Origin of the sequence: Streptomyces klenkii, from assembly GCF_003626645.1 — a bacterium.
Lineage (GTDB): Bacteria > Actinomycetota > Actinomycetes > Streptomycetales > Streptomycetaceae > Streptomyces > Streptomyces klenkii.
In genome coordinates, this window is record NZ_RBAM01000001.1 from 226,705 (window position 1) to 342,047 (window position 115,343).

Annotated in this window: 63 protein-coding genes and 2 pseudogenes (2 of these 65 only partly in view); 23 read left to right on the plus strand and 42 right to left on the minus strand. The window is 72.3% G+C overall.

The features are described 5' to 3' along the window. The 4 genes in view from D7231_RS00755 to D7231_RS00770 are tightly spaced (each overlapping or abutting the next) and all read right to left on the minus strand, a layout consistent with a single transcriptional unit that may run on beyond the window. Positions 1–863, minus strand: the 5' portion of a protein-coding gene (locus D7231_RS00755) for an XdhC family protein (RefSeq protein ID WP_120752922.1). The gene continues 280 nt to the left of window position 1, outside the view; 863 of the gene's 1,143 nt are visible here — the first part of the coding sequence; it begins with the start codon at positions 861–863; its stop codon lies beyond the left edge, outside the window. Further along, a complete protein-coding gene (locus D7231_RS00760; protein ID WP_120752923.1) occupies positions 856–3,063 on the minus strand; it encodes a xanthine dehydrogenase family protein molybdopterin-binding subunit in 2,208 nt (735 codons plus the stop codon). Before D7231_RS00760 ends, D7231_RS00755 begins: the two co-directional genes overlap by 8 nt. After that, a complete protein-coding gene (locus tag D7231_RS00765) occupies positions 3,060–4,052 on the minus strand; it encodes an FAD binding domain-containing protein (protein WP_120752924.1) in 993 nt (330 codons plus the stop codon). The genes D7231_RS00760 and D7231_RS00765 overlap by 4 nt, the downstream gene beginning before the upstream one ends. Continuing rightward, positions 4,049–4,642, minus strand: coding sequence for a (2Fe-2S)-binding protein (locus tag D7231_RS00770; protein WP_120752925.1), 594 nt, complete (start codon positions 4,640–4,642; stop codon positions 4,049–4,051). Before D7231_RS00770 ends, D7231_RS00765 begins: the two co-directional genes overlap by 4 nt. Positions 4,643–4,969: 327 nt before the next feature. On the opposite strand from D7231_RS00770, the gene D7231_RS00775 reads away from it, so the two are divergent. Further along, on the plus strand, positions 4,970–5,548 hold the full coding sequence (locus tag D7231_RS00775) for a TetR/AcrR family transcriptional regulator (protein ID WP_241999489.1): 579 nt from the start codon (positions 4,970–4,972) through the stop codon (positions 5,546–5,548). 27 nt (positions 5,549–5,575) lie between these two features. On the opposite strand, the gene D7231_RS00780 is transcribed toward D7231_RS00775, so the two are convergent. The 6 genes from D7231_RS00780 to D7231_RS00805 all read right to left on the minus strand — a co-directional run bounded on the left by D7231_RS00780 (position 5,576) and on the right by D7231_RS00805 (position 12,747). Further along, positions 5,576–7,993 carry an ATP-binding cassette domain-containing protein gene (locus tag D7231_RS00780; protein WP_120753372.1) on the minus strand — a complete coding sequence of 806 codons (2,418 nt, stop codon included), beginning with the start codon at positions 7,991–7,993 and terminating at the stop codon, positions 5,576–5,578. Between the two features lie 128 nt (positions 7,994–8,121). Next, entirely contained in the window at positions 8,122–8,613 is a 492-nt protein-coding gene (locus D7231_RS00785) for a hypothetical protein (RefSeq protein ID WP_120752927.1), read from the minus strand. 93 nt (positions 8,614–8,706) lie between these two features. Further along, positions 8,707–9,216, minus strand: a complete 510-nt coding sequence (locus D7231_RS00790; protein WP_120752928.1) for a RipA family octameric membrane protein — start codon at positions 9,214–9,216, stop codon at positions 8,707–8,709. Between the two features lie 158 nt (positions 9,217–9,374). Beyond that, positions 9,375–10,268: a DMT family transporter gene (locus tag D7231_RS00795; protein ID WP_120752929.1), complete on the minus strand. Its 894-nt coding sequence runs from the start codon at positions 10,266–10,268 to the stop codon at positions 9,375–9,377. Between the two features lie 74 nt (positions 10,269–10,342). Continuing rightward, a complete protein-coding gene (locus D7231_RS00800) occupies positions 10,343–11,593 on the minus strand; it encodes a preATP grasp domain-containing protein (protein ID WP_120752930.1) in 1,251 nt (416 codons plus the stop codon). Next, positions 11,590–12,747, minus strand: coding sequence for a lysine-2,3-aminomutase-like protein (locus D7231_RS00805; protein ID WP_120752931.1), 1,158 nt, complete (start codon positions 12,745–12,747; stop codon positions 11,590–11,592). Before D7231_RS00805 ends, D7231_RS00800 begins: the two co-directional genes overlap by 4 nt. A gap of 572 nt (positions 12,748–13,319) precedes the next feature. Here D7231_RS00805 and D7231_RS00810 point away from each other — a divergent pair. The 6 genes from D7231_RS00810 to D7231_RS00835 all read left to right on the plus strand — a co-directional run bounded on the left by D7231_RS00810 (position 13,320) and on the right by D7231_RS00835 (position 21,946). After that, the gene (locus D7231_RS00810) at positions 13,320–14,105 is read left to right on the plus strand and encodes a gamma-glutamyl-gamma-aminobutyrate hydrolase family protein (protein ID WP_120753373.1); all 786 of its coding nucleotides are present in this window, start codon (positions 13,320–13,322) and stop codon (positions 14,103–14,105) included. Further along, positions 14,102–14,866, plus strand: coding sequence for a GNAT family N-acetyltransferase (locus D7231_RS00815; protein ID WP_120752932.1), 765 nt, complete (start codon positions 14,102–14,104; stop codon positions 14,864–14,866). The genes D7231_RS00810 and D7231_RS00815 overlap by 4 nt, the downstream gene beginning before the upstream one ends. Before the next feature lie 131 nt (positions 14,867–14,997). Next, a complete protein-coding gene (locus D7231_RS00820) occupies positions 14,998–16,863 on the plus strand; it encodes an NAD(P)/FAD-dependent oxidoreductase (protein ID WP_241999492.1) in 1,866 nt (621 codons plus the stop codon). A 114-nt stretch (positions 16,864–16,977) separates the two neighbouring features. Then, positions 16,978–18,525, plus strand: a complete 1,548-nt coding sequence (locus tag D7231_RS00825; protein ID WP_120752934.1) for a pyridoxal phosphate-dependent decarboxylase family protein — start codon at positions 16,978–16,980, stop codon at positions 18,523–18,525. A gap of 1 nt (position 18,526) precedes the next feature. Beyond that, positions 18,527–20,890, plus strand: a complete 2,364-nt coding sequence (locus tag D7231_RS00830) for a penicillin acylase family protein (RefSeq protein WP_120752935.1) — start codon at positions 18,527–18,529, stop codon at positions 20,888–20,890. Positions 20,891–20,932: 42 nt separating this feature from the next. Then, on the plus strand, positions 20,933–21,946 hold the full coding sequence (locus tag D7231_RS00835) for a DMT family transporter (protein ID WP_120752936.1): 1,014 nt from the start codon (positions 20,933–20,935) through the stop codon (positions 21,944–21,946). A 19-nt stretch (positions 21,947–21,965) separates the two neighbouring features. Here D7231_RS00835 and D7231_RS00840 read toward each other — a convergent pair whose 3' ends face one another. Then, entirely contained in the window at positions 21,966–23,534 is a 1,569-nt protein-coding gene (locus D7231_RS00840) for a carboxylesterase/lipase family protein (RefSeq protein WP_120752937.1), read from the minus strand. Positions 23,535–23,764: 230 nt separating this feature from the next. Between D7231_RS00840 and D7231_RS00845 the strand changes: the two genes are divergently transcribed. Further along, positions 23,765–24,355: a 2'-5' RNA ligase family protein gene (locus D7231_RS00845; RefSeq protein ID WP_120752938.1), complete on the plus strand. Its 591-nt coding sequence runs from the start codon at positions 23,765–23,767 to the stop codon at positions 24,353–24,355. Positions 24,356–24,403: 48 nt separating this feature from the next. Here D7231_RS00845 and D7231_RS00850 read toward each other — a convergent pair whose 3' ends face one another. From D7231_RS00850 to D7231_RS00875, 6 genes and pseudogenes are all read right to left on the minus strand, one after another. Then, complete coding sequence (locus D7231_RS00850; RefSeq protein ID WP_120752939.1) at positions 24,404–24,637, minus strand: MbtH family protein; 234 nt, start codon at positions 24,635–24,637, stop codon at positions 24,404–24,406. 17 nt (positions 24,638–24,654) lie between these two features. Further along, on the minus strand, positions 24,655–33,657 hold the full coding sequence (locus tag D7231_RS00855; RefSeq protein WP_120752940.1) for a non-ribosomal peptide synthetase: 9,003 nt from the start codon (positions 33,655–33,657) through the stop codon (positions 24,655–24,657). Continuing rightward, a complete protein-coding gene (locus D7231_RS00860) occupies positions 33,654–49,541 on the minus strand; it encodes a non-ribosomal peptide synthetase (RefSeq protein ID WP_158673697.1) in 15,888 nt (5,295 codons plus the stop codon). The genes D7231_RS00855 and D7231_RS00860 overlap by 4 nt, the downstream gene beginning before the upstream one ends. A gap of 1,007 nt (positions 49,542–50,548) precedes the next feature. Beyond that, positions 50,549–51,196 carry a CatB-related O-acetyltransferase gene (locus D7231_RS00865; RefSeq protein WP_416385390.1) on the minus strand — a complete coding sequence of 216 codons (648 nt, stop codon included), beginning with the start codon at positions 51,194–51,196 and terminating at the stop codon, positions 50,549–50,551. Between the two features lie 150 nt (positions 51,197–51,346). After that, the gene (locus D7231_RS00870; protein WP_120752942.1) at positions 51,347–52,099 is read right to left on the minus strand and encodes a dienelactone hydrolase family protein; all 753 of its coding nucleotides are present in this window, start codon (positions 52,097–52,099) and stop codon (positions 51,347–51,349) included. 131 nt (positions 52,100–52,230) lie between these two features. Next, positions 52,231–52,488: pseudogene (locus D7231_RS00875) on the minus strand (MBL fold metallo-hydrolase); the annotation flags it as partial. Here D7231_RS00875 and D7231_RS00880 point away from each other — a divergent pair. From D7231_RS00880 to D7231_RS00910, 7 genes and pseudogenes are all read left to right on the plus strand, one after another. Beyond that, positions 52,469–52,777: pseudogene (locus D7231_RS00880) on the plus strand (helix-turn-helix transcriptional regulator); the annotation flags it as partial. The pseudogenes D7231_RS00875 and D7231_RS00880 sit on opposite strands and share 20 nt — an antisense overlap. 209 nt (positions 52,778–52,986) lie before the next feature. Continuing rightward, positions 52,987–54,414 (plus strand): rifampin monooxygenase, encoded by a 1,428-nt coding sequence (gene rox, locus D7231_RS00885; protein ID WP_120752943.1) that lies wholly within the window; start codon positions 52,987–52,989, stop codon positions 54,412–54,414. Positions 54,415–54,526: 112 nt separating this feature from the next. Next, entirely contained in the window at positions 54,527–55,822 is a 1,296-nt protein-coding gene (locus D7231_RS00890; protein WP_120752944.1) for a cytochrome P450, read from the plus strand. Positions 55,823–55,973: 151 nt separating this feature from the next. Then, complete coding sequence (locus D7231_RS00895; RefSeq protein ID WP_241999493.1) at positions 55,974–57,602, plus strand: PfaD family polyunsaturated fatty acid/polyketide biosynthesis protein; 1,629 nt, start codon at positions 55,974–55,976, stop codon at positions 57,600–57,602. Between the two features lie 109 nt (positions 57,603–57,711). Next, positions 57,712–63,849, plus strand: coding sequence for a type I polyketide synthase (locus tag D7231_RS00900; RefSeq protein ID WP_120752946.1), 6,138 nt, complete (start codon positions 57,712–57,714; stop codon positions 63,847–63,849). After that, complete coding sequence (locus D7231_RS00905; protein ID WP_120752947.1) at positions 63,850–70,233, plus strand: type I polyketide synthase; 6,384 nt, start codon at positions 63,850–63,852, stop codon at positions 70,231–70,233. A 609-nt stretch (positions 70,234–70,842) separates the two neighbouring features. Continuing rightward, positions 70,843–71,034 carry a hypothetical protein gene (locus tag D7231_RS00910; RefSeq protein WP_120752948.1) on the plus strand — a complete coding sequence of 64 codons (192 nt, stop codon included), beginning with the start codon at positions 70,843–70,845 and terminating at the stop codon, positions 71,032–71,034. 22 nt (positions 71,035–71,056) lie between these two features. Here the strand turns inward: D7231_RS00910 and D7231_RS00915 are convergent, their stop codons facing one another. Then, positions 71,057–72,601, minus strand: a complete 1,545-nt coding sequence (locus tag D7231_RS00915; protein ID WP_120752949.1) for an AMP-binding protein — start codon at positions 72,599–72,601, stop codon at positions 71,057–71,059. Positions 72,602–72,687: 86 nt separating this feature from the next. Beyond that, the gene (locus D7231_RS00920) at positions 72,688–73,575 is read right to left on the minus strand and encodes a LysR family transcriptional regulator (RefSeq protein WP_120752950.1); all 888 of its coding nucleotides are present in this window, start codon (positions 73,573–73,575) and stop codon (positions 72,688–72,690) included. A gap of 130 nt (positions 73,576–73,705) precedes the next feature. Here D7231_RS00920 and D7231_RS00925 point away from each other — a divergent pair, with 130 nt between their 5' ends. Next, the gene (locus tag D7231_RS00925; protein ID WP_120752951.1) at positions 73,706–74,266 is read left to right on the plus strand and encodes a hypothetical protein; all 561 of its coding nucleotides are present in this window, start codon (positions 73,706–73,708) and stop codon (positions 74,264–74,266) included. A 43-nt stretch (positions 74,267–74,309) separates the two neighbouring features. Here the strand turns inward: D7231_RS00925 and D7231_RS00930 are convergent, their stop codons facing one another. The 6 genes from D7231_RS00930 to D7231_RS00955 all read right to left on the minus strand — a co-directional run bounded on the left by D7231_RS00930 (position 74,310) and on the right by D7231_RS00955 (position 83,671). Beyond that, complete coding sequence (locus D7231_RS00930) at positions 74,310–78,083, minus strand: hypothetical protein (protein ID WP_120752952.1); 3,774 nt, start codon at positions 78,081–78,083, stop codon at positions 74,310–74,312. A gap of 18 nt (positions 78,084–78,101) precedes the next feature. Then, entirely contained in the window at positions 78,102–79,772 is a 1,671-nt protein-coding gene (locus D7231_RS00935) for a hypothetical protein (RefSeq protein ID WP_120752953.1), read from the minus strand. A gap of 109 nt (positions 79,773–79,881) precedes the next feature. Continuing rightward, positions 79,882–80,913, minus strand: a complete 1,032-nt coding sequence (locus D7231_RS00940) for a polyprenyl synthetase family protein (protein ID WP_120752954.1) — start codon at positions 80,911–80,913, stop codon at positions 79,882–79,884. Positions 80,914–80,916: 3 nt separating this feature from the next. Next, positions 80,917–82,236 (minus strand): hypothetical protein, encoded by a 1,320-nt coding sequence (locus D7231_RS00945; protein ID WP_120752955.1) that lies wholly within the window; start codon positions 82,234–82,236, stop codon positions 80,917–80,919. Between the two features lie 49 nt (positions 82,237–82,285). After that, positions 82,286–82,654, minus strand: coding sequence for a hypothetical protein (locus D7231_RS00950; protein WP_120752956.1), 369 nt, complete (start codon positions 82,652–82,654; stop codon positions 82,286–82,288). A gap of 81 nt (positions 82,655–82,735) precedes the next feature. Then, on the minus strand, positions 82,736–83,671 hold the full coding sequence (locus D7231_RS00955; protein WP_147449660.1) for a hypothetical protein: 936 nt from the start codon (positions 83,669–83,671) through the stop codon (positions 82,736–82,738). A 446-nt stretch (positions 83,672–84,117) separates the two neighbouring features. Between D7231_RS00955 and D7231_RS00960 the strand changes: the two genes are divergently transcribed. Beyond that, on the plus strand, positions 84,118–85,407 hold the full coding sequence (locus tag D7231_RS00960; RefSeq protein WP_120752958.1) for a hypothetical protein: 1,290 nt from the start codon (positions 84,118–84,120) through the stop codon (positions 85,405–85,407). A 121-nt stretch (positions 85,408–85,528) separates the two neighbouring features. Further along, positions 85,529–85,876, plus strand: a complete 348-nt coding sequence (locus D7231_RS00965; protein WP_120752959.1) for a GatB/YqeY domain-containing protein — start codon at positions 85,529–85,531, stop codon at positions 85,874–85,876. 52 nt (positions 85,877–85,928) lie between these two features. Here D7231_RS00965 and D7231_RS00970 read toward each other — a convergent pair whose 3' ends face one another. The 3 genes from D7231_RS00970 to D7231_RS00980 form a co-directional block, all read right to left on the minus strand. After that, entirely contained in the window at positions 85,929–86,393 is a 465-nt protein-coding gene (locus tag D7231_RS00970; protein ID WP_120752960.1) for a hypothetical protein, read from the minus strand. Between the two features lie 179 nt (positions 86,394–86,572). Further along, positions 86,573–87,196 (minus strand): isochorismatase family protein, encoded by a 624-nt coding sequence (locus tag D7231_RS00975; RefSeq protein WP_120752961.1) that lies wholly within the window; start codon positions 87,194–87,196, stop codon positions 86,573–86,575. Positions 87,197–87,296: 100 nt separating this feature from the next. Beyond that, complete coding sequence (locus D7231_RS00980) at positions 87,297–88,289, minus strand: GlxA family transcriptional regulator (RefSeq protein ID WP_120752962.1); 993 nt, start codon at positions 88,287–88,289, stop codon at positions 87,297–87,299. Positions 88,290–88,507: 218 nt separating this feature from the next. On the opposite strand from D7231_RS00980, the gene D7231_RS00985 reads away from it, so the two are divergent. Next, positions 88,508–90,205, plus strand: coding sequence for a purine-cytosine permease family protein (locus D7231_RS00985; protein WP_120752963.1), 1,698 nt, complete (start codon positions 88,508–88,510; stop codon positions 90,203–90,205). A 32-nt stretch (positions 90,206–90,237) separates the two neighbouring features. Here D7231_RS00985 and D7231_RS00990 read toward each other — a convergent pair whose 3' ends face one another. After that, the gene (locus D7231_RS00990; RefSeq protein WP_120752964.1) at positions 90,238–91,473 is read right to left on the minus strand and encodes an amidohydrolase; all 1,236 of its coding nucleotides are present in this window, start codon (positions 91,471–91,473) and stop codon (positions 90,238–90,240) included. 186 nt (positions 91,474–91,659) lie between these two features. Here D7231_RS00990 and D7231_RS00995 point away from each other — a divergent pair, with 186 nt between their 5' ends. Next, positions 91,660–91,836 (plus strand): thiazolylpeptide-type bacteriocin, encoded by a 177-nt coding sequence (locus D7231_RS00995; RefSeq protein WP_058043691.1) that lies wholly within the window; start codon positions 91,660–91,662, stop codon positions 91,834–91,836. 123 nt (positions 91,837–91,959) lie between these two features. Here the strand turns inward: D7231_RS00995 and D7231_RS01000 are convergent, their stop codons facing one another. The 10 genes from D7231_RS01000 to D7231_RS01045 all read right to left on the minus strand — a co-directional run bounded on the left by D7231_RS01000 (position 91,960) and on the right by D7231_RS01045 (position 109,003). After that, positions 91,960–93,978 carry a YcaO-like family protein gene (locus D7231_RS01000; protein WP_120752965.1) on the minus strand — a complete coding sequence of 673 codons (2,019 nt, stop codon included), beginning with the start codon at positions 93,976–93,978 and terminating at the stop codon, positions 91,960–91,962. After that, on the minus strand, positions 93,975–94,730 hold the full coding sequence (locus tag D7231_RS01005; protein WP_120752966.1) for an ABC transporter permease: 756 nt from the start codon (positions 94,728–94,730) through the stop codon (positions 93,975–93,977). Before D7231_RS01005 ends, D7231_RS01000 begins: the two co-directional genes overlap by 4 nt. Then, positions 94,727–95,671, minus strand: a complete 945-nt coding sequence (locus D7231_RS01010; protein WP_120752967.1) for an ABC transporter ATP-binding protein — start codon at positions 95,669–95,671, stop codon at positions 94,727–94,729. Before D7231_RS01010 ends, D7231_RS01005 begins: the two co-directional genes overlap by 4 nt. 52 nt (positions 95,672–95,723) lie before the next feature. After that, on the minus strand, positions 95,724–97,025 hold the full coding sequence (locus tag D7231_RS01015) for a M50 family metallopeptidase (RefSeq protein ID WP_241999494.1): 1,302 nt from the start codon (positions 97,023–97,025) through the stop codon (positions 95,724–95,726). After that, a complete protein-coding gene (locus tag D7231_RS01020) occupies positions 97,022–98,113 on the minus strand; it encodes a lantibiotic dehydratase C-terminal domain-containing protein (protein ID WP_120752968.1) in 1,092 nt (363 codons plus the stop codon). The genes D7231_RS01015 and D7231_RS01020 overlap by 4 nt, the downstream gene beginning before the upstream one ends. Continuing rightward, the gene (locus D7231_RS01025) at positions 98,110–100,950 is read right to left on the minus strand and encodes a lantibiotic dehydratase (protein WP_241999495.1); all 2,841 of its coding nucleotides are present in this window, start codon (positions 100,948–100,950) and stop codon (positions 98,110–98,112) included. Before D7231_RS01025 ends, D7231_RS01020 begins: the two co-directional genes overlap by 4 nt. Positions 100,951–100,965: 15 nt before the next feature. Further along, complete coding sequence (locus D7231_RS01030) at positions 100,966–102,618, minus strand: nitroreductase family protein (RefSeq protein ID WP_120752970.1); 1,653 nt, start codon at positions 102,616–102,618, stop codon at positions 100,966–100,968. Between the two features lie 57 nt (positions 102,619–102,675). Continuing rightward, positions 102,676–104,634 carry a TOMM precursor leader peptide-binding protein gene (locus tag D7231_RS01035; protein WP_120752971.1) on the minus strand — a complete coding sequence of 653 codons (1,959 nt, stop codon included), beginning with the start codon at positions 104,632–104,634 and terminating at the stop codon, positions 102,676–102,678. Beyond that, on the minus strand, positions 104,621–106,987 hold the full coding sequence (locus tag D7231_RS01040; RefSeq protein ID WP_120752972.1) for a TOMM precursor leader peptide-binding protein: 2,367 nt from the start codon (positions 106,985–106,987) through the stop codon (positions 104,621–104,623). Before D7231_RS01040 ends, D7231_RS01035 begins: the two co-directional genes overlap by 14 nt. A gap of 114 nt (positions 106,988–107,101) precedes the next feature. After that, complete coding sequence (locus tag D7231_RS01045) at positions 107,102–109,003, minus strand: AfsR/SARP family transcriptional regulator (protein WP_120752973.1); 1,902 nt, start codon at positions 109,001–109,003, stop codon at positions 107,102–107,104. Between the two features lie 363 nt (positions 109,004–109,366). Here D7231_RS01045 and D7231_RS01050 point away from each other — a divergent pair, with 363 nt between their 5' ends. The 3 genes from D7231_RS01050 (at position 109,367) to D7231_RS01060 (ending at position 111,898) form a co-directional block, all read left to right on the plus strand. Next, on the plus strand, positions 109,367–110,212 hold the full coding sequence (locus D7231_RS01050) for an MmyB family transcriptional regulator (protein ID WP_120752974.1): 846 nt from the start codon (positions 109,367–109,369) through the stop codon (positions 110,210–110,212). Between the two features lie 178 nt (positions 110,213–110,390). Beyond that, positions 110,391–110,798 carry a hypothetical protein gene (locus tag D7231_RS01055; protein ID WP_120752975.1) on the plus strand — a complete coding sequence of 136 codons (408 nt, stop codon included), beginning with the start codon at positions 110,391–110,393 and terminating at the stop codon, positions 110,796–110,798. Positions 110,799–110,938: 140 nt separating this feature from the next. Continuing rightward, positions 110,939–111,898: a carbohydrate kinase family protein gene (locus tag D7231_RS01060; protein WP_120752976.1), complete on the plus strand. Its 960-nt coding sequence runs from the start codon at positions 110,939–110,941 to the stop codon at positions 111,896–111,898. Positions 111,899–111,959: 61 nt separating this feature from the next. Here D7231_RS01060 and D7231_RS01065 read toward each other — a convergent pair whose 3' ends face one another. The 3 genes from D7231_RS01065 to D7231_RS01075 form a co-directional block, all read right to left on the minus strand. Then, positions 111,960–112,676 (minus strand): transglycosylase SLT domain-containing protein, encoded by a 717-nt coding sequence (locus D7231_RS01065; protein WP_120752977.1) that lies wholly within the window; start codon positions 112,674–112,676, stop codon positions 111,960–111,962. Between the two features lie 356 nt (positions 112,677–113,032). Continuing rightward, positions 113,033–113,518: a DUF5709 domain-containing protein gene (locus D7231_RS01070; RefSeq protein WP_120752978.1), complete on the minus strand. Its 486-nt coding sequence runs from the start codon at positions 113,516–113,518 to the stop codon at positions 113,033–113,035. A 315-nt stretch (positions 113,519–113,833) separates the two neighbouring features. Continuing rightward, a protein-coding gene (locus D7231_RS01075; RefSeq protein ID WP_120752979.1) for a DUF8189 domain-containing protein crosses the window boundary here: on the minus strand, positions 113,834–115,343 show its 3' portion. The gene runs 41 nt beyond the window's last position; 1,510 of the gene's 1,551 nt are visible here — the last part of the coding sequence; its start codon lies beyond the right edge, outside the window; its stop codon occupies positions 113,834–113,836.

Sequence of the window (115,343 nt, forward strand, 5' to 3'; positions counted from 1 at the left end):
AGCGCCTCCTTCAGCAGGGGCACGTCGAACTTGGCGTCGTGGGTGAGCACGCACAAGACCGTGCGCCCGTCGACCGGCGTGCGCCGCAGGTAGCGGTGCGGCCAGTCGACCACGACGTCGTCGGCCTCGGGAAAGCGGGCCCGCGTGGCGAAGACAGGGCGGGCGTCGCACACGGTCACGTCGTAACCGAGGAACTTGCCCGCCCGTACGAGCGCCGCGGCGAAGTCGATCGCACCGAAGACGATCATGCGGGGCGGCGGCACGCTCGCTTCGACGAGCAGGGTGAGGCCGCCGGGGCAGTGCGATCCGTCCTCCGAGAGCTCGACCGTGCCGGTGCGGCCGGTGTCCAGCACGGCCCGGGCCTCGGCCGCCGCCGTCCGGTCCAGTTCCGCGCGGCCCCCGAGGGTGCCTTCGTGCGCACCCTCGGGGCGTACGAGCAGCGCCCCGCCGAGGAGTTCCACCGGGCCCCGGACGACCCGGGCGACCGCCACCGGCTCGCCCCGGGCGGCGGTCGTCAACGCCGAACGGAAGACGGCCTGCCGAGGCGTGCCCGCGGCAACCGGCGTGATCAGGATGTCGATGACCCCGCCGCAGGTGAGCCCGACCGCGAAGGCGTCCTCGTCGCTGTAGCCGAACCGCTCGACGACCGTCCCGCCGTCCGCCAGTGCCTGCCGGCACAGCTCGTACACCGCCCCCTCCACGCAGCCGCCGGACACGGAACCGATGACCGTGCCCCGGCTGTCGACGGCGAGGGCGGCGCCCGGGCCGCGCGGGGCGCTGCCGCTGACGGCCACCACGGTGGCGACGGCGAAGTCCCGGCCCTGCTCGGCCCAGCGGTGGAGATCCTCGGCGATGTCAAGCACGTGCTTCCCCCGCAGCTCCTGTACCTCCCGCAGCTCCCGTACCCGTACCCCTCACCGTTCCCGTACCTCCCGCGTCGGCCGTACCTCCCGCACCGGCGAGGATCACGCGGTCCGGCCGGATGGGCAGGCTCCGGTGGCGTACGCCCGTCGCGTGCCGGACCGCGTTGGCGACGGCCGCCGCGGCGCCCACGATCCCGATCTCGCCGATGCCCTTGATCCCGACCGGGTCGTCCGGGTCCGGATCGTCGATCCAGTCCGCCTCGACGTGCGGGACGTCGGCGTGCGTGGCGACGTGGTATCCCGCGAGGTCGGCGCCGTAGTGGCCGCCGGAGGCGCGGTCCCGGACCGCCTCCTCGTGCAGGGCCATGGAGATGCCCCAGATCATGCCGCCGGTGAACTGGTTGCGGGCGGTGAGGGGGTTGACGATCCGGCCCGCCGCGAAGATGCCGAGCATGCGCCGCACGCGCACCTCGCCGGTGGCGACGTCCACGGCGACCTCGGCGAACTGCGCTCCGAAGGAGTGCCGTTCCTTCTCGGAGAGGGCGCCGACGGCCTCGGTGGTGTCCGACCGCACCGTGATGCCCTCCGGCGGGATGCCGGCCCCGGAGGCGAGCCGCTCGCGCAGCTCTGCGGCCGCGGCCGTGATCGCCCACGACCAGGAGCGGGTGCCCATCGACCCTCCGGCGATCGTCGCCGGCCCGAAGTTGCTGTCCCCGATCCGCACCCGGACCCGGTCCGGCGCGACCTCCAGCGCGTCGGCGGCCACCAGGGTGAGTGCGGTCCGCGCCCCGGTGCCGATGTCCGAGGCGGCGATCCGTACGGTGAAGGTGCCGTCCGCCTCCGCCGTCACGGCCGCCGTGGACGGCCAGGCGATCACCGGGAAACAGGCCGACGCCGTGCCGGTGCCGAGCAGCCAGCGCCCTTCGCGGCGCACGCCGGGGCGGGGGTCGCGGTCCGCCCAGCCGAACCGGCGGGCGCCCTCCCGGAAGCAGGCGATCAGGTTGCGGCTGCTGAAGGGCAGGCCGGAGACGGGTCCCCGCTCGGGCTCGTTGCGCACGCGCAGCTCGATCGGGTCGATGCCGCACTTCTCGGCGAGCTCGTCGAGGGCCGACTCCAGCGCGAACGAGCCCGGTGCCTCGCCGGGGGCGCGCATCCACGACGGGGTCGGCACGTCCAGGCGTACGACCCGGTTGACGGTGTGGTGGGCGTCGGCGTCGTACAGCGCCCGCGACGCCGCGGCGGCCGGCTCGAGGAATTCGTACACGGTGGAGGTGAGGCTCACGGAGCTGTGCTCCAGCGCGCGCAGCCGTCCGTCGGCGTCGGCGCCGAGCCGCAGCCGCTGGATCGTGGGGCTGCGGTAGCCGGTGAGCGAGAACATCTGGCGGCGTGTCAGGACGACGCGCACCGGCCTCCGGAGGGCGGCCGCGGCCATGACGGCGGCCACCTGGTGGGCCCGGACGCCCTTGCTTCCGAAACCGCCGCCGACGTGTTCGGACCGCACCCGCACCGAGGCCGGGTCGAGCGAGAAGAGGTTCGCGAGCTCGCTCACGACCCAGGTGGCGCCCTGGTTGGAGTCCACGACGTCGAGCAGGTCCCCGTCCCAGCGGGCCGTGGCCGCGTGGGGCTCCATCGGGTGGTGGAACTCCTCCGGGGTGGTGTACTCCGCGTCCACGACGACGGCGGAGGCCGCGAGCCCGGCCGCCACGTCCCCCTTGCCGGTCTCGGCCGGCGCGGGGCCTTGGTCGACGAGGTAGACGTCCGGGCGGTCGGCGGCGAAGGCGATGTCGTGCGGCTCCTCCTCGTAGCGCACGACGAGCGCTTCGGCGGCCTCCCTGGCCTGTTCGGAGGTCTCGGCGACGACCAGCGCCACCGGCCATCCCATGAACGGCACCCGGTCCTGCTGGAAGACGGCGCAGGTCGGGTCCGGCACCCCCATGAGGCCGATGTAGCCGGTGTTGAGCCGCTGGGCGTTCCCGTGGTGGAGCACGGTGAGCACCCCCGGCATCGCCAGGACCTCGGCGGTCTCCACCGAGCGGATGCGCCCGCGCGCGACGGTGGACAGCACCAGCCAGCCGTGGGCGAGTCCGGCGAAGGGGATCTCACCGGCGTAGCGGGCGGCGCCCGTGACCTTGTCGTAGCCCTCCACCCGGGTGTGCGCGGTGCCGACGGCGCTCTTGCGCGTCGTTGCGGCGGTGGTCATCGTGCGGCCTCCTCGGCGAGTCCGGTCAGTACCGCCACGACGAGGTTGCGCATCAACGTCACCTTGTACGCGTTGTGCGGCAGCGGCTCGGCGGCCGCCAGTTCGGCGTCCGCGGCGGCGGCGAACGTCCCGGCGTCGGCCGGTGCTCCGGTGAGCACCCGCTCGGCGGCCCGGGCCCGCCACGGCTTGGACGCCACCGCTCCGAAGGCCAGGCGCGCTTCTCGCGTCACCCCGTCCCGTACGTCCAGGGCTGCGGCGACCGAGCCGATCGCGAACGCGTACGAGGCGCGCTCGCGGACCTTCCGGTAGCGGGAGAGCGCGGCGACCGGAGCGGGCGGCAGGGTGACGCCGGTGATCAGCGCGCCCTGCGGCAGGGCGGTCTCCAGGTGCGGAGTGCCGCCCACGGGCAGGTAGAACTCGGTGAGCGGCAGTTCGCCCGGCCCGCCGGCCGTTTCGTACGAGACGACGGCGTCGAAGGCGGCCAGCGCCACGGCCATGTCCGAGGGGTGCACCGCCACGCAGTGGCTTGAGGCGCCCAGGATCGCGTGGTTGCGGTGCTCGCCCTCGACGGCCGGGCAACCGCTGCCGGGGACACGCTTGTTGCAGGCCTTGGTCACGTCGGTGAAGTAGCCGCAGCGGGTGCGCTGGAGCAGGTTCCCGCCGACCGTGGCCATGTTGCGCAGCTGCCCGGAGGCGCCGGCCAGCACCGCCTGCGCCAGCGCCGGGTAGCGGCGGCGGACGCCGGGGTGCGCGGCGAGGTCGCTGTTGGTGACGGTGGCGCCGATGCGCAGCCCTCCGTCCGCCGTCGGCTCGATGCGGTCCAGGGGCAGTTCGCGCACGTCGACGAGCCGGGAGGGGCGCTCGACGCCGGCCTTCATCAGGTCGACGAGGTTGGTGCCGCCGCCGAGGAAGCGGGCGTCGGCATCGGCGTCGAGGAGCGCGAGCGCGCCCGGGACGTCGAGCGCGCGCTGGTATCCGAACTCCTTCATGCCGCCGCCTCCTCGGCGCCGGCCGGCGCCGCTGTCGCGGGCTCCGCCTGAACCGTCGCCGCCGCACGGGCGACCGCCTGCACGATCGACACGTAGGCACTGCACCGGCACAGGTTGCCGCTCATCCGCTCCCGGATCTCCTCGGCGCTCAGCGGGGGCGGACCGGCCTCGGGGCGTACGTCTTCGGTGACGGCGCTCGGCCAGCCCGCCGCGTGCTCCTCGATGACCGCGACCGCCGAACAGATCTGCCCCGGCGTGCAGTAGCCGCACTGGTAGCCGTCCAGGTCGAGGAACGCCTGCTGGACCGGGTGCAGTTGCCCCTCGTCGGAGAGGCCCTCGACGGTCGTGATCGCACGCCCCTCGGCGGCCACCGCGAGTTGCAGGCAGGACACGGCCCGGCGCCCGTCGAGCAGGACGGTGCAGGCGCCGCACTGCCCCTGGTCGCAGCCCTTCTTGCTGCCGGTCAGGTCCAGGCGCTCGCGCAGGGCGTCGAGCAGGGTGGTGCGGTGATCCACGGTCAGCGTGTGCTTGTCGCCGTTGATGTTCAAGGTGATGGAGCTGTCGAACGCCGACGAGGGGGGTGGGGCCATGATCAGCCTTCTTTCGCGAGTCCGGAGCCGCGTGTCCGGAGTACGTCGCGGGGACGAACCGGCAGGCAGACACATCAGGAGGGGTCTCCGCGAACGTAACGAGGGAGACCGCGAGATGGCGCTGTGCGTGGCGGGGCTGGTGTCGGAAACACTGCTGGTGGCGGTATGGGCGGTGGAGATCACGACGCCGGTGCCGGCGGGGCGCCGGCCGGCCGTGCCTCCGCTATGGTGAGCGCAAGTGGACAGCTGTCCACTCCTAGGAAGCGTAGTGGACAGCTGTCCGGTTATCAAGGGCGGGATTCGGGCACGCACCGCCGGGAGGAACCAGTGCAGGAGAAGAAGGACGCGGCCCAGCGGTCGGACGCGAGGCGGAACCGCGAGCGCATCCTGGAGGCCGCGGTGGCCGAGCTGACGTGCTGCCCGAACGCCCCGCTGAGCGTGATCGCCCGGAAGGCGGGCGTCGGGCAGGGCACGTTCTACCGCAACTTCCCCAATCGCGAGGCGCTCGTCCTCGAGATCTACCGCTACGAAATGCAGCAGGTCGCCGAGGCGGCGGCCCAGTTGCTCGAAACGCGGGAACCGGACCGGGCCCTGCGCGAGTGGATGGACCGCCTCGCCCGGTTCGCCATGACCAAGGCCGGCCTGGCGGACGCGATCCGCATGGCCACCGCCGGGCCCGGTGGCCCGGCGAAACCGGGGCACACCCCGGTGACCGACGCGGCCGGCCTCCTGCTCCGCGCCAACGAAGAGGCCGGCACGATCCGCCCGGGGGTGACCCCGGACGACTTCCTCCTCGCCATCGCCGGCCTCTGGCAGATCGACCCCCGCTCGGACTGGCAGCCGCGTGTCACCCGGCTGATGGACCTCGTCATGGACGGCCTGCGCGCGGGAGCGCCCGGGGGGTGAGCACAGGCCGGCGCTGCGAGGACCCCATCACCTGCCGACGTACGCCGCGAGGTGTTCGCCGGTGAGCGTGGAGCGGTCGGCGACGAGGCCGGCGGGGGTGCCTTCGAAGACGATCCGGCCGCCGTCGTGGCCGGCGCCGGGGCCCAGGTCGATGATCCAGTCGGCGTGCGCCATGACCGCCGGGTGGTGCTCGACGACGATGACCGACTTGCCGGAGTCGACGAGCCGGTCGAGCAGGCCGAGCAACTGTTCGACGTCGGCGAGGTGCAGGCCGGTGGTCGGCTCGTCGAGGACGTAGACGCCGCCCTTCTCGGCCATGTGGGTGGCCAGCTTGAGCCGCTGCCGCTCGCCGCCGGACAGCGTGGTGAGCGGCTGTCCGAGAGCGAGGTAGCCGAGCCCGACGTCGGCGAGCCGGCCCAGGATGCGGTGCGCGGCCGGCGTGCGCGCCTCGCCGGCGCCGAAGAACTCCTCGGCCTCCGACACCGGCATCGTGAGCACCTCGCTGATGTCGCGGCCGCCCAAGTGGTGGTCCAGCACCGCCGCCTGGAACCGCCTGCCCTCGCACTCCTCGCAGGTGACGGCGACGCCGGCCATCATCGCCAGGTCGGTGTAGACGACGCCGGCGCCGTTGCAGGTGGGGCAGGCGCCCTCGGAGTTGGCGCTGAACAGGGCCGGCTTCACGCCGTTGGCCTTGGCGAACGCCTTGCGGACCGGATCGAGGAGCCCCGTGTACGTGGCCGGATTGCTCCGCCGCGAGCCCTTGATCGGGCTCTGGTCCACCGACACCACCCCCTCGCCGGAGGGGATCGAGCCGTGCACGAGCGAGCTCTTGCCGGACCCCGCCACGCCGGTGACCACGCACAGCACCCCCAGCGGGATGTCGACGTCCACGCCCTGAAGGTTGTGCGTCGTCGCGCCCCGGACCGCGAGCGTGCCGGCCGCCCTTCGTACCGCCTCCTTGAGGGCGGGACGGTCGTCGAGATGGCGGCCGGTGACCGTGCCGCCGGCCCGCAGGCCCTCCACGGTCCCCTCGAAGCAGACGCTGCCGCCCGCCGTGCCCGCACCGGGGCCGAGGTCGACGACGTGGTCGGCGATCGCGATCGTCTGCGGCTTGTGCTCCACGACGAGCACCGTGTTGCCCTTGTCCCGCAGCCGCAGCAGCAGGTCGTTCATCCGGCTGATGTCATGGGGGTGCAGGCCCGAGGTCGGCTCGTCGAAGACGTACGTGACGTCGGTCAGCGAAGAGCCCAGGTGGCGGACCATCTTGACGCGCTGCGCCTCGCCGCCCGACAGCGTGCCCGCCGGCCGGTCGAGCGAGAGGTAGCCCAGGCCGATCTCCGTGAACGAGTCGAGGCTGTGCTGCAACGCCGTGAGCAGCGGCGCCACCGACGGCTCCGTGAGCCCGCGGACCCACTCGGCCAGGTCCCTGATCTCCATCGCGCAGGCGTCGGCGATGCTGATCTTCTTGATCTTCGAGGACCGGGCGCCCTCGCTGAGCCGCGTGCCGTCGCACTCGGGACAGACGGCGAACGTCGTCGTCCGCTCCACGAACGCGCGGACGTGCGGCTGCAGCGCCTCCACGTCCTTGGACAGCATCGACTTCCGGATCTTCGGGATCAGCCCCTCGTACGTCAGGTTGACGCCGTCGACCTTGATCTTGGTCGGCTCCTTGTGGAGGAGGTCGTGCAGCTCCCTCTTGGTGTACTTGCGGATCGGCTTGTCCGGGTCGAAGAAGCCGCAGCCGGTGAAGATGCGGCCGTACCAGCCGTCCATGCTGTAGCCGGGAATCGTCAGCGCACCCTCGTTGAGGGACTTGGAGTCGTCGTAGAGCTGCGTGAGGTCGATGTCCGAGACCGTGCCCCGGCCCTCGCAGCGCGCGCACATGCCGCCGGTGCGGGAGTAGGTCGCCTTCACCGCCTTCCTGGCGCCGCGCTCGACCGTGATCGCCCCGCTCGCCCGGACCGAGGCGGTGTTGAAGGAGTACGCGCTGGGCGGGCCGATGTGCGGCTTCCCGAGCCGGCTGAAGAGGATGCGCAGCATCGCGTTGGCGTCGGTGGCGGTGCCGACCGTGGAGCGCGGGTCGGCGCCCATCCGCTGCTGGTCGACGATGATCGCGGTCGTCAGCCCGTCGAGCACGTCGACCTCGGGCCGCGCGAGGGTCGGCATGAAGCCCTGCACGAAGGCGCTGTAGGTCTCGTTGATCAGCCGCTGCGACTCCGCGGCGATCGTGTCGAACACCAGGGAGCTCTTGCCCGAGCCGGACACGCCGGTGAACACCGTCAGCCGGCGCTTCGGGATCTCGATGCTGACGTCCTTGAGGTTGTTCTCCCGCGCGCCGTGCACGCGGATCAGGTCGTGGCTGTCGGCGGCGTGCGGCGCGGGCGACCGTGTGGCCGTGGCCTTGCTCCTGCCTCTGCCCGTGTCCGTCCCCGTGGCCTTGCTCATCGTGCTCTCCGTCCGTTGCGCGGGGCCCGCCCTCGCGGTCGCCGCCGGCGTCAGCTTCGAGCGTACGTCCAGCCGCGTCGCGGGAGAGGTCGTGGAGCGTCCGGACGCGGTCGCGCGCCGCCCGCCGGTCAGCCGCGCCGCGCCGCTCCCGCAGGCCACAGGACGCGGACGGGGATCCCCGCGCCGTGCGCCTCGGCGACGGTGGCGGCCGTGCCGCCGCCCTTCTCGGACGCCGCCCCGTCCCACACGGCGACCAGCAGGTCCGCCCGCCCGAGCAGCTCGGTGTTCGCGGCCTGGAAGGCGCTCAGGCTCGCCGCCGGGTAGGGCATGACCGTGACGTCGGCGGCCGCCTCCAGCAGGCGGTCGAACCGTGCCCTGTCCGCCGCGTCCTCCAGGAACGCCCGGTAGTCGTGGAACGGCAGGACCACGGAGAGGGCCCCGCCGGAGGCCAGGACGGCCTCGGCGAACAGCGAGTCGGCCCCGGGAGCGATGCAGGACACGCCGGTCAGCCCGGGCGCGCCCGAGGTCAGCTCGCCCAGAAGGCACTGGAGGGCGTCCCGGAGGAGGGGTTCCGTGCCCTCGGCGAGGTCCATGTGGCCGGTAACGCCGATCGTGTGCATCGCACTTCACCCGTCTGCCGGTCGGCACTGTCGCCCTCCCAGTGTCCCACCCCGGCCCGTACGGGCGGGCCCGCCGTCACCGGGCGCGAGGGCTCAGAGGGTGGTCGCGAGGAAGCCCGCGACGTAGGCGACGCTGAAGACGACCGGTACGCCCTGTTCCACGTACGTCAGGGGCACGTAGCGGCGCCAGTCACGCCCTTCGCCCAGGGCGCCCCACTCCGCGTCCGAGTACGCGAGCGCCGGCAGCCTGCGCTCCAGCGCGCCGATCACGGCGTACTTGGCGGCGTTGAGCTGGCGGTAGGAACGCATCATTACGAACCAGCCCAGGCACTGGGTCAGCAGCACGGCCAGCCCCGCCAGCAGCAGCCACACCGAGGAACTGCGCCAGTCGGATCCGGAGACGGTGGCGAGGGCGGTGACGGCCACGGTGTTGAGCGTCAGGAAGAACGTGTTGGTCAGGCTGCGCCGGGCGCTGACCCGGTCGGCCATCTCGACGCACAACTTGTACTGCTCCAGGATCGCGCCTTGGTACTTGTCCTTGGCGCGGGCGTAGTCCGACGGGCTGACGCCTGCGTTCCAGAGAGTGTTGTCTATGCCGGTCATGGGAGCATGATGGCCGCCCGGCCGCAGCGGACGAATCAGTTCCGCACGGGCAATGCGTTCAACTGTTCCATAATGGGCTGGAGTTCGCGCGCGGCCGCTCGGGGCGGGCGCCGCGCGGCCCGGCCGCCGGGCTGACGGGCCGCCGGGCCGCACGGCGGTCATTCGTCCAGGTCGGCCTCGGAGAAGAGGAAGATGCCGCTGACGATCAGGGCGGCTCCGACGAACTGCCAGAGGTTGATGCTCTCGCCCAGGAAGATGATCGCGGCCGCCACCCCGAACACCGGGATGATGTTGAGGATGACGCCCGCCGCGCTCACGGACAGCCGGGTGATGGAGTGGTTGTACAGGAGGTACGCCACGCCGAGGCCGCCGCCGCAGACGATCGCCGCCACCGCCCAGTGGCCGGCGTTCACGCCCGCGGTCAGTGCGGTCGCGTCCGTGCCCCACTGCCAGATCAGCAGGGGCAGCATGAACAGCAGGCCGAAGCCGAACTGGTAGGCGGTCACGACGAGCGGGTCCATGTCCAGGACGACACGCCCCGCGATCATCGTGGCGATGGCCGCCGCCAGCGAGCCGGCGAGCACCAGGAACGAGCCCAGGGAGAGCCCCAGGTCGGCCCTCGGGCCGCCCAGCAGGGCGACCCCCGCGGCTGCCAGGACCACGCCGGCGACGGCCCGGCCGGTGGGGAGGCGCCGGTTGACGAACGCCGCCAGCGCGACGATGAAGACCGCCTCCGTGCCGTCGAGCAGGGCCGCCTCGGCGGCGTCGATGTAGGCCAGGCCCAGGCCGATCGCCCCGTACCCCAGCATGGGTTCGAACAGGCCGAGGAGGGCGAGCAGGCGCAACTGCTTCCCCGTCGGCCTCTGGTGACCCTTCCAGAGGAGGATGACCCACAGGAGCGCGGCGGACGCCGCGAGGGTGATGGTGAGCAGGGTGACGACGGAGAGTCCCGCCAGTGAGTACTTCTCGCCGGTGGTCCAGACGCCCCAGAGGATGGAGGCGACCAGCAGGGGCAGCAGCCCGCGTTGCCGGCGCGTGATGACGCCGCTCATCCGGCCGCCGGACCGTTCTGTAACACGTGGAGCATGTGATCCCTTCACTCTGTCTTGATGACTGGCTGCCGGGCTCAGATGCCCAGCGCCTCCTCCACCACCCGCTCCGCCTCCGCGACGGACCCGGCGTCCGGGCCGGCCACGAGGTAGCGCCACTTGCCGTCCACGTCGTGGGTGTCCGTCGTGAGCACGGCCCGTACGCCGGCGGACGCGTCCGCGAGCCCCGCGGCCTCGATGCGGCGCACGGCCTCGCCGAAGCCGAGGTGATCATCGCTGAACCGGCCGTCGGCGCGCCAGTGCACCGGGACGTCCCCCGGCCGCAGCCGCCGGGCCAGCTTCTCCAGGTAAGTGCCGCCCGTGGTCCGCACATTGGCCTCGGTGATCACGTAGCCGCCGTCGTACGTGCCGCAGTCGACGTCGAAGATGCCGCGGTAGCCCAGAGTGTGCAGCCGGCCGCCGAGGACCGCGGCGGCCTCGTGCAGCGCCGCGGAGTGCGGGCCCTCGGCGGCCGGGGTGACCATGCCCGTCCAGGCGTTGTTCACCGTCCGCTGGTCACAGCTGTAGTACGGGGTGACACCGGCGTCCTCGGCGATCATCTCCATGCTCGGGGAGGCGGTGAGCGGCAGGAACTCCTCGTACACCCACCCGCGGCCCCGCCCGGTAATGCCGGCGACGGCCTCGCGGACCCGGTGCTCCCGCGATTCCCGGGCCCCGGCCTCGACCACCGTGTTCCCGAAACCGGTGGAGGACCGGTCCGGCTTGACGATGGCGGCGGGATGGCCGGCGAGGAACGCGACGAGCCGCCGGACCAGCTCGTCGCGGGTCGCGGCGAAGCCTCCGTCAGCGACGGGCAGGCCCAGCGCGGCCGCCTCCTCCCGGATGCCGCTCTTGGTGTTGACGCGGCGGACCATGTCCAGGACCGCGTCGTCCGGGTGAGCGCTATAGGGGTGCAGCCGCATGCCGGTGCGGCGGGCGAAGTCGAGGACGGGGCGGTCCAGGGCGAACGGATCGAGGACGGGCCGCTCGGTGAGCAGCTTCGTCGCGCCCAGCCCGGCGGCGACGTCGAGCGGGTGGGCGGTGGCCGTGCCGGGCGGCGCCACGATGTCCACCGCGCCCACGTCGAGGCCGATCGTACGGGCCACGTAGTCGCGGAACCGCGCGGGGCACGGGGCCAGCATGACGACGCAGTCGCCTGGTTCCGCTTCCCACAGCATGCGCGCGGTGGGCACGGCCATGGCCCGCAGGTAGCGGTCCGTGGGGTCGTCGGCCATGGTGTCGCTGTTGAGGTTCGACAGGATGGTCCGGCTCGGCCGCCCGTACGTCATCTGCCCGCCCGCCCCTTCCCGCCCGGAGCCTCCGCAGCGCCCGGAACTTCCGCAGCGCCCGGGGCTTCCGAAGTGCTCGGTGTTTCCGCAGCGGCGCTCGGGGCTTCCGCGGCGCTCGGAGCCGCCGGAGGGGCCGGGGGATAGGCGTGTTCCTCGCCCCACGGATCCGTGACCCGCGCGGCGTCGTCCGTCAGGTACACCGGCCCGATCGGCACCTTGCCGTGCCCGCCGGGAATGTCCAGGACGTACGTGGGCTGGCACATTCCGGAGACCCGGCCGCGCAGGTCGCGCATGAGCTCCTGGCCCTCGCCGATCGTGGTCCGGAAGTGCCCGGTGCCCTTCGCGAGGTCGCCCTGGTGCAGGTAGTAGGGCTTGACGCGGTTCACGACGAGGGTGCGGAAGAGGTCCTCCAGCGCCTCGGGCGTGTCGTTCACGCCCTTGAGCAGCACCGTCTGACTGACGAGCGGAACGCCGGCGTCCACGAGGCGGCTCAGCGCCCCGCGGGCCTCGTCGCCTATCTCCTGGCTGTGGTTGGTGTGCACGACGACCCACACCGGAGTGCCGAGGCGGAGCGCCTCGACCAGGTCCTGCGTCACCCGGCCCGGGTCCACCACGGGGATCCGCGTGTGGAAGCGGATCACCTTCACGTGCTCGATCGCGTCCAGCGCCTCGAGCATGGGGCGCAGCTTGGACGGCGCGATGATGAGGGGGTCGCCCCCGGTGAAGATGACCTCCCAGATCTCGGGGTGCGCACGGATGTAGTCCAGCGCCGCCTCCAGTTGCTCGCCCCGGAGCATGTGGTCGCCGGGCCCGACGACCTCGCGGCGGAAGCAGAAGCGGCAGTAGACCGGGCACACGTGCACGGGTTTGAGGAGCACCCGGTCGGGGTAGCGGTGGGTGACGCCCTTCACGGGCGTGAAGGGGTCGTCACCGATCGGGTCGTCGCTCTCCTCGGGGGTGGTGAGCAGTTCCTGCCCGGTGGGCACGAACTGCCGCCCCACCGGATCGTCCACCGCGAAAATGCGGTCCTGCATCGCCGGCGTGATGCTCACGGCGTAGCGCTCGGCGACATCGACGATCGTCGGAAGGTCGGCTTCATCGGCCAGTTTGCTGGCCACGAGGTCTTTCGGTGTGCGAACGGAGCGACTGGCCACGTTTCAGTGCCTCTCCCGTGAGGACATTGCGGCGGTGCAATGCTTCGGCCTGTGTGGGCGGGGGAACGGGAATCGCTGCTCCGGACGGGAGCGTGCACGGCATGCAGTCCACTTGCGGTCTACATGTAGTCCACTTGCAGTACGGAGAGAAAACCGGTGGACCGGTGAGGGAGGAGCGGCGGACCATATCCGGTGTGCCCGGGCCGGGTTGCGCGATCTCTGCGAACCCCCTGATCGCTGAACGCGGACCATGATGCAGACCGATTTGACGGCTTGTCAATGATCTCGGATCCGTGCGGTCTTCCGTTACGGCGAACCGACTGGAAGAGGCATTTAGCGGTGGATACAGCGCATGTCCGAAATCCTGATCTTGCGTGTTCCGCCGGTGTTCGGTTACGGTGCCGACCGTTCGCACGTGTAGTCGCCGCACTGCAAGTCCTATACCGGGCAGGTTCATTCCGCGCCGTGCGCCGCGCGGACCTGCAAAGACCTGCCGCCACTGAAACATCGCTCGTCGTATGCCGCCTTATGCCGTCGTGTGCGTGTGCTTGATTTTCAGGGGGAGTTGGGTGATGAGGACGTCGTCCGCGAGGCCTCGTATCGGGGTCACCTCGCGCTTTCGTCAGAACATCCGCAGTCACAGCATTCATGAGGGATATGTCGAGCAGGTGACGCGGGCCGGCGGCCTGCCCCTCGTCATCCCCTGCGCCGACGCCGACGGGGATTTGTGCACGTCATACCTCTCCCTGCTCGACGGACTGCTGCTCACCGGCGGCGAGGACATGGATCCCGCGTATTGCAGCGGTACGGTACGGCAGCCCGGATACACCTATCACCCCCGGCGCGACGCGTTCGAGAAGCGACTCGCGGGATCGGCGCTCGATGCGGGAATTCCCACGCTCGGCATCTGCCGCGGCGCGCAAGTGCTCCACACCGTCACCGGAAATCCGCTGATCGGGCACGTCCCCGATGTCAACGGCGGGCGCGTTGCGCACCGGATTTCCCTCACGGAGACCTCCCGGCACTCCGTCACCCTCGCCGAGGGCAGCAAGGTCGCCCGGGCGTACGGGGAGCGGACGCTGAAGGTGACCTCGTACCACCACCAGGGGCTGGGCGAGCAGACCCCGGGCGGTATCCGGTGGCGGGTGACGGCCCGCGCCGACGACTCCCTCGCCGAGGCGATCGAGCGCGAGGCGGACGCGGAAGGAGACGCGGAAGGAGACGCCGGGCAGGCCCCCTGGGCGGTCGGCGTCCTGTGGCATCCCGAGCTTCCCGCGGACGACGGGCCCGCCGACGGTGCCGGGGAGCGCACCGACCCGCTGATCGCGGCGTTCGTCGCCGCGGCGGGAGCGTCATGACCTCCGGCAAGTCTTCCCAGCCGTCCGGTAAGTCGCCGGCGTCGTCCGACGAGTCGTCCCAGCCGCCCGCCGCGACGTTCGGCGTCCGCCGGCTCGGCCCCGGGGACCTCGGCCTGCTGCTCGGTCTCCAGGAGCGGGTGCACTCGGCCCTCGCGGACCCGTCCGTCTTCCAGACCAGCACGCCCGAGTTCATCGCGTACTGCCTCGCTGACGGCGGGCGCTGCTACGCCGTCGAGCACGACGGCGAGACCGTCGCCTACCGGATGGTCTACTTTCCCCGCGACCGGGCGTTCAACCTGGCCAAGGACACGGCCCTGCCCCCGTCCGAATACCACCGGGTGGGCCACTGGGACACCGTCGCCGTCCTGCCCCGCTGGCGCGGCCACGGGCTGGCCCGGCTGATGAACACCCGCGCCCTCGCCGACCTCGCCGGCACGGACATCCGCCACCTGTTCGCCACCAGCGCGCCCAGCAACCCGTACGCCGTACGCACCCTGCTGGAGGCCGGCTTCCAACCCATCGGCCTCGTTCGGAAGTTCGGGGGACGGCTGCGGTTCCTGCTCTACCGACCCGGCCCCGCCGGCCGGCCCGCCACGGCCGGAGAGCCGCCGGAACTGACCGTCGCGTGCTCGGCCACCGACGCGCTGGAGCGCGCCTTCCGCGACGGCTGGACCGGCACCGGCATCGACATCGACGGAGCGGGCCGTGCCCGGCTGCGGATGCGGCGCCGGCCGCTGCCGTTCAGCACCGGACAGGTCTGACGGGCCCGCTTCGGCTGTCCAACCCGGCCGCACGGCGGGCCGGGCGGTCGCGCCCTGCACGCTCATCACAATTCACCTTCCTCACACCACACTTCGGCGCGCCCCCACGCAGGTGTGCATACGCAGCATGCGTGGATCTACGTCACTCCCGTCCCCTCATCCCCGGCACCAGCGACGACAGGACCACCGCACCCGACAGCCAGAACAGGACTCCCAGCGAGATGAAGATTCTGCTCACTCTCCCGAACACCGGCCTGGGGACATCCGACTTCCTGCGCTCCGGCAACATCGTCCACGAGCCTTCACTGGACACCGCCCCCGCCGAGGACGTCCTGGCGGCTCTCGACCGGTACGGAGCCACCGCCCTCGTCGCGTCGCAGCCGCCCGACGAGGCGGCCCTGCGGCGCCGGACCGACGCCCGGGGGCCCGTCTTCCTCGCATGCGTTCCCGCCGCGGCCCCCCGGAGCGGCGGTGACCTGGAGGCCGTCGCCGCGGCCCTGGCCCGCTGCGAGCGGCACTTCGCGCTCTCGCGCCCGCTCACCGGCGCCGCTCCGCCGCCCGGCGAGGGCCCGCGCGAGGTCGTCCTGATCGGCGCCGGAGTCGTCAACCTGGTCACGGCGCTGTACCTGACCGAGGCCGGATACCGAGTGACCGTCCTCGACCGCTCGCCGGCACCGGGCGGCGCCGCGTGGGAGGCGTACGGCTGCACGCACGCCGGCGACGACGCGCGCATGTTCACGTTCACCGAGATGGACAGCTACAACAACCAGGACTTCCACGGCAGCCCGCCCGACTGGTTCCGGCGGACCGTCGAGGAGAACGGCTGGCTCGCCCGCGACGCCTGGACCCTGTCCCCGGAGGAGCTCGCCTGGATCGACGAGTTCGAGCGCGTCCCCTCCTGGCTGGCCCGCTCCTACAACGACGACATCTTCGCCCTGACCGCCGAGGCCGGCCGGGAGTGGGCCCGGCTGCGGGCAAGCCGCGCCGGGCTGTTCGAGGACGCCGTCGTGGCCGACGACATCCTGCGCGTGTACGAGGACCCCGCCCACCTGGAGTCCGCGCTGGCCCGGCACCGCGCCATCGGCGCCGTCCTGCACGAACTCCGGCCCACCGGAGCGGCACGGGACTGCGCCGCCCTGGCCGGGCCGTTGCGCGACGGCAGCCTCGCCGGGGGCTTCTTCGTCCCCGGCTTCACCCTCAACGTGCACAAGTTCACCGACCGGGCCGTCGCGTGGCTGACGGACCGGGGCGCCCGCTTCCACTGGAACACCGCCGTGTCGGGCGTACGGCGCGACGCCTCGGGGACGCCGACCGGCCTGGACTGCCCGGTGCCGCTGCCTCCCGACGCCCACGTCATCGCCTCGCCCGGCGTCTACGGAAGCGAGCTGCTGCGCGGCACACCCTGCGAAGGGAGGATCCACGGCGTCCTCGGCGGCTGGATCCGGATCAGCAACCGCGCCACCGGGCTGCGCAACTCCCTCAAGGTCGGGCGCCGCGGCCACGTCACCGAGGACGCGAACGTGACGGTGGGGCTGGACGCCGACGGCCGGGAGATCCTGATCGTCGGCTCCGGCTACGGCTACACGGGCGCCGGCACCAAACCCGACGAACGGCAGCTCGCCGCCATGCGGCACGGCATCTCCGACACGATCGAGCGCCTCTTCCCGGACCGCGCCGGCCTGCCGGCCTCGTCCCGCAGCAGCGACAACTACGCCTTCAAGTACTGCATACGCCCCTGGACCGCGACCTCGCTCGGCCTCTACCACACGGAACAGGGCCCGGGCCGGGGCCTGTACGTCGTCAACGGCGGCCACAACACCGGCGGTTTCGCCCAGGCCCCGGCCATCGCCCGGGCCGTACTGGCCACGCTGCGCGGCGAGGACCACCCGATGCACCGGCTCTACCACCCCGAGCGGTTCACGGCCTTCACGGCCCCGGCCGCCTCCACCCGCACGCCTGCCGCGCGGGCACCCCAGCCGCTCGCCTCGCGCACCTGACCCGCCGGGGGGCAGGCCCGTAGGCCTGACAGGTAGACCGGGCCGTGGACCCCGTCCCGTAAACCCGGCCCGTATCGCCGACACCCGGTCCGCAGACCTGGAGAAGAGGACCCCATGCACACCGACCCCCCTCTGGAGCCCGCCGACTGGGAGGAGTTCCGGGCCCTGGGCAAGCGGATCGTCGACGACATCGCCGATCACCTCGCCGGCCTCCGCGAGCGCCCCGTGTGGCAGCCCGTCCCCGAGGACGTCCGGGCCTCGTTCCGCGCCGGCCTCCCGGCGAAGGGGATGCCCATGGCCGACGTGTACGAGGAGTTCCGGACGACGGTCCTGCCGTTCCCGCGCGGCAACATCCACCCGCGCTTCTGGGGCTGGGCCAACGGCTCCGGCGTGCCGGTCGCGGCGTACGGCGACCTGCTGGCCTCGGTGATCAACTGCACGCTCGGCTCGGGCGGGAACGCCGCGATGATGGTCGAGCAGCAGGTCATCGAATGGCTCCAGCAGGCCCTCCGCTGGCCCGCCGCCGGCTCCGGGCTGCTGACCAGCGGCGCCTCCATGGGCCAGGTCACGGCCCTCGCCGCCGCCCGGGTGGCGAAGGCGCCCTCCGCAGCGCCCTCCACAATGCCTTCCACAGAGCCTTCCGCCGGATTCCGCGACGAGGGAGCCGTCGCCTCGGGCGTGCAGTTCACCGTCTACGGGTCCGAGGAGACCCACCACTCGGTCGACAAGGCCGTCGAGCTGCTCGGCATCGGCCGCCGCTTCTTCCGGAAGGTCCCGGTGGACCGCGACTTCCGGATCGATGTCGGCGCGCTGCGCGCCGCGATCCGCGCGGACCGGGACGCGGGCCTGCACCCGCTCTGCCTGATCGGCAACGCCGGTACGGTCAACACCGGCGCGATCGACCCCCTCCGGACCCTGCTGGAGATCGCCCGCGAAGAGGACCTCTGGTACCACGTGGACGGCGCGTTCGGGGCGTTCGCCCAGCTCCTGCCGTCCCACCGTCCCCTCCTCGACGGCCTGGCCGAGGCCGACTCGCTCGTCTGCGACCTGCACAAATGGCTCTACATGCCGTTCGACGTCAGCTGCCTGCTCATCCGGAGCGAGGGCGTGCTGGAGGCGGCCTTCAGCTCCAGCGCGGACTACATCAGCAGCACCGCCGCCGGACCGTCCGCCTACCCCGTCGCCTTCTCCGACCGGGGCGTCGAGCAGTCCCGGCGCTTCCGGGCGCTGAAGGTGTGGTTCGCCCTCAAGACCCACGGCATCGGGGCGTTCGCCGAGGCCATTGCCGCGAACGTCGCCCAGGTCGCCCACCTGGCCGCACGCGTCGACGCCGCCGGCGACCTCGAACTCGTCGCCCGCAGCGACCTGAACGTGGCCTGCTTCCGGTACGTCTGGCCCGGAGCCGCCCCGGACGCCGCCGACCGCGTCAACCGGGGCATCCTGAGCCGGTTGCAGACCGAGGGACTGGCGATGCCCTCGCACACGGTCCTCGACGGCAAGTTCGTCATCCGCGTCGCCGACAACAACCACCGCACCGACGTCACCGACTTCGACTTCCTGATCGCTCAGGTACGGGCCATCGGGGCGGAGCTGCGCGCGGCGGAGGAGAGCGCCGGCCCTGCCGGGCCCGCCGGGACCACGCCAACGGCGGGCGGCTGCTGACATGGAACCGGACGAGGAGTACCCGGTCGCCGGCCTCACCGCCCCGGTGGAGATCCTGGTCGACGGCCATGGTGTCCCCCACCTCTACGCCCGGACCCGGACCGACCTCTTCCGAGCACAGGGCTTCGACGCCGCCCGGGAACGCCTGTTCCAGCTCGACCTGTGGCGCCGGCGCGGGCTCGGCCGCCTCTCCGAGGTGTACGGCGAACGGTTCGTCGCCCGCGACCGCGCGGCACGCCTCTTCCTCTACCGGGGCGACATGCGCGCCGAATGGGCGGCCTACGGCGCGGACGCCGAGGACGTGGCCACCGCGTTCACCGAAGGGATCAACGCCTTCGTCCGGCTCTGCGAGCGGCGGCCGGACCTGCTGCCCGCCGAGTTCCGCGAGCTGGGCCACCGGCCGGCCCTGTGGGAGCCGCGCGACATCGCCGTCATCCGCAGCCACGGCCTGACCGGCAACGCCGAACAGAAGGTCGCCCGCGCCCTGACCTTGCGCGACTACGGGCCCGCCGTCGAAGACCTGCGCCGCGTCCGGGAACCGGCGCGCGAGGTGCGCGTCCCCGACGGCCTGGACCTCTCCCTCATCCCCGACGACGTGCTCGACGTCTACCGTCTCGCCACCACCCCCGTCGACCTCACCCTGAGCCTCACGGGCGACGCCCCGGACGCGCCCCGCCCCCGCACCCGCCCCGAAGGAAGCAACAACTGGGTCATCGGCCCCGGCAGGACGGCGACCGGCCGCCCCCTGCTCGCCAACGACCCCCACCGGGCGATCACCCTGCCCTCCCTGCGCCGCCTGGTGCACCTGTCGGCCCCGGGCCTGGACGCCGCCGGCGCGGGCGAGCCCGCCCTGCCCGGCCTGTCCATCGGGCACAACGGCCACCTCGCGTTCGGCCTGACCATCTTCTCCATCGACCAAGAAGACCTGTACGTCTACGAGACCGCCCCGGACGACCCCGGCAGCTACCGCTACGACGGCCGCTGGGAACCCATGCGGGTCGTCCGCGAACAGGTGCGCGTGGCCGGCGGCGACCCGGTCGAGATCGAACTGCGCTTCACCCGGCACGGCCCCGTCATCCGCGAGGACCCCGCCCGCCGCACCGCCTTCGCCGTGCGGGCCGCCTGGCTCGAACCCGGCACGGCCCCCTACCTCGGCAGCCTGCGCCTCTTGCAGGCCCGCACAGCAGACGCGTTCACCGAAGCCCTCGACCACTGGGGCGCCCCCGGCGAGAACATGGTGTACGCCGCACCGGACGGCACGATCGGCTGGCGCCCCGCCGGAGCCGTACCCGTACGGCCCGGCTGGGACGGCCTGCTGCCCGTTCCCGGCGACGGCCGCTACGAATGGGCCGGCCTCCGGCCCGCGCACCCGGCGGCTGCCCTGCGCAACCCTCCGCAGGGCTGGTTCGCCAGCGCCAACGAAATGAACCTCCCCGACGGCTTCCCCCACGAGCAGTGCACCATCGGCTACGACTGGGACCACCGCTTCCGCTACGACCGGATCGCCGAAGTCCTGGACGGCGACAGCGACAGCGATAGCTACAGCGACGGCTACAGCGCCCGCGCGATGACGGTCGAGGACTGCGTAAGGCTCCAGGGCGACACCGTCAACGTCGCGGCCCGGCGCGTCCTCGCGTCCCTGGAGGACTACGAGCCGCCACCCCCGCTCGCCGCGGCGGCCGCCCTGCTGCGCTCCTGGGACTGCGACGAAAGCACCGGCTCCGCAGCCGCCGCGCTCTACCAGGTGTGGTCCCGCCGCCACCTCCGCCCCGCCCTGCTGCGCCACGCCCTCTCCGGCCTCCTCCCGCCCGGCGCCGTGGACGGCGCGCTGGCGCGGTTGCTCGCCGACGAGGAACTGGGCGCCGACGTCCGCACCGACATCGGCCTGCTGGACCCCGCCCGCCACGACCGCGCCGCGCTGGACCGGCTGCTGACCACCTCACTGGACAGCGCCCTGCGCGAGACCCGGAAGCTGCTGGGGGAGGACATGAACCGCTGGAGATGGGGAGCCCTGCACCACGCCGCGCCCGCCCACCCGCTGGCCGGGCGCCTCCGCCGGCCCTGGACGCGCCTCGACCGCCGCGAACGTCCGGGCAGCGGGGACACGGTGCTGAGCACCGGATACGACGCCGGCTTCACCCAGGACGCGGGAGCGAGCTTCCGCATCGTCGTCGACGTCGGGGACTGGGACCGCTCCCGCGCCATGAACGCCCCCGGCCAGTCCGGCCGCCCGGACAGCCCGCACTGGGACGACCTGTACGAGGACTGGGCCCGCGACCGCGCCTTCCCGCTCCACTACAGCCGCGCCGCCGTCGAGGCCCACACCCGTACCCGCATCGTGCTCGTCCCCGCCCCCGCCGCTTAGGGTGGATCGATCGACCCGTCACGACCGCGGAGAGGTGCACACATGACCGGCAGGGCGCCCCGCACGTACGTCGTGGGCCTGCTCGCGGCCCTCATGGCAACAGCCCTGTGGGGCTTCACGTTCCTGGGGCCGGCCGCCGTCGCCCCCGTGAACGTCTACTACCTCGTCGTGGGCCGCTACGCGGTCTTCGGCGTCATGTCCCTGGCCGTGCTCGCACTCCACCGCGGCAGACTCCGCCGGCTCGGCGCCCGCAACCTGCTGCTCGCCCTGCATCTGGGCGTCATCGGATACATCGGCTTCTACCTGCTGCTGTCCCTGTCCTCCCAGGCCGGCGGGGGAGTGCTCGCCTCGACCCTCACCGGGCTGATCCCCCTGCTGGTGACCCTGGCCTCCAACGCGACCGAGCAGGTCCTGCCGTGGCGCCGGCTCGTCCTGCCGGTCGCGGCGATCTCCGGCGGGCTGCTCCTGGTCAACGGCGGTGCGTCCCACGGGCGGACGGCGGACGGCGACGTGACGACCGGGGTGGTGCTCGGCGTCCTCGCCTGCGTCGCCTGGTCCTACTTCGTCATCGTCAACCGCATCGCCTTGAACCGGGCCCGGCCCGCCGCCGACAACGCCACGTGGACGGCCTGCATCGGCCTCGGGGCGTTCGGCGCCTCGCTGTTCCTCCTCCCGCTCGCCCGGTCCGGAGACGGCCCGTCGCCCTTCTCGGACGCCGGCACACTCAGGCCGTTCCTGCTGTGGTGCGTCGCGCTGGCCGTCCTGGGCTCGTGGTGCGCGACCTGGTTCTGGAACATCGCCTCGAAACGGCTGCCCGCCACGGTCATGGGCCCCGTCATCGGCATGGAGGCGGTGTTCGGAGCGGCCTTCAACCTGATCTGGGAGGGGCGGGCGCCCACCTTCCACGAGCTCTGGGGCGGTCTCCTCGTCATCGTCGGCGTCCTGTTCGGCTCCTATCTCTTCAACCGCGCGAACACGTCGCGTGGTGACCGGGAGCCCGCCGGCCGGGACGAGCAGCAGGAGCCACGGCACGGCAAGGCACCGAGCGCCCGTTGAACCGCCGTCGGCCCGGTCGTTATGGACCGGTCAGCGGCAGTGCGGGGAAGGCGTGGTCCTGCCAGATCAGGCGGGAGGCCTCCTCCGGGTAGGCGGTGACGGCCGGCAGGGTGTCGTAGACCTGTACGAGGCGCTGACCGGTGTCGTACGCGGGCCAGCCGGGGTCGCCGTGGGTGGCGAAGGCCGTCCACGCGGCGCGCATGCGGGCGGAGAGCGCCTCCGCCTCCGGGGACGGATCCTCGCCGATCAGCACGGCCGGCTGGCCGCGGTCCAGGTTGCCGAAGACGAGCGGGACGTCGAGGCCGTGGCAGGCGCCGAAGGCGCCGCCCATGCCCGGGGCGGGCCAGGCCAGCTCGTAGACGTGGGCGCGGCTGCCGGCAGCAGTCTGCGCCTCGGCGAGGCGGAGGCTCGGCATGCGGAAGAGCCAGTCGGAGTGGACCAGTTCGTACAGCTCGTCCGGGCCCGCGGCCGGATAGCCGTCGCGGTAGCGGCGGGCGCCGTCACGGCCGGGGGCGAAGGCGTCGAGTGCGGCCGTCGCCTGCTCCTGTGTCACCTGGCCGAGGAGGCCGTCGAGCGCGGTGAACAGCCGCTGTTCGTGGCGGGTGTGGCCGACGAGGAGCGGAACGCCGCGGGCTGCTCCTTCGGCCAGAGCCTGCCACGGGGTGACCGGCAGGGCATCGCCCTCGACGACCGGCGAGAACGGGATCGACCTGAGCGCCGCCCGGCCCCAGCGATCCGCCCAGTGTTCCGTCCCGGCGCCCAACTCGGCGCCGACCGCGTCACCGGCGGCGGACAGCCGGGCCGGGGACACCACGGACAGGTCGGCCACCGTGGGCTTCAGCCCCAGCTCGGCGGCGCAGGCGGCGGCGATGCCGGCAGCGAGCTCCGGCGTGAAGAACGTGCCCGGCACGCTCTGCGCGACGGCCCGGCCGAAGAGCCCGGCTGCGCGTGGCATCGCCAGCAGCGCGGCGACCGAGCCGGCGCCCGCTGACTGCCCGAAGGCCGTGACGCGGTCCGGGTCGCCGCCGAAGGCGCGGATGTTGTCCCGCACCCACTCCAGAGCGGCGATCTGGTCGAGCAGGCCCCGGTTGGCCGGCGCCCCTTCGATCTGCCCGAAGCCCTCCAGCCCCACACGGTAGTTGAACGTCACCACGATGACGCCGCCCTCGCGCGCCAGGCGCCCGCCGTCGTACTCGGGGAGACCGGACATGCCGATCGTGTAGGCGCCGCCCTGGATCCACACCATCACCGGCAGCCCGGCGCCCGGGCCCGGCTCGGGCGACCAGACGTTGACGGTCAGCCAGTCGTCGGCCGCCTGCCCACTGTTGCCCACCGCGTCCCGCGCCAGCGCGTCCATGCCGAAGTGACCGCCCTGCGGAGGCGGCGGCCCGTACGAGACGGCCTCCCGCACCCCGTCCCAGCCCCGTACCGGCTGCGGTGCGGCGAAACGCAGCGCGCCGACCGGCGGCTCGGCGAACGGGATGCCGCGGAAGACCGCCACGCCCGCCTCGCGGGTGCCGCGCAGCGCTCCGGCCGCCGTGCGGACTTCGGGCCGGGGTGCGGACGGGTCGGTCGCGGAGACGGACATGGCTACCCCCCTGTCCGGGCGGGACGGAGCGCGATCACGAGGTTCGGTTCGCGCGGGCCCGGACACTCCGGAGGATCCCGCCGCATCACCCTGTGCGCCACTCATTTACGGATGACCCGGACTTACGGGCGAAGGTGTCAATGGGGGGCATTCGGGCAATAGGTGCAATGGGGGGGATGGGCGGGGGATGCAAGTCGTGTGAGTGACTCGTCCGGACGGGTGGTGCATCGATGGTCGGCGGGGCTGGTGATGACGGCGCACTGGACGTGGCGCCGACCGCCCTGACGGCGGTCGCGTGGCTGCCGCCGCAGGAGCTCTGGCCTGCGATCCAGACCATCCGCTGGGAGCACGACCCGCAGGTGCGGCGGTGGCCGCCGCACGTGAACCTCCTGTTCGGCTTCGTGCCGGAGGAGGAGTTCGCGCGGGCCGTGCCGCTGCTGTCCGCGGGGGCGGCGGAGACCGCGGCGTTCACGGCGCGCCTGTCCGGCGTGCGGTACTTCCAGCACCGGGACTACGCAACGGTGTGGCTCGACCCGGCAGCGGCCGGCGCCGCGCCGTGGGAGCGCCTCCAGCAGGAGCTGGGGTCGCGGTTCCCGCTCTGCCGCGGGCGCGGCCACCGCTTCACCCCGCACCTGTCCCTCGGCCGCAGCCGGGAGCCGCGGCGGCTGGCCGCCGAGTGTGCCGCCCGGCTCGGGGCACTGTCGGCCGTGGTCGAGGAGGTGGTTCTGCTCTCCCGGCGCGGCGACGAGCCCATGCGGCCCAGGGCCGTGATCGCGCTGGGCACGGGCGAGGTTCGCCGGGCACCGGAGTACGAGCAGTAGACGGGCAGGCGGGCAGGCGGGGAGGCAAACGGGCAGGCTCAGCCGGGCTTAGGCGGGATCCTTCCGGGACGCCGCCGCGTTCATCGCCTCGACGAGGCTCTTGGGACGCATGTCGGTCCAGTGCTGCTCGACGTACTCCAGGCAGGCCGCCCGGTCCTGGTCCTCCAGGGCGACGGACCAGCCGTCGGGGACGGTCGCGAAGGCGGGCCACAGCGAGTGCTGGCCCTCGTCGTTGACGAGCACGTGGAAACGCCCGTTCTCGTCATCAAAAGGATTGGTCATGTCCTGTCCTTCCTCGATCAGCCGCGGGCTGTTGAGCGGGCTGTTGATGCCGGCGCCGGGAGGAATCCCGAGCCGACGAAATACCGGACGTACGTGGCGATCAGGTCGTCGCCGACGACGGGGCACGCTATGCCGGAGCCGGTGAGAGCGCGCTCCGTGTTGCCCCGGTCGTAGCGCGGGCTGGCGGTGCCGACTTGCAGCCCCTGCGCCAGCAGGGCGGCCGGGGCCAGCGAGGACTGTCCGTCAGCGGCGCTGAGGAGCGCGTGTTTCCACTCCTCGTAGGACAGGCTCGCCACGTCGTAGCCGACCTTCCGAAGGCAGTCGATCAACGCGTCGAAGCCCAGCGGCTCCGGATTGGTCACGTGAAAGACCTTGCCCTCCGACTCCGGCTGCCGGCCGAGGTGCACGATCGCCCCGGCCACGTGGTCGACCGGCACGAGGTCGACGTCGAAGCGCATCCCTTCCCGTACGGTCCGGTCCGGTCCGGCACGCAGCTCGATGATCGCTCGTACCATCGTCCACAGCGCGTCCCCCGTCGTACAGGCGCCCGTGCCGGTGTGCCCGCTCACCCGGCTCGGCCGGTAGATCACGGTGGGAACGCCCCGTTCCCTTGCCGCTCGCACCAACTCCTCGGCCACCCATTTCGTGGCGACGTAGCCGTTCGACGCCACGGAGTCCGGCGCGACGCGGCGGTCCTCCCGGACGAGGTCCGGAGTCCGGTCCCGCCCGACCGCGGCGGCGGAGCTGGAGACGTAGTGCAAGGGTTTGACCTGCGCGGTGGCGGCCAGGCGTATGACTTCCCGCGTGCCCAGGACGTTGGCCGCCTTCAGCCGCGCGTACGAGTCGACGATGTTCACCCGCGCGCCGTTGTGGTAGATGACGTCGATGCGGTCCGCCAGCAGGGCGAACCGTTCCCCGGTCAGGCCGAGCAGCGGCTTCTCCAGGTCTCCCGCGACGGGGACGATCCGCCCGCGCAGGGTCTCGTCCCACAGCCGGTACGCGGCCAGGGCGCTGCGCAGCCGCTCGCCGGCCTCTTCGTCGTCCGCCGCTCGCACCAGGCACCACACGTCGGCTTCCGTCCGGTCCAGGAGCTCGCGGAGGAGGAAGCAGCCGAGGAATCCGGTGGCGCCGGTGAGGAGGACGTGCCCGGGCGCACTGTTCACCCGGGGGTCCGCGGGCCGGCAGCCCTCGGTCGTGATCGCCGGATCGAGCACCGCTTCGGCACGGAAGTCGACGCTGTCCGCCAAGTCGGCAGGGGGCCGCGAGGCGGCATCGACGGCCGCTGCCAGCCCGGCGACGGTGGGCGACTGGAAGAAGGCGCGGACCGGCAACTCGACGCCGCACACCGACCGGACCCGGTTGATCAACCGGGTGGCGAGAAGCGAGTGGCCGCCCAGCGCGAAGAAGTCGTCGTCGACACCGACCTCCGGCTGTTGCAGCACCTCGGCGAACAGGCCGGCCAGGACCTCCTCCCGGGAGTTCCTGGGCGCCCCGCCGGCGTCCGGCGCGCCCGCCTCGGGCGCCGGCAGGGCGTCCCGGTCCAGCTTTCCGTTGGAGGTCAGCGGCAGGGCTTCGAGTTCGAGTGCGACGGCGGGAAGCATGTAGTCCGGCAGCAGTGCCGCCAGGTGCCGGCGCAGCTCGGCGACCTGCACCCGCCGCCCCGGCCGGGGCACCACGTATGCCACCAGACGCGTCTCGCCCGGTCGGTCCTCCCGTGCTACTACGGCGGCCTGGCCGACGTCCGCGTGCCGGCCGATCGCCGCCTCGATCTCGCCGGGCTCGATGCGGAATCCGCGGACCTTGACCTGCCGGTCCGCCCGGCCGACGTACTCCAGGCGGCCGGCGAAGTCCCACCGCGCCAGGTCCCCGGTGCGGTACATCCGCGTGCCCGGGCCGCCGAACGGATTCGCCACGAACCGCCCGGCGGTCACCCCCGGGCGCCGAAGATAGCCCCGAGCCAGTTGCGCACCGGCCACGTACAGCTCACCCACCACACCCGGTGGAACCAGTCGCAGGCCCGAGTCCAGCACGTACGCCTCGATGTCCCGGATCGGCCGGCCGATCGGTGCCGCCGCCGGCCATTCCACTTCCTCTCCCGGCAGGGTGAACGCGGTCACCACGTGTGTCTCGGCCGGGCCGTAGTGGTTGTGCAACCGGCGCCGTACGCCCCGGTGGAAGCGGCGGACCGGCTCACTCAACCGCAGCGCCTCACCGGCCTGGGCCATGTCCACCAGCGCCGGCAGCGTCTCGCCGCTCTCGGTAGCGGCCTCACACAGCGCCTCGATCACCAGGCTCGGTGCGAACAGCTTGCCGACCTCGTACCGCCGCAACCACGCCACGAACGCCGCTGCGTCACGGCGGACGTCCTCCGGGGGAATCACCAGGCACGCGCCGGACACCAGCGTCGACAGGATCTCCTGGACCGACACGTCGAAACTCATCGCGGTGAACTGTGCGACCCGTGATCCGGGGCCGGTCGGCATCGCTGAGGCGTGCCACGCCAGCAGGTTCGCCAACGCGCCGCCGGACATCATGACGCCCTTCGGGCGTCCCGTTGATCCCGACGTGTAGATCACGTAGGCCAGTTGCTCCGGTGACAGCGGTGCCGGACGAGCCGCGTCGGTGAGGTCAGCGCCGTCCTCCCGGTCGAGGCCGAGGTCGAGCTCGTCGACCAGTACCGATGGGACGTCGCCCGGGTCAGGCAGGAGGGGCGCGGTCGCGGCGTCGGAGAGCACGTACGCGGGCCGGGCATCGGCCAGCATGAACGCGATCCGCTCCGCCGGATACTCCGGATCCACCGGCAGGTACACGCCGCCCGCCTTCAGCACGGCCAGCAGGCCGACCACCACCCGCACCGACCGCGGCAGCGCCACGGCGACCACCCGGTCGGGACCGACACCACGCCGGACCAGCACGCGAGCGAGCCGATTCGCCCGCGCATTCAGCTCCGCGTACGAGATCTCGGCCCCGTCGTGCAGCACGGCAACGGCGTGAGGGGTCTTTCGTGCCTGAGCCTCGAACAACCCGGGGAGCAACGGTGGGGGCGCTTCGGCGCTGCCGCGCCTCGGCAGGAGACGGTCCCGCTCCCCGGCGGTCAGCAGATCGACGCGGCCGATGGGCTGCTCCGGGTGGGTGACCACCGCCTCCAGCAACAGGCGCAGCCGGGTCACGACGGCCTCGGCCGCGTCCCGCTCCACCAGATCCGGCCGGTACTGCAAGCGCAGCCGCAGGCCGCGACCGGGAATCACGGCGAGGCTGAAGGGATAGTGCGTTCCGTCGGCGGCCTCGATGTCCACCAGCCGCAAGGCGGGAGCGGTCTTCTCCAGTGCCCCGGTGTCGACCGGATAGCTCTCGAAGACGGTGGTGGTGTCGAACAGCTTGCGTGCACCGGCCAGCTGCTGGATCTCGGCCAACCCCAGGTGCTGGTGCTCCAGCAGTGCCGACTGCTCTTCTTGCAGCCGGGTCAGCATCTCCGCCCACGACTCGGTCTCGTCCCAGCGCACCCGTACGGGCAAGGTGTTGATGAACAGTCCCACCATGTCCTCGACACCGGCGACCTCCGGCGGGCGGCCGGAGACCGTGGCGCCGAAGACCACGTCCTGCCGGTCGAGCAGGCGCCCCAGAAGGGCTCCCCAGGCTCCCTGGACAACGGTGTTCGGCGTCAGCTCGTGCCGGCGGGCCCACCTCATCAACGCCGTGGTCAGCGTCTCCGGCAGCTCACCCGTCACCTCGGCGGGCAGGACTGCGCCACGGGAAGAGCTCACCGGGGCCAGCAGGGTGGGCTCTTCCATGCCGTTCAGCGCTTCTTGCCAGGCTTTCCCGGCCGCGTCGCGGTCCCGGCCCGCGAGCCAGGTGAGGTAGTTCCGGTAGGGGGTGGGGGCGGGGAGGGCGGTGTCGTCTCCGTTGTGGGAGTAGAGGGCGAAGAGCTCGCGCATGAGGACGGGGAGTGACCAGCCGTCGAGGAGCAGGTGGTGGTGGGTGAAGAGGAGGCGGTGGTCGGCGGGGCCCGTGCGGATGAGGGTGAAGCGGAGGAGCGGGGGGCGGGTCGGGTCGAAGCGCCGGGCGCGGTCCTCGGCGAGCAGCCGGGCCAGTTCCGCTTCGTGGTCGCCCTCCTGGTCGCCGTCGCTTGGGCCGTCGCCGTACAGGTCCACTTCGCGCCAGGGCAACGCCACCTCGCGGGGAATCACCTGCACCGGGCGATCCGCGTCCTCCTGCCGGAAACCGGCTCGCAGATTCGGGTGCCGACGCAACAAGGCGGCCAGCGAAGCCCGCAACGCCGTCACGTCGAGCTGTCCGTGGAGATGGAGCATCAGCTGGACGGTGTAGACATCCGGCGTCTGCTCGTCGAATGCGGAGTGGAAGAGCAGGCCTTCCTGCAACGGTGAGAGCGGCAGGATGTCCTCAAGTGCTGACGCTTCCGTCCGGGAGGCGGTCAGACGGTCGAGCTGGTGCTGCGTCAGTGAGACGAGCGGCACGTCGGAAGGTGTCCAGCCTCCTGCACCGGGGCGGCGGGTGTGAGTGACGAGAGCGTCGAGTGCTTGTGACCACAGGCCGGTCAGTTCATGGATGTCGGCTTCGGACAGCGCCTGTTCGGTCCATGTCCAGGAGGCTACGAGCTCGGGTCCGTCGGCGCTTTCCCGGGCCAGGACGTTGATGTCGAGGTGGTGTGCGGGTCCCGGCATGGTGACGTCGGCCGGATCGAGGAGGGCGTCGGCTTCTTCGGCTACGGTCCACTCTCCGGTGTCGGCCGCGGAGAATCGTCCCAGATAGTTGAATCCCACCTGTGGGGCGGCCAGGCGCGACAACCGTGTGCGGGCTTCCGGATTGAGGTAGCGGGCGAGCCCGTATCCGATGCCGTGGTCCGGGACGGCCCGGAGCTGTTCCTTGACGGCTTTGAGTGCCTGGCCGGCGGCTTGTCCTCCGGCCAGCGCCTGTTCGAGGTCGATGTCGCGGAGGTCGACCCGTACGGGGAACAGGCTCGTGAACCAACCCACCGTGCGCGACACATCAACGCCGGGGAGGAATTCATCCCGGCCGTGTGCCTCCAGATCCACCAGCAGTGCCGCCGCAGCCCCTGGCTTTCCGCGCTGTTGATGCCAGTTCAGGAGCGCTACTGCCAGGGCCGTCAGCAGGACGTCGTTGACGCCGGCGCGGAATGCGGCCGGTACGTCCGTCAGCAATGACGCCGCCCGTTCCGGCGGAATGGTGATGACCAGCGACCGCGGCGTGTCGCTCTCCTGCGGCGGCCGGTCGGCCAGCGTCACGCCGGGACTGCCGAGGGTCTGTTCCCACCAGGCTGCTTCGGCGGCTCGCTTCGGCTCCTGAGCGTGTTCCACCAGCAGCTCGGCCCACCGGCGGAATGACGTCGGCACGGGAGCCGGGTTCACTGCCTGACCCGCGGCGACGGCGGTTGCGGCAGAGGCCAGATCCGGCAGCAGAATGCGCCAGGACACCCCGTCCACCACGAAGTGGTGCAGTACCAGCAGCAACCGGCCCGGACGGGCTGCCCCGGAGTCGAACCACACCGCCTGCACCATCACCCCCTCACTGGGGGCCAACCGCCGTACGGCCGCGGCACCCTCGGCAGCAATCGCCGTGCGGAGCGCTGCACCTTCGAGCCCGGCTATGTCTACGCGGCGGATGCATGAGCTTGCCGTGATGGTGCCGCGCGGGGCGATCTCCAGCTGCCACTCGCTGCTGCCGGGGCGCCTGATCAGCCTCATCCGCAGCGCGTCGTGGTGATCCAGCGCCGCCTGCAATACCGCGGTGAGGCGAGCCGTGCCGAGGCCGCCGCCGGGAACGTTCAGGAGCACCGTCTGGTGGAACTGGTCGAGCGCACCTCCGCGCTCCCGCAGCCGGTGCATGATCGGGGTCATCGGCAGCCGGCCGATGCCCGCATCAGGCGCCTCGCTGCCGGCTCCGCTCTCCCCGCCCGCCGTCGCGGCCAGGGCCAGAGAAGCGGGAGTCCTGTGCTGGAACACGTCACGAAGGGAGACGATCAGCCCAGCGGCGCGCGCTTTAGACACGAGCTGGATGGACATGATGCTGTCGCCGCCCAGCTCGAAGAAGTTGTCGTCGGCGCCCACGGCGGGGAGGCCCAGCACTTGGGCGAAGAGGGTGCAGAGGAGCTCCTCCCGGGGTGTGCGCGGAGCGCGCGTCCTGGACACCTCGGCGGGTCCGGGGGCCGGCAACGCCGCCCGGTTCAGCTTCCCGTTCGGCAGCAGAGGGAGCTCATCCAGCAGGACGAACATCGCCGGCACCATGTATTCCGGCAGGGCGCGTCGGGCGAAGTCCCGCAAGTCCGCGCCGTCTACGGTTGATCCGGGTGCCGGTACGACGTACGCCACGAGACGTTTCCCGGACGGCCCGTGTTCCTGGGGGACCACGACAGCCCGTGCGACACCGGAATAGCGGCAGAGGACGGCCTCGATCTCACTCGGCTCGATGCGGTAGCCCCGCACCTTCACCTGATCGTCGGCCCGGCCTACGAACGCCAGCTCACCCTCGGGTGTCCAGCGGACCAGATCCCCGGTGCGGTACATCCGTGAGCCCGCCGGGCCGAACGGATCCGCCACGAACCGCTCGGCGGTCAGACCAGGGCGATTCACGTACCCCCTCGCGACCCCCGCCCCGGCCACATACAGCTCACCCACCACGCCCGGCGGCACCAATCGCAGACCGCCGTCCAGTACGTACACCCGCGTGTTCCGCAGCGGTCGGCCGATGGGCACGACTCCCGGCGGAAGCGCGGCCCCCGGCTCGATCCGGTATTGGGTACAGCTGACGGTGGTCTCGGTCGGACCGTAGACGTTGAAGACCGTTGCCGACGGATTCCGGCGCCGCCACTCGTCGAGCGGCTCGCTCAGCAGTGCCTCACCGGCGAGGAGCAGTTCCTCCGTCGGTGAGAACTCCGAGGGCAGCGAATTCAGCAGGGCCAGGTGGCTCGGCGTGCCCTTGAGGAACGTGGGCCGGGCCCCCGCGAACCCCTCCCCGGGCGGCGAGCCCTCCTCCAGCGCCGCGAGGTGAACGCAGCCACCGGTCAGCAGAGGGACGAACAGGGCCGTGACGGTCATGTCGAAAGCCGTCGAGGAGTGCAGCAGCGCCGTTCCGCGCGCACTCGGATAGGCGGAACAAGCCCACGCCAGATAGTCAGCGAGCGACCGGTGCTCCACCGCAACGCCTTTGGGGACGCCGGTGGAACCGGAGGTGTAGATGACATAGGCCGGGTTGGCCGGCGACAGGGGGGCGACACGGTCGCCGTCGTCAGGATTCACATCCGGGTAACGGCTCACGTCGCAGGCCATTGCGTCGGCCATTGCACCCGCCATTGCGTCGGCATCCAGGACAACCGCGGGGCGAATGTCGCCGAGCATGAGCGAGACGCGTTCGGACGGGTGCGCCGGATCCACCGGCAGATACGCCGCCCCGGCCTTGAGCACCGCAAGCAATGCCACCAGCAGTCCGGCCGACCGCGGCAGCATCACGGCGACGACGTCTTCCGGGCCGGCTCCTTGCGCGATCAAGCGATACGCGAGCCGATTCGCGCGGGCGTTGAGCTCCGCATAGGACAGGATGATGCCCTCGAAGAGCACGGCCGGCCTGTCGGGCGTACGGGCCACCTGCTCCTGGAACAACTCCGGCAGGCTCGCCCGCGCTGCCGGGCGCGCCGTGTCGTTCCACTCCACCACCAGCCGATGCCGCTCTTCGGCGGTCAGAATGTCGCTCCGCCCGACGAGGCGCCCGGGATCGGCGACGACTGTTTCCAGGAGCAGGCGAAGCCGCGCCGCAATCGCCTCGACCGCCTCTCGATCCAGCAGATCCGGCCGGTATTTCAAGCGCAGGTGCAGCCGGCGTCCGGGGATCACCGCGAGGCTGAGCGGGTAGTGGGTGCCGTCGCTCGCGTTGATGTTCAGCACCCGCAGACCGGATGCTGTCTTCTGCAATGCCGAGGCATCCAGGGGATAGTTCTCGAAGACGGTCGTGGTGTCGAACAACTCCCGCATTCCCGTCAGCTGCTGGATCTCGGTCAGGCCCAGATGCCGGTGCTCCAGCAGCCTCGACTGCTCGCTCTGCAACCGGGTCAGCATGCTCGCCCACGAGTCGGCTTCGTCCCAGCGCACCCGTACGGGCAAGGTGTTGATGAACAGCCCCACCATGTCCTCGATACCGGTGACCTCCGGGTCACGACCCGAGACCACACCTCCGAAGGCCACGTCATTCCGGCCGAGCAGACGCCCCAGCAGGACTCCCCACACCCCCTGGACAACGGTGTTGAGCGTCAGGCCGTGGCCGCGCGCCGTCACCGCCAACGCCGATGTCGGCTCTTCCGGCAGCGCAACGGACAACACTTCCGGAGTCACCGAGGAATGGCTTCGGCGGGCCGTGGCCAGCAGCGTGGGTTCTTCTATCCCGGCCAGTGCTTCTCGCCAGGCCTTTGTAGCCGCGTCGCGGTCCTGGTGCGCGAGCCAGGTGAGGTAATTCCGGTAGGGGACAGGGGTGGGGAGCGCCGAGTCGTCGTCTCCGTCGCCGGAATAGAGCGCGAACAGTTCCCGCATGAGGATGGGCAGTGACCAGCCGTCGAGGAGAAGGTGATGGTGGGTGAAGACGAGGCGGTGCTGAGCGGGTCCCGTGCGGATGAGGGTGAAGCGGAGGAGCGGGGGGCGGACCGGGTCGAAACGCCGGGCACGGTCCTCGGCCAGCAGCCGGGCCAGCTCCGGCTCCTGATCGCTCACCCTCTCGCTCACGTCCACCTCGCGCCAGGGCAACTCCACCTCGCGCGGAATCACCTGCACCGGCCGTCCTTCGCCGCGCTGCCGGAAGGCCGCCCGTAGATTCGCGTGCCGGCGGAGCAAGCCTTCCGCGGCCTTGCGCAAAGCACGGGTATCCAGCGGGCCCTCGAAGTCGAAGGCCACTTGCACCGCGTAGGCGTCAGGGGTGCGGGCATCGTAGACCGCGTGAAAGAGCAGCCCCTCTTGCAGCGGCGAGAGCGGAAGGATGTCCTGTAGTCCCGGCTTCCTCATTCCTGCATTCCCCACTCCGCTTCCAGCGCGTCGATTTCTGCCTGGTCCAGCGACACCAGTGGCAGGTCCGAGGGTGTCCAGCCACCTGCTCCGGGCCGGCCGGTGTGGGCGATGAACGCGTCCAGCGCCTGAGCCCACAGCTCGGTGAGCTCACGTACGTCCTTCTCGGACAGCGCCTGCTCGTTCCACGTCCAGGACGCCACCAGCTCGGGGCCCTCGGCGCCGTCCTTCGCCAGGGCGTTGACTTCGAGATGGTGCGCCGGAGGCAGTACGGCGTCGGCCGGATCGAACAGCGCGTCGGCTTCCCCGGCCACGGCCCACTGCCCCGTGTCCGCCGCGGAGAACCGTCCCAGGTAGTTGAATCCCACCTGGGGGGCCGACCGGTGCGACAGCCGCGTACGCGTACGGGTCTCAGGATGGAGATAACGGGCGAGCCCGTATCCGATGCCGTGGTCCGGGACCGCCCGGAGCTGCTCCTTGACCGTTTTGAGCGCCTGGCCGGCGGCTTGTCCTCCGGCCCGCACTTGTTCGAGGTCAATGTCGTGGAGGTCGACCCGTACGGGGAACAGGCTGGTGAACCAGCCCACGGTGCGCGACACATCCACACCGGGAACGAACTCGTCCCGGCCGTGCCCCTCCACATCGACCAGCAGCTCCGTCCCCGCCTCCCCGCGGCGCTGATGCCGGCCCAGGACGGCAACTGCCAGCGCCGTCAGCAGCACGTCGTTGACGTTCGCATGGAACGCGGCCGGCACGTCGGTCAGCAGTGATGCCGCGCGCTCCGGGGAGATCGTCACCACCAAGGACCGCGTCCTGCGGCCTTCCTGAGGCAGCTGATCGGCCAGCATCACGCTCGGGCCGTCGAGAACCTGCTCCCACCAGGCCGCCTCGGCGATCCGCTTCGGTTCCTGCGCCTGCTCCACCAGCAGCTCGGCCCACCGGCGGAACGACGTCTGCACGGGAGCCAGCTCCACCGCTCGATCCACAGCAATGGCGGCCGCGGCAGACGCCATATCCGGCAGCAGAATGCGCCAGGACACCCCGTCCACCACGAGATGGTGCAACACCAGCAACAAGCGGCCCGGACGGGCGGGCCCGGCGTCGAACCACACCGCTTGCACCATCACCCCGTCACCGGGCCGCAGCCGCCGGCGCGCCTCACGGGCCTCGTCCGCGACCAGCCGGCCCGGTACGGGCCCGTCCCCGTCCCCACCGCTGACATCGATCCGCCGGATCAGATCCGCTGCGGTCACACAGCCGCGAGGGCTGCTGTGCAGCGACCATTCACCACCGGCCGACCGGTCCAGACGAGTCCGCAGAGCATCGTGGTGATCAAGGACAGCCTGCAACGCACCGGCCAGCTGCGGCTCGGTCACGCCTGCGGGAATGCTCAGCAGAACCGTCTGGCTGAACTGATCGAGACCGTTCCCTCGCTCCTGCTCCCGATCCTGTCCCTCCTGCTCCTGCTCCTCCTGCTCGCGCAGCCAGTGCATGATCGGGGTGGCCGGTATCCGGCCGACGCCGAGGTCCGAGGTGTGTGCGTGCGCCTCGCTCGCGGTGACGACGGCGGCGAGCCCGGCCGGGGTCTGGTGCTGGAAGACGTCCTTCGCGCTCATGCTCAGCCCGGCGGCGCGGACCTTGGACACGAGCTGGATCGACATGATGCTGTCGCCGCCCAGCTCGAAGAAGTTGTCCTCGGCGCCCACGGTGGGAACGTCCAGCACCTGGGCGAAGAGGACGCAAAGGAGCTCTTCCTGAGGTGTGCGCGGACCGCGCGTCCTCGTCACCTCGGCGAGGCCGGGCTTCGGCAACGCCGCCCGGTCCAGCTTCCCGTTCGGCAGCAGAGGCAGCTCGTCCAGGACCACGAAGACCGCCGGGATCATGTAGTCCGGCAGTGCGCGCCGGACGAATCCCCGCAAGTCTGCGCCGTCTACGGTTGATTCGGGTGCCGGTACGACGTACGCGACGAGGCGTTTCCCGGACGGCTGGTGCTCCTGGGCGACCACGACGGCCCGCAGGAGGTCAGGATGACGGGAGAGGGTGGCCTCGATTTCTCCCGGCTCGATCCGGTAGCCCCGGACCTTCACCTGGTCGTCGGCCCGGCCCACGAACGCCAGCTCACCGTCAGGCGTCCGGCGGACCAGGTCGCCCGTGCGGTACATCCGTGACCCTGCCGGGCCGTACGGATTGGCCACGAATCGCTCGGCGGTCAGGCCGGGGCGATTCACGTACCCCCTCGCCACTCCCGCCCCGGCGAGGTACAGCTCGCCCACCACACCCGGCGGCACAAGCCGCAGACCGCCGTCCAGTACGTACGCCCGCACATTGCTGATCGGAGCGCCGATGAGAGGCGTGGCCTCCGGGTCGTCGCCCGCGTACCAGGCCGTCGCGTAGACGGTGGCCTCGGTGGGGCCGTAGATGTTCGCGACGCGGCAGCCCGGCAGCGCGGTGCGGACGTCGCGGACGGCGCGGGCCGAGAGCGCCTCGCCCGCCAGGACCACTGTGTCGGCCGCGACCTTGATGTCGTTGGAGAGCAGTTGCGACAGGGCCGACGGTACGGTGCTGATCAGGGTGCCGGTCCACCCGCGGTCCTCGGGGCGCTCGGTCAGCGCGAGCACGTCGCGCACGATCTCGATGGTCCCGCCCGACGCCAGCGGGCCGAACATCTCGAAGACCGAGACGTCGAAGCTCAACGACGTCGAGGCCAGCACGCGGGACAGCTGTCCGGAGCCGAATTCCGTCACGGCCCAGCGCACCAGGTTCGCGGCGCTGCGGTGGGAGACCACTGTGCCCTTCGGCCGGCCGGTGGAGCCCGAGGTGTAGATGACGTAGGCGGGGTGGTCGGCCGTGGCCCGGTGGCATTCCGCCGCGTCGAGGCCACCCGTTGCCCGCCGGCCGATGTCCTCGCTCGTCCCGGGCTGGTCGAGCACGATGAGTGGCGTGTCTGTACGGGGCAGGCCGTCGGCGACCGCGCGCGTCGTCAGCCACATCACGGGGCGGGCGTCCGACAGCATGAACGTGATCCGGTCGGCCGGGTATCCCGGGTCTACGGGGAGGTAGGCCGCCCCGGCCTTGAGCACCGCGAGCAGGGCCACCATCATCTCGGCCGAGCGGGGCACGGCGAGGCCGATCAGGCGTTCCGGCCCTGCTCCCGTTCCTGCTCCCCGCTCGACCAGATAGCGGGCCAGTTGATCGGCCCGCGCGTTCAGCTCCGCATAGGACAGTGCGAGGCCCTCGAACACCACGGCCGTCGCGTGCGGCGTCCGGGCCGCCTGTGCCTCGAACAGCTCGGGGAGCGTGCCGGAGGGAACCTCCCGGCCGGTGTCGTTCCACTCCACCAGCAGCCGGTGCCGCTCCTCGGCGGTCAGCACGTCGACCTGGTCCAAGGGCCGTTCGGGGTCGGCGGCCACCGCTTCCAGCAGCAGGCGCAGCCGCGTCACCATGGGCTCGATCGTGCACCGGTCGAACAGGTCGGTGCTGTAGTCGATGCTGCCTTCGAGGCCGTCCGGCGTGCCGTCGGCCGCCCGGGTCTCCCGGACGTTGACGGTCAGGTCCACCTTGGCGACGCCGACCTCGACGGGTTCGGGCGTGCAGTCGAGCCCGGGGAGACCGGGGCCGGCCTCCGGGGTGTTCTGGAAGGCCAGCATCACTTGGAACAGCGGGTGGCGGGCGAGTGACCGGTCCGGGTTGAGCAACTCCACCAGCCGTTCGAACGGCACGTCCTGGTGCGCGTAGGCGGCCAGGCCGGTCTCGCGGACCCGGCCGAGCAGCTCACGGAAGCCGGGGTTGCCGGACGTGTCCGTACGCAGCACCAGCGTGTTGACGAAGAAGCCGACCAGATCGTCCAGCGCCTCGTCCGTGCGGCCGGCGATCGGGCTGCCGATGGGGATGTCCGTTCCCGCGCCCAGGCGCGTCAGCAGGGCGGCCAGCGCGGCTTGCAGCACCATGAACAGGCTGACTTGGTTGTCCCGGGCCAGCGCCGTCAAGGCGCGGTGCAGATCCGGATCGATCCGGAACGCGACCGAGTCCCCGCGGTAGCCGGCGACGGCGGGCCGGGGGCGATCGGTCGGCAGGTCGAGCTGCTCGGGCAGAGCGGCCAGCGTGCTGCGCCAGTAGGCCAGCTGCCGGGAGATCACGCTGTCCGGATCGTCCTCGCTCCCGAGGACGTCGTGCTGCCAGAGGGCGTAGTCGGCGTACTGCACCGGCAGGGGCGGCCACGACGGCGCCTCGCCCCGGCAGCGCGCCCCGTAGGCCGCGCCGAGGTCACGCGCCAGCGGCGCCAGCGACCAGCCGTCGGCCGCGATGTGATGCACGACGAGCGCCAGCACTTGCTCACGAGCCTGCTGCCGCTCCTGCTCCTGGGCCTGCTGCCGGTCCTGCTCCCGGTCGCCCAGGGTGAAGAGCCAGGCCCGGACCGGGAGCTCCGCGGCGAGGTCGAAGGGGTGGCGGGCCGCCGCTTTCAGCACGGAGGCCAGGTCCGTCTCGCTGGTCCGCACGACTTCGAGTGCGGGCCGCTCCCGCAGGGTGTCGACGACCTGCTGACGCGGTACGCCCTGGGCCTCCGGGAACACCGTTCGCAGACTCTCGTGCCGGCTGAGGACATCCCCCAGCGCCGCCTCCAGGGCGACCACGTTCACTTCGCCGGACAGCCGTACGTACAGCGGGAGGTTGTACGTCGGGCTCGGCCCTTCCAACTGGTTGAGGAACCACAGCCGGCGCTGCGCAAAGGACAGGGGGACTTCCTCCGGCCGCGCTGCCGGGCGCAGAGGCACGCGGGCGCGCGCAGTCCCGTAAAGCCGCACGGCGAGGCCCGCGGCGGTGGGGGAGTCGAAGAGCGCGCGGACCGGGATCTCGGCGCCCAGCGCCGAGCGGATCCGGCTGGTGAGGCGCGTGGCAAGGAGCGAGTGCCCGCCCAGTTCGAAGAAGTTGTCGTCGGCGCCCACGGCGGGGAGGCCCAGCACCTGGGCGAAGAGGGTGCAGAGGAGTTCTTCCTGGGGTGTGCGCGGGGCCCTCGTCCTGGACGCCTCGGCGGGTCCGGACCGGGGCGCCGGCAGCGCCGCCCGGTCCAGTTTCCCGTTCGGCAGCAAGGGCAGCTCGTCCAGCAGGACGAAGACCGCCGGGACCATATAGTCCGGCAGCGCGCGCCCCGCGAAGAGTCGCAGGCTTGCGGCGTCCACGGTTGATCCGGGTGCCGGTACGACGTACGCGACGAGGTGTTTCCCGGACGGCGCGTGTTCCTGGGCGACCACGACACCCCGCAGGAGGTCAGGGTGGCGGGAGAGGACGGCTTCGATCTCGCTCGGCTCGATGCGGTAGCCCCGGATCTTCACCTGGTCGTCGGCCCGGCCTACGAACGCCAGCTCACCCTCGGATGTCCAGCGGACCAGGTCGCCTGTGCGGTACATCCGTGAGCCTGCCGGGCCGAACGGATCCGCCACGAACCGCTCAGCCGTCAGACCGGGGCGATTCACGTACCCCCTCGCCACCCCCGCCCCGGCCACGTACAGCTCGCCCACCGCACCCGGCGGCACCAACCGCAGCCTGCCGTCCAGCACGTACACCCGCGTGTTGGAGACCGGAGCACCGATCGGTGCAGCTGACGGCCACTCCGTGGCTCGCTCCGGCAGGTGGTGCGCGGTCACGACGTGCGTTTCGGTGGGGCCGTAGTGGTTGTGCAGTCGCCGGCGGCCCGTTCCCCCGCCGAAGAACTCGCGTACCGCGTCCGTCAGCGTCAGCGCTTCTCCGGCCTGGGCGATGTGCCGCAGCGCCGGGAGCCGCCGGCCTTGTTCGACCGCTGCCGTGCACACTGCGTCGACGACCAGGTTCGGCGCGAACAGCTCACTGATCTCGTGCTGCTCCAGCCAGCCGACGAGCTCGTCGGCGTCCCGGCGGACATCCTCCGAAGTGACCACCAGCGAGCGTCCGGACGTCAGCGCGCCGAGGATTTCCTGTACCGACACGTCGAAGCTGATCGTCGTGAACTGCGCGGTACGGCTGCCGCTGTTCTCTCCGCTGTCTCCGCCGATCGGCATGGCGGTCTCCTGCCACGTCAGCAGGTTCACCACTGCGCGGCAGGACATGGCGACGCCCTTGGGCCTGCCGGTGGAACCCGACGTGTAGATCACGTAGGCGAGGTGGTGGGGCGAGAGGGGGCAGGTCCGGTCGGCGTCGGTCAGATCGGTGCCGGAGCGGCTGCCGATGAGAGCCCTGGTGTCGCGGTGGTCGAGCACCAGGCGCGGCACTGCCACGGACTCCGCGTTCCCCGCCTCGACCGCCGACGTGGTCAGTACGAGCGCCGCCCCGGCGTCCTCCAGGATGAAGGAGATGCGCTCGGCCGGGTATGCGGGATCCAGCGGCAGGTATGCCGCCCCCGCCTTGAGCACCGCGAGTATCGCCACCAGCAGCTCGCTCGACCTGGGCAGGAGGAGGGCGACGACCTGCTCCGGGCCGATTCCGCGCCGGACCAGCTCCCGCGCCAGCCGGTTGGCCCGCGCGTTGAGTTCCGCGTAGGACACCACGGTGTCGGGACGGGACGACTGTCCGGTGGCCGGGAAGATCACCGCGGCCTTCTCCGGCGTGCGAGCGGCCTGCGCTTGGAACAATTCCGGCAGGTTCGCCGTCGGTGCCGGCTGTGCCGTGTCGTTCCACTCCACCAGCAGCCGGCGTCGCTCCTCGGAGGTCAGCACGTCGGTCTGCCCGATGGCCTGTCCGGGGTCGGCAGCCACCGCCTCGAACAGCCGGTTGAGCCGGGTCGCGATCGCCTCGGCCGCGTCGGGCGTGAACAGATCAGGCCGGTAGCCGAGCGAGAACCGCAGGCTCTTGCCCGGGAAGGCGATGAGGGTCAGCGGGTAGTGCGTCGCGTCGTGGGCCGTCAGGCCAGTCACCTGCACGCCGGCCAGGGACGCCTGGACGGCGTCGGTGTCGAGGGGATAGTTCTCGAACACCGTGGTGGTGTCGAACAGCTCGCGCGTCCCCGTCATGTGCTGGATCTCGGCCAGCCCCAGATGCTGGTGCTCCAGCAGCTTCGACTGCTCGTCCTGGAGCCGCGCCAGCAGGTCCGACCACGACTCGGATTCGTCCCAGCGCACGCGTACGGGCAAGGTATTGATGAACAGGCCCACCATCGTCTCGACGCCGGAGATCTCCGGCGTACGACCCGAGACGGTGGCGCCGAAGACCACGTCGCGGCGGTTCAGCGCATGCCCCAGCAGGGCTCCCCAGACGCCCTGGACCACGGTGTTGAGCGTCAGGCCGTGACCGCGCGCCACCTTCGCCAGCGCCGAGGTGAGCTCCTCCGGCAGCTCCCACCCCAGCTCCTCGGGAGGTGTCACCGTGCCGCCGGCGCCCGCCGGGGCCAGCAGCGTCGGCTCTTCCACTCCCGCCAGAGCTTCCCGCCAGGCGTCTGCGGCGGCGCCCCGGTCCTGACCCGCCAGCCAGACCAGGTAGTCCCGGTACGGCACGACGGCCGGCAGTCCGGTGTCGTCCCCGCGCCGCGAGTACAGGGTGAACAGTTCCTGGACGAGGTTCGGCAGGGACCACCCGTCGATCAGGAGGTGGTGGCTGAGGAACACCAAGGAGTACCGGTCGGAGGCGAGCCGGATCAGAGTGAAGCGCAGCAAGGGCGGGCGGGCCGGATCGAAACGCGCGGCCCGGTCCTCGTCCACCAGCCGGGCCAGCTGCCGCTCCTGCTCCTGCTCCCGGGCCCGTTCCTGCTCTTGTCCTTGCTCCTGATCGTGCGTGGCGCGCAGGTCCACCTCGCGCCACGGCAGCTCCACCTCACGCGGGATCACCTGGAGCGGCTGGTCCGCGCCCTGCTGCCGGAATCCCGCCCGCAGGTTCGGGTGCCGGTGCAACAACGCCGCCACGGCAGCCCGTAGCGCCGCGGCGTCGACATGTCCGTGAAGGTCGAAGACCAGCTGGACGGTGTAGACGTCCGGCGCCTGCCGGTCGAAGGCCGTGTGGAAGAGCAGCCCCTCCTGAAGCGGCGAGAGCGGAAGAACCTCCTCCAGCTCCGACAGGTCACCCCACGCCTCCGCCAGCCGGTCACGCCGGGCCTGCGTCAGCGAAATCAGCGGGAGGCCGGGCCCGGAGCTCGCCGGTCCCTCGGCGTTCCTCCGGCTGTCCGGGGGCTGTGCGCCCTCCTCGACGGCGACCGCGGCCAGGGCCGCCGCGGTCTGGTGCAGGAACACATCGCGAGGCGTGATGACCAGCCCCGCTTCGCGCGCCCGGGACACCAGCTGGATGGACACGATGCTGTCCCCGCCGAGCGCGAAGAAGCCGTCCTCGGCACCGACCTCCGCCACCCCCAGCAACTCGGCGAAGAGCCCGGACAGGACCCGTTCCCGCGGCGTACGGGGCGGGCGTCCTCCGGGTGCGCGAGTGACGTCGGGGGCGGGAAGCCCCGCGCGGTCCAGCTTTCCGCTGGGCAGCAACGGCAGCTCGTCCAGCAGCACGAATGCGGCCGGGACCATGTAGTCCGGCAACAGGCGCCGCGCATGTTCCCGTAGCGCCGCGGCGTCCACGGAATCTGCCGTATCTACGGAATCTGAGGAGAAACCGGCGGCAGGGACCACGTACGCCACGAGCCACCGCCCGGACGGCCCGTCCTCCCTGAGCGTCACTGCGGCCCGGGCCACGCCGGGATGCCGGGCCAGTGCCGCCTCGATCTCGCCGGGTTCGATGCGGAAGCCCCGGACCTTCACCTGGTCGTCCGTCCGGCCCAGGAACTCCAGCGTTCCGTCCGGACGGCGGCGCGCCAGGTCCCCTGTGCGGTACATGCGCGCGCCCGCCGGGCCGAAGGGATCGGCGACGAACCGCAGCGCCGTCATGCCGGGCCCGTTCACATACCCGCGGGCCAGTCCCCGCCCGGCCAGGTACAGCTCGCCCACCACGCCCGGCGGTACGAGTTGCAGGGCATCGTCCAGCACGTGGACCTGCGTATTGGAGATCGGCGTGCCGATCGACACCGTTCCGGCGAAGTCCTCAGGGCATGCCCAGGCCGTGACGTCGACGGCGGCCTCGGTCGGTCCGTAGAGGTTGTACAGCGGCGCGTCCAGCGTGTTCTGGAACTGCGTGATCAGTTCGGCCGGCAGCGCCTCACCGCTGCACAACACCCGGCGCAGCGTCCGGCAGCTCTTCGCGTCCGGCGCTTCCAGGAACGCGCGCAGCATCGACGGTACGAAATGGACCGTGGTCACCTGTTCGGTACGGATCAGGCCGGCGAGGTGGGCGGGGTCCTTGTGGCCCTCGGGCTTCGCCACCACCAGCGTCGCGCCTTCGATCAGGGGCCAGAAGAACTCCCAGACCGAGACGTCGAAGGTGAACGGGGTCTTTTGCAGGACACGGTCGGTCGCGTCGAGGCGGTACTCGGCCTGCATCCAGTGGAGCCGGTTCACGATCGCCGTGTGCGGGACCGCAACGCCCTTGGGCCTGCCCGTGGAGCCGGAGGTGTAGATGACGTAGGCCGGGTGGAGCGGGGTGAGCCGCTCCGTACGGTCTGCACGGGCCGTAAGGTCCGTATGGTCCGCATGGCTCGTCCGATCGGGGTCGGTGCTCGGGCAGGCGTCCAGGGCGCCCGTCGCGTACAGCTCGCCCAGCGCAACACCCGGCGTGTGCGGCGGCAGTACGGGCCCGCCCTCCGCGGTGGTCAGTACGGTCACGGGCCGCGCGTCACCCAGCATGAACGCGGTCCGCTCGGCGGGCTGGGCCGGGTCGACGGGCAGGTAGGCGGCGCCGGTCTTGAGTACCGCCAGCAGCGCCACGACCAGCTCCGCCGAGCGCGGCAGGGCGACGGCCACGACGCGTTCGGGGCCGGCACCCCGCGCTATCAGGAAGTGCGCGAGCCGGTTCGCCCGGGCGTTGAGCTCGGCGTAGGTCAGCCGGGTGCCCTCGAAGACCAGCGCCGGGGCCCGGGGGCTGCGTGCGGCCCGCCTCTCGAACAGCGTCGGCAGGTCGGATTCCGGCACCGGGCGCGCGGTGTCGTTCCACCGCTCCAGCAGTTGCTCGCGCTCCTCCCGGCTGAGGATCTCGATCCGGCCGATCGGCTGCCCGGGGTCGGCCACCACGGCTTCCAGGAGCCGCTGGTACCTGCTGATCAGGGTCCGGACGGTGGCGGCGTCGAACAGGTCGGTGCTGTACTCGACGAGGCCTTCGACGCCGTCGGCGGTGCTGTTCCCGGCACCGTTCCCGGTGCTGTCTTCGGTGCTGTCTTCGGTGCTGTTTTCGGCGCGGCGCTCGGTGAGCTCGACGGTGAGGTCGAACTTGGTCGTGCCGGTCCGTACGCCCTCGGCCTCGGCCCGCAGGCCCGGGAGGTCCAGAGCGGGCTCGGCGGTGTTGTGGAAGGCCAGCGCGACCTGGAACAGCGGGTGATAGGCCAGCGAGCGGGCGGGCCGCAGCTCCTCCACCAGGCGCTCGAACGGCAGGTCCTGGTGGGCGTAGGCGGCCAGGTCGGTCTCCCGGACCCGCTCCAGCAGCGTCCGGAAGCTCGGGTTCCCGGAGGTGTCGGTGCGCAGTACCAGGGTGTTGACGAAGAACCCGATGAGGTCGTCCAGGCTCTCGTCCGTGCGCCCGGCGATCGGGGAGCCGATCGGTATGTCCGTGCCCGCGCCCAGCCGGGTCAGCAGGGCCGCCAAGGCCGCTTGGGTGACCATGAACACGCTCGCCCGGCTCTGCTTCGCCAGGTCGGCGAGGCCCCGGTGCAGCTCTGCGCTGAGCGTGAAGCGGTAGTCGGCGCCGCGGTGGCTGGTCACTTCCGGGCGGGGGCGGTCGCCGGGCAGCTCCAGGTGGTCGGGGAGCCCGGCGAGGGCATTCCGCCAGTACGCGAGCTGCTGGGCGGCCAGGCCGCCTGCCCCGGCTTCCCCCGCCTCTTCCCCCTCTCCGTCACCGAGGAGCTCGCGCTGCCAGAGCGTGTAATCGGCGTATTGGACCGGTAGCGGTGACCACTCGGGTGCGGTGCCGGCGACCCGCGCGCGGTAGGCGGTGCCCAGATCCCTGGCCAGCGGCTCCAGCGACCACCCGTCACCCGCGATGTGGTGCAGGACGAGCACCAGCACGTGATCCCGCGGGCCGAGGACGAACAGCGTGGCGCGCAGCGGCTGCTCAACGGCCAGATCGAACTCGTACCGGACCGCGTCGGCCACCTTCTCCGCCAGCATCGCCTCGACAGCCGCTGTGGATTCGTCGGCCTCGTCGCCCCCGTCGGCTCCTTCGAGCTCGGAGACCTCCAGCACCGGAAGCGCGGCCGCCGCGTCGAGGACGAGCTGGCGCGGCCGCCCGGCGTGCTCGGGGAACGTGGTGCGCAGGCTCTCGTGCCGGGCGACCACGTCGGCCAGCGCCGCGGTGAGGGCCTCGCGGTCCACGGCGCCCGACAGCCGCACCGCCAGCGGCACGTTGTACGTCGCGCCGGGGCCCTCCAGCCGGTGCAGGAACCACAGCCGGCGCTGCGCGAAGGACAGCGGGATCTCTTCCGGGCGGGTCACCGGGCGCAGCGCCGGCCGGGCCGGTCGTGTCGTGGTGAGCAACTCGGCGAGCCCGGCGACGGTCGGCGTCTCGAAGAGCAGGCGGACCGGGAGCTCGACGCCCAGCTCCGACCTGACCCTGCTCGTCAAGCGGGTGGCCAGCAGGGAGTGCCCGCCGAGGTCGAAGAAGCTGTCGTCGATGCCGACGGCGGACAGGCCGAGGACATCCGCGAACAGCTCGCACAGGAGCTCCTCCTGCGCGGTGCGCGGTGCGCGCCCGGTCGACGCCGCGCCGAAGTCCGGTGCGGGCAGGGCCGCGCGGTCGAGCTTCCCGTTGACGGTCAGCGGCAGGCGGTCGAGCACGACGACGGCGGTCGGCTGCATGTAGTCGGGCAGCCGCTCCCGTAGGTACGAGCGCAGGGCGGTGACCAGGGCGCCGGTCCGTCGGCCCGCGTCGGGGTCGTTGGTGTAGGCCGAGAGGTCCCCGTACTCAGCGGGGGCCGGGGCCGGGAGATAGGTGTCCACGGCTACGGGCGCGGCGGACGCGGACTGCGCGGCGTCGGCGAAGACGACGTCGAGGCTGCCGTGGTCTGTTGCGCCCGACCAGGTCACGGCGACCCAGTAGCCGAGCTCCGTACCGAGCTCGTGAAAGGCTTCGGGGTCAAGGTCAGGGCCAGGGTCAGGGTCGCGGTGAAGGGCCGGGTCGACGCCGTCGTCCAGCATCCGCATCGTGGCGAGCTCGCCGGACAGCCGGGCGTTCGGTACGCCTACGAGCCGCAGGATTCCGGGGCGCCGGGCGGACAGCCGCTCGCGCAGCTCCCGCAATCCGTCGACGTCCTGTCCCCAGTGCAGGCGCTGCGCCTCGCTCAGCGCGAGAGGAGCCTCGGGCTGTTTGCGGAGTACGACGTCATAGCGGTGCCGGGTCAGCTCGTTGTGGTGCCGGCCGCGTTTGACGCGCAGGTCGACGCCGTCGACACCCGCGACCGAGTCCCGCAGTGCCGTGAAGAACTCCGGGTCGATCAGCAGTTCTTTGTCCCGGGCCATGTTCTGCTCGACGGCGCGGCGGATGTGGGCGGCGTCCTTCGCGGGGGCGGGGGAGTGGGCTTGCACGGCGGTGTGGAAGCACCGCTGGAGGCGGAGGTTGCGGACGTCGCCGACGAACACGGCTCCGCCGGGAACCACCAGTTCCGCCGCCTTGCGCAGCACCTCGACCAGATAGCGGGCGTTGGGGAAGTACTGCACCACCGAATTGATGACCACGGTGTCGAAGAAGCCGGTCGGCAGGCCGTCGAAGTCGTGCGCCGGCTGGCGCCGCAGCGTCACCCGGTCGGACAGCTGGGGAGAACTGCCGACCTGGGCTCGTAGCGCCTCGATGACCGAGGCGGAGAAGTCGGTCGCCCAGTACTCCTCGCACCGCGGGGCCACCGGTCCCAGGAGCAGCCCGGTGCCGACGCCGATCTCCAGCACACGGCGGGGCCGTAGCGAAAGGACGCGGTCGACCGTGGCCGCACGCCATTCCTCCATCTCGGCCAGGGGAATGGGCTGTCCGTCGTAGCTGCTGTTCCAGCCGGTGAAGTCCGACCCGGCCGGGCGCGCGGCGGCGTCTTCGTAGAGGGAGTCGTAGATCGACTGCCATTCGCCGACCTGCTGCGCCTCCCCGGTATGCGGCTCGGCATGGGGCCGCGCCGGCTCGTCGTTCGCCGGTCCGGCCGTGTGCACCGGGACCGCATAGGCGACGAGACGGTGGTCTCCCGGCCGGTGTTCATGGGCGACGACGGCGGCCTGGGCGAGGCCGGAGTGCCGGGACAGTACGGCCTCGATCTCGCCCGGCTCGATCCTGAAGCCCCGGATCTTCACCTGGTCGTCGGCCCGGCCCACGAAGTCGAGGGCCCCGTCGGAATGCCGCCGGACCAGATCACCCGTGCGGTACATGCGCGAGCCCGCCGGGCCGGAGGGATCGGCGACGAACCGCTCGGCGGTCAGGCCCGGCCTCCCGAAGTAGCCGCGCGCCAGGCCGGCACCCGCGATGCAGAGCTCGCCCACCACGCCCACCGGAAGCTGCCGCAGGCCGCTGTCGAGCACGTACAGCCGCATGCCGTCCATGGCCCGGCCGATGGGCACGCTGCGCGCCACGCGCTCCGGTGCCCGCAGCATGTGGTGCGCGGCGAACGTGGTGGTCTCCGTGGGACCGTAGCCGTTGACGACCGCGGTCCGCGGGCAGTGGTCCAGCACCCGCTGGACCGCGGTCGCCGGGACCACGTCGCCACCGGTCCACACCGCCCGGACGCCGGCGAAGCAGCCGGGGGACTCCTCGGCCATCACCTGGAAGAGGCCCGCGGTCAGCCACAGCCCCGTGACGCTCCCGTCCGCGACGAGGCGCGCGAGAACCCCGGTGTCCAGCTCACCGGGCGGTGCCACGACGACCTGGCCGCCGTTGAGCAGAGGCACCCACAATTCGTACGTCGACGCGTCGAAGGCGTGCGGGGAATGCAGCAGTACCCGCTCGTGGTCACCGCCGCTCCAGCACCGGTCGGAAGCCAGGGCCAGCACGTCCCGGTGGGTGACGGCCACGCCCTTCGCCGCGCCGAGCGAACCGGAGGTGTACATGATGTACGCCAGCTGCTCCGGGTGGCCGTGCACGGCGGGGTCGCTGTCGTCCTCGCGCTCGCGCTCGCGCTCGCCCTCGGCGTCGACGACGACCACCTGTGCGTGGTGCCGGAAGACGCCACCCTGTGCGGCCTGCTCGGCCTGCGTGGCCCGGTCGGTGAGCAGCACGCCGGCTTCGGTCTCGGCCATGATGGCCTGTTTCCGCACGGCCGGGTAGCTGTGGTGCAGCGGTACGTAGACGCCGCCCGCCTTCAGCACCGCCAGGATGGACACCACCAGGCCGGCCGAGCGCCGGAGCTGGAAGGCCACCCGGGATTCGGGTCCCACCCCCATGCCGATCAGCCGGTGCGCGAGGCGGTTGGCCCGGGCGTCCAGTTCCCGGTAGGTCAGCTCCTCGTCCTCCGCCCGGACGGCAAGGGCGTGCGGCGTACGGGCCGCCTGCTCGGCGAACCGGTGCTGGATGGTGCCGGCGCCGGCTGTTGTGCCGCTGCCTGTGGGCAGGGCGTTCGTGGTGTCGTTCCACGACGCGAGCAGGCGATGTTCCTGCGGTGAGAGCAATTCCATCGCGCCGACCGTCTGAGCCGCGTCGGCGTCCAGCAGCCGCAGGAAACGCTGGTGGTGGGCCGCGAGCTCGCCGTCTTCGTACAGCGCGGGGTTGGCGTCGAAGTCGATCCGCGGCCCTTGTTCCTTCGCCCGCTGGTAGACGGTGATCGACAGGTCTTCGACCTGGCCGGCGGAAAGGGCGTGGGACGTCGCACGGGAGTCGCCGAACAGGAGGTCGTAATCGAAAGGCATGATGTTCACGACCGGGCCGAACAGTTTCCGGTCGTCGCGGAACAGGTCCAGATCCCGGCGCAGGTCCTCGTACCGGTAACGCTGGTGCCGGAGTACGGAGAAGACTTCCTGCGACGCCTGCTGAACGAGGTCGGAGAAGACGGTTTCCGGCCGCACCGCCAGGCGCAGCGGCAGCACGTTCGACACCATTCCCGGTATCTCCTGGGAGAGCATCGTGTCGCGGCCGGTGACACCGAGGCCGACCGTGACGTCGCGCGCGCCCGTCATGCGGTGCAGATAGGCGGCCGTGGCGGCGACGACGACCGCGGGCCAGGTCGTCCGGGCGCCGCGGGCCACTGCCCGCAGCCGTTCCATGCCCGACAGGGGCAGTTGTGCTGTCACCCGCCGCACGCTGTGGGACGTCGCGGAGAACCTGCCGGCGAGGGTCGCCGGCTCCGGAAGGTCGGCAAATCGCCCGGTCCAGTGCTTACGGTCCAGAGCGAACTGTTCGGATGCGCGGTACGTGCGTTCTTCCTCCAGGAGGAGACGCAAGGGAGAGAAGGTCTCCTCATCCGCCGGCAGGCCGCGCGACAACGACGTGTAGATCTCGCAGAGCCGTCGGATGACGAGTGTCGCTCCGAACCCGTCCATGACGATGTGGTGGACGCGCTGGTACCAGAAGAACCTGTCCGGTGCCGCTTTGAACAGGGCACAGGTGAAGAGCTGGGCGGACGCCAGGTCGAGCGGTCGCGCCAGGTCGGCCTCCATCCACGCCAGGGCGGCACGGCGCGGATCCGGCTCCTCGCTGACGTCGATGAAGGGCATGGTCAGGCCGGTCAGCGGGGTGACGACCTGCCAGGGCCCGGTGTTGTCGGTGACGAAGCGAACCCGGAGCGCTTCGGCTTCCGTGAAGGCCCGCCGGGCCGATTCCTCCAGCAGGGAGACGTCCACCGGGCCGTGGATTTCCAGGTATTCCCCGAGAATGTAGGTCGGGTTGTCCGGGGCGAGCTGCTGTGCGTACCAGATGCCGGTCTGGGCAGCCGACAAAGGAAGACGGGCATCCCGAGAATCGAACATACTCTCCCCGTAGAGTCCAGTGACCGACGCGGACGACACCGGTGGGCGTGATGAGCGCGAATCGCCGAAGGTGAATCACCAAAGGCGAAGGTGAAGAGGGGGGTGAGAAGTCCGGAGGGCGTCTGCGAAGTCTGGAGGGTGTCTGCGCTGGTGGCATGATCATTTCAGGCCTTGGCCGATGCCGATTGTTGAGGGTGGGACGGGATCGTGTCAATGGACCAACATCAGCCAACGCCCGGGGCCTCAAACGTCCTTGAGGCGGACGTCGACGCCCGAGGGAACGACGGCCTCGTCGGCCCGTACGGCCGGCAACCTGGAGCGACTCCCGGTGGCGGAAAGTCGCCCGCTCCGGGCGGGGGCGGCTGCGGCGGCGACCGGCCCTGGACGCATGGGCGTGGAAGGTTTACCGGCCCTTCAAGCCGGAGCCCGCTGCCCGTGCCGCATCCGTCGACTGCCGCGGCGCGCCCCGGCTCTTCGGGCAGCGGCGGGTCGCGCGACGGGTCGGAAGGTCGCCCATGTGGCGGAATGAGCGCAACCGTATGCCCCGGAATCGGTTGCCCTTCAGCGAGGCGCCGGTTCTGCACGTGAGGACAGAGTGCGGTGGCGCCCCGAATTCTGCCGGTCCCGTTTTCAGGAGGTCACGTTGTCCGTGCGAAGGATTTCCGTCCTGGGCGCCGTAGCTGGAGCGCTCGTCCTGTCGGCCGTGGCCGCAGGCCATGCTTTCGGCGAAGAAGTTTCGGCACCCGCCGCCGAAAGTGCACCCGGGCCCGGACCCGGGCCCAGGCCCGGCCCTCGCCCCGGGCCCGTACCCGACGCCGGAAACGTGGGACGTCCGGTATCGGTGCCGACTCAATTGGTCGGGATGGACATCAATCCCCTCAGCCTGCTGATCCCTGGCGTGTGAAACAGCGTGACGGCGCGGAGAGCTTACGGACGGCCGGGCGGCCCGGGCCGCCCGGGCGCCCCGGCCGCGTCCGTCACGGGGCCGCGGCCCGGAGGGCGTCGACGCTGCCGGACATGATGGTGCGGATGTGTTCGGTGATGTGCTCGGCCGGCCAGTCCCACCAGGCGAGTTCCAGGAGACGTGCGACGTCGGCGTCGTCGTAGCGGCGGCGGATCAGCCGGGCGGGGTTGCCCCCGGCGATTCCGTAGTCGGGGACGTCGTCCACGACGACGGAGCCCGAGGCGATGACGGCGCCGTGCCCGATGCGGACACCGGGCATGACCGTGACTCCGTGCCCGAACCACACGTCGTTGCCGACCACCGTGTCGCCGCGGACGGGCAGACCGGTGATGAGGTCCATGTGCTCGGCCCACGAGCCGCCCATGATGGGGAACGGGAAGGTCGAGGGGCCGTCCATGCGGTGGTTGGCGCCGTTCATGATGAACCGCACCCCCGTGCCCAGAGCGCAGAACTTGCCGATGACCAGCTTCTCCGGCCCGTAGTGATAGAGCACGTTCCGCGTCTCGAACGCGGTCGCGTCGTCCGGGTCGTCGTAGTAGGAGTACTCGCCGACCTCGATCAGCGGGGAGGTGACCAGCGGCTTGAGCAGGACGACACGCGGCTGACCCGGCATCGGGTGGAGCACGGTGGGATCGGCGGGAACAGCCGGCATGACGGACACCAACCTCTCGGAACCTGTGGGGGCGCCCATGATCATATTCCGGGCGGTGCGGCAGCCGCTGCTCCTTTTCGCCGCACCGCGCGGCCGTTGGCCGGGGCCGGGTCAGCCCTTGGATCAGCCCTTGGATCAGCTGTCGGGTCAGGCGCCGGGTCAGCCGTCGGCGAGGGTGCGGGCGAAGAGTTGCAGCATGCGGTCCCAGTGCGTTTCGTCCCCGGAGGGGCTGTAGACCGCCGTGTCGGACATGGTGAAGCCGTGGTCCGTGTCCGGGTAGACCTCGCTGGTGTAGCGAACGCCGGCCTCGTCGAGGGCCTTGTTCAGCGCGGCCACGGCCTCGGGAGGCATCGCCTCGTCGCGCTCGGCGAGACCGAAGTGGATCTCGGCAGTGAGGTTCGGCGCGAGGCGGTGCGGGCTGTCGGGCTCGTCGGTGACAAGGCGGCCGGGGTGGAAGCAGGCGACGCCCGCCACGTCCCGGTGCTCCGCCGCCGTGCGCAGGGCCAGGCCGGCCCCCATGCAGTAGCCGACGACACCGACGCGGCCCGTCGCGACCTCGGGCTGGGCGGCCAGGAAGCTCAGGTAGACGTCGGCGTCGAGGGCGGCTCGCGCGGGCGTGTGCTCTTGGAGCAGCGGCATGATGCGGCCGAAGAACGCCGCCCGCTCCTCCGCCGACGTCAGGTCGGGCACCTCGAGCACGGGCGCCGCGCCGCGCCGGTAGAAGACGTTGGGGACGAGGACGTAGTAGCCGTGCTCCGCAAGGCGCTCCGCCATCGCCCTGATCACGGGGCGGATCCCGAAGATGTCCGTGTAGAGCAGCACGCCCGGGCGGGCGCCGCCCTCGTCGGGGACGGCGACGAAGGCATCGGCCGTACCGTCGGGAGTCGGGATCTCCACCATCCTGGTCTGCATACAGGCACCTCTTCCACAGTGGTCATCAGCAGTAATCGGTAGTCATCAGCCGTCTCACGGCCGTGCCTTGAGGATGCTAGTCAGGATCCGTCCGGAGCGGCCCCTTCCGCGCCCGCAAGTGGCAAGCCCCACTACGCCTCGTCGTAGGCCGCCCACCCCGCCAGGCCGAATCCGCTGCCCTCCTCGCGGACTTCCAGGGCGCCCGCCCCGCCGAAGTGCGCGGGGACGACCAGCTCGCGCTCGGCCGCGGCCCGTTCGAGGATGCGGCGGCGGCTGGCCGTCGCCTGCTCCTGGTCGAGACAGAAGCAGCTGTTGCGGGACGGGTGGAGGACCTGCACCGGGCTGTGGATCAGATCGCCGACGAAGACGGCCCGGTCGGCGCTGCACGCGGACCCGGCCGCGCCGTGGACCAGCGAGCGCCTGGCCGCCGAGGCGGGCGTCTCCCGCCCGACCCTGGCACGCCGGTTCACCGCCATGGTCGGCCGGCCTCCGATGACGTACCTGACCTGGTGGCGCCTGACCTTCGCCGCCACGCTGCTCCGCGACACCCAGGACACGCTCGCGGCCATCGCCCGCCGCGTCGGCTACGGCAGTCCGTACGCGCTCTCCTACGCTTTCAGCAGGGAGTTCGGCACGACGCCGGGGCGCTACCGTGCGCAGTTGCCGGCCGGTCGCTGAGCGGACCGGTTCCTCCGCCGCGGGCGGCAAAAAACAAAGGCAAGGAGCTTTCCCGCTCCTCGCCACTCTTAACTTATAGCGCATGGGGGGCCTTGCGGCAAGGCCCCCGTCATGGCGCAGAATCACCGTCCTAAGCCCGGGCGCAAGCCCGGAGACAGGCCCGGACCTGAGCCGGGCCCCTGCTCGGACCTGCGGAAATAGGGATTGTGATGATTGACGTGATCGTGGTCGGCGGCGGACCGACCGGCTTGATGCTGTCCGCCGAGCTGCGGCTGGCCGACGTGCGTGTGGTCGTGCTGGAGAAGCTGACCGCGCCGACCGCGGAGTCCCGCGGACAGGGCCTGCACGCGCGCAGCGTCGAGATGATGGACCAGCGCGGCCTGCTGGAGCGGTTCGCCGAGGTCAGTAAGCAGTTCCAGGTCGGTGGTCTCTTCGGCGGCATCATGAAGGCGTGGCCGGAGCGGCTGGACACGGCGCACCCGTACGGGCTGGCCACCCCGCAGCCGGTCACCGAGCGGCTGCTCAACGAGCGTGCCCTCGAACTCGGTACCGAGATCCGGCGCGGCTGCGAAGTGGTCGGGCTGAGCCAGGACGAGGACGGGGTGACCGTAGAGCTCGCGGACGGGGAGCAGTTGCGGGCGCGCTACGTCGTCGGCTGCGACGGCGGCCGCAGCGCGGTGCGCAAGCTGATCGGCGTCGATTTCCCCGGCGAGCCCGCCAAGGTCGAGACGCTGCTGGGCGTCATGGAGCTGACCGAGGACCCGGAGACGGTCGCCGCCGTCACCGCGGAAGTCAACAAGACCCAGCTGCGGTTCGGCGCCATACCCATGGGGGACGGCACGTACCGCGTGATCGTGCCCGCCGAAGGGGTGGCCGAGGACCGCACGGCGCCCACGACATTCGAGGAGTTCAAGCAGCGGCTGCGGGCGGTCTCGGGCACCGACTTCGGCGTGCACTCGCCGCGCTGGCTGTCCCGGTTCGGCGACGCGACCCGGCAGGCCGAGTGCTACCGGGCCGGCCGGGTGCTGCTGGCCGGGGACGCGGCGCACATCCACCCGCCGACCGGCGGGCAGGGCATGAACCTCGGTGTGCAGGACGCGTTCAACCTCGGCTGGAAGCTGGCCGCCGAGGTCAACGGCTGGGCGCCGGAGGGGCTCCTGGACAGCTACCACGCCGAACGGCACCCCGTGGGGGCCCGCGTGCTGGAGAACACCCGCGCGCAGATCACGCTGATGGGGACGGATCCGGGGGCGACGGCGCTGCGGGAGCTGTTCTCGAAGCTGATGGACTTCGAGGACGTCAACCGGTACGTGACCGGGATGATCACCGCGGTCGAGATCCGCTACGACTTCGGTGAGGGGCACGAGCTGCTCGGCCTGCGGATGCGGGACGTGGAGCTGAAGCGCGGTCGCCTCTACGAGCTGATGCACGGCGGCCGTGGGCTGCTCCTCGACCAGACCGGCCGGCTCTCGGTGGAGGGCTGGGCGGACCGGGTCGACCACGTCGTCGACGTCAGCGAGGAGCTGGACGTGCCCGCGGTGCTGCTGCGGCCGGACGGCCATGTGGCGTGGGTCGGTGACGATCAGCAGGACCTGAGCGGCAAGCTGGCGAAGTGGTTCGGAGCCGCCACCGCCTGAGTCGCCCCGGCCTGAGTCACCTGATCGGGTGAGCTCGCTCCCTCTTGCGGGTAGGGGCGAGTGCACCGGGCAGCCTCTCCGGGAGGCTGCCCGGACGGGAGGAGTCGCTGTCATGGCACCAGGGCCCACCCGAGCCGGCTGGACCGATGTCGTGCGATTGCTCGTCATCGGCATGCTCCCTACCGTCGTGCAGGGAGCCTGTCTCCGCCGCCCCCTCGCCGTCAGGCTGATCTCCGCACTGGACACCCACGCCTGGGGCTGCCGGATCCTGGACGACTTGCGCGAGCGCCACGGCCCGGGGCCGGTGCTCGTCTCCGTCTTCGGCAGGAAAGCGCTCGTCCTTCTCTCCGCCGACGACGTCCGCCGCGTGCTGAGCGAGACCAACGTGTCGTTCACGACGGCCAATCGCGAGAAGGCGGCCGCCCTGTCGCACTTCGAGCCCGGCGCCCTGCTGATCACCCCGGGCGCCCTCAAGGCGGAGCGGCGCACGTTCAACGAGGCCGCCATCGAACGCTGCGTGGCCGGGCCGTGGTTCCACGAAGCCTGCCGGGCAGCCGTCGAGGAAGAGATCCGCCCGCTGCTCGCCGGGCACACGCTCACCTATGACCGGTTCCGTGCCGCCTACCAGCGCATCGTGCGCCGGATCGTCTTCGGTGACGCGGCCCGTGATGACGAGCGCATCACCGAGCTGCGGGACAAGCTGCGCAGCGACGGCAACTGGTTCATGCTGCACCGCAAGCGCCACCGCCTGCGCGCCGAGCTGTTCGTCCGCTGCCGGCGCTACGTCGATCTGCCCGAGCCGGGCGGGCTGGCCCGTGCGGTGCGCGCCACTCCCGCCGCCGCCGAGATCGATCCCGTGGCCCAGATGCAGCACTGGTTCTTCGCCTTCGACGCCTCTCCCGTCGCCGACTACCTCACGCTCGGCCTCCTCGCCTGCCGCCCGCAGCAGTCGGCCAAGGCCCGCACGGACCGTGCGTATCTGCGGGCCTGCGTCATGGAGGCGCAGCGGCTGTGGCCCACGACCCTGGCCCTCGTACGCGACAGCACCGTCGAGACGCAGTGGCCGGGAGGCTGGACCCTCCCGGCGGGTACAGCGGTGTTCTCCGCCAGCCCGTTCTTCCACCGTGACGCCCGGCACCTGCCGTACGCCGACCGGTTCGAACCCGAAGTGTGGCTCGACGGGCGGGCCGACGCGGAGTGGTCGATCGCACCGTTCAGCCACGGCCCCGCCGAGTGCCTCGGCAAGGAGATCGTTCTCTCCACCAGTGCCACGGTTCTGACCGGGCTGCTCGGCAGCGACTGGCGCATCACGTCGCCGCACCGCCTCGGCCCCGGGCGGCCTCTCCCGCGCACCGCCGATCACACGTCGCTGCGGTTCGCGGCCGGCCGCGGGCCCGGCCCGGGCTGAGGCGGGCCCGGCACCCACCCGCTCCGACCCTCTGAACAAGACGTCTCCGACCTTCTGAGCAAGACGTCTCGGACCATCTGAGTAAGACCTCTCGGATCATCCGCACAAGACGTCTCGGACCCTCTGCACAAGACGTATGGGGACGCATGCCATGACGACTGCCTCTCCGGCCCCCACCGCAGCCGCCACCGCGTGGTATCCGGGTGACCGCCCGGCCGCCTTCACACCGCCGCAGATCCTGAGCACGGCGGTCGTCATCAGAGAAGCCGTCCACCTCGTGACCGCCCCCGCGGAACCGGGCATCGGGATCGGCGTAGGCGGTTCGACGGGCCCGGCCGCGCCCGCCCAGCAGGCGCTGCACCTGATCGGCACCCTGCCGCCGCTCTACCCGGAGTGGCTGGGAGACCGCTCCTTCGGCGAGGCACACGGCGTGCGGTTCCCCTACGTCGCCGGAGAGATGGCAGGCGGCATCGCGACCGCGGCCATGGTCACCGCCATGGCCCGCGCCGGCATGCTCGGCTTCTTCGGCGCTGCCGGGCTGTATCCGGACCGCGTCGAACGGGAAGTGGCCGAGCTGGCCTCCGGACTCGCGGGCAAGCCGAACTGGGGGATCAACCTCATCCACTCGCCCGGTGAGCCGCTGCTGGAGGAACAGGTCGCCGAGATCGCGCTGCGCCACCGCGTGCCCGCCGTCTCCGCCTCCGCGTTCATGTCGCTCACCCCCGCGGTGATCAGAACGGCCGTCAGCGGGCTGCACCGCGGACCGCAGGGGCGGGTCCTGCGCCGTACGCGCCTGTTCGCCAAGGTGTCCCGGCCCGAGGTCGCGGAACCCTTCATGTCACCGGCCCCTCGCCCCCTGGTGCGCGCCCTCGTGGAACGGGGGCAGCTGACCGAGGACGAGGCGGAGCTGGCCGCCCGGGTGCCCGTCGCGGAGGACGTCACCGTCGAGGCGGACAGCGGCGGGCACACCGACAACCGCCCGCTCACCGTCCTGCTGCCGGCCATGCTGGCGATGCGGGACGAGCTCACGGCCCGGTACGGCTACGACCGCGGCATCAGGATCGGGGCGGCGGGCGGGCTGGGCACGCCCGCCGCGGTCGCCGGAGCATTCGCCCTGGGCGCGGCGTACGTGCTGACCGGCTCCGTCAACCAGGCCGCCCGCGAGTCGGGGCTGTCGGACGACGCGAAGGCGATGCTCGCGCAGGCCGACGTCGCCGACGTGACCATGGCGCCCGCGGCCGACATGTTCGAGCTCGGAATCAAGGTCCAGGTGCTGCGCCGCGGAACGCTCTTCGCCGCGCGCGCCACCCGGCTCTACGAGCTCTACCACGACCACGAGAGCTGGGAGGAGATCCCGCCCCGGCAGCGAGCCCGGGTCGAGCAGGAGATATTCAAGGCGCCGTTCGACGACGTCTGGGCCGAGACCCGGCGCTTCTGGCAGCGGCAGGACCCGTCCCGGCTCCGCAAGGCCGAGCAGGACCCCCGGCACCGGATGGCGCTGGCCTTCCGCTGGTACCTGGGCAAGTCGAGCCGCTGGGCGGTGTCCGGGAACACCGAGCGCCGTGCGGACTACCAGGTCTGGTGCGGCCCGGCCATGGGAGCGTTCAACCGCTGGGCGGCGGACAGCTTCCTCGCCGGGCTGGGCGGGCGCGAGGTGGTCCAGATCGCACTGAACCTCCTGGAGGGCGCGGCCGTCCTCACCCGAGCTCATCAACTGCGCAGCCACGGCGTCGCGGTGCCCGCCGCCGCGTTCGCTTTCCGGCCCCGGCGGCTCGCCTAGGAGCCCCCGGACCCGCCCGGCGCCGCCGGGCCGGCCGTGCGCCCTGCCACCGACCGCCACCGCTGTCCACCGACTTCCACCGCCCCGCCCCGCGACACGAGGACACACCATGCCGGACGAGACGCTCCCGCGCCGGGTACCCGTAGCCGTCGTCGGTCTCGGTGCCCTGCTGCCGGACGCCCGCGACGTCGAGCAGAGCTGGCGGCTGATCCTCGGCCGCCGGAACCTCATGCGGGACGTCCCGCCCACCCGCTGGCTGATCGACGACTACTACCACCCCGTCCCCGGCACTCCGCAGAAGATCTACACGCGCCGCGGAGCCTTCCTGCCCGCCGTGGACTTCGACCCCATGGCCTACGGGATCCCACCGCAGAGCCTCGCCTCGACGGACACCGCGCAGCTGCTCGCCCTGATGGTCGCCGACCAGGTCCTGCGGGACGCCGCGGACGGTGGTGCCGCCCGGCCGGACGGCGACCGCGTGTCCGTGGTGCTCGGCACGGCCGGGCTGGGGCTGCTCGTGGAGTCCAACGCCCTGACACAGCGGCCGGTCTGGCTGAAGGCCCTGCGCGAGCACGGCCTCCCCGAGGCGGAGGCCCGGGCCGTCTGCGACCGCATCGCCGCGCACTACCCCGACCCGACCGAGGACACCTTTCCCGGCCTGCTCAGCAACGTCGTCGCCGGGCGCATCGCCGCCCGCTTCGACCTGCACGGCACGAACCACACCACCGACGCGGCGTGCGCGAGCTCGTTCGCCGCCCTGTCCACCGCCCTCGACGAACTCTCCCTGGGCCGCGCCGACCTGGTCATCAGCGGAGGCGTCGACGTGTCGAACGACATCGGCATGTTCTGCTGCTTCACCACCACCCCGGCGCTCTCCCCGACGCAGGAGTGCCGGCCCTTCGCGGAGGACGCCGACGGGACCATGCTCGGCGAGGCCGTGGTGATGTTCGCCCTCAAGCGCCTGGCCGACGCCGAACGCGACCGGGACGGCGTCTACGCGGTCATCCGCGGCCTGGGCAGCTCCTCGGACGGGCGCGGATCCGCCATCTACGCGCCCAGGCCGCAGGGCCAGGCGCTCGCCCTGCGCCGGGCCTACGAGGAAGCGGGCTACGCACCGGGCACCGTGGAACTCGTCGAGGCCCACGGCACCGGCACGAAGGCGGGCGACCAGGCCGAATTCGCGGCATTGAGGGAAGTGTTCGCCTCGCCCGAAGGCACCGGCCGGCAGTGGTGCGCCCTGGGGTCGGTCAAGTCCCAGATCGGCCACACCAAGAGCGCCGCCGGAGCCGTCGGCCTGCTCAAGGCCGTCCTCGCCCTGCACCACAAGGTCCTGCCGCCGACCATCCACGCCGAGCGCCCGCACCCCGGCCTGCGGATGGAGACCAGCCCGTTCTACCTCAACACCCTGACCCGCCCCTGGATCCGTACCGGCGACACCCCGCGCCGCGCCGCCGTCTCCAGCTTCGGGTTCGGCGGCAGCAACTTCCACGCCACGCTGGAGGAACACCGGGCCCCGGACGGCACCCCCGGCGGCTCCCGGCCGCGCCTGCGGACCGCGCCGACGGAGCTCCTGCTGCTCAGCGCCGAATCCGCCGGAGAACTGTGTGAGCGGGCAGCGGAGCTCCGCCGAGCCGCGGAGGATGCCGGCGCGGGGCCGGCGCCCGGCCTCGCCGACCTGGCCCGTCGAAGCCAGGAGGCATTCCGGCCCGGCGCGGGCCTGCGGCTCGCGGTGCTGGCCGCCGACACCGGCCGGCTCGCCGAGCGGCTCGACCGGGCCGTTGCGGCCCTGGAGGCGGGCGAGACCCCGGCACAGCAGCCGTTCGCCGTGCACCAGGGGACGGGACCATGCGAACCGGGCCGCCTGGCCTTGCTGTTCCCCGGCCAGGGAGCCCAGTACGTGGGCATGGGGGGTGACCTGGCGGCCCACCACCCCGGAGCGCTCGCCGTCTGGGACGCGGTGGGCGGGACAGGCCCCGACGGAACGCCCCTGCACCGCGTGGTCTTCCCTCCGCCCCTGCCGGACGACCAGCACGCCGGGCAGCAGGAGCGGCTCACGGCCACCGAGTGGGCCCAGCCCGCCCTGGCCGCGCACAGCCTCGCCCTGCTCACCGTGCTGGACGAGCTGGGTCTCCGGCCGGACGCGGTCGCGGGCCACAGCCTCGGCGAACTCATCGCCCTGCACGCGGCGGGCGCGTACGACAGGGAAACGCTCATGCGCCTCTCCCGCGCCCGGGGCGAGGCGATGCGCGACGCGGGCACCGCGACCCCGGGGGCGATGCTGGCGGTCCTCGCCGGCCCCTGCGAGGTCAAGGACGCGCTGAAGCGGCCCGGGGCGCCGGAGGTGTGGATCGCCAACCACAACGGGCCCCGCCAGACGGTCGTCTCGGGCAGCCCCGAAGCCATTGCGGCCCTGGCGGCGGCGATGCAGGCCGACGGCACCGCCACCGTGCCGCTGGTCGCCTCCGCCGCCTTCCACAGCCCACTCGTCGCATCCGCCCGCGCCCCCTTCGCCGCCGCCCTGGCCGGCGCCACGCTCTCGCCCCCGAAGCTGGACGTCTTCTCCAACACCGACGCCGCGCCCTACCCTGCCGCCTCCGACGAGGTCCGCGCCCGCCTGGCGGGCCACCTGACCGAGCCCGTGCGCTTCACGGACCAGGTCGAGGCCATGTACCGGGCCGGAGTGAGGACTTTCGTCGAGGCCGGCCCGGGCACGGCCCTCACCGCGCTGGTGGACCAGATCCTCGGCGACCGGCCCCACCTGGCCGTCCCCCTCGACCGGCGCGGGACGCACGGGGTGACCGCATTGCAGGACGCCCTGGCCCGGCTCTCCGTCCACGGGATCCCCCTGGACTTCGCGTCCTACTGGCGGCACTACGCCCTGCCCCGCTCCGCCGGTCAGGAGCGCCCGCCCAGGATGACCGTACGCATCGACGGCGGCAATTACGGACGGCTCTATCCGCCGCAGGAACAGGAAGGGGACGGTAAGGCCATGGAACGGCAGGGGAGCGCGGCAAAGGAGGCCCCTGGTGCCGCGCAGGCCGCCGGGGCCGGTGCGGTCGTCCCGGCACCACCCCTCGCACCATCGGCGCCGCCCGCTCTTCCCGCACAGCCGCACGGGCCTGCCGCGCCCGCAGTTACCGGCATGCCGAAGGCCCCCGCGCTGCCCGGCGCTCCGGCCCCGGCCGCCGTCACGCCGCACGCGCCCGGGCCGGTTCCGGAGGCCCGCCCCGTACCACCGGTCGCGGCTCCGCAGGCCGGAGAGGGCGACGGCCTGGTCGCCCTGATCGAGGACGCCCAGCGCCAGACGTCCGAGGCCCATGCCGTCTTCCTGCGGTCCATGAGCGAGGCGCACCAGGCGTTCCTGCGGATGTCCGAGACGTCCTTCGCGGCGCTGGTGGGATCACCCGGGGCTCCGCTCCCGGAGCCGGACACCGGTACGGCGCCCGAGGCGTCCGCCGATGCGCCTCCGGCCGCCTGGCCGGTCGCTCCGGCCGTACCCGTACAGGCGGTACCGGCCGAGCCGGCACCCGCTGTCGAACCGCGGGCCGCCCAGGAATCCACCGGGCCCGCTGCGTCGGCGTTCGACCCCGCGCGCCTGGAGGAGGAGCTGCTGGCCGTGGTGGCCGAGCGGACGGGCTACCCGCTCGACATGCTCGACCTGGACATGGAACTGGAGTCGGAGCTGGGCATCGACTCCATCAAGCGCGTGGAGATCCTCTCCGTGCTGCGGCAGCGGATGGGGGAGCTGCCCGAGCTCCAGGGGGACCCGGTGGAGCTCGTGTCCCTGCGCACCCTCCGCGAGGTCGTCGCCAAGGTGCGGCAGGCGACGAGCGACACTGCGCCGCCCGCGGAGACGCCGGCGCTCGCTCCCGGCCCCGACCCCGTACAGCAGTCGGCCCACGGCCCCGCCCCCGTACCGCAGCTGCCTCCCCCTCCCGCACCCGCACCGGAGCCGCCCCCTGCCGTTCCGGGGCGTTACGTGCTGCGCTCTGTTCCCGTCCCGCCCAGCGGTCTGGCGGTGCCCGGCCTGGGGGAGCAGGTTCTCCATGTGGTCGACGGGGGCTCCGGCCTCGCCCCTCTCGTCGCCGGGCGCCTGGGCGAGCGGGGAGTGCCCGCCGAAGCGGTCGCGGAGCCGCCGCCCGGCAGCCGGGCGGTGCTGCTACTGGGCGGCCTGACCGAGGATCCGGACGCCGGGGGCATGCTGGAGGTCCAGCGCGCGGCCTTCCGGGCGGCCCGTTCGGTGGCCCCGAGGTTCGCGCGGGAAGGCGGCCTTTTCGTCACGGTGCAGGACACCGGGGGCGACTTCGGCCTACGGAGCACCCGCGGGGAACGGGCCTGGCTCGGCGGGCTGACGGGCCTGGTGCGTACGCTCGCCGGAGAATGGCCCGAGGCCGTGGTCAAGGCCATCGACTGCGCCCGCTCGGGCCGCTCTCCGGAGGACGTCGCCGATGCGGTGGCCGGCGAGTTGCTCGGTGGAGGCTCACTGCTGGAGGCCGGGCTGCCCGCCGACGGCAGCCGGGTGACGACGGTGGCCGTCCCGGCGGCCCTGCCCGGCGCCGCGGATGACGGCCCGGGCCCCGGTGACGTCCTCGTCGCCACGGGCGGCGCCCGGGGGATCACCGCCGCCGCCCTCGCCGAGCTCGCCCGGGCCCGCAGGCCGCACCTGGCACTCCTGGGCCGTACCGCACTGGACGACGAGCCGCCCGGGCTGCCGGCCGAGGCGGACGAGGCCGCGCTCGTCCGGGCCCTCGCCGGCCGGTCCGCGGACACGCCGCCCGCCCTCGCCCGGAAAGCCCGTCACATCCTGGCCGTCCGGGAGATCCGGGCCGCCCTCGCCGCGATCGAGCAGGCCGGGGCACCGGTCCGCTACCTTCAGGCCGACATCCGCGACCCGGATGCCGTGCGGACCGCCCTGGACGCCGTCCGGGCGGAGTGGGGCCCGGTGACCGGCATCGTCCACGGCGCCGGCGTGCTGGCGGACAAGCGCATCGCCGACAAGACCGACGAACAGTTCGACCAGGTCTTCGGCACCAAGACCGCAGGCCTGCGGAACCTCCTGGAGGCCACAGCCGGCGACCCCTTGCGGACCCTCTGCCTGTTCTCTTCCGTGGCGGGCAGCTTCGGCAACCCCGGGCAGAGCGACTACGCCATGGCCAACGAGACGCTCGTCCACGTCGCGGCCGCCGAGGCGGCGGCCCGTCCGGACTGCCGGGTGCGGGCCCTGGCCTGGGGCCCCTGGCGGGGCGGCATGGTCACCCCGGCGCTGGCCGGGCACTTCGAGGCGGCCGGCGTGCCGCTGCTGGCGGCCGGGGACGGGGCCCGGGCGTTCACCGAGGAGATGTCCCGCGCGGACGAGCACAGCGCCGTGCTCCTCCTGGCGGTGCCGGCCCCGGCCGGCATCCCGGCCGTGCCGCCCCCGCCCGGGCTCCGCCACCCGCAGCCCGCCCGGGCGCGGGTCTCCCGGGCCACGCACCCGCAACTGGCCGACCACGTCGTCGGCGGAAGGGTGATCCTTCCTCTTGCCCAGGCCCTGGAGTGGTTCGTCGCGGCGGCCCGCCAGTGGAACCCCGCCCCAGGAGGCGTCACCTTGCGTGACCTCCGGGTGGTGGCGCCCGCCGCTTGGGGTGACCTTGACGGTACTGCGGCGGAGTTCACCGTCGCGGCCCGGCCCGAGGGCCCGGACACGCTCATCGTGGAGCTGCGCGGGGCGGACGGCCGCCTGCACTGCTCCGGCCGGGCCGAGAGCGGCGAAGGCGCGCAGGATGAGGCACCGCCCAGCGCGCCGGAAGGCCTGCCGCCTTGGGGGCGGGCCGGTATCTACGACGGCGAACTGCTCTTCCACGGCCCGATGATGCGCGCGGTGACCGCCGTGGAGGCGGCAGGTCCGGGCGGCGCCCGCGGCACCCTTGCCGGCGTCACGGCGCTGGGCTGGCCCGGCGGCGTCCGGCACACCGACCCGGCCGTGCTCGACGGCGCCCTGCAACTCGCCCTGATCTGGGCGCGGGAAGCCCTCGGACACGCCACTCTCCCCATGGCCGCCGGCACCGTCCGCCCGTACCACCGGGGCCCCGCGCCGGGGCCGGTGACGTGCCTGGTCGTGCCGGTGCGGGCGGAGGGCGACCACGCCCGGTGCCACCTGCGGCTGACCGGGCAGGACGGCGCCCCCTTCGCCGACTTGCTGGATGTCGAGCTGGTCCGGCGGCCGGACGTGCCCGCGGCCGGTGACCGGCGGGGAGGCGAGGCGTAGATGTCGTTCGAACCCGTCGCCGTCGTGGGACGCGGGTGCGTACTGCCCGACGCGTCGAGCCCGGAGGAGTTCTGGCGGAACCTCCTCGACCGCAGGGTCAGCCTCAGGCCGCCCCCGGAGGACCGCTGGGGCGTGCCGCTCGGCACCGTCCGGGCCCCCGGGCCCGGCCACCCGCACCCCTACACGGCCGGAGCCCCCGGGCCCGAACACGCGCACTCCTCCACCACCGGAGCCCCCGGAACGGGTCACCTGCACCCCTTCGCCACCGGAACCGGCGGATTCGTGCGCGGGTTCGCGGACACCTTCGACCCCACCGGATACGCCCTTTCCCCCGCGGAAGTCCTGCGGCTGGACCCCCTCTTCCAATGGGTCCTGCACGCCGGGCGCCAGGCCCTCGCCGAGGCCGGCCACCCCGCCGCCGCCCCGCCCGCCCGCACGGGCCTGGTGCTCGGCAACCTCTCCTACCCCTCCACCGCCTCCGTCCGCCACGCCGAGCACGTATGGCTCTCGGCCCAGGAACCCCCGGTACGCGACGCCCTGCTGGCCTCGCTGCCGCCCCGCCCGCACCCCTTCAACCGCTTCTCCTCCGGGCTGCCCGCCCTGCTCGCCGCCCGCGCGCTGGGGCTGGACGCGGGCGCGTACGCCCTGGACGCCGCCTGCGCCACCTCGCTGTACGCGGTCAAGCTCGCCTGCGACCGGCTCCACGACGGGTCGGCGGACCTGATGCTGGCCGGCGCGGTCAGCCGGTCCGACGCCCTCCTCATCCACGGCGGCTTCGCCGTGATGGGCGTGCTCAGCCCGACCGGCCGCCTCAGGCCCTTCCACCGCGAAGCCGACGGCCTGGTCCCGGCCGAGGGGGCCGCCCTGTTCGCGCTCATGCGGCTGAAGGACGCCGTGGACCAGGGACGGCAGGTGCTTGCCGTGGTGCGCGGCATCGGCCTCGGCAACGACGGCCGCGCCTCCGGGCTCGTCGCCCCCGACGCCGCGGGCCAGGAACGCGCCTTGCGCGCGGCCTACGCCTCGGCAGGGGTGCCACCGGAGTCCGTGGGGCTGCTGGAGTGCCACGCGACCGGAACGACCGTCGGCGACGCCGTCGAGGCCCGCGCCGCCGGCCGGGTCTTCGCCGGCCGCCGCCCCCTGCCGGTCGGGGCCGTGAAAGCCAACGTCGGTCATCTGCTGACCGCGGCGGGTGCGGCCGCACTGCTCAAAGCGATCGGTGCGCTGGGCGCGGGCGTCCGGCCCGCGACCCCGCACGACGGCACCCCCACGGCGCTGGAGGGACAGCCCCTGCGGCTCGTCACGGAACACGAGGACTGGGCGGGGCCGCGCCGCGCGGCGGTCAGCGCGTTCGGCTTCGGGGGCACCAACGCCCATGTCGTCCTGGACGCCTGGGACATGCACGCCTCGCCGGCCCTCACGCCCCCGCCCCCGCCTCCCGCGCCGCCGCACGGCCCCGTCGCCGTGGTCGCCCTCGCCGCCCGGACCGGACGGGACGGCGGTACCGCCGACTTCCTCGCGGCAGTGTGCAGCGGGCGGCCCGCCAAGGGGGCGCGCGAGAGCATCGGTCTCGCGCTGGAAGGCCTGCGCTTTCCGCCCCTGGACCTCCGGGAGAGCCTGCCCCAGCAACTGCTGGTCCTCGACGCCGTGCGAGAAGCCGTCCGCGGCGTGGACCTGCCGCCGCTGCGCACGGCCGTCATCGCCGCGGCAGGCGTCGATCCGCAGGTGGGCCGGTACGCCGCACGGCGGCGCATCGGCACCCTCTGGCAGCGGGCCGGCCTGCCCCGGCCGCCCGGCACGCCGGACGCCCTCCAGGACGCCTTCACACCCCCGGGCACCGCGGCAGCCGTGTTCGGGGCCATGATGAACATCACCGCGAACCGCATCAACCACCAACTCGACCTGGTCGGGCCGGGGTTCACCGTCTCGGCCGAGGAGGACTCCGCCACCGCCGCCCTCGCCCTGGCCGCCCGGCTGCTGAGGGCGGGCGAGGCGGACGCCGTGATCGTCGCGGCGGCCGACCTCGCGCACGACCCCGTCCACCGGGCGGCCCTGCGGGACCTCGGCGTGGACCAGGAGCCGGGGGACGCCGCCGTCGCCCTCGTCATCAAGCGCCTGCGGGACGCCGAACAGGCCGGGGACACCGTCTGGGCGGTCCTGGAGGAGGCGGACGGCGCAGTCCCGGAAGAGATGGACGGCGCGGATCCGGAGGAGGCGGACGACGCGGATCAGGACGGGACGGGCGGCGGCCCGCCGGACCTGCGGGTGAGCACCGTGCCCCTGGACGGCGCGGCCGGCTGCTGCGACAACTCCGCCCTGTTCGGCACCCCGCACGCCGCCGCCGGCCTGCTCGCCGTCGCCACCGCCGTCACCGCGCTGCGCTACGGCGTCCGGCCCAGGCCGGGCCGGTTCGCCGACCTCGACGCTCGGGTGCTGACGGCGGAAGTCGTCGTCCCGGTCCTGGAAGGCCCCGAGCGACGCGTCCGGCTGCGGGCCGCACCCGCGACCGCCCGGAGTGATCCCCGTGTGGCCTTCGTGTACACCAACGGCTCCGCCGCCTACCCGCACATGGGCCGGGAACTGAGCCACGCCCTGCCGGACTTCGCCGAGGCCGTCCGGCGCCGCTGCGACAGAGGGGACGACCCCTGGCCGCCCGCGGACTTCGCCTCCACGGGCCTGCTCGGCAGGATCTGGGCCACCACCCGGCTCGCGGCCCTGCACACACTGATCACGCGGCACGTCATCGGCCTGCGACCCGGCGCGTCCATCGGCTACTCCTCGGGAGAAATCTCCGCCCTGGTCGCTCTGGGAGCCTGGCCCGACGCCGCCGCCCTCGGCGAGGACGCCCGGCGCGGCGAGCTGTTCACCCGCGACGTGACGGGGGAGTACCGGGCGATCCGCCGCGCCTGGCAGGCCCGGGGCATCACCGGAAGCCGCTGGCGCAACTACCTGATCACCGCCTCGCAGGAAGAGGTCCAAGACGCCGTCGCCGCCGAGCCGGCCGTACACCTCATGGCGGTCAACGCCCCCGGCGTGTGCGTCATCGGCGGCGAGGAGACCGCCTGCGCCGCCCTGGTGCGGGACCGCTTCTCCCACCGGGCGGTCCGGCTCGACTACGACATCGCCGCCCACGCCCCCGAACTGGAAACGGTCCGCGACGCGTGGTACCGGCTGCACCGCCGCCGCACCGTGCCGGTCCCGGGCATCCGCTTCTACCGCGGCGACACCGCGGAACCCTACGTGCCGACCGAAGAGAGCGCCGCCGACTCCATCACGGCACAGGCCACCAGGACGGTGGACTTCCCGGCGGTGATCGAGCGGGCCTACGCCGACGGCGTCCGCGTCTTCGTCGAGCACGGCCCCCTCTCCCTGTGCACCGACTGGATCGGCCGCATCCTGGACGGGCGGGAGCACCTGGCCGTCGCGCTCGACGAACCCGGCGGCCGGGCCCTGCACCGGTTGCGCCGGTCGGCGGCACGCCTGGCGGACGCCGGGCTGGGCGACCCGGCACTCCTGCTGGGCCTGCTCGGCCCGGAGGACACGGGCCGCACGGGACCGGCGGCGGACCGGATGCTGCGCGTACCGGCCCACCCCCCTGCCGTCAGGCTGCCCGCACCCGACGCCCCCGTCACCGTCATGGGCCCCGCACCCGCCCTGCCGCCCGTTTCGCCCGAAGCCCCCACGGGCGGGCAGCGCACCGCCGGGCCGCCCGTACCGCCGCCCGCTCCGGCCGTCCGGCCCGCGCCCGCCGGCCCCGCCGCCGTCGCACGGCACCGCAGCCGGGTCACCGCTCTGCACCAGCAGTACGTGACGGAGCAGACCGCCTTGCACCAGCGGTACTTGCAGGGACGGCAACTGACGAACCGACTGACGAACCAGCTGATGAACAACGCCACGCCTTACGTGGCGACCCCACAGCACTCCCGCCCGCGCCCGGACCTCGTCCCGCCGGCCGGCCCGGCGCCGCGACCGGCCCTGCCCGGGCCCAAGTTCGACCGCGCACAGCTGGAACGGCTGGCGGACGGCCCGGTCTCCGAACTCTTCGGGCCGCTGTTCGCCGCCCAGGACGGCTACCGGCGCCAGACCCGGCTTCCCGGGCCGCCCCTGCTGCTGGTGGACCGCGTCACGGGCATCGACGCGGAACCCGCCTCCATGGGGACGGGCACCATCTGGACCGAGACCGACCTCAGGCACGACTCCTGGTTCCTCGACCACACCGGCCGCATCCCCGGCGCCCTCCTCGTCGAAGCCGGCCAGGCCGACCTGCTCCTCATCAGCTGGCTCGGCATCGACCTCCTCAACCGGGGCGAGCGCGTCTACCGGCTCCTCGGCTCCGATGCCGTCTACCACGGCACCGCGCCCCGCCTCGGGCAGACCCTGCGCTACGAGATCCACGTCGACGGCCACGCGGAGCACCAGGGCACGCGGCTCTTCTTCTTCCATTCCGACTGCTTCGCCGGCGACGAGCACATCCTCAGCGTCCGCAACGGGCAGGCCGGATTCTTCACCGACGCCGAACTCGCCGCGGCCGAGGGCGTCCGGTGGACCCCGGGCGCGGCCCTCTCCCGTGACCTGCCCTTCGAACCGGTCACCCCACCCCCCACCGCCCGCCGGTTCGACGCCGACGCCGTGCGGGCCTTCGCCGACGGCAGGCCCCACGCGTGCTTCGGCCCCGCGTGGGACACCACCCGCGCCCATCTGCGGACACCCCGCATCGACGGCGGGCCGCTCCTGCTCATCGACGAGGTCACCGCCTTCGAGCCGGCCGGAGGCCCGCTCGGCCGCGGCTACCTGCGCGCCGAACTGCAACTGCGCCCCGACGGCTGGTACTTCGAAGGCCACTTCAAGAACGACCCCGTCCTCCCCGGCACCCTGATGAGCCACGGTGCACACCAGGCCATGGCCTTCTACATGGCAGCGCTCGGGCTGACCATCGACCGCGACGGGGCCCGCTTCGAGCCCGTCCCCGGCCTCACCGGCCGGGCCCGCTGCCGCAGTCAGGCGACCCCCGGCAGCCGGCGCGTGGTCTACGAGATCGTCGTCGGCGGCCTGAGCGCCGGCCCGGACCCCGTCCTGCACGCAGAAGTCATGGTGAGCGTGGACGGCGTCAACGCTTTCCACGGACAGGACCTGGCCATGCGCCTGGTGCGCGACGCCCCGCTGGACCACTGGCGCACGCTCGGCCCGCACCGCGAGCAGACCACCGGAACCTGCCTCGAACCCCGCATGCTCGGCGGCCTCGTGGGCCACCGCGAGCCCCGGCCGGCGGCCACCGAGCACGGCTTCGCCTTCGACTATCCCGCGCTGCTCGCCTGCGCTTGGGGGAGCCCCAGCCAGGCCTTCGGGCCGTGGGCCGCCGATCTGGACCGGTCGGCGTCGGCGATCCGCCTGCCCGGCCCGCCCTACCACTTCATGAGCCGGATCGCGTCCCTGGACGCCCCCGCGGGCGATCCGCGGCCGGGCAGCGCGGTCGTCGCCGAGTACGACGTGCCGCCGGACGTCTGGTACTTCGAACAGAACGGCACTCCCGTGATGCCCTGGGCGGTGCTGATGGAAGTCGTGTTGCAGCCCTGCGGCTGGCTCGCCGTCCGCACCGCCGACCCCGCCCTCGCCGCAGGCCCCCGGCTCAGCTTCCGCAATCTCGACGGCACCGCCCGGCTGCACCGGCAGGTGCGGCCGGGGACGCGGACCCTGCGCACCCGGGCGGAGCTGTCCGGCGTCGTCCGGCACGGGGACACGACACTCGTCTCCTTCACCATCGACTGCACGGCCGACGGTGCGCCCCTGCTGACCGCGACCTCGTCGTTCGGGTTCTTCCCGCAGACCGCCCTCGACCGGCAGACCGGCATTCCCGCCGATGCCGGCGAGCGCGCACAGTGGGCCGCGCCCTGCGACGTGAGCGCCGACCTCACGGCACAGCGCCCGGCCGCGGGCGCGCGGCTTCCCGGACCCATGCTGCGGATGGTGGACCGGCTCACCGGGCACTGGCCGGAGGGCGGCCCGGCGGGCCTGGGCCGGCTGCGCGCCGAGAAGGCGGTGGACGCCGGCGCCTGGTTCTTCAAGGCGCATTTCTACATGGACCCGGTCCAGCCCGGATCCCTGGGCGTGGAGGCCGTGGCGCAGCTGCTGCAATACCACCTGCTGAAGACCACCCCGGCGGCGGCGCTCGCCGGCGGCACCCTCGAACCCCTGACGGGCCGGGAGTTCACCTGGCGCTACCGCGGCCAGGTCGTGCCGACCGACGGGCAAGTCACCATCGGCGTTGACATCGCTGAGGATGCCGAGGACGAGGAGGGGCGGTACGCCCTGGCCGACGGCTGGCTGTGGGTGGACGACCGCCGCATCTACCGGGTGCAGGGACTGGGTATGCGGCTCGGCCGCGCGTAAACCCGTGACGCCCGACGCGGAGGGGCGCATGCGCATCCCGAGGGCGCGGGCGGCAGCGTGCGCCGCTGGAAGCACCGGTGCAGCCGCCGGACACCTGAGCCGCCGTTTTGCGCACAGAGGCCTCGGAAAGCCTCCCGGTGCTCTTCCAGGCGGCAGTCGCCGCCACGACTCTCAGGAGGCCGCCATCAACAGCATCCGCCGCGCCGCCGCCGCAGCCGCCGCAGGGATTCTCCTCGCCCTCTCCAGCGTGGTCGTGGCCACGCCCGCCCACGCCGACAACGAGGTCGGGAAAGGCTACTGCGCCGTCGTCAAGATCATCTACGCCCCGGCGCGGTTCGCCGGGTGTGATGACCTGGAGTGAGAGCCCATCCGCCATGGCGCGCACACCACTTGTGTGCCGCGAATCGGGGTCTCCGCCGACCACCGGCCGGCGGAGGCCCCGCGCCGTTGCGGACGCGGGCCCGCTGGCGTGCGCCCGGCCCGGACGGGTCGGCCCCGTCTCAGCCGCCCGCGGCGACGATGCCGGAGAAGGCGGCCCGGCCCTGCATGTGCCGCCCGCCACCGGGTACCCGGGGTGCCTCACCGCGATGGCGTACGGAGGTGGCCGAGATGGCCCGGCAGCAGCCCGAAGACGAGAAACGTGCCGGTCGCCGCCGGGCGGTGCCCCGGGACATGCAGGACCAGCAGGCGAGGACCCCTCCGGAGCAGGGCCGGGCGGGCCGGGAGGAGACCAAGGGCACCCGCGATGCGGCTGAGAGGACAGACGCCGCCGAACCGCAGGAGGACGAGCCTCCGGACTGATGCCGGCCGCCGCGCCCTTCCTTCAGCCGGACAGCCGGGATCGCAGCTCCTTCCTGTCCGGCTTGCCCGCCGCCGTCAGCGGAATGGCGGGCACCAGGTGCAGGGCCTCGGGAGCGTAGAGGCGCCCCTTGCGGGCGGTGACGAAGTCCCGGATCTCCTCCAGCGAGGGGTGCTGTCCGGCGACGGGCACCACCACGGCGTGGACGTGCTCCACGGACTCCTCGTCCTTGCGCCCGAAGACCGTGCACTGGGCGACGGCGGGGTGGCTCAGCAGCAGCTCCTCCAGCTCCGCCGGATAGACGTGGCCCCCGACGACCACGATCATCTCCTTGATCCGGTCCACGATGTAGAGGTAGCCGTCCTCGTCGAGGTAGCCGACGTCGCCGGTGTGCACCCAGCCGTCCCGCAGCACCTCGGCGGTCAGCTCCGGCTGCTTCCAGTAGCCGGGCATCACGTGGGGCGAGCGCACCTGCACCTCACCCGGCTCGCCGGGCGGCAGGGTCGTGCCGTGGGCGTCCCGGACGGCGATCTCCACGCCGGGCAGGGCCCGGCCGACCGTCAGGTGCCCGCCGCGGCCGGTCCGTTCCTGGTCGCCCGGGCCGGCCTCGGTGATGTACTGCGACTCGGCCTGCCCGTACATGCCGTAGAGCACGGGCCCCAGTGCCTTGTTCGCCTGCCGCAGCCTGGCCGGGGAGGCGGCGGTGCCGCCGTACGTGATGCGGCGCAGGCTGGACAGGTCGGTGCGCTCCAGGTCCGGGTGGTCCAGCAGCTGGTAGAGCAGGGGCGGCAGCAGCCACGTGTGGGTGATGCGCTCGCGTTCGATCGCGGCCAGGACGTCACCGGGCTCGAAGCCGTGCTGGAGGACCACCGAGCCGCCCCGGTGGAGCGTCATGTCGGTGAGGATCCCGGCGAGGTGGGCGAGCGAGGTGCAGGCCAGATAGCGCGGCGGGTCGCCGAAGCCGGCGAGGCCGTGGGCCGTGGTCTGCCGGTAGGAGCCGTGGGTCGCCCGGATGCCCTTGGGAATGCCGGTGGTTCCGCCGGTGTGCCGGATGCACCAGTCGTCGTCCGGGCCCACCGCACCGCGCATCGGCCGCGCCGGGCGCCGGGCGGCCGCGGCCAGCACGTCCTCGGCGAATCCGCTCGGCCCCAGGGACAGCATCGGGGGGACTCCGCCGAGCTGTCGCAGCTCACCGGCGGTGGCGTACCGCTGGGCGTCCACCAGCAGCAGGGAGCAGTCGACGCTCTCCATGATGGCGGCCATGGTCGGCGCGCTCATGCCCTCGTAGAGGCCGACGATCCGGGCACCGGCCAGGTTGGCGGCGTAGCGGGCCACGACGGCCTCGGCGGTGTTGCCGGTGAGCAGGGTGACCGTGGCGCCGCGGCCCACCCCGCGTTCCGCCAGCTCCCCGGCGAGCCGGTGGACCTGGTCCCGGAACTCCGACGCCAGGGTCACCCGCCCTTCGGCGTCGGTGATGGCCGCCCGCCCCGGATCGGCGGCCATCACATCGAGGACGGCCTCCGCGTAACTGATGAAACTGCCTTCCGCAGTGCCGTGCTGATCACTCATCAAAGATCTCCTCGTCGCAACCAGGTCGATGCCTTTGACGCTAGTGCCACGCGATCATGCATTCCACGACCGATCAAGCCATGTGCTTATGACTCACCGGGCATGAGCTGTTCCATGGCCAGCCGGCGGAAGTCCAGGGCGGCGGGGGAGAGGTAGGCGTTCTCGCGCCACACCAGGGTCAGGGTGCGGTGGCAGTCCTCGGCGTCCAGCCGCAGCCAGGTCACCGGGCTGCGCTCGCCGAGGGTCCGCCGGGCGACGGCGGGCATCAGGCCGATGCCCAGCCCGGCGGCGATCAGCTCCGGGGTGGCGGCGGCTTCGTCGCCCTCGCAGACGACGCGTGGCGTGAGTCCCTCGCGGGCGAAGAGCCGGTCCAGGAGGGCGCGTTGCCAGTGCCCGGCGCTCGTGCTGACGAAGTCCTCGCCGGCCAGCTCGGCCACCGTGACGCTGTCCCGGCCCGCCAGCGGATGAGCGGGCGGCACGGCCAGGTGCACCTCCTCCCGTACGAGTTCCACCGAGCGCAGTCCGGGCCCGGCCAGCGGCTGGGAGGCCAGGGCGAAGTCCACTTCGGCGGAGCTCAGGTGCCGTCGCATCGAGCCCACCGGAGCCTGGGACAGGTGCACGCGCACGCCGGGGCGGTGCGCGCGGAACGCGGCCAGGACCCCGGCCAGCTGGAGCAGGGTCTCGGCGGCGACGGCGACGCGGCCCGGGCCGGCACCCGCGGCGTCGGCCATCTCCCGCCGGGCGTCGTCGAGGTCGGCCAGCGCCCGCTCGACCCGGAGCAGGAAGGCCGCGCCGTGCTCGTTCAGCCGGATCCGGCGGCCTTGGCGGTCAAAGAGCGGAACACCAAGTTCCGATTCCAGCCGGATGATGGTCCGGCTCACCGAAGGCTGGGCGACCCGGAGTTCCTCCGCGGCCCGGCTGATGTGCTGGTGACGGGCCACGGCCTGGAAATATCGCAGAGACAGCAGATCCATGAGGGTAGTGTCGCCGCCGGCCGCAGAGCCGCGGGGCGGGCATCGGGTATCGGCCGGCGGCCGTCAGTGATCAAGTCGGAAACCGGGAACAATCCCCACCAACAGCTGCCTTCCGGATGAGGTGCCCATCATGGACAGGACGTTCACCGGAGAAGAATTCCGTCAAGCCCTCAGCACCGACACCGTCACCGTCCCCCTCACCCTGACCGGCATGGCCAAGGCGGCCGACGCGGCCGACGCGATCGAGTTCGCCCTGGGCACGGCCTGCAAGGACTGGACCACCATCCCCGTCCCGCTCATCGACCACGTCGAACCGCTCCAGCACGTGCCGTGCGACGACCACGCGCATCCCCTCGTCCGGCTCACGCTGAAGGACACCGGCACCCCGGAGTTCACCGTCCTCACCTCCCTGCTGCGCGCCACGCGGCAGCAGGCCTCCCCGTGCGGAAGCCCGCCCCGGCAGGCAGGGCACTCGGAACCCGTGTCGCGCCGCCCGGCGCCCGCGGAACCCACGGCTGCCGGCACCCGGGCAGCCGACTGCCTCGACGGCGACACGAAGTGCGACGCGAACGGAGTTTGCTGGGGCTGCTGTGCCGGCGACTGGTTCAACATCGGCCGGTGCGTCTTCGGCCTGACCTACGGCTGCAACGGGGTCCGCTACAACGCGGTCAGCTGCTGGCCGATCGGCTGACCCGCTCACGCCCGGCGTCGGCCGGCCGACCGGAGTGCCCGGCCTACGTGAGCTCCGCCGCCTTGGTCGTGGCACAGTCCTTCATCGCGTCCCAGATGCCCTGACCCAGGCTCTCGAAGAGCTTCTCCGGGTTGTTCTGGAGGTAAGCGATGATGTCGTCCCACTTCCGGACGCCGATCGTCAGGTCGAGATGGAAATGGACCAGGTGCTCGCCGAGGAGATACGCGTCGCAGTCGGCTGTCAGATGCAGATTCGCGCCGGTGCCGTCGATCTTCAGGTCGAAGCCGCCGCCCGCCTTGATGCCGACCAGGGTGCCGCCGGGAATGGGGATGCCGCCGAGGAGGACGCCCCGGGGAAGGTCGACGCTGAAGTCCAGGCCGACGGACGCGGCGGCGTGCAGGCCGTTGCCGGTGTCGAGGGTGCAGCTGACCTCCGACGTCAGGATGTGCGCGATATCGGCTTTGAGGGTGAAGGCGAAGCCTTCGGAGCCGAGCTCGGCCTCGACCGCGACGGAGACGGCGTCGAGGAGTTCGATTTTGCCGGAGAGGTAGAGGATCTTCTCCGGAAGGTGACCGCCCTTGATGCCCCGGGTGTCGAGGAGGTACTGGGGGCCCTTGGTGCCGTCCGCGTTGGAGTAGGTGAACCAGTCCCCGATGGTGAGCGGTTGTGCGACCGCGCTGTTGGCGTAGATGCCGTCGTTGCCGACGCCGACCTCGAAGCGCCAGTTGTTGCCGAAGAAGTCGATGTCCCCCTTGCCGTAGTAGCCCTGGTTCCAGTGCTCGCCCAGCGGGCTCGTCCAGCCGCCGACGGCCGTCACGGCGCAGAACATCAGCTCGTGCAGCACGATCTTCTTCAGGAAGGCGAGCTCCGACGGTGGGGAGACGACGATCCCCAGGATGTCCCACAGGGAGACGCCCTTGTCCTTGTCGGCGGTGGTGAGGGAGAAGCGGAACACCGTGACGAACGGCTCCGGCTCGAAGCCGCCGATGATATCCAGCTCCAGGCCGGCGTCGCCGACGCGGATGGACCCGCCCATGCCCAGGGTGAGTCCGCTCGTCCCGCCGCCGATCTGGGCCCAGAACGCCTCGATGTCGAAGCCGTCGATACCGAAGGCGTTCTTCCAGGCGGGCCCGGGCGCCGGGCCGGCGGCCTCGGTCAGCCGACGGGTCGCGTCGTACACGGTCTGCCCGTTCGCGCCGGTCACGGGGACGGCCGAGAGCGCCGTGCGCCCCGGCTTCTCCAGCGCGAAGGCGTACTGCGCCGGGGCGAGCTGCCCGGCGACCGTGCCGAGGGAAGAGTCGGCGGCCTTGAGGGTGAGGAAGAGGGAGAAGCCCTCCCGGGACACCGTCCCTCCGGCCACGAACTGCAACAGTGTCTCCGGCGCCGAACCCATCGCGGGAACGGTGAAGTTCCACGAGGTCTTCAGAGCGATCCAGAGCTGGGCCGGCCGGATCTCCACCTCCAGTCCGCCGAAGCCGGGCCGCAGCTTCTGCTCGGCTACGGACGCCCTGAACACCGAGTTCTGCACCGGTGAGGTCAGGACGGCTTGGAGGTGGACGCCGGTGGCGACGCCGTCGAACAGGGCCTTGAGCGGCTCCAGTGGTCCGGTGAAGCCGATCTCGGTGAAGAAGGTGAGGCCCTTGTCCAGCGTGGCCGGAAGCGTGTCCGGGGGAGAGCCTGCGTCGAGGGGCGTGCCGTCGGCGGAGCAGACGGCCAGGCCGGATTTGCTGAAGGTGATGTCGCCGAGGATGCCGAGGACGTCGGACCAGCCCTGGATCCGGTTCGGCGCCCACGCCCAGCCGTTCTGCCAGAAGGCCGCGGCGAACAGGGTGCCGGAGCCGCCGCCCCTCGCCGCCTTGCCGACCAGTGTCAGCGCATGGGCCCCGGCGAACTCGACCGTGCTGCTGACCGCGAGCTCGTAGCCCTTGCCGTCGGCGGCCTCGCCCGCCTGGGCCCCGCCGAGGCGCAGTTTCACGGCCGTGTCGCGCAACTCGACCTTGGGCAGGCCGTCGGGCAGGGGCACGTCGGCGCTGCACGCGAGCGCTTCGAGGAGGGCGGTCAGATCGATCTCGGGGAACGTCCCGGCGAGCTCGAAGGTGCCCGGGAGGTGCCAGGCGGCGTCGAAGGCGATGCTGCCCTCGTCGCCTCCCTCGCCGCCCGCCGGGCCGAGCTTCGCCTTCGCGGCGAGCGTGCCGGTGGTCTTCATGGTGGCGGCGTCGCTGGTCAGGGCCGCGGCCCGGGCGTCCGCCGCCGCCTCGGCCCGCTGCTTGCGCCAGGACTTCCGGGCGGCCCGGTGCTTGCCGCCCTTACGGGCTTCCCCCTCCTCCTGCTTCTTGCGCTCCAGATCCAGGGAGACTTCTACGAGTTGCAGGCGCGACGCTCCGATGTCGAGGTGCCCCTCCGCGGCCAAGGCGGCCGAAATCCCGTACTCGCCCTGCGTGGGCACGGCCGTGCCGTGGAACTTCTTCAGCGCCAGGTCGGGCACGCCGCTGAGGTCGGCGTCCGGGAGGAAGTTCCGGATCACGTCCTTGAGCTGCGCGGGCGTTTCCTCGTCCAGGGTGAGCTCGAAGCGGCCGGGCGGGATCGCCGCGGAGGCGTGGAGGGCGACCCCGCCCGCGACGAGGAAGTCCCCGTACCCGGTGACGGTGGCGGAGCGGCTCGACTGGAGCGGTGCGGTGACGGTCAGCCGGGCGCCGACGCCCGTCACGGCGAGTTTGTCACCAGCGATCGGCCACGAGACTTCGGGCTTCGCCTCGGCCTTTACGGTGATCGCGGTCAGGGCCTTCGGCACGCCCTGACCGATCTTCGTCACGTCGATGGTCGCGCTGAGTTCGGTGAGCCGGACGGCACTCCCGAGGGTGAACCCCTGGGAGGTGAGCTGCTGTACGGCGGTGCCGGTGCCGTACCACCCTTCGAGGACGCCCGTGCCCACGTCGTCGCCCGGCAGGGCGTCCACGGTGAGCACGATCTCGTTCCCGGTGGGGACCGCCGCGCTGACGGCCACGCCGACGCCCTGCCCCAGCGTGAGGTCCGCGGCCAGGCGGAGCCCGTACGTCAGCGGAGCGCTGTCGCCGCGCGACCCCGCCCACAGCAGGAAGTCCCCGCCCAGATCCCCTGACGCCTCGGGTACGGAGCGCAGCGCGATCTCCGTCACGACCTTGTCGCCGATGGACCGGCGTTGTACGGGCCCGGTCAGCGAGAGGGTGCCGTGCGCGGGGCGGACCAGTGCGATGAGGGATCCGAGCGGTGCCGGGTCCTTGACCTCGGGCGCGTGGAAGGTGAGGCCCTTGCCGAGGGCGGGGCGGCCGTCGCGGGCGGGGCGGGGCACGGAGGTGAGCAGGAGCTCGGGCAGCCGGCCGTCGCCGAAGGCGAGGCCGGCCAGGTCGCTTCCCTCGGTGTCGGGGAAGGATGCGGCCGGCGTCCAGCCTTCGGGCGTCGGGAGGGGGATGAAGAGGGCCGGGTCCAGGCGGGACGGGTCGATGCCGAACTCGATGCCGGTGACCTGGGCGCCTGTGATGCCCAGTGCGCTGAGTTCACCGCTGATGACGACGGTCTCGGCGTCCGGGTGGTCCTCGCGGTGGAGCGCGGTGACCGTGAGGGTCTTGTCGTCGAGCCAGGTGCCGACGAGCGCGGCGGCCGGCCCGCTGCCGAGGTCGGCGGCCGCGAGGGTGAGGGTGTCGCCGGTGGTGTGCTGGTCGAGCAGGGCTTGGAGCTCGGTGAACTGCATGCGGGAGGCCTTCCGGGCGGGGCGGGTCGGTGTGCCGAGCGGCTCGTACGGGAGCGGGTGTCCGTACGGGGCCGCTCGGCGTACGGACACCCGCTCCACGCGCCGCGGTCAGCCGGACAGCTTCTCGGCGATGACCTTGCGGGCGTTGTCCGTCAGGGCCTTGGCGATGTCGTCCTTGCGCTGGGCGGCGCCGTCCTGGACGCCCTTGATGAAGTCCCCCTTGATCTCTTCCGTGTTGAAGATCTGGTGCAGTGCCTTGTCGTCCAGCCCGTCGACATGGATGTTGATGTCCAGATCGGCCTTGTCGGCAGCGAGGCTGAGGGAGCGCAGGCCGATGGTGAGGGCGTCGGCGTCGGGACCGTCGAAGGACAGGCCGAGGGCCACGGACGGATGTTTCACGGTGGTGTTCATGGTGCCGTCGATGTGGTCACCGGACTTGAAGGTCGCTACGACATCGGCTTTGACGGCGATCGGCGTCTGCGAGATCCGCCCGAACCGCAGGGTCGCGTCGACGCCCTCGGCGACGAGTGCGGCGTCCTCGACCGGGATGAGCACGTCGGAGATGCCGCTGACCGTGACGTGGTTCAGCTTGAAGTTGATGGAGACGCCCATGACTTGCTGGTCGCCGAGGTCGATCGAGTCGATCGACAGGGGATCGAGCCGCGGGTCGCTGGACGAGCGGACGACGGTGGGCGGGTAGAACCCGGAGCCGGTGTCGTTGAGCGAGGCCCGCACCCGGTCGAAGAGGTAGACCTCCAGGGGACCGTCACCCGCCGGAGGCTTGCCGCTGCCCGCCGGAAGCGTGCCCGTGCCGAAGACGCCGTCGAGTGCTTTGCCCAGCTGCTCCGTGACGGAGCCGGAGAACTGGGTGCGGAAGTCGTCCGCGTTGAGGGCGGCGGCGAGTTTCGCGGTGAGGGCTGTGGCCGCGTCGGGGCTGTTGAAGGCCGCTACGGCCGAGTTCCTCCAGACCTCTTTGGTGAGGTCGGTGACGGTGTCCCCTTCGATCGTCAGGTGGTCCTTGTCGAGGGTGTAGACCGGCGTGCCGGCGATGGCGACCGACTGGATGGTGACCTTCGCCGTGCGGTCGGCGCCGGTCCCTGACGCCTCGATGCTCAGATCGACGTCGAAGGCGAGGCCGGTGACCGTGAACAGGAACTGCCCGTGTCCTTCGATCTGCTGGGACGGCCAGTCGACCCCGTACGCGTCGAGGCCCTTGAGCACGACCTGCGTCGGAGGCTTGAGACCGGAGCCCCGGGGAGCGTCGATGACGACGACGTGCTGGTCCAGCTGGTACTTCCCGTCGATCGTGATCCGCGGCTGGTAGCCGTGCGAGTCGTACGCGGCGGCCGTGACGCGGAGAGTGCCGCGGTATCCGTTCGTGGTGGGGACGATTCCGGTCAGGTCTCCCACGGACGCGTTCGGCAGGCCGGCGACGGTAATGCCGGTGAGCCCCAGCGTGGGGTACTGGTCCACGTTGTCGGGCTGGCTGATGAACGCGTTGAGATTGGCGGGCAGATCGGGCACTCCGGCTGCCTTCGCCTGCTTGAAGGCCCTCTTCACGAACATCCACCAGGCGTCGGCGATGGTGCCGGCTATCGTCGCGCCCTGGTCGCCCGAGAGCGCTCCCAGCTGCCACTCGTCCACCTTCAGCGGAGACAGCGAATGATGGTCGGGGGTCTGGATCTTCTCCAGGACCTTCGGCAGCCAGTACGGGCTGTCCGGGTCGTTGACGCGCTTGCGCATGGTGGCGTAAACGAAGTCGATCAGGGCGGTGCCCATCGTGATACTCCTCCTCGGAGTGCGCGAGGTCTCGTGAGCGGTGGTGCGGGAACCGGATGACGGCCCGTTGACGACGGCCCGTTGGTGACGATCCGCCGACGGCAGTCCGTCAAGGTCTCCGGTCGACGATGTGCAGGGCCAGGTCCTCCAGGGCGTACCGGTAACGGCTCGCCGGGAAGGGGCGCAGCAGCTCGATGGCTTCCAGCGCCTGGGTGCGCGCGTCGGCGTAAGCGCGGGAGAAGGCCGCGCTGCCGCGCACCGCGGCGACGCACCGCTCCAGCCCGCCGGCGTCCACGGCCTCCCCGCGCAGGACACGGCTCACCTGATGGTCCGGCCCCAGCTCTTCCATCGCGTACACCAGGGGGAGGGAAGCGCGGCGCCGCAGGAGGTCCATGCCGCGCGGCTTGCCGGAGTCGGCCTCGTCCTGGGCCAGGTCGAAGAGGTCGTCCATGACTTGCAGGGCCCGGCCCAGCCGGCGCCCGAAGAAGCCGGCCCGGCGGGCGTCACCGGTGCGCCCGCCCGCGAGGGTGACGCCGGCCTCCGCGGCCAGGCCGAAGAGGACGGCGGTCTTGCGGTCGGCCGTGCGCCAGTACCGCCGGATCAGCCGCGCCGGATCCAGGCTCATGTCGGTGCGCAGCTCGTCCAGCTCGCCGCAGCCGATCTGGAACGCGGTGTCGAGGACCAGCTCGATCAGCGCCATGTCGCGGTCCCGGTCGACGGCCCGGACGAAGCCGCGGATGGCCTGGACGAACTGGAGGTCGCCGACGAGCACTGCGGTCTCCGTGCCGCGCGCGGCGTTGACGGACGGGAGGCCGCGGCGCAGCGCGGAGTCGTCGATGACGTCGTCGTGGATCAGCGTCGCCACATGGAGCATCTCCAGGGAGACGGCTCCTTGGACCGCCTTGCGGGGCAGGGGCGCGGGGCCGTGGACCATCCGGGCGGCGAGTAGCAGGATGGCGGGCCGCAGCCGTTTCCCGTGGCCGTAGAGGGCGCGCTCGGTGTCGCTGAGGTAGTCCTCCTGCGGAGCCAGTGCCTCGGCGAGGAACGCGTCGAAGGACGGGATGTCGCCGGCCAGGAGATCCGCCCAGATGCCGGCGGTGACGTCCTCCGCCGGATCGGCCGACGTGTCGAGGATGAGCACGGATCAGGACCGCCCGTCCTGGGGCGGGGCGTAGCCGGTGATGCCGGTGAGGACGGCGTGCCGGACGGTCTCGGCGATCGCGTCGCGGAGCAGCTCCTGGACGAACCGCATGGTGCGCAGCCGCTCCCTGGCCACCTCGCCGACCGGCCCCTGCCAGCCTTCGTCCTCGATGCTCAGCGCGACGGAGGGCAGGACGACGGCGGCGTCTCCCCGTACAGGGTCCACGGTGACGCGCACGTCCTCCAGACGCGCCGAGCAGGCACCCCAGTGGAGCGTGTCGGTCGCCGCTGGCCGGCGCTGCGCCTTGAGGCGGTAGGCCGTCTTGCCGAACTCCCTGATATGCGCGCGCTGTTCGGGCGACAGCGGAATCCAGTCCTCGGGTTCGTCTTCTTCGGCCAGGTCGTGTGTGCCGTTCGCGAGCGCGAGGTGGCGCGCCAGCTCTTCGTCGGACGTGTTCGGCAGCTCGCCCGAGTGGCTGTTGATGGCCGTGTAGACGTCGGACTGGGACATCGGCGTGGTGCTCTTGTCCGTGTTGTCAGTTCCGTTGACGACCTTGGCGAAGTCGATGGTGCCCTTCGCGGCATCGGTGTACTGCTGCTTCTTGTCCGCGTCCGGGGTGTCTTCCGCCATGAAGCTGAGGGCGGTCGCGACACTGTTCTGCTGCTTGAACGCGTGCCCGTTGTACGTCACCCGCGTCTCGGGGTCGGTCCAGTCGTTGACTGCGGGCTGGGCGGCGAGTGACGCTCCCGGGTCCGTGGTGGTGTAGGTCTGTTCCGACATGCGCCGGGTGACGCCGTCCGTCCTCCACAGCTGCACCAGACCGTAGGTGTCGTCGGGGTCGTTGAACGCGTCGTAGTAGCTCTCGTTGTGCTGGCCGTACTTGATGAGCAGCTGCTGCCCGTTCTCGCTCTGCATCAGCTTGTCGCGGTGCGCGTCGGCGCGGTCGCGCCACTTGTTCAGGGTGTCCGGGTCCGGCGGGTCGTGCGGGACGGCGGCACGGCTCGCGGCCGGGAGGGTGGGCTGCCGCGCCTCCTCGGAGAGCGGGCGGAGGCTGCCGGCGGTGTCGAGGTCGCGGATCTCGTCGGGGCGGGCGTCGAGCGCGTACCGGCCGGTGAGGACGAGCGCCGGGATGCGGTACGTGCCGTCCTCCCCGGCGACGGCCTCCGGCGCGCCGTCGGCGCGGACCTGGAGTGCGCCGAAGCGGATGCTGAGGGAGCCGGTGGGGTAGCCGACCGCGCCGGGCATCTCCACGGTGCGGGCGAGGGGATAGCCGGGGGTGTCCGCGAGGTACAGCGGCAGGGCTTCGGGGTGCGGGGTGCTCACGTACGTCTCCTGCGGTGAGTCGGGCGGACCGGTGGACGGGGCGGGCGGGTCAGGAGACGTCGGCGTTTCCGCTGATCATGAGCATGTCGCCGTGGGCGGCCAGCTCCGGTGAGGTCAGCTTCACGTGGACGGTCGCGCCGCCGATCGGGATGTCACAGCCGATGGGCTTGCCGATCGGGATGTCGGGGGTCAGCGCGGTGACCTTGTTCTTGACGATGGACGGGGCCCTCCCGGCCAGATCGTTGACGAGGCCCGACAGTACGTCGGAGAGGGGCGTCTTGGGGTGGAAGATCACCTGCTGGAGGTCGAGGTCCGTCACCTTCACGGAGAGTGCGGTGTCCGTGATGCCGGTGGCCTGGACTGTGACGACGGGCGATTCCGGGACGTATTTGACGTCGAATTCGATGGGAGCGGACATGCGGGTGCTTCTCCTGGGTGCTCGATGCGCCGGATCGGCCTGATGGGCGGGGTGGGCCTGTGGGCCTGTGGGCCCTTCAGGTCACGACTCGTGCCCCGCCTTGGACAGCGCGCAGCCGCCGCTGCCGTCCGGGGAGATGGGGACGAGGTCGAGTTCGGCGTGCCAGTCGACGTCGACTCCGGCGGAGGCGGTGGTCGGGTCGGCGCCGACCGTCAGGTTCGTGGCCCGCCTGAACGTCGCGTCCCACCGGGCCGAGGCGACGAACTGAATGGTCTTGTCGTCCTTGGCCAGTTGCGTGCCCTCGTACTGCTTGATCGTTGCCGTGAGGAGCGTGGTGAGCAGGCCCTTGCTGATCAGCGTGAACACCGGCTTGTCCGTCGGCCAGTCCACGGGCTCGGCGGCGGCCGGCGCCGCCGGCTGCCCCACCGTGGCGGTCGACGCGAGGACCAGGTGCGTGGGGATGACGTCCACGCGTACGAGGCCGAGGGTGACCGTCTGCCCGAAGAGGTCCTGGGCCGGGATCTTCAGTCCCTTGAGCAGGTCGGCGCCCTGCGTGAGGAGCGTGGGGACCACGACGTTCTTGACGATGATGCTGCTCGGGCCGTCCGGCAGGTTCTCCAGCCACGCGCCCAGGGGGACGACCGTGATGCCGCCGCCGTCCAGCTTCAGCTGGAGGGCCACCGTGACCTTGCCGGTGACCTGGGGGAGGGGTGTCTCCCCCACCTTGCAGTCGGCCTGGAGCCGCTGGGCGACGAACTGGAGCACCCCGGAGTCGGGGAGGTCCGTGATGTCGTCGGGCTTGATCATCTTGGCCCAGAGGTCCGCGTCCGGCGGGGCGAGGGTGAGGGAGGGAGCGTCCAGGAAGTCCCACGCGAAGGTGTAGGTCGTGCCCTTGATGGGGTCCGGGGTGACGCTGCCCCGGAACGCGTCGCGGTGCTGTTGGTATGCCGTCTGGAGGCCGGAGTTGATGGCGTCGGCGCCCACTCCGACCGCGAGATCGAAATTCGAATCACTCACGCCGCCATCCAAGGGCACCGTTCGGTGACCGCACCACGGCTTCCCGTGCGCTGTCGCAAACCGGTGCACGGGCCGCAGCGATCAAGCCGCTGGTTGCGCAGGCGTGTTGGGGGCGCACAGGCCGGGCGCGTACCGGTTGTCACACCATATGACCAGGGGTGGTGACCTTGTGGATCGTCATGGACGTGACAGAAGTATCGCCGGCCAATGTGACCAACTCGGATGAAACAAAGGCTTGTTACCGGCCCTGCCGGGATTTCGAAGACGTTCGCCTTCGCGTACGCGGGCCGTATTGCCGGATCCGGCGGCACCGGTCGATGATGTGAGGCCGCCGCCGGTGCCGGGACCTCGTCGATGGCCCGGCCCGCGTCGCCACCCTCATCATCACGTTCATCTCCGTCATCACCCTCACCACCTCCATCACCCGGGACAGAGAAAGTAGGAACATGAGTTACGACCTTGCAGTCGGAGCCGACGTCAGCATCGTCAACAAAGCGGCCGAGGAGGTCTACGGCCAGCTGTATCCGCGCTACTTCACCGGCACCCAGCCGTACGACGCCGGAGGCACGTCCGTCACGGTGACCTGGGACGTCAAGACCGCACCCGTCTTCGACCTCACCCCGCCCGCGCACTCCGAGGAGGAGTTACGCGCGCGCTTCACCGCGGGCGCCGCCGCCGGCCGGTTCACCGAGGACCAGGCGGCGGAGTTCGCGGCCGGCCTGCGCGAGTCGCTGGACGGAAGCACCTTCCAGGTCGTCCTGCGCCAGGTCCACGTCACCGTCGACACGGGCAGTGGGCCCCTGGTGGAAGGGGACGTGACCGTGACGGTCGACGTCCAGGCCACCACGTCCGCGGAAGGCCTGCTCACCCTGAACCCCCTCAAGGCCGTGGCCAGTGACACCAGCCACGTCGAGAAGGTGATCCTGGACAACGTCGTGCTGCCCGCCCTCCTCGACCAGGCCCGCCAGGTCCTCTCGGGCATCAAGCTGCCCAAGCCGGACATCCCGCTGCTGGACCTGTCGGTGCCGGTCCCCGTCATCCAGCCGCAGCGGGCCGTGGCCGCCATGAACCTCGTGGAGCACGGCATCCCGAAGCCGCCGTTCCCGGACACCTGGCCGGCGAGCCCGTTCTTCGCCCTGCTCGGCATGGACACGGTCCGGCGGATCGCCGAGGCGGCCACCGCGTACCTCGAAGGCAAGACCTTTCCCGCCGACGGGTCGAAGAACGTGGGGGTCGGCACCGCCTACTTCAAGGCGACGATCGCCGTCCACCACGTGCAGTGCGAGGTCGTCGACGCCGACATCCCGACCGTACGCGTCCACGCCGCAGTCAACGGCAGCGGAAGCGCCGGCATCGACTGGATCGTGGGCGGATCGTGGGACGTGTACTACGACCTGGCGCTGGAGCCCGACCCCACCGTCACCCTCACCCTGTCGATGTCCGGGACCACGCTCAAGGCCACGACGGACAGCGTGAGCTCCTTCGACCTCAAGATCTATCCGCACGGCGACATCCTCAGCATCATCGCCGGCTGGCTCGCCAACGCCCTCTCCTCCACCCTCGGCGGCCTCGTCGGCGACGCGCTCCGCGGCATCGAGTTCGACCTGGGCAGCCTCCCGGCCATTCCCATCGACGTGGATCCCGTCCACCTCGACGTGACCCCGACGGACCTGACCCTCGCCCGCTTCGGCGACGCCTTGTCCCTCCAGGGGGACGTCACCATCAACAAGCGGTAGCTCAGCCGACGCTCGCGTCGGTGGGCCGATCGGGAGGGGTGATTGGTGGGTCCAGGGGTACGGCCGTAGGGTCGCGGGTATGTCTTTGCGTCTTCGTATGCGTCAAGCCCTGCCCGAAGCGATGCGTGCCCGCGACAAGGCCGCGGTGAGTGCCCTGCGGTCCGCACTCGCCGCGCTGGACAATGCCGAAGCGGTACCCGTGGGCGAAGCCGAGCTCCGCGGCGTGGCTCTTGAGCATGCGCCGGTCGGGGCCGGCGCCACGGAGGCGGCCCGGCGTGAGCTGAGCGAGGACCATGTGGTCGATGTCGTGCGCGCCGAGGCCGCCGAACGACTGGAGGCCGCGGAGCAGTTGAGCGCGCCCGCCCATGCCGGCCGCTCCGCACAACTCCGCGCGGAGGCCGCCGTACTGCTGCGTTTTCTCGACGGCCCCGGCACCACCGCGCAGGACTCGGTGCCGCATCGCCCCTGAACCAAACGCCGGTGACCGGCCGCCGCGGCGGCCGGTCACCGAAGCCGTGCGGCTAGGACTGCTTCCTCCGCACGATCATCATCTTCTTCGTGTTGCGGCTCTGGAGCATGGCGTCCCGCGCCTTGCGCTGGACGTATTCCTTCTGCCCCGGCTGAAGGTACTTCTCCGCCAGGCTGTGATCGACCAGAATGCCGGCCATAGTCGACGGGGCCGGACGATTGTTGATCTGGACCTGGACGTTCTGGAAGTCCGGCGGCGGGGCCTGGCGGTCGAGACGGACGTTCTGGTAGGTCTTCACGTTGCTCTTCGGAGGACCCCACAGATCCGCGTAGTCAATCTTGCTGACGATGACCGTGCAGTCGTTAATGATGGTGTTGTTGACCTGAGGGTACGGAGAGATGTCCAGGCCCGGGACGATCTCCACCTCGAATTGCCTTCCCGCCAGGTCCGTCTCAGCGGCCTCGCTCCCGATCGGCTCCACGGTCTCCGGATCCACCGGCACGCCTTCTTGAGTCATCCTGCGTCCTGCCTCCTCGAACGGCCGTCGACACCACGCGGGGCCCCTCGGGTCCCGTCGTCGAAGTGCTGCGCGAGTCAGCCTTTCGTGCCGTCGCCGTCGGGCGGCAGGGCGCCAACCGGCCATGCCGGTAATCGCGCCATTCGCAGGGGGTCGTTCTCGGGCGGACCGTGCCTTTCTCAGGCGGGGAGGGCGTCGACTGTGGAGACAACCGTGCCGAACAGGTCGGTGATGGTGGTGAGGGCCGCGGCCCGGAGGGCGGCGGCGGGCAGGACGGTGCCGTCGGGCGTCGTGAGGGCGCGAGTGGCGGTGGCCTCGGCGACGACAGTGGGGCGGTAGCCGAGGTTGAACGCGCCCTGGGCGGTGTAGTTGACACACATGTGGGTCATGAAGCCGCCGATGACCAGGTTCTTTCCGCTGCCCGGGGCGGCGCCCAGGCCGGTCAGGGTCTTCTCCAGTTCGGTGAGGTGGAAGGCATTGGGGAACTGCTTGACCACGACCGCCTCGCCGTCCGCCGGGGCGACCTCGTCGCTGATGGCGCCGATGCGGGCACGGATGTCGTACGGGGTGTTCTCGCCGCCGTCGTTGATGACATGGACGACCGGTATGCCCGCGGCGCGGGCACGCTCCAGGAGGCGGGCACCGGCCGCGAGGGCCTCCTCGGCGCCTTCCAAGGCCATCACACCAGTGCGGTAGGTGTTCTGATAGTCGATCAGGAGGAGGACGGAATCGCTCAGCTTGGGCGGCCGGCTGTCCAGGCCGATGACGTCGCGCAGGGTCGTGGAGGGCAGGCTGTTGCTCATCGGGTGCCTTTCATCAGGGCATGATGCGTAAAGGAAATACGTAAAGGGACTACGTAAGGGAATTTCGTAACGGAATTTCGTAACGGAGTTACGGGTCGGGTCAGCTGTTCCGGGTGCGGAAGCGGCGCCGGTACGCCGCGGGAGTCGTGGCCAGCTGCCGCCTGAACGCCCGGTGCAGGGTCTCCACCGAGCCGAGCCCGGCCGCGGCCGCGACCTGGTCGAGCGGGCCGTCGGTGGTCTCCAGCAGGCGCCGGGCCACCTCGACCCGGGCGGCTTCGACGTACGCGGCGGGGCTGACGCCGGTCTCCTGTTTGAAGACGCGGGCGAAGTGCCGCTCGCTCAGGCACATCCGGGCCGCCAGCACCTCCGCGGACAGGTCTCCGTAGAGGTGGTCGGCGATCCACAGCCGCAGTTCGTCGATGTCGCGGCGGGCGGAGGCGGGCCGGCTGAGCGGTACGGAAAACTGGCTCTGCCCGCCCTGCCGCTTGAGGTACATCACCAGCTGCCGGGCCACCGCCAGCGCGACGTCCTCGCCCAGGTCCTCGGCCACCAGGGCGAGCGCGAGGTCCAGACAGGCGCTGATGCCGGCGCCGGTCCACAGCCGGCCGCGGTCGGTCCGGACGAAGATGGGGTCCGGGTCGACCGTGACGGCCGGGTGCTCGGCGGCGAGCTGGGCGGCGGTCGACCAGTGCGTCGTCGCCGTCTTCCCGTCCAGCAGCCCGGCCGCCGCCAGCACGTGCGCGCCCACGCACACCGACGCCACCCGCCGGGCGTGCGCGGCGGTGTCCTTCACCCAGGCCACGACGTCGGCGTCGATCCGTGCGACGGGGCCGTCGCCGGTCATGTCGACCGCGCCGGGCACCAGGAGGGTGTCCACGTGCCCGCCGACCTCGCCGAAGGCCAGATCGGCCAGCAGCCGCACACCGGCCGAGGTCCGCACCTCGCCGGCGGCCGGCCCGGCGAGGCGGACCCGGTATCCGGCGCGGCCCGCGGTCTCCCGGTTGGCCAGCGCGAAGACCTCGGCCGGGCCGGTGACATCGAGGAGGTCGACATCGGGGAAGACCGCGATGACGACACGGTGCGAATGGGGCATGACCCCATCCTCACCGCCGCCACCGATGGCCGCAATGACGGTTATCTGTCACATCCGGACGCTGCCTCCCTCCTGACGTCACCCCCGGCCGTCACATACGCCGAGCGCTCGGAAACATCGCCTTCACGTTCGAGGCGGCGGCAGGAAATACGGCCTGCCTAGCGTTCCCGGTGGCCGGCTGCGAAGCCGTTGCAGCCACAGCACGCCCAGGAGACGACATGAGCAGCACCGAGCGACGACTGCGAGAACCCGCCGGCCGTGAAGAGCGTGCGGAGCGTGAAGAGTCTCCGCAGGCCGGGGCCGACGCCGCGGCCCGGGAGACCCTGGAGGACTACACCCTCCGTTTCGCCCCGCGCAGTTACCGCCGCTGGACTCCGATGGTCGTGGCGACCACCGCGATGGGCGGGATCGCGTACCTGGCGGACTTCTCGATCGGCGCCGGCATCGGCCTCACCCACGGAACCGGGAACGCGCTGGCCGCGATCCTCCTCGCCGCCGTGGTCATCTTCGTCACCGGCTTCCCGCTCGCCTACTACGGCGCGCGCTACAACATCGACCTGGACCTGATCACCCGCGGCTCCGGGTTCGGCTACTACGGCTCGGTCCTGACCAGCGTCATCTTCGCCAGCTTCACGTTCATCTTCTTCGCCCTCGAAGGGTCCATCATGGCGCAGGGGCTGAAGCTGGGCCTGGGGCTGCCGCTGTGGCTGGGCTATCTGGTCTCGACGTTCATGGTGATCCCCCTGGTGGTCTACGGGATGAAGGCGCTGAGCAAGCTTCAGGTGTGGACGACGCCCATCTGGTTGCTGCTGATGGTGGGTCCGCTGGTCTATCTGGTGGTCACCGACCCGGGCACGGTGGACCACTGGCTGTCCTACGCCGGCACGGACGGGCAGGACGGGCACGGTGGGCAGAGCGGGCTGAACACGGCCTCCGTGCTGCTGGGCTCCGGCGTCTGCCTGTCGCTGATCGCCCAGATCGGCGAACAGATCGACTACTTGCGCTTCATGCCGCCCCGCACGGACGGCAACCGCCGCGCCTGGTGGACGGCCGTCGTGGTAGCCGGTCCGGGCTGGGTCGTGCTGGGCGCGCTGAAGCAGGCGATCGGGGTCTTCCTCGCCGTCTACGTCATCGCCTCCGTGGGGCCGGCGGCCGCGGCGGAGCCCATTCAGCAGTTCAAGGCGGCCTTCGACGCGATGATGCCGTCCTGGCTGGTCGTCCCGCTCGCCGTGGCGCTGGTCGTGATCAGCCAGATCAAGATCAACGTGACGAACGCCTACTCCGGCTCGCTGGCCTGGACGAACTCCTTCACCCGGCTGACCGGGCGCTACCCGGGACGCATGGTGTTCGTCCTGCTCAACCTGGCCTTCGCGCTCACGCTGATGGAGGCCGACATGTTCAGCTTCCTCAACCGCGTCCTGAGCTTCTACTCCAACTGCGCCATCGCCTGGGTCGTCACCGTCGCCACCGACATCATGGTGAACAAGTACGTGCTGAAACTCTCCCCGCACGCACCCGAATTCCGGCGCGGCATGCTCTACGCCGTCAACCCCGTGGGCACCGTCGCCTTCGTCGCCGCCTCCGGCCTGTCGATCGCCACGTACTTCCACGCCCTGGGCGACACGCTCCAGCCGTACTCCCCGGTCGTGGCCGCCCTGATCGCCTTCGTCCTCACCCCGCTGATGGCCGTCCTGACCAAGGGGCGCTACTACCTGCGCCGCACCACGGACGGGATCGACGAACCCCTCCTCGACGCGGACGGCAACCCGAGCGCCACGCTCTACGAGTGCCACGTGTGCCGGCAGGAGTTCGAGCGCCCGGACGTGGCCGCCTGCCGCACCCACGACGCGGTGGTCTGCTCCCTGTGCCTGAGCACCGACCGGATCGGCGATCACGTGCTCCCCGCGTCCGTGTGACAGCGGCCGCCGGCGGATCCCCGTACGTGGCGTCAGTCCGCCGAGCGGCCGCTCAGCGCGGCGCGCGCCGCCGTGACCATGGCCGTGATCCCGGTCGGCAGGGCGAGGCGGGGGCTCGGGGCGAAGAGAGGAGAGTGGTTCGGCGGGAGGGCGGCGAGTTTATCGGCGGCGGTGGTGCCCGGGGCGGCCGCCCACTGGCGGGGGCCGGCCGTGCCGAGCATCCAGTACGCCGTGGGCACGCCGTCCGGCGCGAGGAGCGGGAAGTCCTCGGTGGCCATGGACGGCGGCCAGCCCGTGACGCGGGCCTCGCCGAAGGCCGACGTGTGGGCCTCCCGGACGGCCGCCGTGAGCCGCGGGTCGGGATGGTTGACGGGAGAGCGGGAGGCGAGGGAGATCTCCGGCGGCACCGGGCAGCCCGAGGCGTCGCTCTCCGCGCGGACGATCCGGTGCACGGCCGTCACCACCCGGTCCAGGGCGGCGTCGGAGAAACCGCGGACGGTGAGGCTGATCTCGGCGCGGTCGGGGATGACGTTGCCCCGGGTGCCCGCGTGCAGACGGCCGACGCTCAGGACGACTTGTTCGGCGGGCGCCGTCTCGGCAGCGACGACGCCTTGCAGACGCAGCACCACCGCCGCTGCGGTCACCACCGGGTCGACGGCCAGGTGAGGCATCGCTGCGTGGCCGCCGCGGCCGTGGAAGACGACGTCGAGGGAGACGCTGCCCGCGGTCGTGGGGCCCGCGCCGTGGGCGACCATGCCCGCGGGCAGGGGTGCGGCGTGCTGGGCCAGTACGGCGTCGGGCCGGCCGAACCGGTCGTGGAGCCCGTCGTCGAGCATGGCCCGCGCGCCGCTCAGCGTCTCCTCCGCGGGCTGCCCGACGACCACCACCGTCCCCCGCCACAGCCCCCGCTCCCCGGCGAGCACACTTGCCGCGCCCGCGGCCGCCGCGAGGTGGAGATCGTGCCCGCAGGCGTGCATCACCGGCACCGGGGAGCTCACCCGGCTCGCGTACGGCAGGCCGGTGCGCTCCTGGACGGGCAGGGCGTCGAGTTCGGCGCGCAGCATGACCAGCGGCCCTTCGCCGTTCTCCAGCAGGCCGACGACACCGTGCCCTCCGACGCCCGTCGTCACCCGGTAGCCGGCCCGGGCCAGCCAGTCCGCGAAACGGGCCGCCGTACGCGCTTCCTCCCCGGAGAGCTCGGGGTGGGCGTGCAGGTCGACGTAGAGGGTGGTGACGTCCTTGAGGAGGGGGTACGGGAGTACGGACACGGGGCCGGTGCGCCTTTCAGGTTGGTCGGATGAGTCGCGCCAGTGGCGTCGGCTGTCACGGCCCACTGACACCTGCTGTAAGCGGCTTGCACAGTGATCTGTCAGCGGGCCCTGCTGGACTGATGGGGCAAGAAACGGACGTACAGCCGGTTTATCGGCCGTACACGACAGCACAAGGAGACGCCCATGGCTCAGCAGGCCGAACTCGCCACCCTCGCCCAGGAGATCCTGGAGCTGGAGTCGGAGACGTTCGAGATCTCGGACTACTCGGACGCGAGCGAGGTCGTCCTCGCCGGTTCCACCAGCTCCAGCTCCACGAGCACCTGCTCCAGCACCACCAGCACCACCAGCTGCTCCGCCTAACACCCCATCAGCAGGCGATGCAGCCGCCCGGCGTGTACGGCCGGGCACCGGAAGCCCTCGTTCCCGCCCTGACCGAGGGCTTCCGGCGCGTCATCTCCGGCGCGTCACCATGGGGAACGACACTCACGGGAACGGGTGCGGCACCCGCCTGATCTCCTCCTCCCGCAGATCCGCCGACCGCCATCCCGCCCGCCGGAAGGCCGTCCGCAGCCGGTCCATGCCCAGGACCCGCTGCCGGTCCCAGCCGAAGTCGATGGGGACCAGCCCGGGCACCACCGTCGAGACGGTGCACAGCCCCATGCGCTCCTGCTCCGGGGACGTCTGGTCGACGACGATCACGTCGAAGCCGGCGCCCGTCAGCTCGTCGCGGCACAGCAGCAGGTCGTCCAGGAGATCGCCCGTTGCGGGCCGCCGCCGCTGCCACCCCTCGTAGAGCTCCGCCACCGGCCGTACGCACACCGGCTCCAGGTACTCGCGCGCGTGCCGCGCCATCCGGGGCAGGCCGTACAGCCGGGCGTGGTGGGTGAGTTCCCGTACGAGGGAGAAGTCGTCGGCCATGGCCTCCAGCGCGGTGCGGTGCTCGGCCACCTGCCGGTCCAGGTGCGGCAGGTACGTGAGCACCTCGGACAGCGCCGCCTCCACCGCCTCCTCCGGGTCCAGGCGGGCGCCCGCCGCGAAGGAGAGCGTGCCGGGCCCGCCGTCGCGGCGCACGGCGACGGCGGTCACCACGGGCACGGCGAGGTCGACGCGGTTGTCGAAGGCGTGGACGTCGTAGCCCTGGAGCGCCGCGCGGTCGGCCATGGCCCGGACCGCGCCGCCGCGGCACGACGCCAGGTCGATGCCGGTGAGGCGGGCCCGCCCGTACCAGCCGAGCAGGAACGCGTCCCGCTCGATGAGCTCCAGCAGCCCGAACAGGACGGCCTCCTCCAGGCAGCTTCCGGTGGCGCAGCCGTTGGAGCTCTCGAACACGAAGTTGTCGCTGTCGCGGCCCGCGCCGTAGTGGACCGCCCGCTGGGGAACCAGCACTGTGCGGTCGTCGCGCAGGGAGTACCCCCGCACCCAGGGGACGGGCCGTGCGGGGTCGAACGGCGCGAGCATCGGGTCGGTGCGGTAGACCTCGGGTGCGTACGTGCCGCAGGTGCGCGGGTCGACGGCCCGGTCCTGCACGTCGTCGTAGGCGGCGACGAGCGGTTCGCCCCGGTGGCGGCGGTGGATGCCCGCGTACCGTTCGAGCCCCTCCAGGTACGCGAGCGTCCGGCTGGCGGCGAAGGAGTTGGCCTGGCCGCTCCAGGTGACGTCGGACAGACCCGCGTACGTCCGGACGAAGACGCTGCCCGCGACCGGAGAGGTCGTGGGAGAGGCGACGTTGAGCCAGGTCCCCTCGCCGAGCGCACCGCACACGGGGTTGGCGAGGGCTCCTTGCGGCAGCGGGTACGAGCTCGCCGGCCGCAGCCGGGACGCGCCGGGGCCGGGCTTCGGCCGCGCGACGAGCTCCGGCGGGGCGTACGGGCCGGGGAGCGGGCCGCACGCGGGGCACAGCGGGTCGCCGAGCAGCGGCAGCGTGGTGACCCGCAGGGTGGCCAGGTCGACGCGCGTGACCTGGGGCAGCGGGAGGTCGGCGGGGGTGTGCCACTCGCCACCGGGCCGGCCGGCTGCGGCAGACCGACCTGCTGCACCGGGCCGGCCCGCTCCGGCCGGGCGCCCGGAGAGCAGGACCGCTTCGTACACGCTCCAGACCGCGTCCACGGCGTGGCCGGGCAGCACGGGCCACGGGCCCGCCGCGGTCATGTCCGTGCCCACTTCGAGCGCGTCGCGCTCGGAGCGCGAACGCAGCCGCTGCCAGCGCCGCGCGAGACACCCGCCGCACGCCGCGGGGGCGTCCTCGTGCGCGCCCCACGGGCCGATCAGCGCCGCCTGTGCGGTCAGGTGCACAGCGGCGCGGGGGCGCAGCGCGCCGTACGGGTCCGCGTCCGGCCGGAAGGCGTCGGCCGCGCCCACGGGGACGACGATGGGCGCCGGGCGGCCGGAAGCGCGCCCCGAAGCCAGGAAGCGCTCGGTGAGCGCCTCCTGGAGCAACCGGCTCGCCTCGGCCATGGGATCGGTGACGAGCGGGGTCGCGGTCGCGGTCGTCGCGGCGCTCATGACGCGTTGCTCCAGCGGAAGGTCTTCACCGCGATCGCGCCGAAGACCAGGGCGAAGAGGGCCAGCCCCCCGCACGCCACCGCGGTGGAGGCGAGGTCGGCGCGCCCGGAGACCGCACGCGATATGCCGTCGTTGAGGTAGTGCAGGGGCAGCACTTTGGACGCGGTCCGGAGCCAGGACGGCATCGCGTCCAGGGGGTAGAACGCCCCGGACAGGAACGCCATCGGCACCATGACGCAGTTGGCGACGGCCGCGACGGCCTCCGGCGTGTCGGCGCGCGAGCCGATCACCATGCCGATAGCGAGGAACGCGGTGATGCCGCTCACCAGGACCGGCAGGGCCCACGGCCACGTGGCGTCCACGTGCAGCCCGAAGAGCGGCAGCAGGGCCACGCCGATGAACAGCACCGCCTGCACGGCCCCGATGGCCAGGGCGATGACGTACCGCGAGGCGAGCACCGAGCCGAGCGGGGCGGGCGTCAGCCGGATCAGGCGCAGCAGGTCGTCGCGGCGCCACTGCATCAGCGTGAACGCCACCCCGAAGACGGCCGCGTTGCCCACGCCCCACGACAGGACGCCGGGAGCGATGTAGTCGATGTAGCCGCGGCCGCTCTGCTCCACCGTCTTGCCGCGGAAGATCAGCCCGAAGACGACCAGGAAGATCAGGGGGAAGGCGAAGGTGAAGAAGACGGTGGTCCGGTCGCGGACCGAGGCCCGGTAACTCGCCCTGGTCAGTGCGGTGTAGGCGCTCATGCGTGCTGCTCCGTTCCGGCGAGCTCGCCCGTGAGCTCCAGGTAGACGTCCTCCAGGGTGGCGGTGCGGGTGCGGATGCCGTCGAGGCCGACGTCCGCGCCGAGGGCCGCCAGCAGCGGCCCCGCCGACCGGGTCTCGATGACCACCGAGCCGCCCTCGGCGGTGACCCGGTCGGCGCCCGCGAAGGCCCGCGCCCGCTCCACCGTGAGCCGCCCGGCCGGCACCAGCAGCCGGGTCGGGGCCTGCGCTGCGCCGACCAGCCGGTCCGGGCTGTCGAGCGCCACGACCCGGCCCGCGACGATGATGGCCACCCGGTCGCACAGCGCCTCGGCCTCGTCCAGGTGGTGGGTCGTGTAGACGATGGTGCGGCCCTCGCTCTTGAGCGCGCGCAGCACCTGCCACAGGGCGCGGCGCGCCTGCGGGTCGAGGGCCGCGGTCGGCTCGTCGAGGAAGATCAGCTCCGGGCCGTGCACGAGCGCGGAGGCGATGGCGAGCCGCTGCCGCTGACCGCCGGAGAGGACGTCGACGCGCACGTTCCGCTGCTCGGACAGCCCGACGAGCGCCAGGGTGCGTGCCACCCCGGCGGGGTCAGAGCCGTAGAGCGCCGCGACGGTCGCGAGGTGCTCGCGCGCCGTCAGCCGGGTGAAGAACGCCGACGTCTGGGTCTGCACGCCCATGCGCGGCAGCAGGGCGAGGTTGCGGGGCCAGGGGGAGGAGCCCAGGACCGAGACGCTGCCCGCGTCGGCCCGGCGCAGCCCCTCCATGATCTCCACGAGCGTCGTCTTGCCCGCGCCGTTCGGCCCGAGCACGCCGAAGAACTCGCCGCGCTCCACGGTCAGGGAGATCCCGTCCACGGCCTGCTTGTCGCCGTAGCGCTTGCGTACGCCGTCCAGCACCAGGGCGGGGGAGGCCGCGGGTGCGGGCGGTTCGTTGTCTGTCATCGTTCCTCAGTTCTTCTTGCGTGGTGCGTTTCTTCTTGCGTGATGTGTTGTGTTACGTGTTGCGTGGTGCGGATGAGGACGTCTGTGCGTGCCGGGCGCCCCGCCGGGCCCACGGCCCCGTCACCGCCACCAGTACGGCGACCAGCAGGGCCGGAACGACGGCGGCCCACACGCCGTAGCGCTCCCCGGCCAGGTGGTGGCACAGCAGGACGAAGCCCGCACCGCTGCCACCGACAAGGAGCACCGCGCCCAGCCCGTAGGCGGTGTACGCGATCCGGGCGGACCGCGGATAGGCGGCCACGCCGTCGCCGCGCCGCACGGCCCGCGCGCCCAGCAGCCGCAGGAAGCGCCGGCTCTCGGTCGCGTAGTCGGCCATGCCCAGGGCGTGGCCGAGCATCTTGTAGCCGTCCAGCGGTGGCAGCGGCACCAGGTTGGTGAGCGCCAGCACCGAGCCGGTCAGCAGCAGGCCCGCCAGCGGGCCCCGCACCGCGTCGCCGCCGGGCAGGAGGGCCCGCAGCAGCCAGAACGGCAGCAGGAAGGCCAGGTTCATGACCGTGCCGGCGGCCGCGGTGGCGACCCGCGCCCGGCGCGACGGCAGGTAGGGGTAGTTCTCGACCGTGCAGTACATGAACACCATGGGCAGGTGCCAGCGCAGCCCGATCTCGCCGACGGTCCCGCCGAAGTGCCGGGCGACGACACCGTGGGCCAGCTCGTGCAGGGCCGTGCTCGCCCACAGCAGGGTGAACACCGCGAGCAGCGTCGCCGGCCGGCGGAACATCCGTACGGTGTCGTCCAGGAACGCCCCCGCGTGCGCGGCGACGTACGCCTCCATGCCGAGCACCAGCAGCAGGACGGGCACCACGACCAGCGGGGACAGCGCGAAGCCGACGGCCCTGTAGAGGCGATCGGTGGTGGCCGTGGCATCCGCGGCCAGCCGCAGCGTGCCCTTGAGGAGGGTGCCGCTGACCAGCCCGCGCGGCGCGGCAGGCTCGGCCGGCTGCCCGGGGTGGGCCGGGCCCGCGCCCTCCAGCAGCTTCCGCTCCCACAGCAGCTTGAGCAACTGCTGCCAGTGGGCCTCGCCGAGCCGCCGCCCGAACCGCGCCGCGTACGCGTCCCCGACCTCGCCGAGCGTGCGCGAACCGTCCAGGCGCGACATCAGGAAGTGCTCCTTGACCCCGACCTCGAAGGACTGCCCGCTGCGCGGGTCCTTCACCAGGTGGACGACGGCGGGGCCGCGCCGCAGCGCGGAGCTGCGCAGGACCTCCGGGCGCAGCGCGGGCCGCTGTTCCAGCAGCGCGTGACGGTCCGACAGGGTGTGGCGGTCCGGCAGTGTATGACGGTCCGGCGGGCTCACCGGGAGTCCGCCTCGCGCAAGGCACGCCCGAGGACGTACGACAGGTACGCCTCGTCGCGGATGGTCACGTGCAGCCGGTTGTTGGTCATGTGCATGTACGGGGAGAGCAGCAGGGGCAGGGCGGCGGCCGGGTCGGTGACCCGCTCGTCGGCCGTGCCGTCCCACGAGCGGAAGACGAGGTCGCCGCGGGCGGCCAGCACGGTGGCCCGGTCGCGCAGCTCGGCGCAGTGCTCGGCCCAGCCGCGGAGGAAGCGGGGGAGAGCGGCGAGGCCCGCGGCGGCGGTGCCGGTGCCCTGTCCGGCCAGGGCGCCGAGGACCGCGTCGAAGCGCCGCCCCAGCGCCGGGCCCATGGTCGCGTAGGCGCGGTCGTACTCGTCGGAGCCGATGAAGTTCGTTCCGGAGAAGGCCTGCTGCCAGAACACGTGATAGCGGTCCAGATACTCCGCGAGCCCGGCCCGGCCCGGCAGGAACGTGCCCGCCATCACCATCATCAGCTGGGCGGACGTGCCCAGGCGGACGGTTCGCAGGTGCAGGTTCATGGTGCGGACGGCCTCGATGACCAGGTCGCTGGAGTGCCGGAAGTGCCACTCGGCGAGCTCCACGCCCGCCGGGCCGCCGTACTTGCCGTACTCGGGCTCGTACGGTTCCCGGCTGACGGTGTTGTTCGGCCGCAGCCGCATCCGCCCGCCCGCGTCGAGGAAGCCGCCGCGCTCGTCCTCGGGGAACTCCAGCTCGAAGAGGGTGTTGTAGAACTCGTTGAGGAATCCCGACGAGTCCACCTCGTAGAGCGCGGGCCGCTCCCGCAGGAAGGCCGTGACGGCGCGCTCGGCGCGTCCGGCGACCTCCTCCGCGACGGCCTCGGACGAGGGCCTGAGGCGCAGCCGTACGTGCGGGCCCTCCAGCCAGTAGTTGATGAAGAAGTGGCCCGCCAGCAGCCCCTCGGCGGTGAGCTCCGCCAGGAGCGGGCCGATGCACCGGGTCATCAGGGGCTGGGGGTTGGCGGCGTAGTGGATGTGCAGGGCCTGCCAGGCGCCCGGCGGGGTGGGTGTGGCGGTGGTGGTCCGGGTGTTGTGGGTGGTCCGGGTCATGTCGGCGCACCGGTTCCTTCGCGGTCGTGGCGGAGCGTGCGGACGGTCTCGACGGCCAGCTCGGCCATGTGGGAGCCGCTCGCGGAGACGGCGTGCAGCTCGTCCTCACCGGGCAGGGCCTCGCGGAGCACGACCCGGTCGGCCGGGTCCTTGAGCAGCCCCTCCAGGGCGGTGAGGGACAGCCAGCTGTCGAAGTCGACGTACTGCGGCTTCGCCCGGTCCGTCCCCGGAGCGGCCGCGGCCGGGGTGACGGTGGCGAAGACGCGGCGCGGCAGCCCGTGCCGCGCCCGCCACCGCTGCCAGTGCAGGAACAGGCCGGCGTCGCTGCCTCCGCTGCCTCCACCGCTCCCGCCCGCGCCGCCGTGGGCGGGCAGTGCCGCGGCGGAGGCGGCCCAGCTGCGGCGGCTCAGGACGAGACCGCCGTAGCGCACGCGCGGCCGGGACGTGACTCCGTCGTCCGGCTCGCCCTCCGGCACCCCGCCCCACACGTCGAGGGGTGCCATGGACGTGGGGGACAGGAGCAGCAGCGTGCGGGGGATCTCGGGCAGTGCCAGGGGCACGAGGTAGCCGAGGTAGACCGGGATGACCTCGCGGTCCAGCCGCCGGGAGCGCAGCACCAGGCGGTCGGCTTGCGCGTCGTGCTCGACGGTCAGGTCGTCGAGAGCGATCCGGCACTCCGGCGGGACGCCGCCGCCGTCCTCGCCCGGGCAGACGATGCGGTAGTCCGTCAGGCGCCCGTGCAGGTTGAGGTTGCTGGTGACGGCCCCGCCGGTGATCTCGGCGAGGACGGCGCCGCCCGGGGCCACGGAAGCCGCGGTGCGCCGGATCCGGGCGGCGAGGCCCTGGCCGCTCTCGCCGTTCCCCTCGCCGAAACAGTGGGTGAAGCGGCTGAACGGGAAGGCGAACCCGCCGTACGACTGGTTGAGCACCGCCAGCGGGTCGCCGTCGCGGCGCACCAGCTGGAGGAAGTGGCTCTGCGGCGCGAAGCGGGGCGTCACGCCGGCCAGCTGTCCGGCGACGGCCTCGACCGTCTCGTGGTGGACGCGGACCTCCTCGGCGCCCCGCGCGGTGTCCCACAGGCGGCGCATCCGGGACGCCCACTCCCGGCGGGCCGCGTCCACGGCCGTGATGCCGGGCAGGCCCAGCCAGTTCGGCTCGGGGACGTAGTCGCCCTGCGCGTCGAAGGGCTTGCGGCGCGCGGCGAACGTCACGTACTGGTCGTAGAAGTCCTCGTGGAAGTCGTGCACGAGCTTCAGGAGGTCCTCGCAGCGGCCGCCGCTGCCGTACCGCGCGACGAAGAATCCCTTGAGCGTGATGCGCTGCGGCAGGGTCAGGTCGAAGGCGGGCAGGACGCGTTCGAGCGAGCGCAGCGATTCCAGGGGGCCTTCGTCCGGGGCCGGGGCGGGGGCGGTCCACGGGCGGAGGTTGCAGCGGACGTCGGCCTCGCCGGCATCCGTGCCTCCGGCCCCGGCCCGTACGTCCTCGTACAGCAGGGTCCGCGGCAGCGTCGGTTCCGTCGCGCCGAGTTCGCGCTGGACGGCGGTGAGGGAGTGCCGCAGCTCCGCCAGCAGCGCACGGCGCGCCTCCTGCCCCTCGGCGGCGTACTGGGCGACGCACGCGAGCGGCTGCCGCAGGCCCTCGGCGAGCCGTGCCGCCCACGGTCTGTCCAGGGCTTGCAGGGCGTCGTGGAAGGCGCGCAGCGGGTCGGCGTCGTGCACGTCGGTGTGCAGGCACGGGATCCGGATCATGCCCAGGTCCAGCAGGGCCGTCAGATAGCGCTCGCACTCGTCCGGGCCGGCGCCGCTCTCCTCCGCCAGCCAGCGCGCGAGGTCCCGGTAACGCATCTGCGGCCGGTCGCCGAAGAGCGCCAGCAGCTTCTCCAGCGTGCCGCTGCGGCGGAGGAAGAACAGCCGGTCGCGGGCGGCGTCGAAGGTGACCGCCGCGCCGTCGTCGCCCGCGGTCACCGAGCGGCGCACGTAGCGGATCCGGCCCTCGTCGTGCCCCCAGCCGGAGGAGAGAGCGACGGGGAGGTCGCCGCGCCGCCCGGGGTCGGCGGCTATGAGCTGGGCGAGCCGCGCCAGGACCACGACGTTCAGCCGGGCGTGGCTGGTCCACTCCTCCGGGACGCGGACGGTCCCGGGAACGCGCTCCTCGCCCTCGCTGTCTTCGGTGAAGCGCCCGAGGGCGACGGCCGTGAAGGTGCTGAACGGGCTGGTCTTGCAGGCCGTGCGGTAGAGGTAGGCGAGGGCGGAGCGCTCGGCCTTGCGCAGCCGCTTGTCCGGGCGGCGCCCCGGCTCTGCTTCGGCGGAGCCGATGTACGCGTCCAGCCGCCCTTCCAGCTCCGGCGACGCCAGCAGCAGCCCGAGCCGCAGCCGTTCCTCGCCGAGCAGGCGGCGCAGCGCGGCCCGGGTGCGGGCGGCTTCCGCGCCGAGGAGGGGGCCGCCCTCGGTGAGCAGTTCGTTCAGGGCGCGCCGGTCGCGCACCCAGGCGGCCGCGTCCGCGGCGGCCTCCGCGTCGGCGGCCGTGAGCAGGGTCAGGGCCCGCTCGGGCGCGCCGGGCAGCCTGCCGTTGAAGACGTCCCGCCGCAGCCGCAGCAGCAGCCGCCGGGCGTGCTCGCCCTCCGCCGCCTTGACCAGAGGGTGCAGGCGGTCGCTGAGCGTGGTTCCGCGCGAGCGCAGCCGCTCCTCCTCGCGCAGCACGCGCTCCGCCCAGCGCACGGTAGCCGGGCAGCGCAGGGCCTGTACGGACTCGACGGGCAGTGCGGCCACGCGCAGCATGAAGTACGGGCTCAGCGACCAGTGATCGGGTGCCGGTTCCGTGAGTGTTGTGTCAGTCATGGTGTCCCCGCGCACTCAGGCGATCTCGTAGCGGAAGTCGGCGGAGCCGGGGCGTTCGTGGCCGACGAGCATGATCAGCAGGGGTGCCTCGCCGCTCTCCGCGAGCTCCAGTTCCTCGACGAACGACACGGTGTCGAAGCCGAGCGCGACCCCGCTGCCCACGCCGAGCGCGGTCGCGGCGGTGTAGAAGGTCTGCGCGACCGCCCCGACGGTGGCGTTGACCAGCCGGTAGCCGCGGTCGCCGGCCGCGTCGAGCACGGCGGCGGTCCGCACGGCGGGCACGACGACGGCCGCGGCCTGCTCCAGGTTGTAGTTGGACAGGAAGTAGTTCCGCTGGAGGAAGCCGCCCGGCGGCCCCGGCTTGACCAGCCGCAGCCCGTGCGCGCCGCCGGGCTCGTGCCCGCCGCTCGGCTCGTGCGCGCCGCCCGGCTCGTAGGCGTACGCACCGGGAGCCACGCCCTCGACGTGGTTGACGAAGACGTACAGCCGGGTCAGCCGGGAACCCTCCGGCCCGGTGCCGTCGCCGCCGACGGACGCCGACGCGGCGGCCGCCAGCGTCGCGGCCAGCTGATCGGCGGCGAGCGGCCGCCGGGCGTCGAACCGGCCGAAGCTGCTGCGCCGCCGGCGCAGCGCCTCCCGCACGCCCATGTCCAGCGGCGCGGGTTCCGGCAGGGCGACGGGTGCCACCACCGGCACACTGCCCGGCGCCTCCGGCGGGACGGCCGCCGGAGCGAGCGCGCCGGGCCCGGGGCGCTCGGTGGCGTTCTCGACGGTCGCGGCCTGGATCCGGCGGACGGTCTCGAAGGGGATCACACGGCGGGAGCGCTCGCTCTCGGTGCGGCGCACCCGGGGCGCGGGCCCGGCGGCGTGCCCCGTGGACGGGGCCGCTGCCCGTCCCCCCTCCCAGGAGAGCGGGACCACCGCGAAGACGCCCTCGTCCAGGACGTCGAGGCCGAGCAGCCCGGCGATGCGCTCCTCGTCGAACCACAGGGCCGGCTCGATGCGCAGCCCCCGGGCGCGCGCCCACATCCGCCAGGTCTGGAGCAGGGCACCGACGTCCATGCTCACCGCGTGCATGCAGAAGCTGTTGTACTTGAAGGCGTTCTGCCAGAACTTGACGCCCAGGACGAGGAATTGGTCAGCTCCTGAAGTCTCCATCCCGGTGGCCTCGCGCAGCTCCGCCGAGACGTCGCCGGTCAGCAGCCGCTGCATGGCGTGGTGCGTCGTGGAGTAGTGGTGGACTCCCGGCGTCAGGGGCCCGCCGGGTCCGTTCACCCAGTAGACCGCCGCGGGGTAGAGGCCGCCGCCCGAGGCCGTGCCCCGCGACCAGTTGGCGTCGGTGTAGAGGGGCAGGGACGGCAGGTCGGTGTTGGCCTGGACGCCCAGCCGGCGACCCGTGCGGCCGTACGAGTCGAGCAGCATCCCGCCCAGCAGCGGGAGGGAGAAGAGTCTCTCTTGGGGGCCGGCCGCGCCGAAGACCCCTTCCTGCACGGTGGCCGCAGGCGCGGGCCCTGCGTCGTCGCCCTGCGGCAGCGGGAAGGACTCGGCGCCCGGGTAGAACTTCCCCTTGCGCGGCCGGTCCGACCAGTCGGGGACGAAGCCGACGGGCTCCATCGGAATCCTGCCGCGGTGCATGATCGCAGTCGCGTACTCATGGGCGAAACCCACTGGTTCTCCTTACGTGACGTGTTCGGCAAGCGGGAGGGAACTGTTCAAAGGGACTGCTCAGGGGAAGGGGTGCGGCGCCGGGTTGAGCTCGTCCGCCCGCAGCTCGCGCTCGCGCAGCCCGGCCGCGTGCAGCGCCGTCCGCATCCGCGGCATCCGCAGCGCCCGCTGCCGCTGCCAGCCGAAGTCGATCGGCAGCAGACCGGGCACGATCACACAGACCGTGTGCAGGCCCAGGTCGCGCTGCTCGGGCAGGGTCTGGTCGACGACGATGATGTCGAAGCCCGCACCGGTCACCGCTTCCACGCACCGCTCGACGTCGTCCCGGAGGTCGTCCGAGACCGGCAGTACGCGCGCACCCGGCGCGTACAGCTCCGCCATGGGCAGCTTCGGCCCGCGGCGGCCGAGGAGGAACGAGGCGTGCGGCGCCATCTCCGGCAGGCCGTAGACCAGCGGATGGTCGTGCAGGGCCAGCACCTTGCCGAAGTCCGCCGCCATGGCCCGCAGCCGTACGCCGTCCCGCTCGGCCCGGCCCCGGATGTTCACCGCGTCGGTCGCGATCTCGCACAGCCCGCCGGCCAGCGCGGCCTCCGGGTCGAGACCGGCCCCCGCCCCGAAGCACAGCGTGCCGGTGCCCCCGTCGGTGCGGACCGCCACCGCGGTCACCACCGGCACGGGGAAGGTGATCCGCGTGTCGAAGAACCGCGCCTCGTACCCGTACATCGCCAGCCGGTCGACCATCTGCCGCGTCCGCGGGTCCCTGCTGGACCGCGGGTCGATCTCGGGCAGCGCGGCCCGGCCGTACCAGGCGAGCAGGAAGGCGTCCCGCTCGATCACCTCCATCAGCCCGTGGTAGACGGCCTCCTCCGGCGAGCCGCCCGAGGCGCAGCCGTTGGAGCTCTCCTGCACGAACCGGTTCTCCAGGCCGGGCGCGCTGTAGTACGTGAGGACCTCCGGCACGAGCAGCGGCCGGCGGTCCCGCAGGGAGTACCCCCACACCCAGGTGATCTCCCGGTCGGGCGAGAACGGCACCACGCGCGGGTTCGCGCGGTGGAACTCCTCCGCGTACAGGCCGCACGCGCGCGGGTCGAGCGCGTCGCCGCCCAGCGCGGCGAGGGAAGCGCGCACCTGAGGCGACCGGCCGCGGGCCCGCATGCCCGCCGCGCGTTCGAGGCCCTCCAGGACGCCGATGCGCTCGCTGTCGGCGTACGAGTCGGCATGGCCGCCCCAGAACGTCTCGCGCAGGTATTCGCCCGAGCGCAGCTCGAAGCAGCCGACCGTGGCCGACGTCGACGCCGAGGCGACGTCGTGCACGACGCCGGGGCCGAGCGCCCCGCACACGGGGTCGGCGAACGCCGCCACCGGCAGCTCGTACTCCGAGACCGGCCGCACCCGGAACGCGCCGGGCCGGTGCTTGGGCGCCGGCCTCAGGGGGAACTCCGCGGCCTCCGCACTGTCGGGGACCCGGCGACCGCAGTCGGGACACTCCGGGTCCGGGACGAGCAAGTGGCGGCTGACACGGAGGGTTTCGAGGTCGAGGAGGTGGACGGCGGGGAAGGGGCCGTCCGCGGCAGGATCCTCCTCGCTGCGCGCCGCCAGCAGCGCCGCCATCGCGTCCGTCAGGAACGGCACGGCGTACGGCGGCTGCCCGGCCGCCCGCGTCCCCGACCCCAGCTCCAGCGCGTCACGCAGCGCCCGGCCGCGCACGGATTGCCAGCGGCGGGCCAGACAGCGGGGACAGGGCACGCCGCCGTCGCGGCGCGCACCGTCCTGCCGGGGGAAGGGGCCGATGAGCGCGTGGTGCCCGTAGAGGTGGACGCGTGGCGCGAGGTCGCCCGCGGGGACCGCCTCCTGGGACAGCTCGTCGCGTACGCCCAGCGCCGCCACTTCGGTGAGGGAGCCCGTGCCCGCGGGCGACGTGCGCAGGAGCGCGGCGATCTCGCGGCAGGCGTGCTCCCACTCCGGCGGGGCGGGGGAGGGGCCCGTGTCGGTGCCGGCGCTGGTGTCAGTGGGAGTCATGGAAGCCCTCAGGAGCGTTCCCGGCGGAGCCGTCGCGCGTGAGCAGCACGCGGACCGTGCTGATGCCGCCCGCGAGCAGGTCGGCCGAGCCGGTGGGCACGACCAGCGCGTCACGCCCCACGGCACGCAGCCGCTCCAGCACCGCCGTGTACGGCGTGGCGCCGGAGGCGTCCAGACGGCCGGCGCTCGTCCCCATGGCGGTGAGGGTCTCGGGGGCGAGGTCGCCCAGCAGCGGGTCGCCCAGGTCGACCGGGCCGCCGCCGGGTGACGTGCCGTGTCCGGCTCCGGCGGTGGCGAGTTCACGGCCGAGCTGTTCCTGCCCCAGCAGGTCGCGCAGCGCCGCCACGGCGGCCTGCCGCCGGTCCGTGCCGCCCGCCACCGCCCAGGCCCACGTGCCGGAGTGAGGGAGGACCGCCCGGGCGAACAGGACATGGGCGGAGGAACGTTCCGTTTCGCCGAGGTCGAGGAGCTCGTACGCGATGCCGAGGTTGCGGGCCGAGCTGACCAGGAAGGTGAGTTCCGGGTCGTCACCGTGGGCGTCCGGGGCGATCAGGGCCGTCCCGCCGGTTCGGCGCAGGGCGCGCTCCAGCGCGTCGTGGCACAGGGCGGACAGCAGAGCCCGGGCGGTGGCCTCGGCGGCCGTGCGGCCCGCGCCGGTGCCGGCGGAGGTGGGCGCGTGGAGCCGGTCGCGGTTGTACGCGCCGAAGGTGCGGACCGCGCCCGCGGGCACGAGCGCCGGGCCCGCGCCGGTGAGGGAGGATGCGCGCACCCAGGCGGTGACGTCGCCGGCGCGGGCGGGCAGGCCACTGGCGACGGTGAGCGAGGCGGGACCGAGGACGCGGAGGCCGTCCTGCGCACCGTCCTGGCCGGCGGTGTCCCCGGGGAGCACCCCGTCCAGGGGCACGACGTGCTCGGCGTAGATGCAGGCCGCGGTCTCCAGGGCGGTGAGCCGGGCGCCGGCGACGGTGTGCAGGTCGAACGCGGCGATCTCGCGGCTTCTCCCGTGCCCCAGGGGCAGGCGCACCGTGCCGGCCTTGAGCGGGGTCTGGGTCCACGGTTCGTCCGTGAACCGTTCGAAGACGCCCGTGTGCGGCCGGACGAGTATCTGACGGCTGTTGAGCTCGGCGAGGAGCGCGTCCGCATCGATGCCGGGGGCGGCAGCGGCCGTGGCGGTGACCGGCGCGGGCACGTCGGGGAGGACGACGGGGGCGTCGGTCGTGGCCGACCCGGTCGCCGCGGCGGCGAACGTCCGGCAGAACGGGCAGCGGGGGTGCGCGAGCAGGGGTTCGGCGACCACGTCGAAGGACTCGGTGTCCTGGATGATCACCTGTCCGCGCGTCTCGGCGGGCAGCGCGCCCGTGGTGAGCCGGAAGACCTCGTAGCCCAGAAGGTTGCCGATCATCGCCGAGAGGCTGCGGCCGGGCTCCTGCGCGAAGGGCTCGCCTCCCGCGGGCAGGCAGATGCCGCTCCACAGATCGGCCGCGGCCGCGGCGTCGCCCTGGGCGCCCAGACGCAGCACGGCACAGGCCCAGCAGCCGCTGCTCCCGTGCGTCATGAGCGGGCCGACGACCGCGCGGCTGCCGAACATGGCCGCCGGCACGAGCGACTTGCCCTTAGGCACCCCGGCTTCCAGCAGGCGGAAGAGCGTACGAGGGCCGTCCGTTCCGCCGGTGACGACAACGATGTCGTACGCCGCGAGGTCGCTCCAGGTCACCGTCCCGTCCGTGGCCGTCCGCGCTACGGGGCCCGTCGCTTCGATCGTCTCCAGGGCGATCGTCTCCAGGACGATGGGGCATCCGGCGGCGCGGAGCTCCTCGGCCTCCTCGTACGCGGCGGCGAAGCGATTCTTCGGTCCGGCGGCCGGGTGGCCCACGGCGGCGATCCCGTTGCGGACCAGGCTGAGCACGCACCAGCCCGCCACGGCGTCGTCGCCGAGCACGGCCACCCGGGCCGTACGGAAGTCCTCGAAGCGTCGTTCCGCGTCGTCGGCGTAGTGGTCGACGTAGGCGATCTGCGGCGCGAAGCGCTCCGCGACCTCCGGAGCGAACGCGGGAGGCGCCGAGGTGCCGGGAGCGGGCGTGTCACGGGCGAACTCCCGCTCGTACAGCGTGCTCACCAGGCTGCCGACCATCGCCCGCTGCCCGTCACCGAGCCCCTCGCACAGGTCGGCGACCCGGTGCGTCCCGTTCAGGTGCGGAACGAGGAGCGTGGCGAAGCGGTACGCGGACGGGGAGTTGACGTGGAATCCGCCGTGGGCGTTGTGGAACAGCACGCCGTCCGGGGTCCGGGTGAAAAGGACGTCACGGCGGATGCGGGGCCGCGTCCCGGCAATCTCTTCGTAGGCTTCCAGCATGTATGCACACCTCATGGACTCGTGGAATCGGAATCGTGACGGTGGTCGTTGAAATCAGAAATGTGGTGGGGGTGAAGGTTTGTGGACCTGGCCGGCGAAGACGCGGAGATGAATTCAGCGCCGTGACGGCAACGCGGGTGAGTCGTCCTGGTATCCCATGGCGCACCAGGCGAATGTCCGCAGCAGTTCGTGCATGCGGAAGCGGCCGGCCGGTTCCTCTTCGAGCAGGCCCGCGTCCGCCAGCTGCTCCAGGATTTCCTCCGCGGGCACCGGCGGTATCCCGAGGAGGCTCGCGGCGCCGGTGACCGGCAGCGGGGCCGGCGGGGCCGCGCCGATGCGCAGGAACGCGTCCGCGAGGCGGGGGTCCAGCCGCCGCAGGGCCTCGCCCAGGACCAGGGGAACCGACATCCGCGGATCGTCGGGCAGGGAGAGACGCCGCATCGGGTCCTCGCGCAGCCGGGCCACGCAGTCGGCGACCGCCAGGCGCGGGCGGGTGAGGAGCCGGGCGGCCGCGATCCGCAGAGCGAGGGGAAAATGACCGCAAGCGGCCGCCAGTTCGCGCACGGCCTCCGGCTCCGCCCCGGCCCGGGCCTCCCCGAGAGCGGCCGACAGCAGGCGATACGACTCGTCCTCGGCGAGCGCGTCCAGGCGGGTGGCCCAGCCGCCGTGCGCCGCCACCAGCCCGGCCAGGCCGAGCCTGCTGGTGAGGACGGCGGCGCTGCCCGCGCCGGCCGGCAGCAGCGGCCGGACGAGGGCGGGGTCCGTCACGTCGTCCAGGAGCAGCAGCACCCCACGGTCGGCGCCTGCTGCACTGCCCGCGCCGGTTGCCGCCATGCCCTGGAGCTCGGCGGCGACTTCCCCGGACATGCGTGGCGTGCCGTCCGTTCGCGTCATGCGCACCGCGAACCGCCCGCCCGGGAAGTGGTGGCCCACGAGCTGGGCGACATGCAGGGCGAGGGCCGTCTTGCCGATGCCCGGAGCACCCGAGATCACCACCAGCGCGGGGCCCGAGCGGTCGGCGGTGAGGCGGGCGGCGACGGCGGCGCTCTCGGCCGCGCGCCCGGTGAAGGAGGAGACGGCGGTGAACGGCACGGGTACGGGCCCGGGGACGGGTGCGGACGGCGGCGCGGAGACCGGTCCGGACGGCGGTTTTCCCACGGGCGGCGCGATGGCCGCGGCGGGCCGGGCGCCGGGCTCGGCGATGGCAACGCCTTCGTCGGTGACGTCCCGGGCGGTGCGATCCGGCTCCCCGGCCGGCGCGGCCGACGGCGGGGGCCCCAGGGAGTCGCCGCGCAGCATGCGCAGCTCCAGGCGTTGCAGCGCGGGGCCGGGATCCACCCCGAGTTCCTCCCGGAGATGCCGCTTGACCTCGCGGTACTCGGCCAGGGCGTCGGCCTTCCGGCCGCTGCGGTAGAGCGCCTCGATGAGCTGTTCCCGGAACCGCTCGTGACCGGGGTGGGCCCGGGAGGCCGCCCACAACTCCACGAGGGCCTGGCCGCAGCGGCCCAGCGCCAGCTCGATGTCGCAGGCCCGCTCGACGACCGACAACCGCTCCTCCACCAGGCCCGGCAGCTCGCCCCGGCGCAGGAAGTCCGAGGGGACGTTGGACAGCGGCGCCCCCTGCCACAGGGAGAGCGCCTCCCTGAGCAGGCACAACTCGGCCTCGGGATCCCGCACGGCCCGCGCCCCGTCCCGCAGTTCGCGAAAGCGCACCAGGTCGAGTGCGCCGTCCTCGACGACGACCCGGTAGCCGCCGGGCACGGACTCGATCGCCGCCTCCGCGATCCCGTACTTGGCGAAGGTCCTGCGCAGCCGCAGCACGCACGTGTGCAGGGCCGCCCTGGCGGACGCCGGTTCGTCGTCACCCCAGATCGCCTGCCGCAGGAAGTCCGTCGTCACCACCGCGTCGGGGCGCAGGAGGAGCGAGGCGAGCAGAATCGTGGGCTTGGACGGCGGGAGGACGACCACCTCGGACCTGCCCGCGATCCTTAACGGGCCGAGAACCTGAAAGCGCATATTCTGACACCCCCAAAGACGGCTTATAGGTGTCCGGGATCCGGACGCACGGCATCGGCCGCCGCGGGACGGACTCACCGCGACGCCTTCTTCGCTCCAGAGTCTGCATCACGAAATCCGCCACTCGCAGTGTCGTGAGTTCCAGTGGTGGTACGGGTGAACGCGCTATGTCACCGCGGCGAGAACCGGACCGGAGGCGAAGTCGCGGAATCAACTCGCCGCGAAGGAAGTGGAATCAACTCGCCTCGAAGAGGCCCGAAGGAACTCGAAGGAAAGGGAAGCCGACAAGGGCTGGTCAACGCCACCCAGATCAGGTAGAAACGGGCGGAGTAATGATCGTTTTCAAGACAGGCCCGTGAAACGATGGAAAATCAGGACCGCAGTCCCGAAGTCCCGGCCTCGGTGGCGTGCGCCCCGCACGGCCAGTCCGTCAGCCGGCTGCTGCGCGCCTGGCGGGAACGCGTCGACCGCCGGCGCATACCCGAACTGCGCCGCTGGGGACACCGGTCCGGAACGCGCATGTCACAGGCCGACGTCGCCAGGCTCACCGGCGTGAGCGAAGGCTGGTACCGGGCCCTGGAGACCGGCGCTCCCCGCGAATTCTCCGACGCCTTCCTGCTCCGGGTCGCCGGAGCCCTGCGGCTGAGCGAGACCGAGACCCTCGCCCTCTTCCTGGGAGTCTCCGGCCGCCGCCCGCCCGTCTCCGGCACGCACGACGGCCTGCCGACCGCCGACCCGGCCACCGTCGCCCTCCTGGAACACCAGGCCCCGCACCCGGCCTACCTCTCCGACGCCGCCTGGAACCTCCTGGCCGCCAACGCCCCCATGGCCGAGTGGTTCCCCTTCGCCCTCGGCCCCCGGCCCAACCTCATGCGCTGGGCCCTGACCTCGGCGGAGGCCCGCGAACAGATCCTGGACTGGGAGGACACCTGCGCCCGGATCTACCTCCCCATGCTCCGTCTCGCCGGCCACCGGGCCCCGAAGAACGCGGAGATCCGGGCCCTGATCGACGAGATCCTCGACACCAACGGCACCTGCCGCCGCATCTGGGCCGAACAGCACGCCGTCGTCGAACATCCCGGGGGCCACCGCCTCCGCCTGCGCCTTCCGTGCCACGGCGGCAAGGAGGCCCGGGTCACCAGCCACGTCCTCGTGCCGGCCGAACAGCCGGACGTACGGTTCGTCATCGTGACAACGGTCGACGACTGACGAGCGCGGCGCCGCGCCTCTGCGCTGCCGGCTCCATTCGCGGCAATGTGCGGGCGTTCTCCCGTCCGAGTGAACGGCGAGGATGCCTGGAACCGGCCCGACGGGCGGCTCCTAGGCTGGCTTCCGCTGACACTCGCTGACGCCGCCGAACACCATGTGTTCCAGGGGAGGACCGGTCATGCTCGGCAGGACCCTGCTCGCCGTCACCGCTCTCACTGCCGCGCTGGTCATCCCCTCCGCAGCCCCGGATGCCGACGCGGCAGCGCTCGCCGCCGCGACGCTGATCAACGAATCCGACGGACGAACCCTCAGCTTCCCCGTCGGCCAGGAGATCAAGGTCCGTCTCCAGGCCGTGCGGCGCAACGGCGAGATGTGGACGTGGAGTACGCCTGCGGTTTCCGCGACCGACGTCCTCGACCGGACCGCCGGCCGTACGACGCCGAACGGGGGCGCCGCGGCCGACATCCGCGTCGCCGGGCCCGGCCGGAGCTACATCACCGCCCAGCGCACCTGCACGTCCACGCGTCAAGGACACCAGTGCGGGAGCGCGAGCCGGGAGTGGCGGGTCACCGTCGACGCCCACTGACCTCGCGACAGCCGGCGACGGGGAAGTCGTACCCCGCGGCGGCAGTACGGACTGACCGCCCCGCGGCTTCCCGGCCGCCGCCCGGACGCTTGAATATGGCCTGTACGCCGTTATTACGCCGTCCGGAAAGGCCTCACTCCATGATCATCGTCGCCGGGGAAGCCCTCATCGACCTCGTTCCCGCGGGACCCCGGGAACAGGACGGGCCAACCGGCGACGACCTCCCCGCCCTGCTGCCCAAGCGCGGCGGCGGCCCCTACAACACCGCCGTCGCCCTGGCCCGCCTCGGCTCACCCACCGCGTTCTGCTCCCGGCTGTCCACCGACCACTTCGGCCGGGCCCTGCTGAGCGGCCTGACGGCGGACGGCGTGGACACGTCCCTGGTCCAGCGCGGCCCCGAACCCACCACCCTGGCCGTGGCGCATGTCGGCGACGGCGGCTCCGCCGAGTACTCGTTCCACGTCGGTGGCACCGCGGACCGCCTGTTCGCCGGCCCCGAGACCCTGCCCGAAACGGCCCGTGCCGTCTCGTTCGGCACCTGCTCCCTGGTCCTCGAACCGGGAGCCAGTGCGTACGAGGAGCTGATGCGCCGCGCGTCCGCCCGCGGCCTGTTCACCGCCCTCGATCCGAACATCCGTCCGGGACTCATCCTCGACGCGGACGCCTACCGGGCCCGCTTCCGCGCGTGGCTCCCGCACGTCACCCTCCTCAAACTCTCGGAGGAGGACGCTGCCTGGCTTGCGGGCCCGGAGGTCGAGCCGGTGTCCGCCGTCGCGGAGTGGCTGGCCGCGGGCCCGTACGCCGTCGTGCTCACCCGCGGTAGCGAGGGGCTGACCGTACTGACCCGTGACGGCCTTGAGCTGTCCGTCCCCGGCGAGCGGGTGACGGTCGTGGACACCATCGGCGCGGGCGACACCGTCAATGCCGCGCTGCTGCACCGGCTCGACAGCCACAGCGCGCTCACCGCGTCGCCCGCCCTCGACGCCGGCGAGTGGCGCGACATCCTGGCCTTCGCGGCCCGCGCGGCCGCGGTCACCTGCTCCCGCGCCGGCGCGCAGCCCCCGTACGCCGTGGAAATTGCCGAATCCCCCGCCGTCTGAGACGGCAGGGGATCGATCAGCTGCGGGTACTGCGTTTTCGTTTGTGAGTACCGGCTCCGGATCAGTACGCGGAGTTGACGTTGTCCATCGAGCCGTACTTGTCGGCGGCGTAGTTGCAGGCGGCGGTGATGTTGGCGACCGGGTCGTAGATGTCCCAGGACGTGCCCTCGACGTGGTACGCCTTGAACGTCGGGTCGATCATCTGGAGCAGACCCTTCGACGGCACACCGTTCACGGCGTTGACGTCCCAGCCGTTGATCGCGCGCGGGTTACCGGTCGACTCACGCATCACGTTCTTCTTGATGCCCTCGTACGAAGCCGGGATGCCCTTGGCGCGCAGGATGTCCAGGGCCTCGCTGATCCAGCCGTCCACGTTGTCCGCGTAAGCCTTCTTCGCCGGAGCGGCAGGCTTGGCAGCCGGGGCGGCGGGCTCGGCCTTGATGGCCTTGCGCTCGGTGGAGCGGTTGGCGCGCTCGGTGCCGGCCTTGGCCTTCGCCTCGGCGTCCGTCTTCGTCTTCACCGCGGCCTTCGCGTCCGCCTTGCCCTCGGCAGTGGCGGTGTCGGCGGCCTTGGCCAGCGCACTGTCCTGCGTCGCACCGAAGTCCTGCGCGCTCTGCGCGACCGTCTTCACGGCGGCGACGCTGTGGGCGTCGGCGGCGGAAGCCTGGGGGACGAGGGCGAACGTCAGAGCGGCGGCACCCGCGGCGGTGACGAGACCGGCGGCGGAGAACTTGTGGGCCTTGGACAGAGCGGTATAGCCGGAGATGGTGGAACGCATGGAGCGGAGAAACCTTCCCAGTCGCTTAGTCGCAGTGGCCGTCATTGGCGCAAAGAAGAAGCGCCGTTTCTCGGTGGACGGCGCCCTGCGACTCAGCCATTGTTAGCGGCCGGAAAGAGCGCTGGCAAAGGTGTGACCTACTACGGTGTATCGGAAGCAGCGGTCGTAGAAATCGACCGGAATGTCCGAATTAAAGCCCAAGGTCGGCTACTACCCGCATTCGTATGTGATCCAGCTCCCATGAGCGCCCTCACACGCCGAGCCGATGTCACTCACAGCGGGTGAGGGCACGCGTACGGAGGCCGGACGACCCGGCGGCGCGTGCGGCGCCGGCGTCGTCACCTGTCATACGTCTGTCATACGTCGAGGTCGTCTCCGACCTCGACCACGGGCTCATCAGGCACGATGTGCATCGCCGCCTCCTCCGCGGAGGCCGCCCCGCCGTCGATGCCCACGTCCCGGGCGTACACGTCGTTGCGCCGAGGGGGCATGGCGTCGATGGTGGCGGTGATGCGCCCGGCGCGCTCGCCGCCGACCTCCTCGTCGAGGGGCTCGCCCTCCCCGCCGGGCAGGTCGCCGATGCCGTCCCCGTCGGGCACCACGATGTCGGGGACCTCCTCGGCGAGCCGCTGGTCGAGGCTCTCGCGCTCCAGCTGCTCGCGGGCCGTCGTGCCGTGGTGGCCCACGCCGAGGGGCCTCTCCGGGGGCGAATAGCCCGAGTCGAGGACCTGGTCGTAGAGATCGCCGTCGAGCGCGTTCTCCAGGTCCAGGTCACCAGGGTTGTCCCGGCGATCGGACCGGGCAGGCTGGTAGACCTCGTCACCCATCAGGTCATCGGACATAGTGAGCCAGCCTCCTCCCGCACGGTTCCGCGGCGACGGCCTACCTCCACTCTCTCCTGTACGGCGGTCTCGCGCTCTCCGGAGGGAGCGGAAACCGGACGCCGTGGCCGGCGTCCGGGTCCGGGATCCGGGGTCGGCCGTGGCCTCCCCAGGCATGTCATTGCAGCTCCGGGGGCAGGCCGGCCGGTCGCCGGGCACTGTCCGGAAACAGGTGGCGGCGGGGGCGGCGCCGTACACCCGGAAGCTCCGGCCGCCCGCCGGGGTCCGTGCGCCCATCCGGCGTAGTGCCCCGGGTCCCGGGCGCGGCACCCCGGGTCAGGTGACGGCGGGGCCGGTGCTGCTGTTGAGCCAGGACCATTCGGACCAGGTGCTGAAGCCCGTCTGCCACCGGTGATGGACCCCGGCGCGGCTGGTGCCGAACACTTCGATGCGGCCGTCGGCGTTGGTGGCGGCGGTGATCTCGGTTCCGCCGACGCCGAAGCCGGTCCAGTCCCCGTACGCGGCGTTGGCTCCCGTCTGCCACATGTGCATGGCGACGTCGCCGTTGATGGCGAACACCTCGACCCGCCCGTCGGGGGTCCGGTCACTGGTCAGCATGGAGCCCGCGGGACCTCGGGTGGGCTCCCACCCCGACCAGCTGGTGGGGTTCGTCTGATACCGGTGGAAGACGCCTTCCGGGCCGGAGGCGAACACCTCCAGGCGTCCGTCGGCGTTGTGGTCGACCGTCAGGTCGTGCCCGCCGACGCCGAAGTCCTCCCATGACGACCAGCCGCCGTTGACGGCCGTCTGGTACTGGTGCTGGAACACCTTGTCGTTGAGCGCGAAGACCTCAAGACGGCCGTCGGGTGACTTCTCCATCCCCAGCCTGCCGGCCGCAGGGCCGCCGCCCGTGGGCTCCCAGCCCGACCAGCCGCTGTTGGGGGCGGTCTGGTACCGGTGGAAGACGCCTTCCGGGCCGGAGGCGAACACTTCCAGGCGGCCGTCGCCGTTGGCACCCGCGGCGACGTAGCGCCCGCCGGTGCCGAAGCCCTCCCAGCCCGACCAGCCGCCGGAGGGGGACGTCTGGTAGCGGTGCTGGAAGACGTCGCCGCTGAGCGCGAGCAGTTCCAGGCGGCCGTCGGCGTTGGGCGCGATCGCGAGTTCCGCACCCTTCGGCCCGCCCAGCGGCTCCCACTCCGACCAGGCGCCGTTCACCTGGGACTGCCAGGCGTGGTGCACGCCGTCGGCCCCGGCCGCGAACACCTCCAGGCGTCCGTCGGCCGACCGTGCCGAGACCACCCGGCCCGACTCCACCGGGTACACCAGCGGCTTGGGCCGGGGGCCGGTGCCCGGGGTGCACGGCAGCCCCACGCCGCGCTCCGCGAGGTAGGGCTCCGGGTCGATGCCGCGCTTGTCGGTGGACGTGTCGACCCGCACCCGCAGGTGGAGGTGAGGGCCGCTGGACTGGCCCTCGCTGCCGACGAGCGCGATGAGCTGCCCGGCCGTCACCCGGTCGCCGACGGCGACCTCCCGCCGGTACATGTGGCCGTACTCGGTCACCGTTCCGTCGGGGTGCAGGATGCGGATCCACTGGCCGTAGCCCTGGGCGGGGCCGGAGTTGATGACCTCGCCGTCGCCGACGGCGTAGATCGGGGCGCCGTAGTCGTTGGCGATGTCGATGCCGTCGTGGCTGTCGCTGTAGTGCTGGAACACGAAGCCGGCGGTCGGGCACGCGGCGGCGAAGCCGGCGACTTGGGCGGTTTGGGCGGCGTGGGCAGTGGCCGGGGACGCCGTCACCAGTGACGGCAGGACGGCGGCCGCCGCCGCGAGAACGAAGCGCAGCGCG

Coding starts and splice junctions, on each gene's coding strand:
- D7231_RS00840 (WP_120752937.1), bottom strand. CDS start 23,534: ATGTCCGTCTCCGCGACCGACCCGTCCGCACCCCGGCCCGAAGTCCGC.
- D7231_RS01040 (WP_120752972.1), bottom strand. CDS start 106,987: ATGCTGGAAGCCTACGAAGAGATTGCCGGGACGCGGCCCCGCATCCGC.
- D7231_RS01025 (WP_241999495.1), bottom strand. CDS start 100,950: ATGACTGACACAACACTCACGGAACCGGCACCCGATCACTGGTCGCTG.
- D7231_RS01060 (WP_120752976.1), top strand. CDS start 110,939: ATGATCATCGTCGCCGGGGAAGCCCTCATCGACCTCGTTCCCGCGGGA.
- D7231_RS00980 (WP_120752962.1), bottom strand. CDS start 88,289: ATGCCCCATTCGCACCGTGTCGTCATCGCGGTCTTCCCCGATGTCGAC.
- D7231_RS00785 (WP_120752927.1), bottom strand. CDS start 8,613: ATGCACACGATCGGCGTTACCGGCCACATGGACCTCGCCGAGGGCACG.
- D7231_RS00855 (WP_120752940.1), bottom strand. CDS start 33,657: ATGAGGAAGCCGGGACTACAGGACATCCTTCCGCTCTCGCCGCTGCAA.
- D7231_RS00790 (WP_120752928.1), bottom strand. CDS start 9,216: ATGACCGGCATAGACAACACTCTCTGGAACGCAGGCGTCAGCCCGTCG.
- D7231_RS00960 (WP_120752958.1), top strand. CDS start 84,118: ATGAGTTACGACCTTGCAGTCGGAGCCGACGTCAGCATCGTCAACAAA.
- D7231_RS00915 (WP_120752949.1), bottom strand. CDS start 72,601: ATGAGTGATCAGCACGGCACTGCGGAAGGCAGTTTCATCAGTTACGCG.
- rox (WP_120752943.1), top strand. CDS start 52,987: ATGATTGACGTGATCGTGGTCGGCGGCGGACCGACCGGCTTGATGCTG.
- D7231_RS00950 (WP_120752956.1), bottom strand. CDS start 82,654: ATGTCCGCTCCCATCGAATTCGACGTCAAATACGTCCCGGAATCGCCC.
- D7231_RS00830 (WP_120752935.1), top strand. CDS start 18,527: ATGGAACCGGACGAGGAGTACCCGGTCGCCGGCCTCACCGCCCCGGTG.
- D7231_RS01000 (WP_120752965.1), bottom strand. CDS start 93,978: ATGAGCGCCGCGACGACCGCGACCGCGACCCCGCTCGTCACCGATCCC.
- D7231_RS00765 (WP_120752924.1), bottom strand. CDS start 4,052: ATGAAGGAGTTCGGATACCAGCGCGCGCTCGACGTCCCGGGCGCGCTC.
- D7231_RS00810 (WP_120753373.1), top strand. CDS start 13,320: ATGAGGACGTCGTCCGCGAGGCCTCGTATCGGGGTCACCTCGCGCTTT.
- D7231_RS00815 (WP_120752932.1), top strand. CDS start 14,102: ATGACCTCCGGCAAGTCTTCCCAGCCGTCCGGTAAGTCGCCGGCGTCG.
- D7231_RS00800 (WP_120752930.1), bottom strand. CDS start 11,593: ATGACGTACGGGCGGCCGAGCCGGACCATCCTGTCGAACCTCAACAGC.
- D7231_RS00845 (WP_120752938.1), top strand. CDS start 23,765: ATGGTCGGCGGGGCTGGTGATGACGGCGCACTGGACGTGGCGCCGACC.
- D7231_RS00920 (WP_120752950.1), bottom strand. CDS start 73,575: ATGGATCTGCTGTCTCTGCGATATTTCCAGGCCGTGGCCCGTCACCAG.
- D7231_RS00835 (WP_120752936.1), top strand. CDS start 20,933: ATGACCGGCAGGGCGCCCCGCACGTACGTCGTGGGCCTGCTCGCGGCC.
- D7231_RS00870 (WP_120752942.1), bottom strand. CDS start 52,099: ATGCAGACCAGGATGGTGGAGATCCCGACTCCCGACGGTACGGCCGAT.
- D7231_RS00780 (WP_120753372.1), bottom strand. CDS start 7,993: ATGAGCAAGGCCACGGGGACGGACACGGGCAGAGGCAGGAGCAAGGCC.
- D7231_RS01065 (WP_120752977.1), bottom strand. CDS start 112,676: ATGCGTTCCACCATCTCCGGCTATACCGCTCTGTCCAAGGCCCACAAG.
- D7231_RS00985 (WP_120752963.1), top strand. CDS start 88,508: ATGAGCAGCACCGAGCGACGACTGCGAGAACCCGCCGGCCGTGAAGAG.
- D7231_RS00770 (WP_120752925.1), bottom strand. CDS start 4,642: ATGGCCCCACCCCCCTCGTCGGCGTTCGACAGCTCCATCACCTTGAAC.
- D7231_RS00910 (WP_120752948.1), top strand. CDS start 70,843: ATGGCCCGGCAGCAGCCCGAAGACGAGAAACGTGCCGGTCGCCGCCGG.
- D7231_RS00935 (WP_120752953.1), bottom strand. CDS start 79,772: ATGGGCACCGCCCTGATCGACTTCGTTTACGCCACCATGCGCAAGCGC.
- D7231_RS01070 (WP_120752978.1), bottom strand. CDS start 113,518: ATGTCCGATGACCTGATGGGTGACGAGGTCTACCAGCCTGCCCGGTCC.
- D7231_RS01050 (WP_120752974.1), top strand. CDS start 109,367: ATGGAAAATCAGGACCGCAGTCCCGAAGTCCCGGCCTCGGTGGCGTGC.
- D7231_RS00970 (WP_120752960.1), bottom strand. CDS start 86,393: ATGACTCAAGAAGGCGTGCCGGTGGATCCGGAGACCGTGGAGCCGATC.
- D7231_RS00905 (WP_120752947.1), top strand. CDS start 63,850: ATGTCGTTCGAACCCGTCGCCGTCGTGGGACGCGGGTGCGTACTGCCC.
- D7231_RS01010 (WP_120752967.1), bottom strand. CDS start 95,671: ATGACAGACAACGAACCGCCCGCACCCGCGGCCTCCCCCGCCCTGGTG.
- D7231_RS00975 (WP_120752961.1), bottom strand. CDS start 87,196: ATGAGCAACAGCCTGCCCTCCACGACCCTGCGCGACGTCATCGGCCTG.
- D7231_RS01045 (WP_120752973.1), bottom strand. CDS start 109,003: ATGCGCTTTCAGGTTCTCGGCCCGTTAAGGATCGCGGGCAGGTCCGAG.
- D7231_RS00890 (WP_120752944.1), top strand. CDS start 54,527: ATGGCACCAGGGCCCACCCGAGCCGGCTGGACCGATGTCGTGCGATTG.
- D7231_RS00895 (WP_241999493.1), top strand. CDS start 55,974: ATGACGACTGCCTCTCCGGCCCCCACCGCAGCCGCCACCGCGTGGTAT.
- D7231_RS01055 (WP_120752975.1), top strand. CDS start 110,391: ATGCTCGGCAGGACCCTGCTCGCCGTCACCGCTCTCACTGCCGCGCTG.
- D7231_RS00795 (WP_120752929.1), bottom strand. CDS start 10,268: ATGAGCGGCGTCATCACGCGCCGGCAACGCGGGCTGCTGCCCCTGCTG.
- D7231_RS00760 (WP_120752923.1), bottom strand. CDS start 3,063: ATGACCACCGCCGCAACGACGCGCAAGAGCGCCGTCGGCACCGCGCAC.
- D7231_RS00925 (WP_120752951.1), top strand. CDS start 73,706: ATGGACAGGACGTTCACCGGAGAAGAATTCCGTCAAGCCCTCAGCACC.
- D7231_RS00900 (WP_120752946.1), top strand. CDS start 57,712: ATGCCGGACGAGACGCTCCCGCGCCGGGTACCCGTAGCCGTCGTCGGT.
- D7231_RS00825 (WP_120752934.1), top strand. CDS start 16,978: ATGCACACCGACCCCCCTCTGGAGCCCGCCGACTGGGAGGAGTTCCGG.
- D7231_RS00965 (WP_120752959.1), top strand. CDS start 85,529: ATGCGTGCCCGCGACAAGGCCGCGGTGAGTGCCCTGCGGTCCGCACTC.
- D7231_RS01005 (WP_120752966.1), bottom strand. CDS start 94,730: ATGAGCGCCTACACCGCACTGACCAGGGCGAGTTACCGGGCCTCGGTC.
- D7231_RS00995 (WP_058043691.1), top strand. CDS start 91,660: ATGGCTCAGCAGGCCGAACTCGCCACCCTCGCCCAGGAGATCCTGGAG.
- D7231_RS01035 (WP_120752971.1), bottom strand. CDS start 104,634: ATGACTCCCACTGACACCAGCGCCGGCACCGACACGGGCCCCTCCCCC.
- D7231_RS01020 (WP_120752968.1), bottom strand. CDS start 98,113: ATGACCCGGACCACCCACAACACCCGGACCACCACCGCCACACCCACC.
- D7231_RS00850 (WP_120752939.1), bottom strand. CDS start 24,637: ATGACCAATCCTTTTGATGACGAGAACGGGCGTTTCCACGTGCTCGTC.